Genomic DNA, 85386 nt, shown 5'->3' on the forward strand with positions numbered 1-85386 from the left:
CTACCGTACGGAAACCGTTGCTGCCATCCAAATAGGCAGTGATTGCTGTGAGCTTGAACTGCTCAGTGTACTTGGCCATGAATCCCCCAAGGGTTGGATTGGTGTCCAACTTCTTGGGGGCAGTCCAACAGGAGTAACTGGCCCGAAACAAATGTGGGAGCGGGCTTGCCCGCGATGCGCCGCGCGGGCGGCGCTCGATCTCACAGGCGCCGAATATCCCAAGGCAGGCACCAAGGCGGATCCTGTTGGCGGTACAGGAGTAACTGGCCCGAAACAGATGTGGGAGCGGGCTTGCCCGCGATGCGCCGCGCGGGCGGCGCTCGATCTCACAGGCGCCGAACATCCCAAGGCAGGCACCAAGGCGGATCCTGTTGGCGGTACAGGAGTAACTGGCCCGAAACAGATGTGGGAGCGGGCTTGCCCGCGATGCGCCGCGCGGGCGGCGCTCGATCTCACAGGCGCCGAACATCCCAAGGCAGGCACATCCGTGCCTCACCCCTTACTCCGCCTTACCCCCCTGCACACTGGAAACCCACTGCTCACTGCGGCTATGCCCACTGGTCCGCAACAGCCCCAGGTCCAGCGCATTTTCGCCATCCGCCGCGCCTTTGCCCTTGGCCATCTCGGCAATCGCCGTGCCCAGGTCCACCGGCGAATTGGACGCATCGACCGACACGTCCCGACGATAATCGTTGCCACTCAGGGTTTCCCGGCTCACCGAGCTGGCATCGAGCGCGACCGTGCCCTTGGCCGACTGCAGCCGCGCGCCAACCAGCTGGGCATCACCGCCCACTTTCAACTCGATACCGTCGCTGCCCTTGAGTACTGCCTGCTGCCCTACGCTGTCACGCTGCACATGCGACACCTGAAGGCTCAAGGTCGGCGAGAAGCCCGGGTCGGCCTTGCTCAAGGCCGACCCGGCTTTCTCCTTCACCTTGCCACCCAGTGGCCCGGCCAGCGAGGTGGCGGCGTTGACATAGCCCTGCGGGTTTTTCTCCTGGCTCAAGCGTGCATCGCCCTCCACCGCCAAGGTGTCGACGCTGTCCTTGCGGCTGGCGATGCGCAGGTCGCCATCGATCGCGCCGGTGATGCGCCCGGCTTCCAGGCTGGCGCCTTCGATGCGGGTATCACCCCGGCCTTGCAGGTCGATGGATTCGGCGCGCAGGTTGCTGGCGTTCCAGGTCTGGTTGTCGCGCTTGTCCAGCCCGACCTTGGCCCGGCCATGCAGGCCACGGGTGTCGGTGCTGCCTGCGGTCATGTTGAAACCGGCACCGGCGGTGATCTCGAGATTGTTGCGCTGCTCCTGATTGGAGGAGGCTTCGATCAGCATGCCGCCGCTGGACGCGTTGAGCGCGATCTGTTCGGCGGATGCCTGCAGGCCCTCCAGGTGCAGGGCGATGTCCTCGCGAGCCGCGCTGCTGAGGGTCAGCTTGCCGGCACTGGCGAACTGGGCATCGACGGCCTGACGGGCGTTTTCGTCCTGCTTGCCATGGGTGAAATGGCCACCGATGCCGCCGCCTTTGGCCTCGCCCATTTTGGCTGCCAGCTCCAGGCCACCGCCAAGTTTGCCGCCGTTGGCCTGCTGGGTGTCGCTGCCTGCCTTGACCTGCAGCAAGCCATCGCTGTGCAGGCGAATATCGCCGACCTTGGCTTCCCGACTGCCGATACGGGTGCCCTCCAACAGCAGATCACCCGCGCTGCTCAGGCGGACTGCCCCCTTGGCGTCGATCTGTGCCACTTGCGCCTTGGCTTGCACGGCTTGCAGCTGCGCGTGGTCAAGGTAGCCTCGGGCATCGAAGCCGGTGCTGCCGGGGCGGTTGCCGACCTTGGCCCACGCATTGCCGTCGAGCTGGCGAGTCATCTCCTCGGTGCGGTCGTTGGCCTGGGGCAGCGACAGGTTGCCTTCACTGTGGATGACCACCTCGCCTTCGCCCCCCTCGATGCGGGTCCCCTCATATCGACCATCGCTACCCAGCTGGACCTGAATACCCTGTTGGCCATAAAGGCTGCCCGGAACTGCGGTGCTGGCCGTTGCCTGCTTGCCCAGCGAACCCCCCTTGCCCGCGCCGCGGGCGTTCAAGTCACTGCCGGAGCTGGTGTCGACGCGCAAGTCACCGCCAAATGCCAGGCGCTCTACGCTGTCCTCCCGGGTATTTTCGGCGGCGCGCATGCTGTGCCGTTGCGCATCGACCTGCAGTTGGCCGCGGTTGGCACGCCAAGCGGTACCCTGGTCATCGATGACCTCGGCCTTGACCTGGACGTGTGCGCCAGACAGCTCGCTGACCTGAGCAAAGCCTCGACGCTGGTTTTCCAGGCGCTTGAGGTGCTCGAGGGTCATGTCGGCACCAACGCTGGGTGCCACCATGGCGTCTTCGGGCGATGCCTGCTGGAAGCGCGCGGCCTCCTCGCCCAGCACCAGCCGCTCGATCGGCCGGGTCAGGTCACGGTACTCGACGCTGGCGCCGAGGCTGCCGGACCACTCGCTACGAAGTTCTTCGCGTTCATAGGTATCGAGCACAGCACGGTTGTCGATGCGCTTGGCGCTCACTTTGAGGGTATCTCCGGCAGTGACGCGTGCCGCTTCGGCCACCAGCTCGTCAGCATCGACGCTCACGTTGCCACTGGCCTGCAGTTCGCTGCGTTGGGCCTTGCTGTCGCGCTCGGTCACCACGGTGCTGTTGTGATGGCCTTCGAACAGGCTGCCCAGGCGATCGATGCCGCCGGTGACGGTCAAACCGCCGCCGCTCTGGCGAGTGCTGGTGGTCGATTCGCGCTCATTGCCGGTGGCGCCGAGCGTCACTTGCCTGGCCTTCACATCGAGGTCGCCCGCAGCGGCCTGGACCTTGGAACCCTTCACTTGCAGGTGCCCCCCGCTGCCCAGGCCAACGGTAGCCCCCTTCAGCTCGCTGGCGACTTGGGCGGTTTCGCGCACATTTTCGCTGCCGGTGGTCACTTCATAGGCCACGCCCGCCGCATACTGGCGAGACTCCGGCTTGCCGTCTTCGGCTTGCTGGGTTTGCCGGGCACTGGCAGTCAAACCCCATTGCTGATCACGGCTTTCGCTTTCGTTGACCGCTTGCGCACTGCCGATCAGCAGATCGCCCTTGGCTTCGACCAGCAAGTGCGCGCCAGCCTCGACCTTGGCGCCCTGGATGCGCATCTCTTCGGCACTGGCCAGGCGCAGGTTGCTGCACGAACTGACATCGCTGACCAGCACTTGCTGTTCACGTTTGGTGCTCTGCTGATCATTGCCGAACAGGCCGAACAGCTTGCTGTCGCTCTTGCGCTCGGTGGACCGGCTACTGCCATGGTCCGCTTCGATCGCCAGCGCGCCCTTTTCGCTGTAGAGCACGGCATCTTTTTTACCGTACACGGTGCTGCCCTTGATGCTGACCTGGTCGGCATGGCCATTCAGCTTGCCATCCGCAGTGACGCTGCTGCCGGCAACGCTCTGGCCCTCGGTGTCGTTGCCCTTGCGATTGCCGAAGAAGGTGCCGGAGACCAGGTCGCCCCGGTAGTTGCCGTCGTTGCTGCGGTGCTGCAGGGTGGTGGTGCCGACCTCGACCTGCTTGGCATTGAGGTCCATGTCGCCGCGGCTATGCAGGTTGCTGCCCTCGACCTTGAGTGTGTCCTTGGCGTTGACTGTCATGCGCTGGGCGCTCAGCGAGCTGGGCCGAGCGGTTTCGGTGTACTGGTCGGTATCGCTGTCGCCGCGCCAGAGGTCCTTGCGGTGACGCACCTGTTGCTTGAATTGCTTGCTGTCGATACCGGCCGCGATGTCCAGGTTGGCACCGCTGTCGAGGGTCATGTCACCCCCTGCCTTGACCTCGGCGGCGACCAGTCGCATGTCGGCGCCGGACTGCAAGGCAATGCTGTCGCTGCCCTGCAGTTGCACACCCCGTTGCTGGCGCTCGGTGGTAGTGCTTTCACGGCTATAGGTTTCGCGGGTGATGAACAGAAACTTCTTATTCCAGCTGTCGCGGTCGTGGTTGATGGTTTCGCGGGTCTTGGCGTCCAGGGTGAGTTTCTTGCCGGCCTTGGCCTCGATGCGCTCGGCCTTGCCATCGACAGCGCTCAATGTCAGGTCATCGGCGGCGGTCAGAAGCAGGGTGCCTTGTTCAGTGTTTAGTTCGGCAGGGGTGGCGGCTTCGCCGCTGATGTCCAATGAGCCGGCCGAGTGAATGGCAATGCCGTTGTCGGCCTTTACCTTCGAGCCCATGCGCACGCCTGCACCTTCGGCAGTGCTCACCACGCGAATGCGCCCGGCGCGCATGGCACCGAACAGCTTGGCGTCGATGCTCGACGGGGTGCCCGGTAGGTGCTCGAGCACCTGGCCGTCGGCATGAGCGATGCGATTGCGGCCAACGGTCACATTGAGGTCACCCTTGGCCATGAGCAGGCCTTGCTGGTCCACCTTCGGGGCAATCAGATCAAGCGCGCCCTCGGCATTGCTCTGTCCGCCCTGAAGCACTTGCAATGTGCCGCTGGCATTCAGTGAGTTGAAATGGCGCAGCTGTTCTTCCTGCAATTCGGGCGTGCCGACCACGAACCCTGCGCGGGTGGTGTTGATGAAACTGCCGCCATTGAGGGTGATACCGTTGGGGTTGGCGAGGATGTAGTCGGCAGGGCGGCCGAAGATTTCCTGCGGGCCTTCGATCAGCGAGGCGTTGCGGCTGACCACTTCATTGAGAATGGTCGACGCTGCCTGGCCCCGGAACTGCGGGTTGGCGGCCAATGCGCCGGCCAGTTGCGACTGACCTGGCTGCAGAGCGTTGTTCAATACCACACCGGGGCGGGCAACGTTGTAGTCGAGAAACTGGTTGTGCGACAGGCCACTGGCATTGGGCGCTACGATGTCGATCACCGGTACGCCATGGTCATTGTTGATGATCGGGGTGCCTGCCGGGCCGCTGGCGGGCTCCAGCCCACCCTGCGCGAAAGCGCTTGCGGGGCTGAGCAATGCGAGGAAGATGGCCCAGCGCAAGGTATCCGGGCGGCTAGACGGTAACGGCGAGAGTGTCTGCATGTTCTCGTTCTCTTTGTTGTGGGTGAATCAGATGCTCAGGGTGCACTCCAGTACCCAGAAGCCAGGCTCCAGACGGGAGCGGGGCAGGTCGCTGGTGTAGAGGGCGCGTTGGTAGTCGAGCCGCAGCCGGGCGTTTGTCAGGCTCAGTTCGATGCCGGCGGCTGTGCCAGCCAGGCGTTGCGAAGGCTTGCCCGTGGCGGGCCGGGTCCAGCCCACATCCAGGCCGAGGTAAGGGCGTATCTGCAGGGGGTGGGCCCAGTTCGCCGGTAGCGGCTGGCTCAAGGTATTGCGCCAGGTCGCGCCGCTGGCGCCGGAGTAGGTGCTCAGGCGAAAGCCCCTTACGCTCGAGTCGTCGCTGACCAGTAATTGCTCGATGGCGGGCAACGCGTGTTCGCTGTACTGCAAGGCCAGCTCGCTTTGCCAGCGCCAAGCTGTGCCAGTCGGGCCCTGGCGCAGGTGCAGCAGGCTGGCGCGGTACTTGCGAAAGTCCGGGCGCAGGCGTTCGGCACCCAATGGCCCCTCGTCGGCAGCGAACCAGTCCAGGCCCTGGGCAACGCCCAGGTACCCGTTCCATAACCCGCCTTTCAGCCACAGTAGGTTGATGCCAGCCTCGACGCTGGTGAGGGTTGGGCTCTGCTGGGTGACGACGGCACCGGCGCTGCGGTTGACCAGTTGCTTGCGGTCCAGCCGCGTGCTGGCGCTGAGCAGGCCTTGCTGGTTGCGCCACAGCACCCGCTCGATGCTCAGGCCTTGGTAGCTGCTGCTGCCGTCGCTGGTCTGCCGGCTGTGCGGCAGTGGCGCATCGTAGCTCAGTTGGCTGGCGTTGAGGGCAAAGGTCCAGGGGCCATAGGGGATGCTGTAGTACACCGTGATGCCTTGCACCTGGCCGGGGGCGTGCAAGACGCTGGACAGCAATGTCACGCGCAGGTCGTCATTGAGCCCGAGCGGGCTGTCCAGGCCGAGGCCCAGGTTAAGGCGGTGGCGGCCGGTCAGCTCACTGCCACGGTTATCCAGGCGGCTGTCCAGGTGCCAGCGTGAGCCGACCGTGTGCGGTTGCAGTACAACCTGGGTACCGCCCTGCAATTCGCCGGGCAGCAGGTCCATGCTCAGGTCGTAGGCACGCAGGCGATTGAGTTGGTCGAGACCTTGTTCGAGGTCGGGCAGGTACAGCGGTTGGCCCACTACGCCAGGGAAGGCGCTCTGCAGCGACAGCGGCAATGCGGGGCCGGAAAGTTCGATGGATTCGACGAAGCCTTCGACGATGACGATGTCCAGTGGTGCGTCATCGCCAGGCTGGCGGCGCAGGTAGGGACGGCTGGTCGGGAACCCCGCACTGACGTACAGCTGGGTGATGCCCTTGAGCAGGTTATTGATGTCGTTGATGCCCATGCAGGGCAGCAGCCACTTGCGTAGCGCGGGCTCGAGCGCCTGGTCTGCAAGTTGGCGGTTGCCGATGATGCGCACGCCGGAGACGGCCCAGCACTGATCGCCGACCGACTGGGCAGCTGCCTGCTCGTGGCGCTCGGGTACAGGCGGCTGTTGCCAGCGCTTGAGCCGCTGTTGCTGTTCGAAATGCCGCAGGGATTGCTGCTGGTCGCGCAGTTGCAGGCTGGCAGGGTCGTCAGCCAGGACCGTGTGGGAGATCAGCATGCCAGCCAGGCAACCGGCGAGCAGCCTGCTGGCGGCGTGAAGGAGTCGGCATTGCATCAGGCACCCTCGCAAATGGCGTACGGGTTACGTACTCGTTTGCGTGGATGCTAAGAACTCAAGCCGTCGGTTGGATGCAGTCCCTGGCCTAAGCAGGATGTAGGGCAGGTGTGTATTTGAAGTATGAAACGTCCTACAAGCTCAATCTGAATGCAGGACTATCAAGGGCGAATCTCGATCAGGGTGCCGTCGCGGACCAGGTCCCAGACTTCCTGCATGTCGCGGTTGCGCATGGCGATGCAGCCGTCAGTCCAGTCGAGGGTGTGGAAGTACCACTCAGGGTAGTTCTCGTCGATCGGCGTGCCGTGGATCATGATCATGCTGCCAGCGCTCCAGCCTTCGCGGTTGGCGCGGGCGGCGTCGCTGATGTTCGGGTAGGTGATGTGCATGGCCAGGTTGAAGCGGTCGCTTTCCTTGCGCCAGTCCAGCCAGTACAGGCCTTCAGGGGTCTTCTTGTCGCCCTCGCGTTCCTTGGCACCCTTGGGCTGCTTACCCAGGGAGATGCGGTAGGTCTTCAGCGGTTCGCCGCGGCTGATCAGCTGCAGGCGGCGCTCGGACTTGATCACCAGCACCTTGTCGATCAGCGGCTGCATGGCCGCTTGGGATTGCGACTGGGCCGGCACTGGCGGTTGCGGCTTGCGAATGATGACTTCGGTGAAGGCCGCCTGGGACACCGTGGTAACGCAAAGGCAGAAAAGGGCGAACAACCAACGCATGAAGCAGTACCTGAGAGCTTAAGTGGTGGGCGAAACATTCATCGGCGGCAGGTATTCATGGCCAATCGGGTAGTGCTGCCTGATGCGGTCGCGATAATAGCATTCTAGTGTGCGAGTGACGGTGCGGAAAGCCAGCTCGCCCCACGGGATTTCGTGTTCCTCGAACAACCGCACCTCCAGGCTTTCGACGCCGACGGCAAAATCCAGGTCGGCCAGCTCGGCACGGAAGAACACATGCACCTGGTTGATGTGCGGCAGGTCGAACAGCTGGTACAGGGCCATGTCGCCGACCCGGGCGCAGGCTTCCTCGTCGGTTTCGCGACGGGCGGCCTGGTCGAGTGTCTCGCCGTTTTCCATGAAGCCCGCCGGTAGCGTCCAGAAGCCGCGGCGCGGCTCGATGGCGCGACGGCACAGCAGCACCTGGCTGCCCCAGGTGGGCAACACCCCGGCGACGATGTTGGGGTTCTGGTAGTGAACAGTCTGGCAAGACTCGCAGACGAACCGCAGGCGGCTGTCGCCCTGGGGAATCTGCTGAATGACTGGCTGGCCGCACGCGCTGCAAAATTTCATGCTTTTCTTCCCTCTTGACGGGGTTATCTTGGCGCGCCAGGCGGGGCTGCCGCAAGCGCACAGGGCTTGGGTGCTTCGCGGCTTTGGTGCATCATGCAAGGCAGGCCTTGGAAACGAGAGTGCGCAATGCTGGACGAGCTACTTCGCCGTATGAGCAACCACCAACCCGCTTCACTGGAAACCGACCGACGGTTCCCCGAGGCGGCGGTACTTTTGCCCATCACCCGCAGCGAAGCGCCCGAGCTGGTCTTGACCCTGCGTGCCAAGGGGTTGTCGACCCACGGCGGTGAAGTCGCCTTTCCTGGTGGCCGCCGTGACCCGGAAGACCCGGACCTGGTGTTTACCGCGCTGCGCGAAGCCGAAGAAGAAATCGGCTTGCCGCCCGGCCTGGTGGAAGTGATCGGCCCACTCAGCCCGCTGATCTCCCTGCACGGCCTGAAAGTGACCCCGTTCGTCGGCTTGATCCCGGATTTCGTCGAATACCGCGCCAATGACGCTGAAATCGCGGCAGTCTTCAGCGTGCCGCTGGAATTCTTCCGCCAGGACCCGCGTGACCATACCCACCGTATCGATTACCAGGGGCGCAGTTGGTACGTGCCCAGCTACCGCTACGGCGAGTACAAGATCTGGGGGTTGTCGGCGATCATGATCGTCGAGCTGGTCAACCTGTTGTATGACGCCGGTATCAGCCTGCATCAACCCCCCGAGCGCTACATCGAAATCTGAGCGGCGCACACCCCGCCGTCTGCGTGAACCCCTGAGGAGCAAACATGAAATACCGCCTGGGCGACCATCGGGTCGAATGCCACCCCACCAGCTGGGCCGCACCCAATGCCACCCTGATCGGCAAGGTGCGCCTGCAGGCCCGAGCCAGCGTGTGGTTCGGTGCGGTACTGCGGGGGGACAACGAACTGATCGACATCGGCGAGGACAGCAATGTCCAGGACGGTACGGTGATGCACACCGACATGGGCTCGCCGCTGACCCTGGGCAAGGGCGTGACCATCGGCCATAATGCCATGCTGCATGGCTGCTCGGTCGGCGATTACAGCCTGATCGGCATCAACGCCGTCATCCTCAACGGCGCGCGTATCGGCAAGCACTGCATCATCGGCGCCAACGCGCTGATCCCGGAAGGCAAGGAAATTCCTGATGGCTCGCTGGTGATGGGCTCGCCGGGCAAGGTGGTGCGCGAGCTGACCGAGCAGCAGATGCGCATGCTCGAAGCCAGCGCTGCGCACTATGTACACAATGCCGAGCGTTATGCGCGGGAGCTGGTGCTTGACGATGAGTGACGTAGCCGTAGAGCGGCCGGTGGCTTCGCCGTGCGTGAGCATTTGCGCACTGGACGAGCAGGATATCTGTACCGGCTGCCAGCGTACCGTGGCCGAGATCGGCCGCTGGGGAAGGATGGACAATACCGAGCGCCGGGCGGTGCTCAAGCTGTGCCATGAGCGGGCAGTGGCTGCAGGATTGATTATCGGGGCGTGATCTTGCGCTGGCTTCTTCGCGGGTTTACCCGCGAAGAAGCCAGCGGTAATCTGTCGGGCTTGCCCACAGACAACCTGCCCATGTTCTATCTCATTGCCTATATCAGTAGCGTAGTGCTGATCAACTACGCCTTCTCCAGCGCCCCGCACCTGGACATCATCTGGTCCTGCTGGGGCGGCCTGGTGTTCATTCTGCGCGACATGGTGCAGACCCGCTTTGGCCATGGCGCGCTGATTGCCATGCTGCTGGCCCTGGTGCTGTCGTACGCCACCTCGGAGCCGGCCATTGCCTTGGCCAGCGCCACCGCGTTCTTCGTCTCCGAGCTGATCGACTGGCTGGTGTTCAGCATCACTCGCCGGCCGCTGCGTGACCGCCTGTGGCTGAGCTCGGCGCTGAGCATTCCGGTGGATACCTTCATCTTCTTCGGCATGATCGGTGCGCTCACACCGGCGGTGATCGGCACCGCCATGGCGTCTAAATTCGCCGGTGTCACGGCCGTCTGGCTGGCCATGGCATTTCGTGCGCGGCGGGCCGCTGTCGCGGGCTGATGGTGTAGAATATTGGTCCTTTTTCAGCGGGCCGTGCCAAAGCCTGGTGCGGCCCCGGACGCCTTCGAGGACCTGAAATGACCCGTATCGGAACCCCATTGTCGCCAACCGCGACCCGTGTGCTGCTCTGCGGCTGTGGCGAGCTGGGCAAGGAAGTGGTGATCGAGCTGCAGCGCCTGGGCGTCGAAGTGATCGCCGTCGACCGCTACGCCAATGCCCCGGCGATGCAGGTGGCACACCGCAGCCACGTGGTCAACATGCTCGATGGCGTTGCCCTGCGGGCAATCATCGAAGCGGAAAAACCGCACTACATCGTTCCGGAAATCGAGGCCATCGCCACCGCCACGCTGGTCGAGCTGGAGAACGAAGGCTTCAACGTGGTGCCGACCGCACGCGCCACCCAGCTGACCATGAACCGTGAGGGCATTCGCCGCCTGGCGGCCGAAGAGCTGGACCTGCCAACCTCGCCGTACCACTTCGCCGACACCTTCGAGGACTACACCAAGGCCGTGGCCGACGTCGGCTACCCCTGTGTGGTCAAGCCGGTGATGAGCTCTTCAGGCAAGGGCCAGAGCCTGCTGCGCAGCGATGCCGACCTGCAGAAGTCCTGGGACTACGCCCAGGAAGGCGGCCGTGCCGGCAAGGGCCGGGTGATCATCGAGGGCTTCATCGACTTCGAATATGAAATCACCCTGCTGACCGTGCGCCATGTCGGCGGTACCACCTTCCTCGAACCGGTGGGTCACCGTCAGGAGAAGGGCGACTATCAGGAATCCTGGCAGCCGCAAGCCATGAGCGCGAAAGCCCTGGCCGAGTCGCAACGCGTGGCCAAGGCGGTTACCGATGCACTGGGTGGCCGTGGTCTGTTCGGCGTGGAGCTGTTCGTCAAGGGCGACCAGGTGTGGTTCAGCGAAGTTTCGCCGCGCCCGCATGACACCGGCCTGGTGACCCTGATTTCCCAGGACCTGTCGCAGTTCGCCCTGCACGCCCGCGCCATTCTCGGTTTGCCGATTCCGGTGGTGCGCCAGTTCGGGCCATCGGCTTCGGCGGTGATTCTGCCGGAAGGCCAGTCGCAGCAGACCAGCTTCGCAAATCTGGGCGCAGCCCTGAGCGAGCCTGACACGGCGATTCGCCTGTTCGGCAAGCCGGAAATCAATGGCACCCGTCGCATGGGTGTTTGCCTGGCACGTGATGAATCGGTCGAAGCGGCGCGGGCCAAGGCGACCCGTGCTTCGCAGGCGGTCAAGGTCGAATTCTGATCCGAGATTGTACGGGGCTGCTGCGCAGCCCATTCGCGGGACAAGCCCGCTCCCACAGGAGACCGTGCAAGCCAATGCAGATGCGATCCCTGTGGGAGAGGGCTTGACCCGTGAATGGGCCGCAAAGCGGCCCCAATCACTTACAGCTCGGTATTGCGGGTTTCCTTCAGGCACAGCACGGCAATCAGGCTGATCACAGCCGCCGCCGACACATAGCCCCCCACCCAGCTCAACCCACCCATGCTCACCAGCTTCTGGGCAAAGAACGGTGCCGCCGAGGCCCCGACGATGCCGCCCAGGTTGTACGCCGCCGAAGCGCCGGTGTAACGCACATGGGTCGGGAACAGCTCAGGCAGCAGCGCCCCCATTGGTGCAAAGGTCACGCCCATCAGGAACAGCTCGATGGCCAGGAACAGCGCCACACCCGTGGTCGAACCCGAGGTCAGCAGCGGTTCCATGGTGAAGCCTGAAGCCACCGCCAGCAGGCCGCCGACGATCAGCACCGGCTTGCGCCCGTAGCGGTCGCTCAGCCAGGCCGAAAGCGGTGTGGCCAGGGCCATGAACACCACGGCAAAGCACAGCAGGCCGAGGAAGGTCTCGCGGCTGTAGCCCAGCGTGGTCACGCCATAGCTGAGCGAGAACACCGTCGAGATATAGAACAGCGCATAGCACACGACCATGGCGGCTGCGCCCAGCAAGGTCGGCATCCAGTACTTGCCGAACAGGTCGACCACCGGCATCTTCACGCGTTCATGGCGGGCGACTGCCTTGGCGAACACCGGGCTCTCTTCAAGCTTCAGGCGCACATACAGCCCCACCAGCACCAGCGCGGCACTGAGCAGGAACGGAATGCGCCAGCCCCAGTCACGGAACTGCTCGTCACTGAGCAGCATGGCCAGGGTCAGGAACAGGCCGTTGGCCGCAAGGAAGCCGATCGACGGGCCAAGTTGCGGGAACATGCCGAACCAGGCGCGTTTGCCCTCCGGCGCGTTCTCGGTGGCCAGCAGTGCCGCGCCGCCCCATTCGCCACCCAGGCCCAGGCCTTGGCCGAAGCGCAGCAGGCAGAGCAGGATCGGTGCCCATACGCCGATGCTGTCATAGCCTGGCAGCACGCCGATCAGCGTGGTCGAAACGCCCATCAGCAGCAGCGAGGCGACCAGGGTCGACTTGCGCCCGATGCGGTCGCCGAAGTGGCCGAACAGTGCCGAACCCAGCGGGCGGGCAAGGAAGGCGATGCCGAAGGTGATGAAGGCCGCGAGCATCTGCGCGGTACCCGAGCCGGACGGGAAGAACACCGGGCCGATCACCAGCGCGGCGGCGGTGGCATAGACGTAGAAATCGTAGAACTCGATGGCGGTGCCGATGAAACTGGCAGTGGCGACCCGCGCTGGCGAGTTGACCGGCGCGGCAGGCGCCTCGGCATAGGTGCTGGTTGTCATTTGGTAGGTCCCTAACAGTCTGGTCCGCTCCATGGCATTGTCTGCGGCCTGTGCAGGCCTTGAAGGCAGGCACGGCTTGGCGGACGCCGGAGCGTATTGTTGTTGTGTTCGCGCGACTGGCACCAGCCCAGGAGGGTAGGGGTGGGAGCGGGCACTGTTCGGGGTGTTGAAGCAGGACCGCGGGGCGTGTCAGTGCAGCGGACTGGCCGTGTGGCGCCGGGTGCGGGTAGCGGGCGGAACGGCGGGGCTGGGTAAGCGTGGCCCGAGTATAGCTATCGGGTCACGGTCCATACCAGTACCTTGCTGGCACAATTGTCCTCTGTTTCGAGGATTTCCAGGCGATAGCGGCCGATCTTCAGGCAAACGGCGCTTTCCGGAATGCTTTCGAGGGCTTCGGTGACCAGCCCGTTGAGGGTTTTCGGGCCACCGTCACACGGCAGGTGCCAGCCCAGGGTACGGTTGATTTCACGCAGCGAGGCGTTGCCTTCGATGACGAAGGTGCCATCGGCCTGCGGGTGCACATGCGGGTTGTCCAGGCTCTGCTCGTCCTCGAACTCGCCGACGATCTCTTCAAGGATGTCTTCCAGGGTGACGATACCCAGCACCTCGCCATACTCGTCCACCACCACGCCTAGGCGCCGCTGCTGCTTGTGGAAGTTCAGCAGTTGCATCTGCAGCGGCGTACTTTCTGGCACGAAGTAGGGCTCGTAGCAGGCGCCCAGCAGTTGCTCCAGAGTCAGCTCGGCCTTTGGCAGCAAGTGGCTGATGAGCTTGGTGTTGAGGATCGCTTCGACCTGATTGATGTCGCTGTGATACACCGGCAGGCGAGTGTGCCGGCTGACGATCAGCTGCTCGATGATCTGTGTGATGGGGTCGTCGAGGTTGATGCCATCGACTTCGTTGCGTGGCACCAGGATGTCGTTGACGGTGATCTTGTCCAGCGACTGCAAGCCGTCCAGCAGGCCATGGCGCGGCGCCTCGTGCTCATCGTCTTCGTCGAAGACGTCGTCGTCCTGCGGATGCAAGGCCACTGCCGTGGGCTGCGCGCGGAACGGCCGCAGCATCAGCTTGGCGATGCCATCGAACAGGCAGGCCAAAGGTTGCAGCAGGGCCAGCGGAAACGGGCGCAGGCTCAGGCCAAGGCTGATAAAGGCCTGCGGGTTGCGCCGGGCCAGGCGCCGCGGCAGGAATTCGGCAAACACCAGCAGCGCTGCCACCGCGCCCAGGCCCGCGAGCCAGAAGCCGTGTTCGCCGCTCTGGCGTTGGCCGATCAGGCACGCCAGCCCCAGCACCAGCAGCTTGCCCAGGCTGGCGCACAGCACCAGGGCCTGGGCGGGTAGCGGCGGCGGGGCGTCATCGCCGTTGCGCAGTGAACCATTGAGCTGCAGGCGGGCGGCGTCGACGGCGGTGAACAGTGCCGACCACAGTAGCGCCAGTGCCAGAATGCCGAGTAGCGGTGCGTACGGCAGGGTGTCCATGGGCGGCCGTCAGATATGCAGGATGAATTCGCGGACCAGCTTGCTGCCGAAGTAGGCCAGCATCAGCAGGCAGAAACCCGCCAGGGTCCAGCGGATCGCCTTGTGCCCGCGCCAGCCCAGGCGGGTGCGGCCCCACAGCAGCACGCTGAACACCACCCAGGCCACACAGGCCAGCAGCGTCTTGTGCACCAGATGCTGGGCAAACAGGTTTTCGAGGAACAGCCAGCCGGAAATCAGCGACAGCGAGAGCAGGCACCAGCCCGCCCAGAGGAAGCCGAACAGCAGGCTTTCCATGGTTTGCAGCGGCGGGAAGTTGCGGATCAGGCCGGACGGGTGCTTGTTCTTCAGCTGGCGGTCCTGCAGCAGCAACAGCAGCGACTGGAACACCGCGATGGTGAACAGGCCATAGGCCAGGATCGACAGCAGGATGTGCGCGAGGATGCCCGGCTCTTCGTCGATCAGCGGCACGGTGCCGGGCGGGGCGAACTGGGCCAGCAGGGCGGTGACGGCGCCGAGCGGGAACAGCAGCACCAGCAGGTTTTCCACTGGGATACGCAGGCAGGCCAGCAGCGTCAGGGCGATGACCGCCACGGCGATCAGGCTGGCAGCACTGAAGAAGTCCAGGCTCAGCCCCAGCGGGGTGATCAGCTGGAAGAACAGTGCGCCACCCTGGGCGACCACGGCGAGGGCGCCGAGCAGGCCGAGCAGGCGTTTGTCGGCCTTGCGGCCCTGGGCCAGGTAGGTGCCCTGATAGATGGCCGCAGCTATATATAAGACGGCGGCGATCAGGTTGGGGATGAGGCTGGGTGAGGAAACCATAAGTCCTGGTTGCAGAGCCCTGAAAGAGACGGAGTTTGGCATAGATTCCGCTGGTCAAGGAAGACTGAAGGCTTGTGTCGGGGCATTCGCGGGCATGCCCGCTCCCACAGGTACAACACAGGCTCCCACTGTGGGAGCGGGCGCGCCCGCGAAGAGGCCGGAGCAGGCACCGACCATCTCCCAAGGTGTGCGCCGCCGCCGCACTTCGTTATAATCGCCGCCTTGCTGTGCCTCACGGGTGTGCATTTCCCCTCGGGCGCCTGACAAACCTCGGCTTTTACTGGGCCTGAAAGGATCACCATGTTCGAAAACCTGACCGACCGCCTGTCACAGACGCTGCGCCATGTCACCGGCAAGGCCAAGCTGACCGAAGACAACATCAAGGACACGTTGCGCGAAGTGCGCATGGCCCTGCTCGAGGCCGACGTTGCCCTGCCGGTGGTCAAGGATTTCGTCAACAGCGTCAAGGACCGTGCGGTCGGCACCGAGGTGTCGCGCAGCCTGACTCCGGGCCAGGCGTTCGTGAAGATCGTCCAGGCCGAGCTGGAAAGCCTGATGGGCGCGGCCAACGAAGACCTCGCGTTGAACGCCGCACCGCCAGCGGTGGTACTGATGGCCGGCCTGCAGGGTGCCGGTAAGACCACCACAGCCGGCAAGCTGGCGCGCTTTCTCAAGGAGCGCAAGAAGAAGAGCGTGATGGTGGTTTCCGCCGACGTCTATCGCCCGGCGGCGATCAAGCAGCTGGAAACCCTGGCCAGCGACATCGGCGTGACCTTCTTCCCGTCCGACATCAGCCAGAAGCCGGTGGCCATCGCCGAAGCTGCGATCCGCGAAGCCAAGCTAAAGTTCATCGACGTGGTCATTGTCGACACCGCCGGTCGCCTGCACATCGACGCCGACATGATGGACGAGATCAAGGCCCTGCATGCCGCAGTCAAGCCGATCGAGACCCTGTTCGTGGTCGACGCCATGACCGGTCAGGACGCTGCCAACACCGCCAAGGCGTTCGGCGAGGCCCTGCCGCTGACCGGTGTGGTGCTGACCAAGGTCGACGGTGATGCCCGTGGCGGTGCCGCGCTGTCGGTGCGCGCCATCACAGGCAAGCCGATCAAGTTCATCGGTATGGGCGAGAAGACCGAGGCCCTCGAGCCCTTCCACCCGGATCGTGTCGCTTCGCGCATCCTCGGCATGGGCGACGTGCTCAGCCTGATCGAGCAGGCCGAGCAGACCATCGACAAGGCCAAGGCCGACAAGCTGGCCAAGAAGCTGAAAAAGGGCAAGGGCTTTGACCTCGAAGACTTCCGCGACCAGTTGCAGCAGATGAAGAACATGGGTGGCCTGGGTGGCCTGATGGACAAGCTGCCGAGCATCGGCGGGGTCAACCTGTCGCAGATGGGCAACGCCCAGGGCGCGGCCGAGAAGCAGTTCAAGCAGATGGAAGCGATCATCAACTCGATGACCCCGGCCGAGCGTCGCGACCCAGACCTGATCAGCGGTTCGCGCAAGCGCCGCATCGCCCTTGGCTCTGGCACCCAGGTGCAGGACATCGGCCGGCTGATCAAACAGCACAAGCAGATGCAGAAGATGATGAAGAAGTTCTCCGCCAAGGGCGGCATGGCCAAGATGATGCGCGGCCTGGGCGGGATGCTGCCGGGTGGCGGCATGCCGAAGCTGTAACCCCTTATTTAGGGTGCCTGCCTTTAAAGAGGCGGGCACCCGGAACCCCCGCTTTGGCGGGGCAACGGCCTCGGATTCCGTGGCTTAACCGGCAAATCTGGGCGGTAGGGCAGGGCTCTGCCGAAAAAGGCATTTGCAAATGTCCGTGTATTCCCCGAGAATATGCGGCCTTTTGGGCACCCGTGTGCCTATTTGGCATTCAGATTTGCAGCACCGACTATAGGAACAATGTTCACATGGTAACCATTCGTCTTGCCCGTGGCGGCTCGAAAAAGCGCCCATTCTACCACCTGACCGTGACCAACTCGCGTAACGCCCGTGACGGCCGTTTCGTTGAGCGCGTAGGTTTCTTCAACCCGATCGCTGCTGGCGCCGAAGTCAAGCTGTCGGTCAACCAAGAGCGCGTCAACTACTGGCTGAGCCAGGGTGCACAGCCGTCTGAGCGCGTTGCTCAGCTGCTGAAGGACGCTGCCAAGGCTGCTGCCTGAGTAGTATGAACGCGACGCCAGAAAAGGCTGACGACCTCATCGTCGTTGGCAAGATTTTTTCGGTTCACGGCGTTCGCGGCGAGGTGAAGGTGTATTCCTTTACCGATCCGATTGAAAACCTGTTGGATTATCCGCGCTGGACGCTTCGGCACGAAGGCAAGGTAAAGCAGGTCGAGCTGGTCAGCGGTCGTGGCTCCCAAAAGGGCCTGGTCGTGAAGTTGAAAGGCCTCGATGATCGTGATGAAGCCCGTCTTCTGAGTGGTCACGAAATCTGCATTGCGCGGAGCCTTTTGCCCAACCTGGCTGCCGACGAGTACTACTGGTACCAGTTGGTGGGTCTGAAGGTCATCAACCAGGACGAACAGCTGTTCGGCAAGGTCGATCACCTGTTGGAGACCGGTGCGAACGATGTAATGGTGGTCAAACCCTGCGCAGGCAGCCTGGATGATCGCGAGCGTCTGTTGCCCTACACGGCGCAATGCGTGCTCGATATCGACCTGGAAGCGGGCGTGATGCGGGTTGAGTGGGACGCGGACTTCTAACCGATGGGTAACCTTCGCGTAGACGTCATCACGCTGTTCCCCGAGATGTTCTCGGCCATCACGGAGTACGGCATTACCAGCCGCGCGGTGAAACAGGGGTTGCTTCAGGTGACTTGCTGGAACCCGCGGGACTACACCACAGATCGCCACCATACCGTGGATGATCGGCCGTTTGGCGGTGGTCCGGGCATGGTGATGAAAATCAAGCCTCTGGAAGACGCCCTGGTTAGCGCCAGGCAAGCGACCGGAGCAGCGGCGAAGGTGATCTACCTTTCGCCACAAGGCCGCAAGCTGACTCAGCAGGCGGTCAAAGGCCTGGCCGAACAGGAATCGTTGATCCTGATCGCCGGTCGTTATGAAGGCATCGACGAGCGCTTTATCGAGGCTCATGTCGATGAGGAGTGGTCGATTGGTGACTATGTGCTTTCCGGTGGCGAGCTGCCGGCCATGGTACTGATCGATGCGGTTACACGGCTGCTGCCCGGAGCTTTAGGGCATGTGGACTCGGCGGAGGAAGACTCTTTCACCGACGGTCTGCTGGATTGCCCGCACTACACCCGACCTGAGGTGTATGCGGATCAGCGTGTTCCCGACGTGTTGCTAAGCGGCAACCATGCACATATCCGGCGATGGCGGATGAAGCAGTCCCTTGGTAGGACCTTCGAACGACGCGCCGATCTTCTGGAAAGTCGCTCGCTTTCTGGAGAAGAGAAGAAGCTGCTCGAGGAATATCTCCGCGAGCGGGACGATAGTTAAACGTATCGATGGTGGATCAAGTATCCATCTTAGGAGCACAGCATGACCAACAAGATCATCCAGCAGCTCGAAGCCGAGCAGATGAACAAGGAAATCCCGACCTTCGCACCAGGCGACACCATCGTCGTCCAGGTTAAAGTGAAGGAAGGTGATCGTTCCCGTCTGCAGGCGTTCGAAGGCGTTGTTATCGCCAAGCGTAACCGCGGTCTGAACAGCGCCTTCACCGTGCGCAAGATCTCCAGCGGCGTAGGCGTTGAGCGTACCTTCCAGACCTACAGCCCGCAGATCGACAGCCTGGCCGTGAAACGTCGTGGTGACGTGCGTAAAGCCAAGCTGTACTACCTGCGCGACCTGTCCGGCAAAGCCGCTCGCATCAAGGAAAAACTGTCCTGAGTACAGTTTGCCCGGTGGCCAAGGCCGCCTAGCGAGAAAAAAGCAGCCTTCGGGCTGCTTTTTTGCTTTCTGAAACCTGTAAACGTGATGGATATGAGCAGCCGAGACCAGGAAATCCAGCGCCGCACCGAGCTGTCGGTGACCCGCGTGACCAAAGCGGTGTTCCCCAACACCACCAACCACCACAACACACTGTTCGGCGGCACGGCGCTGGCCTGGATGGACGAAGTGTCGTTCATCGCCGCAACGCGTTTCTGCCGGCTGCCGCTGGTGACCGTGTCCACCGACCGCATCGACTTCAAGCACCCGATCCCGGCAGGTTCGATCGTCGAACTGGTGGGCACGGTGGTCAAGGTGGGCAATACCAGCTTGCAGGTGCAGGTCGATGTGTTCGTTGAGAACATGTACCTGGATGGCCGCGAGCGGGCGATCCACGGGGTGTTCAGCTTTGTCGCCATCGACGAGGACAAGCGCCCGGTGCCGGTCCTGCCCCAGGCCTGAGCTTTCCTGTACCGGCCCTTTCGCGGGCAAGCCCGCTCCCATGGGTACAGCGCAGTGTTCAAATTCTGTGGAGAACCCTGTGGGAGCGGGCTTGCCCGCGAAAGGGCCAGTACAGACAACCTATGAGCTGCTGTGAAACACTAGGCCCAACTTCAACACCCAGCAGCCCTGCATGCCCGCCCTAGACCACCCCCTGATCGACCAGTTCCTCGACGCCCTGTGGCTCGAAAAAGGTCTGTCCGACAACACCCGCACCTCCTACCGCAGCGACCTTGCCCTGTTCAACGGCTGGCTCCAGGCGCATTCGGTAGCGCTGCCCGACGCCGGCCGCGAACTGATTCTTGATCACTTGGCCTGGCGCCTGGACCAAGGTTACAAACCTCGCTCCACTGCGCGCTTTCTCTCCGGGCTGCGAGGCTTCTTCCGCTATTTGCTGCGGGAAAAGCTGGTCGCCGTCGACCCGACCCTGCAGGTCGACATGCCGCAACTTGGTCGGCCCTTGCCCAAATCACTGTCGGAAGCCGACGTCGAAGCCCTGCTGCAGGCCCCGGACCTGGGCGAAGCCATCGGTCAACGCGACCGCGCCATGCTCGAAGTCCTTTACGCCTGCGGCCTGCGCGTTAGCGAACTGGTCAGCCTGACCCTCGACCAGGTCAACCTGCGCCAGGGTGTGCTGCGGGTTATGGGCAAGGGCAGCAAGGAACGCCTGGTGCCAATGGGCGAGGAGGCGGTGGTCTGGCTGGAGCGCTACCTGCGTGATGGCCGCGCCGAACTGCTGAACGGCCGCCCCAGCGACGTACTGTTCCCCAGTCAGCGCGGCGAGCAGATGACTCGCCAGACTTTCTGGCACCGCATCAAGCACCAGGCGCGGGTGGCCTGCATCGACAAGCCGCTGTCGCCGCATACCCTGCGCCATGCTTTCGCCACCCACCTGCTCAACCACGGTGCCGACCTGCGTGTGGTGCAGATGCTGCTGGGCCACAGCGACCTCTCCACCACGCAAATCTATACCCATGTAGCCAAGGCGCGGCTGCAGCAGTTGCACGCCCAGCACCATCCGCGTGGATGAATGTTTTTCATGTTCCGCCGACCGGTCCTTGCAGGCCCCTTCATCCGCAGCGCGATGTGGTAGGCTTGGGCGGTTTGCATCAAGGGCCGCACGGTCGCCGCATTTTTTTTTGCAGGTGACGCCCTCCGGCCCCTGTCCGCCTCCAGGAGTTCCCCATGCGCGTGACCCATATTTTCGCCGCCGCCGTGTTGGCGCTGGCCAGTACCTTTGCCGTTGCCGCGGCTGACAGCAATGCCAGCGCCGAGCAGGCTATCCGCAAGTCGTTGCAGAACCTCGAACTCGAAGTACCGGTGGAAAGCGTCGGCAGCAGCCCGCTCAATGGCCTCTATGAAGTCAAGCTGCAGGGCGGCCGTGTGCTGTATGCCAGCGCCGACGGCCAGTACGTCATGCAGGGCTACCTGTACCAGTTGCAGGACGGCAAGCCGGTCAACCTGACCGAGAAAACCGAGCGTCAGGGCGTCGCCAAGCTCATCAACGGCATTCCGGCCGCCGAGACCGTTGTCTATCCTGCCAAGGGCGAGACCAAGTCGCACATCACCGTCTTCACCGACACCACCTGCCCGTATTGCCACAAGCTGCACGCCGAAGTGCCCGAGCTCAACCGCCGCGGTATCGAAGTGCGCTATGTCGCCTTCCCGCGCCAGGGCCTCGGCTCGCCTGGTGACGAGCAGCTGCAGGCAGTCTGGTGCTCCAGCGATCGCCGCGCGGCGATGGACAAGATGGTCGAAGGCAAGGAAATCAAGGCCGCCAAGTGCGCCAACCCGGTCAGCAAGCAGTTCCAGCTGGGCCAGCAGATCGGCGTCAACGGCACGCCGGCCATCGTGCTCGAGAACGGCCATGTGATCCCGGGCTACCAGCCCGCACCGCAGGTGGCCAAACTGGCCCTGGATGGCCAGCAGCAGGCCGCCAAGTAATCAATTCAATACGCCGTCGTCATGGGGTGACGGCATGTTTCACGGTCGGTGAAGGCGCCGGCCGTTCAATGGGGAGTTCACAGTGAAACCGGTCAAAGTAGGCATCTGTGGGTTGGGGACCGTCGGTGGCGGAACCTTCAATGTACTTCAGCGCAACGCCGAGGAGATTGCCCGCCGTGCCGGGCGCGGTATTGAAGTGGCACAGATTGCCATGCGCTCGCAGAACCCGAACTGCCAGATTACCGGTACCCCCATTACCGCTGATGTGTTCGACGTTGCGAGCAACCCGGAGATCGACATTGTCATCGAGCTGATCGGTGGCTACACCGTGGCGCGTGACCTGGTGCTCAAGGCCATCGAGAATGGCAAGCACGTGGTGACCGCCAACAAGGCGCTGATCGCCGTGCACGGTAACGAGATCTTTGCCAAGGCGCGCGAGAAGGGGGTTATCGTTGCCTTCGAAGCCGCAGTGGCCGGTGGTATCCCGGTGATCAAGGCGATCCGCGAAGGTCTGTCGGCCAACCGCATCAACTGGCTGGCCGGCATCATCAACGGCACCGGCAACTTCATCCTCACCGAAATGCGTGAAAAAGGCCGCGCCTTCCCCGACGTGCTGGCCGAAGCCCAGGCGCTGGGCTATGCCGAAGCCGACCCGACCTTCGACGTCGAAGGCATCGATGCCGCGCACAAGCTGACCATCCTGGCGTCCATCGCCTTTGGCATCCCGCTGCAGTTCGACAAGGCCTACACCGAAGGCATCACCCAGCTGACCACCGCTGACGTGAATTACGCCGAAGCGCTGGGCTACCGCATCAAGCACCTGGGCGTGGCCCGTCGCACCGCCGAAGGCATCGAGCTGCGCGTGCACCCGACGCTGATCCCGGCCGACCGCCTGATCGCCAACGTCAACGGCGTGATGAACGCGGTCATGGTCAACGGCGACGCCGCCGGTTCGACCCTGTACTACGGCGCTGGCGCCGGCATGGAGCCAACAGCGTCGTCGGTGGTAGGTGACCTGGTCGACGTGGTCCGTGCCATGACCTCCGACCCGGAAAACCGCGTGCCGCACCTGGCCTTCCAGCCAGACTCGTTGTCGGCCCATCCGATCCTGCCGATCGAAGCCTGCGAAAGCGCCTACTACCTGCGCATCCAGGCCAAGGACCATCCGGGCGTGCTGGCCCAGGTGGCGAGCATCCTCTCGGAGCGCGGCATCAACATCGAGTCGATCATGCAGAAGGAAGCCGAGGAGCAGGACGGCCTGGTGCCGATGATCCTGCTGACCCACGGTGTGGTCGAGCAGCGCATCAACGACGCCATCGTCGCGCTGGAAGCCCTGCAGGACGTGGTCGGCAAGGTTGTACGCATTCGCGTCGAACAGTTGAATTAATCTGCCAATCGGGCCGCTCGGGCGGCCCTAGCATCGAAGGTTTGCACCCATGCGCTATATCAGTACCCGCGGCCAGGCTCCGGCCCTGAATTTCGAAGACGTGCTGCTGGCTGGCCTGGCCAGCGACGGCGGCCTTTACGTCCCTGAGAACCTGCCTCGCTTCACCCAGGAAGAAATCGCCTCCTGGGCCGGCCTGCCGTATCACGAGCTGGCCTTCCGGGTGATGCGCCCGTTCGTCGAAGGCAGCATCGCCGACGCCGACTTCAAGAAGATCCTCGAAGAAACCTACGGCGAGTTCGCCCACGCTGCGGTCGCCCCGCTGCGTCAACTGAACAGCAACGAGTGGGTCCTGGAGCTGTTCCATGGTCCGACCCTGGCCTTCAAGGACTTCGCCCTGCAACTGCTCGGTCGCCTGCTCGACCACGTGCTGGCCAAGCGCAACGAGCGTGTGGTGATCATCGGCGCCACCAGCGGTGACACCGGTTCGGCCGCCATCGAAGGCTGCCGCAGCTGCGAAAATGTCGACATCTTCATCCTGCACCCGCACCAGCGTGTGTCGGAAGTGCAGCGTCGGCAGATGACCACCCTGTTCGGCGACAACGTCCACAACATCGCCATCGAAGGCAACTTCGACGACTGCCAGGAAATGGTCAAGGCCAGCTTCGCCGACCAGTCGTTCCTCAAGGGCACCCGCCTGGTCGCGGTCAACTCGATCAACTGGGCGCGGATCATGGCCCAGATCGTCTATTACTTCCATGCGGCCCTGCAGCTGGGCGGCCCGGCCCGTTCGGTGGCATTCTCGGTGCCGACCGGCAACTTCGGCGATATCTTCGCCGGTTATCTGGCGCGCAACATGGGCCTGCCGGTCAGCCAGCTGATCGTCGCCACCAACCGCAACGACATCCTGCACCGCTTCATGAGCGGCAACCAGTACGTCAAGGAAACCCTGCACGCGACCTTGTCGCCGTCGATGGACATCATGGTGTCGTCCAACTTCGAGCGCCTGCTGTTCGACCTGCACGGTCGCAACGGCGCCGCGCTGGCCGAGCTGATGGCGACCTTCAAGCAGGGCGGCGGCTTCAGCGTCGAGCAGGACCGCTGGACCGAGGCACGCAAGCTGTTCGATTCGCTGGCAGTCAGCGACGAGCAGACCTGCGAGACCATCGCCGAGGTGTTTGCCGCCACGGGTGAGGTGCTCGACCCGCACACCGCGATCGGTGTCAAGGCCGCCCGCGAGTGCCGCCGCAGCCTGGACACGCCGATGGTGGTGCTGGGCACCGCCCACCCGGTCAAGTTCCCTGAGGCGGTGGAGAAGGCCGGTGTTGGCAAGGCGCTGGAGTTGCCGGCGCACCTGAGCGACCTGTTCAGCCGTGAAGAGCGCTGCACCGTCCTGGCCAATGATCTGAAGGCTGTTCAAGCCTTTGTCAGCCAGCATGGTAATCGCGGCAAGCCTTTGTAATCGCACGGTTTTCGGGGCTGCAATGCAGCCCCGGATTTCAAAAACTTCCTACCCCTTTTGCAGAATTGTCCTATGTAAGGCTTTAAAAGCCTTGCCTAGAGTGGCCGGTCCTTCCCTAGGAGCGGCACATGCGACAGCCCTTCGTGTTGATTCACCCGGCACGCCCATCCCACAAGATCCTCCTGCACCAGGCCTGCAACGCCATGGGCCTGTTCAATGTGCGCGTCACCCACGACCTGGCCGACCTCGACAGTTGCCTGGCCCGTCCACCGCGCGCTGACCTGCTGATTCTCGAGCATGCGGTGACCGATGGCCTGGCCTTGCTCGAACGGGCCTGTCGCACTCGCGCCGTGCTGTTTGTCGGGCATGCCAACGCGGGTTCCCCGAACCTCGCCCATGAAGCCCGACGCCAGGGCCTGTGGGTCCTTGCCGACCTCCCTTGGCCGCTGCCAGTCCGGCGCTGGCAACGAGCCCTGCAACGTATTCAAACTGTCACGTCGCCCGCGCATCCTCACTGAAACAGCCGGGGGCAACGAACTTTTCGCCACGCGTGCTGGTCAGTTCCTTCATGTCCCATTACATGCGAGTGATCCGGATGGAAAGAATCTGCAGACTGCTCAACGACGCACTAACGCCGTACCAGGCCATGCTGGGTGTCACGGATGCCAACGGCAACCGTCAATTGACCGTGTACGACAGCCTCGGCGGCACGGCCTTGCGGCGCACCGTCAGCCAACGCCAACTGCAGGAGCAAAGCCTGCTGATTGATCTGGTAGACGGCTTGCACCGCGACTTGCAGATTGTCGAGGGGCGCTTGCAGCCTTGTGTGATCGCGGCCTTGCAACAGCGCCAGCAGCCACAGGGAACCTTTGCCTGAAGGGGTTATCCTAAACATCAAGGGCAGCCGGCCAGTGCACAGCTCCGGCACTGGCGGGTTGTCGTGGAGAGTCCATCAGGACTTTCGATTGGCCCCGGGCGTCCACCCCAGCGTCCGGGGTTTCTTTTTGCCTGTTTTTCAGTGGCTTTCGAAAAAGTGCTTGCTCTCTTCCAGATAGGCTGCGCGCAGCTCCGGGTCGAGCCAGTGTGCGTACAGGGCGGGCAGGGTATTCATGCGCAGGGCCGGTAGCAACTGGTCGATGTGGCTTATGGCGGTGCGCCCCAGTGGCGTGTCCGAGCAGCCTACATGCAGAACCTGATAGCGGGTCACACCCTGGATCGGATGGAACTGATAGTCCGCCGGCGAGCCGCCTTGTTGCTGAATCAGGTAGCGCAACTCAGGCCAGTAGCCCAGCACCAGTTGCAGGCGCCCGAGCTGTTGCATCTGCAACAGGTTGGCGGTGGCATCGTTGCCGTAGTGGCGGCTGAACGCCGAGTCGGGCAGCTGTCGCAGGATTTCGTCGACCTGGCTGCTGTAGCTGCGCTCGGCGACGATGCCCAGCTTCAGCGAGGTATTGCCGAGCAAGCCCTTGAGGTCGACCTGCTGGCCATCAAGGTAGGGTGCCAGCAGCGACTGCCCACTCTTGCGCACCACCACGCCGCTACTCAGCACGCCAAGCATCGGTTGCGAGAACTGCACGAACTTCGCCCGCTCTGCAGTCCACAGCAGCGTCGGGTCGCAGGTGAAGCTGGACGGGTCCTGGAGCATCTGGAGCCCACGCGCACGGTTTACCCGGATGATGCTGTGCTCGTATTCGGGCATCTGCTCGATCAGCAGCGGCAGCATCTGGTCGATAACCCCCTGGCCTTTCTCCGTGCCTTCGAACACGGTGAAGGGCGGCAGGTCGCGCACCAGCCACAGCAGGCGTTCCTTGGCGTGTGCCGGCGTTACCAGCAGGGCAAGCAGCAGCGCGCAAAACAGGGCTGGCGAACGCATCGGCAGCCGCTTCAGACCGTGCCCGCCTGGCGCAGACTGGCGATCGCCGCCTGGTCGTAGCCCAGGCCAGCCAGCACGCTATCGGTGTGTTCACCCAACGTCGGACCTACCCATTCGGCAGAGCCCGGGGTATCCGAAAGCTTGGGCACGATACCCGGCATCTTGAACGGCTTTCCGTCTGGCAGGCGCGCCTGCAGGAACATCTCGCGGGCCAGGTACTGCGGGTCGCTGAACATGTCCTCGGCCGAGTAGATACGGCTGGCCGGCACTTGCGCGTCGTTGAGCACCTGCATCAGCTGGTCCAGCGGCAGGCTGTTGGCCCAGCGGTCGATCACCCCGTACAGCTCGTCGCGCCGGGCATCGCGGCCGTCGTTGCTGGCCAGGCTCGGGTCGTCGGCCAGGTCGGCACGGCCTATGGCCTGCATGAAGCGCTTGAAGATGGCGTCACCGTTGGCGCCGATCTGCACATGCTTGCCGTCGGCGCTGGTGTGGATGGAAGAGGGCGTGATGCCGGGCATGATGTTGCCGGTACGCTCGCGGATGAAGCCGAACACGTCGAACTCCGGCACCATGCTTTCCATCATGGCGAAGATCGCTTCGTACAGGGCCACGTCCACCACCTGGCCCTGGCCGCCATTGACTTCGCGATGACGCAGCGCCATCAGTGCGCCAATCACGCCCCACAGCGCAGCGATCGAATCACCGATGGAAATCCCGGTGCGCACGGGCGGGCGGTCGTCGAAGCCGGTGATGTAGCGCAACCCGCCCATCGATTCACCGACCGCACCGAAGCCCGGCTGATCCTTCATCGGCCCGGTCTGGCCGAAGCCGGACAGGCGCACCATGACCAGGCGCGGGTTGAGGGCGTGCAGCACGTCCCAGCCCAGGCCAAGTTTCTCCAGCACGCCTGGGCGGAAATTCTCGATCAGGATGTCGGCCTCGCCGAGCAGGCGCTTGAGCACCTCCCGGCCTTCGGGGTGCTTGAGGTTGAGCGTCAGCGACTGTTTGTTGCGCGCCTGCACGAACCACCACAGTGATGTGCCCTCGTACAGCTTGCGCCACTTGCGCAGCGGGTCGCCGCCGTCCGGCGACTCTACCTTGATCACTTCAGCGCCGAATTCGGCGCAGATCCGCGAGGCGAACGGCCCGGCGATCAGGGTGCCGAGTTCGATGACTTTCAAGCCGGCGAGGGGTTTGCTGGGCGTAGACATTAGGCATCCGTGGCAACTGGTCAGAGCCGTGGTTTTAGCATAGGTCCGAAGCGGCCGATACTGCCCCGGCGCAAGCGCAGGCAGGATCGGTTAGACTAGCGGCCTTTTCTTTACGCACGAAGCCCATTCGACCATGGCCCAGCCGTCCACCACCTACAAATTCGAACTGAATCTGACCGACCTCGATCGCGGCGTATATGAAAACGTCCGCCAGACCATTGCCCGTCACCCTTCGGAAACCGAAGAGCGCATGGCCGTGCGCCTGCTGGCCTATGCGCTGTGGTACAACGAGAACCTGTCGTTCGGCCGTGGCCTGTCCGATGTCGATGAAGCGGCGCTGTGGGAAAAGAGCCTGGATGACCGCATCCTGCACTGGATCGAAGTCGGCCAGCCGGATGCCGACCGCCTGACCTGGTGCTCACGCCGTACCGAACGCACCAGCCTGCTGGCCTACGGCAGCCTGCGGGTGTGGGAAGGCAAGGTGGTGGGGGCAGTCAAGGGCCTGAAGAACCTGAGCATTGCCGCCGTGCCGCAGGAAGTGCTGGAAGTCCTGGCCACCGACATGCCGCGCACCATCAAATGGGATGTGATGATCAGCGAAGGCACGGTGTTCGTCACCGATGACCGTGGCCAGCACGAAGTGCAACTGCAATGGCTGCTCGGTGAGCGTGGCTGAACCGACTGACACCTGACTGCCGAAGACACCATGCGTATCGAACCCCGCCCGCTGCCCCCGACCCTGCCATTGCTGGGTAATCTGCCACCCCTGCTGACTCGCCTGTACGCCGCCCGTGGCGTGCAGTCCGAGGCCGAACTGGACAAGAGCCTGGCGCGGCTGGTGCCGTATCAGCAGCTCAAGGGCATCGAGGCCGCGGTGGACCTGCTTGTCGAAGCCCTCGACCAGCGCCAGCGTATCCTCATCGTTGGTGACTTCGACGCCGACGGCGCCACTGCCAGCACCGTCGGCGTGCTTGGCCTGCGTCTGCTGGGCGCGGCCCACGTCGACTACCTGGTGCCCAACCGTTTCGAATACGGCTACGGCCTGACCCCGGAGATCGTCAAGGTCGCGCTCGAGCGTCAGCCGGACCTGCTGGTGACCGTCGACAACGGTATCTCCAGCGTCGAGGGTGTTGCGGCTGCCAAGGCGGCCGGGCTCAAGGTGCTGGTCACCGACCACCACCTGCCGGGCCAGCAGTTGCCGAACGCCGATGCCATCGTCAACCCGAACCAGCCTGGCTGCGACTTCCCGAGCAAGTCGCTGGCCGGCGTCGGGGTGATCTTCTACGTGCTCATGGCCTTGCGCGCCCGGTTGCGCAGTATGGGGCGTTACGAAACGCAGCCGCAGCCGAACATCGGCGAGCTGCTCGACCTGGTCGCCCTGGGCAGTGTGGCCGACGTAGTGCCGCTGGATGCCAACAACCGCATCCTCGTCCACCAGGGCCTGGAGCGCATTCGCGCCGGCCGCGCGCGGCCTGGCCTGAAGGCCATCCTGGAGGTGGCACGACGCGACCACCGGCGCATCACTTCCACCGACCTTGGCTTTATCCTCGGCCCACGGCTCAATGCTGCCGGGCGCCTGGACGACATGAGCCTGGGCATCGAATGCCTGCTGTGCGAAGACGCAGCCCTGGCCCAGGACATGGCCCAGCAGCTGGATGACCTGAACCAGGACCGCAAGTCGATCGAGCAGGGCATGCAGCGCGAGGCCTTGGCCCAGCTCAAGGATTTGCCGGTCGAGTCCATGCCTTATGGCTTGTGCCTGTTCGATGCCGATTGGCACCAAGGCGTGATCGGGATTCTCGCCTCGCGCCTGAAAGAGCGTTACCACCGGCCGACCATCGCCTTCGCCGATGCTGGCGACGGCATGCTCAAGGGCTCGGCGCGTTCGGTGCCGGGCTTCCACATTCGCGACGCGCTGGATGCGGTGGCAGCGCGTCATCCGCAGTTGATCAGCAAGTTCGGCGGGCATGCCATGGCGGCGGGGTTGTCCCTGCCGGAAAGCAACTTCCCGGCGTTTGCCGAAGCCTTCGATGAAGAAGTCCGGCGCCAGTTGCGTGAAGAGGACCTGACCGGTCGTCTGCTCTCGGACGGCAGCCTGGCGGTGGAGGAATTCCACCTCGACCTGGCCAAGGCCCTGCGCAATGCCGGGCCTTGGGGGCAGCACTTCCCCGAGCCGCTGTTCCATGGGGTGTTCCAGTTGGTGGAGCAGCGTGTGGTCGGTGAGCGGCACTTGAAGGTGGTGCTCAAGAGCGAGTGCGGATCGGTGCGGCTGGATGGCATTGCCTTTGGTATTGACCGCGATGTGTGGCCGAACCCGACGGTGCGTTGGGTGGAGCTGGCGTACAAGCTGGATGTGAACGAGTTTCGTGGGAATGAGAGTGTGCAGTTGATGATTGCGCATATGGAGCCGCGCTGAGTCTATCGCCAGGTGCCTGCCTTGGTTTTTGCGGTGGGGCACATATCGAGCGCCGCCCGCGCGGCGCTCGATCTCATAGGCGCCGCAACCCTTTCGGCGTACACCTAGCCGCCCTGACACGTTAGTTAACGTGCCATCCCTAACTCGGCATCATCCATCAGTGCTTTGGCCATGGCACTCAGGTAATGGGATGCCCAGATCATCATCGGTTTTTCATCCATCAGGCCGATGATGGTCAGCTCTCTTACATAGCCCATCAACTCCGAGGCCTGCTCACGGGCATCCCGGCAGGGAATGCCTGGCTCGATGCGGAACAGGGGATGGGTCTGGTGTTCGCCTTGGAAGAAGGTGGTTTTGCCGACAGTGAATTGGGTGTCGTCTGTGCTCATCGATTCCTCTCCTGAAATTTCTTGATTGCCTGTCATGGCCTCTTCGCGGGCGCGCCCGCTCCCACAGGTACTGCACAAGTCTCGATGCCTGTGATCAACTGTGGGAGCGGGCATGCCCGCGAAGAGGCCAGCAAACCCAACTTCAATGCAGGCCGGTACTCCGCTCCAGAGCCAGCGACAGCGCATCCGCCTGGCCCCAGGCAATCTGCATCGCACGCAGTCCGTTCACCAACGATTCCCGGGTGCGGTCATCTTCAATGGCGTCGAGGGTTCGGTGGCAATGGTTATAGGCAAGCATCAGTAGTGGGTGACGTTCATCACCACGTGGTCGATGGGCACGATGCCCTCGCTGATGGCATGGGTGAGGGGCTCGCCGGAGGGAAGGTCGAAATGACGGGGTGGATCGGGGACTATTTTTTTCATATGAACCGACTCGTAGGGTTACCGATTGGCCAACCTCTCCGATTCCACACGAAGGGTGGCAGTTGTACGCGGTGTGGAATCCAGGCTACGAGTAAACCCGGTAGGCTTTGCGGCCTCCCGCGCACAACTGCCATGACGGCAGCAACTCAGTAATTGACCAGGATTCCACCCCCGGACGCTAAACATCAGCGACCCGAAAAAGCCTAAAGGGCGGTGTTTCCAGGGACAATCAGACGCGAGTCGACAGGGCTTGTAGGATATTTTCCTTAATCAGGCACCGCTAGTTCATATGTGTAGGAAGTATCTGATGCATGCGTCGGACCAGTAAGCAATCCCGGTGAACCTTCTCCCCCATCAATCTGGTCTAGTCTGATTAATGACCGGTACCGGGCCAGGGATGTGCACTTGAGTGTCCGGGCCGGATCACCATTGGAGTCCTTGGGAGGTGCCCTCATGAGCCTGCTGCTCGAGCCTTACACCCTGCGTCAGCTGACGCTGCCCAACCGCATCGCGGTTTCGCCGATGTGCCAGTATTCCGCCATCGATGGCCTGGCCAACGATTGGCATCTCGTTCACTTGGGCAGCCGCGCCGTGGGTGGCGCTGGCCTGGTCATCAGCGAAGCCGTCGCGGTGACTGCCGATGGCCGCATCACAGCCGAAGACCTCGGCCTTTGGAACGACGCCCAGATCGTCCCGTTGCAGCGCATCACCCGTTTCATCACCGCTCAGGGCGCCGTCCCCGGCATCCAGCTGGCACACGCCGGGCGCAAGGCCAGCACCTATCGGCCCTGGCTGGGCAAGCAGGGCAGTGTGAAGCTCGAAGACGGCGGCTGGCAGCCCGTGGGGCCGTCGAAGATTGCCTTTGACCCGCAACACACACCGCCTCGCGAGTTGAGCAAGGACGAGATCCAGGATGTGATCAATGCCTTCGTCGCCTCGACCGAGCGGGCGCTCAAGGCCGGTTTCAAAGTGGTCGAAATCCACGCCGCCCATGGTTATCTGCTGCACCAGTTCCTCTCGCCGCTGAGCAACCAGCGCCGCGATGACTACGGCAGTTGTTTCGAAAACCGCATTCGCCTGACCCTGGAGGTGGTGAAAGCGGTGCGCGAGGTCTGGCCGGCGGAATTGCCGCTGTTCGTGCGGGTATCGGCGACCGACTGGGTAGAGGACGGCTGGAACCCGGATGAAACCGTCGAACTGGCTCGTCGCCTGCGAGTGTTGGGTGTCGACCTGATCGATGTGTCCTCCGGTGGTACCTCGGTCAACGCCGAAATCCCCACTGGCCCCGGTTACCAAACCCGTTTCGCCGAGCGCGTGCGCAAGGAAGCGGAGATCGCCACCGGCACTGTCGGCATGATCACCGAACCGGCTCAGGCCGAGCACATTCTGCGCACCGGGCAGGCTGACGTGATCTTCCTGGCCCGTGAGCTGCTGCGCGATCCTTACTGGCCGTTGCATGCCGATGATGATCTGGGGGGTAATAAAGCCACCTGGCCGGCGCAGTACCAACGGGCGACCAGCCGCGCCAACCCGATTCACGAGTCCGATTTGCGGGATTGATTAAGGCCGCCGACTCAGTGCGGTTCCTGTGGGAGATTACCCAGCTCTGCAGGCTGCGCTGTCGCACAGGAAACTAATGTCCGCCAGGGCGCGCCGCGATTCCTGTGGGAGCGGCTTTAGCCGCGAAGCAGGCAACGCGGTGGCTGGCACCGGCTTTGCCGGTGTTCGCGGCTAAAGCCGCTCCCACAGTGGTCGCGTTGATTTCGGAGGTTGTGTTTTACCTCCGACCCTCTTTGCTGTATTTCACTACTGCCTTGTGTCCCAGATATTCCATGCCTTCTGGCTTCCAGATCGTAGGTTTTCGATGATCACAAGATAACGAAAGCAAGAGATGGGCTTGACGCAATGTAGGAAAGCTCCTGGATTGAGGTCCCGCCTCAATCCAGGCATTACGTTCAATGCTTGATCATCACATGCCGCACACAGGTGTAATCCTCCAGCCCATACATCGACATGTCCTTGCCATACCCCGAATGCTTCTGTCCCCCATGGGGCATTTCACTGACCAGCATGAAGTGGGTGTTGACCCAGGTGCAGCCATACTGCAAGCGCGCCGCCAGGCGGTGGGCGCGGCCGGTGTCGCCGGTCCACACCGATGATGCCAGGCCGTAATCGGAGTCGTTGGCCCATTCCAGCGCCTGCTCTTCGGTGCTGAAGCGGGTCACCGAGACCACCGGGCCAAACACCTCGTTGCGCACGATCTCGTCATCCTGCAAGGCGTCGGCCAGTACGGTCGGTTCGAAGAAGAAGCCATCCCCCGCAATCACCTTGCCGCCCGTCACCAGGCGGATATGCGGCTGGGCGATGGCACGCTGGACCAGGCCGGCCACCTTGTCGCGGTGCTGGGCGCTGATCAGCGGGCCGAGTTCGGTGTCCTCGGCATCCTGCAGGCCGGCCTTGAGGCTGGAAACGGCCTTGCCCAGGCGCTCGACGAAGCGCTCGTAGATACCCGCCTGCACATACAGGCGGCAGGCCGCCGTGCAGTCCTGGCCGGCGTTGTAGAAGCCGAACGTGCGGATGCCATCGATGGCTGCGTCGATATCGGCATCATCGAACACCAGCACCGGCGCCTTGCCGCCCAATTCCATATGCATGCGTTTCACACTGCTGGCAGTGGCGCCAATGATATGCGCGCCGGTGGGAATGGAGCCGGTCAGCGAGACCATGCGCACCTTGGGGTGGGTGACCAGCGGGTTGCCGACCGTCTGCCCACGGCCGAACAGGATGTTGAGCACACCGGGCGGCAACAGGTCCTTGGCCAGTTCGCCCAGGCGCAGGGCGGTCAGCGGGGTCAGCTCGGAGGGTTTGATGACTACCGTATTACCCGCTGCCAAGGCCGGGGCGACCTTCCACGCCAGCATCATCAACGGGTAGTTCCACGGCGCAATCGAAGCCACCACGCCCAGCGGGTCGCGGCGGATCATCGAGGTATGGCCCGGCAGGTATTCACCCGCCGCCGAACCGCCGAGGCAGCGTGCGGCGCCGGCAAAATAGCGGAATACGTCGGCGATGGCCGGGATTTCATCATTCAGGGCCGCGGCAAACGGCTTGCCGCAGTTCTGCGACTCGAGTCGGGCCAGTTCATCGCCATGGGCTTCGAGGGTGTCGGCCAGCGCCAGCAGCACCAGCGAGCGCTCCTTGGGGCTGGTCTGAGACCAGCTGTCGAAAGCCTGGTCGGCGGCGCGCACGGCGGTATCGACCTGGGCCTCGGTGGCTTCGTTGATTTGCGCCAGGGCGCTGCCTTCGGCTGGATTGAGTACAGTCCAGGCAGGGCCTTCGCCGGCGACCAGCTTACCGTTGATCAGCATTCGGGTTTGCATGAGGGACTCCTTGAGGGTCATTTGCCACTGCCCGCGACGCTTTCGCCGCCACGGGTCAGGTAATAGGCGCCGAGGATCGGCAGCATGGTCACCAGCATCACCAGCATGGCGACCACGTTGGTCACCGGCACGTCGCGGGGGCGGCTGAGCTGGTTGAGCAGCCAGATCGGCAAGGTCCGCTCGTGGCCGGCGGTGAAGGTGGTGACGATGATCTCGTCGAACGACAGGGCGAACGCCAGCATGCCCCCGGCCAGCAGGGCTGAGCCGAGGTTGGGCAGGATGATGTAGCGGAAGGTCTGCCAGCCGTCGGCACCAAGGTCCATGGACGCCTCGATCAGGCTCTGCGAGGTGCGCCGCAGGCGCGCGATCACGTTGTTGTAGACGATCACCACGCAGAACGTGGCGTGGCCTATGACGATGGTCAACACGCCGGGTTCTACACCCAGGCTCTTGAATGCCGAGAGCAGGGCAATGCCCGTGATGATCCCGGGCAGGGCGATGGGCAGGATCAGCATCAGCGAGATGCTCTCCTTGCCGAAGAAGCTGCGCCGGTACAGCGCCGCCGAGGCCAGGGTGCCGAGCACCAGCGCGATCAGCGTGGCCAGGCAGGCCACCTGCAGCGACAGCTTGATGGCATCGAGCACGTCGGGGCGGGCGAGGGCCACGCTGAACCAGTTGAGGGTGAAGCCCTTGGGTGGGAAGCTGAACGCCGCATCCTCGGTGTTGAAGGCGTACAGGAAGATGATCAGGATCGGGAAGTGCAAGAACAGCAACCCGCCCCAGGCCGCCAGGCGCAAGCCGACAGACGCTTTTTCAGAGTGCATCGAAGGCCCCCAACCGCTTGACGATGGACAGGTACACCGCGATCAGCACGATCGGCACCAGGGTGAAGGCTGCCGCCATCGGCATGTTGCCGATCGCCCCTTGCTGGGCATAGACCATGCTGCCGATGAAGTAACCCGGTGGGCCGACCAGCTGCGGCACGATGAAGTCGCCCAACGTCAGCGAGAACGTGAAGATCGAGCCGGCGGCGATGCCGGGGATCGACAGCGGCAGGATCACTTGCCGGAACGTTTGCCCGGGCCTGGCTCCAAGGTCTGCCGAAGCCTGCAGCAACGAGGGCGGCAGGCGCTCCAGCGAGGCCTGGATGGGCAGGATCATGAACGGCAGCCAGATGTACACGAAGACCATGAAGCGCCCCAGGTGCGAGGTCGACAACGTGCTGCCGCCAACCCCGGGTACGGCCAGCACGGCCTCCAGCAGCGCACCCAGGTGCAGTTGCTGGATGAACCACTGGGCCACTCCTCCCTTGGCCAGCAGCAGGGTCCAGGCGTAGGTCTTGACGATGTAGCTGGCCCACATCGGCATCATGACCGCAATGTAGAAGAACGCCTTGGTCTTGCCGCTGGTGTAGCGCGCCATGTAGTAGGCGATGGGGAAGGCCAGCACCGCACTGGCCAGCGAGACCGCCACGGCCATGGCCAGGGTGCGCAGGATGATGTCGAAGTTCGACGGGTTGAACAGCGCGGCGAAGTTGCCCAGGGTCAGTTCCGGGGTAACCGCCATGGTGAAGTCGTCGAAGGTGTAGAACCCTTGCCACAGCAGGCCTAGCAGCGAGCCCAGGTAGATGGCGCCGAACCAGGTCAGCGGCGGGATCAGCAACAGTGCCAGGTAGAGATTGGGGCGCCGGTACAGCAGGTCGGACAGATGGCGCATGTCAGCGCGCCTCAGCCAGGACAGTTTCCTGCAGCGCGGTCATCGCCTCGCGCGGCCAGCGCACCTGCACCTGCTGGCCGGCCTGCCAGGGCTGCGGTAGCGCCTGCCAGCGGTCGTTGGCGTGGCTCACAGCCAGCAGCTGACCGTTGTCCAGCGGCACCTCATAGCGCGTGGCGCTGCCCTGGTACTGGATATCGCGCAGCAGGCCACTGAGCTGGACGTCATGCGCCTGGCCGGCCTGCTCCACCAGGCGGATATGCTCCGGGCGAATGGAAAACGGTGAGCGACTGCCACTGAGCTGTACGGCGAGGTCGCCCCGTATGACATTGGAGGTGCCGACGAATTCGGCGACGAAGGTGGTCGCCGGTTTCATGTACAGGTTACGCGGCGTGTCGACCTGCTCGATGCGCCCGCGGTTGAACACCGCCACCCGGTCCGACATCGACAGTGCTTCGGTCTGGTCGTGGGTGACGAAGATGAAGGTGATGCCCAGCTGACGCTGCAGTTTCTTCAATTCGCCCTGCATCTGTTCGCGCAGCTTCAGGTCGAGCGCGCCCAGCGGTTCATCGAGCAGCAGTACCCGTGGCCGGTTGACCAAGGCGCGGGCCAGGGCAACGCGCTGGCGCTGGCCGCCGGAGAGTTGCGCCGGTTTGCGTTCGCCGTAGCCGGCCAGGGCAACCATGGCCAGCGCTTGTTCGGCGCGGGCATGACGCTCGCCCTTGGCCACGCCCTTAACCTTGAGGCCGTAGGCGATGTTGTCGCGCACGTTCATGTGCGGGAACAGGGCGTAGTCCTGGAACACGGTGTTGACGTCGCGCTGGTAGGGTGGCACGCCAGCGGCCTCGACACCATGGATGCGGATCGACCCGCTGTCGGGTTGTTCGAAGCCGGCGATCAGCCGCAGGCAGGTGGTCTTGCCCGAGCCGGAGGGGCCGAGCATCGAGAAAAATTCGCCGTCATCGATGTCGATGCTGACCTGGTCGACGGCCTTGACCTCGCCGAAGGTGCGGGAAACCTGGGTGAACTGGACGGCTAGGGGCATTACCTTGGCTCCGTTCGATTTCTGTCTCGTCTACTGGCCTCTTCGCCGGCGCGTCCGCTCCCACAGGTACGGCGCGGTTCCTGTGGGAGCGGGCGTGCCCGCGAAGAGGCTGGTACAGGCTCAACCGGCTTTAGCGCCCGCCCATGATCGCGATGTAATCCTGGGTCCAGCGGCTGTACGGCACGAACTTGCCGCCTTGGGCCTGAGGAGTTTTCCAGAAGGCGATCTTGTCGAAGTTGTCGAAGCCGTTGGTCTTGCACCCTTCAGCCCCCAGCAGTTCACTGCCGGTGCAGGCTGCCGGGACTGCCGGCAAGGAGCCGAACCAGGCCGCGACATCGCCCTGCACCTTGGGTTGCAGCGACCAGTCCATCCACTTGTACGCGCAGTTGGGGTGCTTGGCCTCGCTGTGCAGCATGGTGGTGTCGGCCCAGCCGGTGGCGCCTTCCTGCGGAATGGTCGAGGCCACAGGCTGGTTCTCGGCCTTCAGGCCGTTGACCATGTAGCCCCACGAACTGGAGGCGACCACGCCTTCGTTCTTCACGTCGCTCATCTGCACTGTGGCGTCGTGCCAGTAACGGTGGATCAGCGGTTGCTGTTGGCGCAGCAGTTCCAGCACGGCCTTGTACTGCGCCTCATTGAGCTCGTACGGGTCGTTGATGCCCAGCTCGGGTCTGGCCGATTTAAGGTAAAGCGCCGCGTCGGCGATGTAGATCGGCCCGTCATACGCCTGCACGCGGCCTTTGTTCGGCTTGCCATCGGGCAGGTCTTGCGGCTCGAACACCACGTTCCAGCTGGTGGGTGGCTGCTTGAAGACGTTGGTGTTGTACAGCAGCACGTTCGGGCCCCACTGATACGGCGTGCCGTACACCTGTTTGTCGACCACGTACCAGCCGCCGTTCTGCAGGCGCGGGTCGATGTTCTTCCAGTTGGGGATCAGTGCCGTGTTGATCGGCTGCACGCGCTTGCCGACGATCAGGCGCAGCGAGGCGTCACCGGAAGCCGTGACCAGGTCGTAGCCACCCTTGGTCATCAGGCTGACCATTTCATCGGACGTGGCCGCCGTCTTGACGCTGACCTTGCAGCCGGTTTCCTTTTCGAAACCGGTGACCCAGTCATAGGCCTTGTCGCTTTCGCCGCGCTCGATGTAGCCGGGCCAGGCGACGATATCCAGCCGGCCCTCACCGGCGCCCAGGGCCTTGGGCATCTCGGCGGCCTGCAGGCTGGCGCCGGCCAGCAGCGCGCCGGTCGCGGCGCCGAGCAATGCGGTCTTGTGCACTGACATGGTGTTCCCTCTTTTTGGAGATTTTGGTCGGGGCAGTCGTCAAGAAAGCAGTGAAGCAACGGTTATAAGCGTAGTCGCCTGTGCAAGTGGTTGGCGATGAGGAGTCTAGTTGGCTTTTTGCCAGCTAATGCAACATCCGGAAGCAAATCCCTGGGTGGCGTGCCGGATGGCAAGCCGTACTCTGGGCGCTCCTTCTCATACCGTGGAGACGTGCGCATGAACACCCGGGGCCTGCTCGACCAACTGCTCAAATCCGGTCAGGAACTGCTCAACAAGCCTTCTGCTGCGGGTAAGCCCTCGGCTGGCACGGGTGGGCTGGGCAGCCTGCTCTCCGGTGCTGGAGGCGGTGCCCTGGGGGCAGGGGCGCTGGGCCTGCTGCTGGGCAGCAAGAAGGCCCGCAAGTATGGCGGCAAGGTGCTCACCTATGGCGGCCTGGCCGCACTTGGCGTGCTGGCCTACAAGGCCTATGGCAACTGGCAGGCACGCCAGGGCGCAGGCCAGGGCGCCGAGCCGCAGACCCTCGACCGCCTGCCGCCGGCCCAGGCCGAGCAGCACAGCCAGGCGGTGCTGCGCGCCCTGGTGGCGGCGGCCAAGTCCGATGGCCATATCGACGACCGCGAGCGGGCTTTGATCGAAGGCGAGTTCACCCGCCTGGACAGCGATCGCGACCTGCAGCACTGGCTGCACGATGAGCTGAACAAGCCGCTGGACCCGGCCGAAGTTGCCCGCGCGGCGCAAACACCGGAGATGGCGGCCGAGATGTACCTTGCCAGTGTGATGATGGTCGATCAGGAAAACTTCATGGAGCGCGCCTACCTGGACGAACTGGCCCGTCAGTTGCGTCTCGACCCTGCCCTGCGCCAGGAACTGGAGAGCCAGGTACGGCTTGCCGCAGGCCAGTGAAGCGGAAAATAGCCAGGCCGACCAGGATAGAGGCCTGAATACCTCGCATTTCAGCCGCAATAGGGTCGCAACCCTGGGCTATAATTCGGCGATTTTTCCCGCTCGTTGTGAATTCCTGAGGGCTGAATGTGAAGAACTGGACCTTGCGCCAACGGATCCTGGCAAGTTTCGCCGTGATCATCGCCATCATGCTGCTGATGATCGTAGCCGCCTACTCGCGGCTGGTGACGATCGAAACTGCCGAGGAGGCGGTGGGAACAGACAGCATTCCGGGGCTCTACTACAGCTCGATGATCCGCAGCGCCTGGGTCGACAGCTACGTCACCAGCCAGCAGTTGGTGGGGCTGTCCGGCCACCGCGAAATCACCACGGCCGACATGGAGCTGTTCAAGAGTTTCGAAGATCGCCTCAAGCAATTCATGGCGAACTACCAAGGCACCATTCAGGACACCGATGACCAGGAACGCTTCGATACCTTCATCAAACTTGAAGAAAACTACCTCAAGATCATCGGCCAAGTGCTTGAGGCTTACCGCCAGCAGAACTACGTCGAAGCCGAGCGGCTGATCAGGGATGTGCTCACCCCGGCCTGGGTGGAAGGGCGCAAGCACCTCAACACGGTAATCGAGCACAACCGCGAGTCTGCAGATGCAGCGACCCGTGAAATCGTCACGGCCGTTAGCACCGCCAAGGGCAGCATGATGGTCTCGCTGCTGTTGGCGATCGTGGCCGCCGGTATCTGCGGCCTGCTGTTGATGCGTGCCATCACCGCACCGGTACAACGCATCGTCCATGCCCTCGACAAGCTGCGTTCGGGCGACCTCAGCATGCGCCTGAGCCTGGACCGCAAGGATGAGTTCGGTGCCATCGAAAGCGGCTTCAACGAAATGGCCGAAGCCCTGGCCAACCTGGTGGCCCAGGCGCAGCGCTCGTCGGTGCAGGTGACCACGTCGGTCACCGAGATCGCCGCCACCTCCAAGCAACAGCAGGCTACCGCGACCGAAACGGCCGCCACCACCACCGAAATCGGCGCCACCTCGCGTGAAATCGCTGCCACTTCGCGCGACCTGGTGCGCACCATGACCGAGGTCACCTCTGCCGCCGACCAGGCCTCGAGCCTGGCCGGTTCCGGCCAGCAGGGCCTGGCGCGCATGGAAGAAACCATGCACCAGGTGATGGGCGCCGCCGACCTGGTCAACGCCAAGCTGGGCATCCTCAATGAAAAGGCCAGCAACATCACGCAGATGGTAGTGACCATCGTGAAGGTGGCCGACCAGACCAACCTGCTCTCGCTCAATGCCGCCATCGAGGCGGAAAAGGCCGGCGAATATGGCCGCGGTTTTGCCGTGGTCGCCACCGAGGTGCGACGCCTGGCCGACCAGACTGCCGTGGCCACCTACGACATCGAACAGATGGTCCGCGAGATCCAGTCGGCGGTATCGGCAGGGGTGATGGGCATGGACAAGTTCTCCGAAGAAGTGCGCCGTGGCATGTTCGAAGTGCAGCAGGTGGGCGAGCAACTGAGCCAGATCATCCACCAGGTCCAGGCCTTGGCGCCGCGGGTGCTGATGGTCAACGAGGGCATGCAGGCCCAGGCCACTGGCGCCGAGCAGATCAACCAGGCCCTGGCCCAGCTCAGTGATGCCAGCACTCAGACGGTGGAATCGCTGCGCCAGGCGAGCTTTGCCATCGATGAGTTGAGCCAGGTGGCCGCCGGCCTGCGCGGTGGTGTATCGCGCTTCAAAGTCTGACCACCATGACCGGTTTGCATTCCTCCCCGGCAGCTGCGGCCAGCGCCAAGGGCATCCTGTATCTGCAGTTTTGCCTCAACCAGCAGCGCTTTGCCCTGGATGTGCGCGAAGTGATCGAGGTGCTGCCACGACGGCCGCTCAAGCCGATTGCCCAGGCGCCGGCCTGGGTTGCTGGCATCCTGGCGCATCGCGGTGTGCTGGTGCCGGTGGTCGACCTCGGCGCGCTGAGCTTTGGCCAGCCGGCAGCCGAGCGCACCAGCACGCGCCTGGTGCTGGTGCGCTATCGTGGCGACCAGGTGCTGGGCCTGATCCTTGAACAAGCGACCGAAACCCTGCGTTGCATGCCGGACGAGTTCCAGCCCTATGGCCTGGACAACGGCGAAGCGCGCTACTTGGGCCCGGTCCGCCAGGACGCCCAAGGTTTGCTGCAACGGATAGAAGTCGATGACCTGCTGACAGAGCGCGTGCGCGAACTGTTGTTCCCGCAAGCGCCAGAACAGGTGACGCCATGAGCGAGCAACGTTTCTTCCGCTTCCTGCAGGAACGTATCGGCCTGGATGTCGAGTCGGTTGGTGTGCCGATGGTGGAGCGGGCCCTGCGCCAGCGTTGCGTCGCCCTGAATGCCGCCGATCTGGGTGACTACTGGGTTCGCCTGCAGCAATCGCCGGATGAGCAACTGGCGCTGATCGAGGCGGTGATCGTCCCGGAAACCTGGTTCTTCCGTTATCCGGACTCGTTCACCGCGCTGGTCGGGCTGGCCCAGAAGCGCCTGGCCGAGTTGGCCGGCGAGCGGCCCTTGCGCCTGCTCAGCCTGCCTTGCTCCACCGGTGAGGAGCCGTATTCGCTGGCCATGGCCTTGCTCGATGCGGGTATGAGCCCGGCCGATTTCCGTATCGACGGTATCGATATCAGCCCTACCTCGGTGGCCAAAGGCATACAGGGCGTCTACGGGCGCAACTCGTTCCGCGGCGCTGAACTTGGGTTTCGCGAGCGGCATTTCCGTGAGGATGATGATGGCCACAAGCTGAACGAGCGGGTACTGCAGCAGGTGAATCTGGAGGTTGGCAACGTGCTCGACCCAGCGCTGGCCCGCCGCTATGGTCAGTATGATTTCGTGTTCTGCCGCAACCTGCTGATCTATTTCGATGTCCCGACCCAGCAACGGGTGTTCGAAGTGCTCAAGCGCCTGGCGCAGCCGCAGGGTGTGCTGTTCATCGGCCCTGCCGAAGGCAGCTTGCTGGCGCGGTTGGGCATGCGCCCGCTGGGCATAGCCCAGTCGTTTGCCTACGTTCGTCAGCCTGCCGATGTGCCGACTGCACCCGCCCAGCCGCCACGGCCGCTGCCAGCTGCGGCAGCACCGAGCCGCCCGCGGCCCATGACGGTGCCATCGGCTCGGCCCTTGCGCGTGGTGCCACCGGCCGCCCACGCAGCTGAACCGCGCGAGAGCGAAAGCGAGTTGCTGGCCAACATCGCGCGCCAGGCCAATGCCGGCGACAGCGCCCAGGCCCGCGCCAGTTGCCAGCGCTACCTGCGCCTGTTCGCCCCCAAAGCCCAGGTCTACTACTGGTTGGGGCTGCTCAGCGATACCGAAGGTGATGCGCAGCAGGCGTTGAGCCTTTACCGCAAGGCCCTTTACCTGGAGCCGCAGCATCCCGAGGCATTGTTGCACCTGGCCACGCTGCTGGCTTCCCAAGGGGACGAAGCCGGTGCCCGCCGCTTGCAGGAACGTGCCGCACGTGCCGGCCGGGAGTCTGAACGATGAAAGCCGAACACGCGGTCGAGCTGCTGGCCAAAGACGATGAGCGCATCGACGACTGCTGGAACCGTATCGGTGTCCACGGCAGCAAGGATTGCCCGTTGCTGGAACGGCACATCCATTGTCGTAACTGTGAAGTCTATGCTGCGGCGGCCACGCGCCTGCTCGATCGCTATGCGCTGATCGAAACCGACCTGGCGCACGAGACGGCCCCGGTCGAAACCTCGGCCGGGCGCTCGCTGCTGCTGTTCCGCCTGGGCGAGGAGTGGCTGGCCCTGGCCACAGCCTGCCTGGCCGAGATCGCTCCCCTGCAACCGGTGCATTCGTTGCCCCATCAACGCTCGCGGGTACTGCAAGGGGTCGCCAATGTGCGCGGCGCGTTGGTGCCCTGCCTGTCACTGGCCGACCTGCTGGGTGTGGAGCGCTTGTCCGAGCAGCCGCGCAGCGGTCGGGCGATGCCGCGCATGCTGATCCTGGCAGCGTCGGGCGGGCCGGTGGTGATGGCGGTGGACGAAATCGACGGCATTCATCGCCTCGATGCCGCTTTGCAGGGGGCCACCGAGGATGCCGCACCGTTTACCGCTGCGGTGTTGCAGTGGCGGGGGCGCAGTGTGCGGGTGCTGGACGATCACCATTTACTGTCTGCCGTGCAGCGGAGCCTGTCATGACCCCAGAGCAAATGCGCGACGCATCGCTGCTCGAACTGTTCAGCCTGGAGGCCGAGGCACAGACTCAGGTGCTCAGTACCGGGCTGATGGCACTGGAACACAACCCGACCCAGGCCGACCAGCTGGAAGCCTGCATGCGGGCGGCGCATTCGTTGAAGGGCGCCGCGCGTATCGTCGGCATCGATGCCGGGGTCAGCGTCGCCCATGTCATGGAAGACTGCCTGGTGGCGGCGCAGGAAGGCCGGCTGCTGTTGCGCGCCGAACACATCGATGCACTGCTGCGCGGCACCGACTTGCTGATGCACATCGCCACCCCCGGCGATCCGAATGGCGAGGCATTGGTGCCGGCGTTCCTGGTGCAGATGGCCGGCCTGCTCGACCCCGCTGGCTCGGTACCGGCAGCGGCAGCGCTTGAACCGGCGCTTGCCGTGGCTCCGCCGTCCCCGCCTGAGCCTGAGCTTGAGCCGATGGCGCCGGCCGTCGCGGCCGAAGTCGAACCTGCCGTGCCGCGCAAGGCCGGCAAGCGCGCAGGCGAGGGCGGTGAGCGGGTCTTGCGGGTCACCGCCGACCGTCTGAACAGCCTGCTCGACCTGTCCAGCAAGTCATTGGTCGAGACCCAGCGCCTGAAGCCCTACCTGGCCACCTTGCAGCGCCTCAAACGCATGCACGGCCAGGGCATGCGTGCCCTCGACGGTTTGAAGACGCAGCTTGAAGACAGTGGCCAGAGCCCCGAGGTGCTGGATGCCCTGGCGCAGACCCAGCGCCTGTTGCTGGAAACCCAGCAGATCCTGCAGCAGCAAGCCGCTGACCTCGACGAGTTTGGCTGGCAGGCCAGCCAGCGAGCCCAGTTGCTGTACGACACGGCATTGGCCTGTCGCATGCGCCCGTTCGCCGACGTACTCACCGGCCAGACCCGCATGGTTCGTGACCTCGGGCGTTCGCTTGGCAAGCAGGTGCATCTGCAGATCGAAGGCGAGAAAACCCAGGTCGATCGTGATGTTCTGGAAAAACTCGAAGCGCCCTTGACCCATTTGCTGCGCAATGCCGTCGACCATGGCATTGAACTGCCCGAGCGGCGCCTGCTGGCGGGCAAACCGGAGGGAGGTACGATCCGCCTGCGCGCCTCGCACCAAGCCGGGCTGCTGATCCTCGAACTGAGCGATGATGGCTCGGGCATCGACCTTGAGCGCCTCAAGCGCAACATCGTCGAGCGCGGCCTGTCGCCGGCCGACACCGTAGCGCAGATGAGCGAAGCCGAGTTGCTGACCTTCCTGTTCCTGCCGGGCTTCAGTCTGCGCGACAAGGTCACCGAAGTGTCTGGCCGTGGTGTCGGCCTGGATGCGGTGCAGCACATGGTCCGCGACCTGCGTGGTTCGATCGAGCTGACGCAGCTGCCCGGCCAGGGCTGTCGTTTCCACCTGGAGGTGCCGTTGACCCTGTCGGTGGTGCGCAGCCTGGTGGTGGAAGTCGGTGGCGAGGCTTATGCGTTCCCGCTGGCGCATATCGAGCGCACCCTTGAAGTGGCGACCGAAGACATCGTACAGATCGAGGGCCGTCAGCACTTCTGGCACGAAGGTCGGCATATCGGCCTGGTGGCTGCCAGCCAGCTGCTCAACCGGCCGGCGGGGCAGGGCGAGGCCAGCAGCCTGCGGGTGGTGGTGATCCGTGAGCGCGAGCAGCTTTACGGGGTCGCCGTGGAGCGCCTGGTCGGTGAGCGGGTGCTGGTGGTGATGCCGCTCGATCCGCGCCTGGGCAAGGTCCAGGACATCTCGGCAGGGGCCTTGCTGGACGATGGCTCGGTGGTGCTGATCATCGATGTCGAGGACTTGCTGCGCTCGGTCGAGAAGCTGCTCAGCACCGGCCGGCTGGAGCGTATCGAGCGCGGCGCACAAGGGGCGCGAGGCGCCAGCCGCAAGCGCGTCCTGGTGGTCGATGATTCGCTCACCGTGCGCGAGCTGCAGCGCAAGCTGCTGGGCAACCGTGGCTATGACGTCGCAGTGGCGGTGGACGGCATGGACGGCTGGAATGCGCTGCGCAGCGAAGACTTCGACCTGCTGATCACCGATATCGACATGCCGCGCATGGATGGCATCGAACTGGTCACCTTGGTGCGCCGCGACCAACGGTTGCAGTCACTGCCGGTGATGGTGGTGTCGTACAAGGACCGTGAAGAAGATCGCCGGCGTGGCCTTGATGCCGGGGCCGACTACTATCTGGCAAAAGCCAGCTTCCATGACGATGCGTTGCTGGATGCCGTGGGGGAACTGATCGGAGGTGCTCAGGGATGAAGATCGCCATCGTCAACGATATGCCCATGGCGGTAGAGGCGTTGCGCCGGGCCCTGGCCTTCGAGCCGGCGCACCAGGTGATCTGGGTGGCCAGCGATGGCGCTGAAGCCGTGCGCAAATGCGCCGAGGACACTCCCGACCTGATTCTCATGGACCTGATCATGCCGGTGATGGATGGCGTCGAGGCGACCCGGCGGATCATGGCCGAATCGCCCTGCGCCATCGTCATTGTCACGGTCGACCGCAAGCAGAACGTGCACCGGGTGTTCGAGGCCATGGGCCATGGCGCCCTGGATGTGGTCGACACCCCCGCACTGGGAGCCGGTGACGCACGTGAGGCTGCGGCGCCGCTGCTGCGCAAGATCCTCAATATCGGCTGGTTGATTGGCCAGCAGCGGCCCGGCGCGAGCAAGTCGGTCGCCGCCCCCCTGCGCGAGGCTTCCCAGCGCAGTGGGCTGGTTGCGATTGGCTCTTCCGCAGGTGGCCCGGCCGCCCTCGAAGTGCTGCTTAAAGGCCTGCCGCGCGGTTTTGGGGCATCGATCGTACTGGTCCAGCATGTCGACCAGGTGTTCGCTGCCGGCATGGCCGAATGGCTCGCCAGCGCCTGCGGCTTGCCCGTGCGCCTGGCCCGCGAAGGCGAACCGCCCCAGCCCGGGCAGGTGCTGCTGGCCGGCACCAACCACCATATCCGTCTGCTCCAGGGCGGCCAGCTGGCCTACACTGCCGAGCCCGTCAACGAAATCTACCGGCCTTCGATCGACGTGTTCTTCGAGAGCGTGGCGCGCTACTGGAACGGCGATGCGGTGGGGGTGCTGCTTACCGGCATGGGGCGTGACGGCGCCCAGGGCCTGAAATTGATGCGCCAGCAGGGCTTTCTGACGATTGCCCAGGACCAGGCCAGCAGTGCGGTGTACGGCATGCCCAAGGCCGCTGCGGCGATCGATGCCGCAGTGGAAATCCGCCCGTTGGAACGCATCGCCGGGCGCTTGATGGAGCTCTTCGCAAAATGACGACTTGTATAGAATCGCGCCGCGTGAGCGGACGTGGTCAGGTGAATTCTAATGACTGATCTACCGATCGAAGGGTTCACGACCCCCAATGAAAACATGGCGATGGTCCTGCTGGTCGATGACCAGGCGATGATCGGTGAGGCGGTGCGTCGTGGCCTGGCAGTGGAAGAGAACATCGATTTTCATTTCTGCGCCGACCCGCATCAGGCGGTAGCCCAGGCCGTGCGCATCAAGCCCACGGTGATCCTTCAGGACCTGATCATGCCCGGCCTGGACGGCCTGACCCTGGTTCGCGAGTACCGCAACAACCCGGCCACCCGGGACATCCCGATCATCGTCCTGTCGACCAAGGAAGATCCGCTGGTCAAGAGCGCCGCCTTCGCCGCCGGCGCCAACGATTATCTGGTCAAGTTGCCAGACAACATCGAGCTGGTGGCGCGTATCCGCTACCACTCGCGCTCCTACCTGACCCTGCTGCAACGCGACGAGGCCTACCGCGCCCTGCGGGTCAGCCAGCAGCAGCTGCTCGACACCAACCTGATGCTGCAGCGTCTGATGAATTCCGACGGCCTGACCGGGCTGTCCAACCGCCGCCACTTCGACGAATACCTGGAGCTGGAATGGCGCCGGGCCATGCGCGAGCAGCAGCAATTGTCGTTGCTGATGATCGATGTCGATTACTTCAAGGTGTTCAACGACAGCTTCGGTCACCTGGCCGGCGACGAAGCGCTGCGCCAGGTCGCCGAGGCCATTCGCGGCTCCTGCTCGCGGCCAACCGACCTGCCGGCGCGCTACGGCGGCGAGGAGTTCGCCCTGGTGTTGCCCAACACCTCGCCTGGCGGTGCACGCCTGATCGCCGAAAAGCTGCGCCAGACCGTGCTTGGCCTGAACATTGCGCACAGTGTGCCCACGGCAGACTCGCTGCTGACCGTAAGCATCGGCCTGGCGACCCAGACGCCGGCCATTGGCAGCCATTGTCGGCAGTTGATTTCGGCGGCGGACAAGGGGCTGTATCAGGCCAAGAACAACGGGCGCAACCAGGTCGGCATTGCCTGACGCCGATGCGGCTGCCCAACGGGCTGCCGCCGCTCTTTGGATGGGTTATACTCGCGGGCTTTTCACCGAATTCGCACGAGAGCCAGCCGCCCATGGAAATCCAACCAATCCTGAACACCATCAAGGACCTCACCGAGCGTTCCCTGTCCATTCGGGGGTATCTTTGACTACGATCACAAGCATGACCGCCTGATCGAAGTCAACCGCGAGCTGGAAGACGCTGCCGTCTGGAACAAGCCCGAGTACGCCCAGGCCCTGGGCCGCGAGCGCGCCATGCTGGCGCAGGTCGTCGAGACCCTGGACAAGCTGGCCAATGGCCTGGCCGACTGCAAGGACCTGCTCGACATGGCTGTCGAGGAAGGTGATGAAGGCGCCGTCAGCGACGTCGAGACCGAGCTGCAGGCCCTGGAAGAGTCCCTCGCCCAGCTTGAGTTCCGTCGCATGTTCAGCGGCGAGATGGACATGAACAACGCCTACCTGGACATCCAGGCCGGCTCCGGCGGCACCGAGGCGCAGGACTGGGCCAACATCCTGCTGCGCATGTACCTGCGCTGGGCCGACAAGCGTGGCTTCGACGCCACCATCATCGAGCTGTCCGAAGGTGAAGTCGCCGGCATCAAGGGCGCCACCGTGCACATCAAGGGTGAGTACGCCTTCGGCTGGCTGCGCACCGAGATCGGCGTGCACCGCCTGGTGCGCAAGAGCCCGTTCGACTCCGGCGCGCGTCGCCACACCTCGTTCTCGGCGGTGTTCGTGTCCCCCGAGATCGACGACAAGGTCGAGATCGAGATCAACCCGTCCGACCTGCGCATCGACACCTACCGCTCCTCCGGTGCTGGTGGTCAGCACGTCAACACCACTGACTCGGCGGTGCGTATCACCCACGTACCGACCAACACCGTGGTGGCTTGCCAGAACGAACGTTCCCAGCATGCCAACAAGGACACCGCCATGAAAATGCTGCGGGCCAAGTTGTACGAGCTGGAAATGCAAAAGCGCAACGCCGCTTCGCAGGCGTTGGAAGACAGCAAGTCGGACATCGGCTGGGGCCACCAGATCCGCTCCTACGTGCTGGATGACTCGCGCATCAAGGACCTGCGTACCGGCGTCGAGCGCAGCGACTGCCAGAAGGTCCTGGATGGCGACCTCGACCAGTATCTGGAAGCGAGCCTCAAGCAGGGGCTGTAAGCCGTACACCACCGCCGCGCTACCCGGCCACTTGCCGGTAGCGCGTGCCCTGCCCGGAAAGGGCAACGAATACCTGATGGAAAGAATGACGACATGAGCGACCTGAAGACCGAATCGCAAGACCTGCAACAGGAAGAAAACGCCCTGATCGCCCTGCGCAAGGAAAAACTTGCCGCCGAGCGTGCCAAGGGCAATGCCTTCCCCAACGACTTCCGCCGCGACAGCTACTGCAACGATCTGCAGAAGCAGTACGCGGACAAGACCAAGGAAGAGCTGGAAGCAGCCGCGATCCCGGTCAAGGTTGCCGGTCGCATCATGCTCAACCGTGGCTCGTTCATGGTCATCCAGGACATGACCGGCCGTATCCAGGTCTACGTCAACCGCAAGACACTGCCCGAAGAAACCCTGGCCGCCGTCAAGACCTGGGACCTGGGCGACATCATCAGCGCCGAAGGCACCCTGGCCCGTTCCGGCAAGGGCGACCTGTACGTCGAGATGACCAACGTGCGCCTGCTGACCAAGTCGCTGCGCCCGCTGCCGGACAAGCACCACGGCCTGACCGACACCGAGCAGCGCTATCGCCAGCGTTACGTTGACCTGATGGTCAACGAAGAAACCCGCCACACCTTCCGGGTGCGTTCGCAGGTGATCTCGCATATCCGCAAGTTCCTCATCGAGCGCGACTTCCTCGAAGTCGAGACGCCGATGCTGCAGACCATCCCGGGTGGTGCAGCGGCCAAGCCGTTCGAAACCCACCACAACGCCCTGGACATGGCCATGTTCCTGCGTATCGCGCCGGAGCTGTACCTCAAGCGCCTGGTGGTTGGCGGCTTCGAGAAAGTGTTCGAGATCAACCGCAACTTCCGTAACGAAGGCGTTTCGACTCGTCACAACCCTGAATTCACCATGCTCGAGTTCTACCAGGCCTACGCCGACTACCGCGACAACATGGACCTCACCGAGGAACTGTTCCGCGAGCTGGCGCAACTGGTGCTGGGCACCACCGACGTGCCATACGGCGACAAGGTGTTCCACTTCGGCGAGCCGTTTGCTCGCCTGTCGGTATTCGACTCGATCCTCAAGTACAACCCCGAGCTGACCGCTGCCGACCTGCAGGATGTCGACCGTGCTCGCGACATCGCCAAGAAGGCCGGCGCCAAGGTGCTGGGCCACGAAGGCCTGGGCAAGCTGCAGGTGATGATTTTCGAAGAGCTGGTCGAGCACAAGCTGGAGCAGCCGCACTTCATCACCGAGTACCCGTTCGAAGTGTCGCCACTGGCTCGCCGCAACGACGACAACCCGGCCGTGACCGACCGCTTCGAGCTGTTCATCGGTGGCCGCGAAATCGCCAACGCCTACTCCGAGCTCAACGATGCCGAAGACCAGGCCGAGCGCTTCCTGGCCCAGGTGGCAGAGAAGGATGCAGGTGACGATGAAGCCATGCACTACGACGCCGACTTCGTTCGCGCCCTGGAGTACGGCATGCCACCGACTGCCGGTGAAGGCATCGGTATCGACCGCCTGGTGATGCTGCTGACCAACTCGCCATCGATTCGCGACGTGATCCTGTTCCCGCACATGCGCCCACAAGCCTGAGTGATCTGAACAAGCCGCCTTTCGGGGCGGCTTTTTCTTGCCTGTACACTTGTATTGCCTGTACCGGCCTCTTCGCGGCTAAAGCCGCTCCCACAGGTACTGCACAGGCCCTCAGAGCTGCGTAATCCCTGTGGGAGCGGCTTTAGCCGCGAAGAGGCCGGTACAGGTCGACCACTGTCCATGAGGTAACCACTGTGACACCCGCAATGGCCCAACAAGGCGCCGCCGGCATCGCCACCGCCGTCGCCGAAAGCGTGCAGTACCAGGGTCGCAAGACCGCCCGTCAAGGCAGCGAACAGCGCCGCCAGCTGATCCTCGACGCCGCCATGCGCATCGTCGTGCGCGATGGCGTGCGAGGCGTGCGCCACCGTGCGGTGGCCGCCGAGGCGGGAGTGCCGCTATCGGCCACCACGTACTACTTCAAGGACATCGAAGACCTGCTCACCGACACCTTTGCCCAGTATGTCGAGCGCAGCGCCGCTTACATGGCCAAGCTCTGGGCCAACACCGAGGTGGTGCTGCGCCAGTTGCTCGCCCAGGGGGATGGCAGTGTGCATTCGCGGGCGCGGCTGGCTGATGAAATCGCCCGCATGACCGTCGACTATGTACAGCGTCAACTGCTCAGCCGCCGCGACTTCATGATGGCCGAGCAGGCCTTCCGCCAGGAGGCCTTGCTGTGCCCGCGCCTGGCCGAACTTGTGTGTGCCCACGAGCAGATCCTGCTGCACGGCGCCCGCCAGCTGCTGCAGGTGGTCGGCTCGCAGCAACCGGAACAGGACGCCCAAATGTTGACGGCGATTATCGAGCAGATGGAATATCAGGGCCTGCTCAAGGATGCCGATGCGCAAGCCGATGGGCAGATGCTCGCTATGCTTACCCGTTACCTGCACCTGGTGTTGGCCTCGGCCTGAGCAGTGACCGAACTTTCAAGGAGAACCTGATGAAAGCCTGGCGTGTGGTGTTGTTGACGTTGTCATTCCTCCTGCTGGGCGGTTGCCTTGTGAGCTTTCATGAGCCGCTGCCGAGCAACCAGGCTGCGCCCAAGGCATTGCTCGGCAAGTGGAGCAGCAAGGATGCCTGGGGCGAGCCGCTGAAGCTGACCATCAGCCGCAGCGGCGGTGATGCGTACAAGGCGGTGGCCACGGCCAAAGGCAAGGCGCCGGAGGAATACACCTTCACCGTCTCCCGCCACGGCAACCGCTGGTACTTGTCGGCTGGCGTGCCCAAGCGCCTGGGCGGCAACTTCCTGATTGGCGGTTTCGACATCGTCGATGGCAAGGAACTGGTGGTCTATAACCTCGACGTCGAGCAAGTGCAGCAGGCGGTCGAGAAAAAGGAACTGAGCGGGCGCAGTACCCAGATTGCGCAAGACAGCGAGCAGGGCGTGCTGATCGACAGCCCGTCGCAACGCGTGCTGGCGTACCTCGACGACCCGGCCAACTCCGACCTGTTCGTCGAAGTGGCGCGGTTCCAGCGCAGTAGCAAGTAGTCACCTGTGCTGGCCTCTTCGCGGGCGCGCCCGCTCCCACAGGTATTGCACCGGGGCTGAAACCAGTGCGGTCCCTGTGGGGGCGGGCTTGCCCGCGAAGAGGCCGGCACAGGCAAAGCAAGACTTGTATCTTGATCTAGAAAGGAGTCCCCGGTGGACGAATACCAGCAGACCATCCGCGCGCTGTCCGACCGCATTGTCGCGGCGCAGACCCCGATCCGGGTTCTGGACGCCGTGAAATGGGACGACAACATCCGCCAGGGCTTCCTCAAGGCCAAGGGCAAGGAGCCGCCCGCCGTTGACCGTGAGTACTACCTGGCGCGCCCGCTGGCATTCGACTCCAGCGCGGTGAAGGCCGAGTTCCAGGCCATCGAGCGCGACATCATCCGCCAGCTGGGCCAGTTCAACCCGGTCGGGCAGATCATGAAGCGCATGTGCCGCGAATACCGCATGGTCGTGCGCATGCTCGAAGCCCGGGGTACCGAAGACTTCGGGCTGATCTCGCAGGAGCTGTATGGCGCTGCCTCCGACGCCTTCCACGCCGGTGACCCGACCCTGGCCGACCTGGGGCTTATGCTTTCGGACTACCTGAACAATATCGACGGGCGTGGCGACCTCAAGGACGAGCCGAAGAACCTGACTGCCAAGGAGGCCGTGGACATCCTCCAGCGCCGCCTGAACAAGGTGTTCGGCGAGGCCGAGGAGACCATCCGCGTTTTCGAGTCGGACGGTATCGTCGCCGATGCCGCAGCCGGTGCCGACTACATCAAGGTGCGCGCCGATGCCATGTTCAACAACCGTGACGTGCGTGCGCTGGAGGTCCATGAGGGCCTGGTGCATGTGGGCACCACCCTCAACGGTTTGAACCAGCCGATCTGCACATTCCTGGCCAAGGGCCCGCCCTCGTCGACGGTGACCCAGGAAGGCCTGGCCATCCTCATGGAGGTGATTGCCTTCGCTTCCTACCCCAGCCGCCTGCGCAAGCTGACCAACCGCACCCGCGCCATCCACATGGTCGAAGAGGGCGCCGACTTCCTGCAAGTGTTCGAGTTCTTCCGCGAGCAGGGCTTCGAGATGGGACAGAGCTACAGCAACGCCAGCCGGGTGTTCCGGGGTTCGGTGCCCAATGGCCTGCCATTCACCAAGGACTTGTCCTACCTCAAGGGCTTCATCATGGTTTACAACTACATTCAGTTGGCCGTGAAGAAGGGCAAGCTCGAGCAGATACCGCTGCTGTTCTGCGGCAAGACCACCCTGGAAGACATGCGCACCTTGCGCCAACTGGTCGAGGAAGGGCTGGTCGAGCCGCCCAAGTACTTGCCGGAGCAGTTCCGCGACCTCAACGCGCTGTCGGCCTGGATGTGCTTCTCCAACTTCCTCAACCACTTGAGCCTGGATCGTATTGAAGCCGACTACGCGAACATTCTCTGAACGCTGCCGCCCGCTGGTACTGGGCATGCTCCTGCTGGGGCTGTGCGGCTGCAGCAGCCTGTTGTTCTATCCCGAACCCGGCGAAGCGTTCACTCCGCAACGCGCCAAGCTGGAGTACCGCGATATCAGCCTCACCACCGCCGATGGCCTGCGCCTGCATGGTTGGTGGCTGCCGGCCAAGGCGGGGGTAGAGCTCAAGGGGACGGTGCTGCATCTGCACGGCAACGGTGGCAATCTGCCGGGCCACCTTGGCGGCAGCTACTGGCTACCGGAGCAGGGCTACCAGGTACTGATGATCGATTACCGTGGCTATGGCCTGTCCGAGGGTTCGCCAAGCTTGCCTGAGGTCTATCTGGACATCGACGCGGCAATGGCATGGCTGGCCCAGGCCCCCGAGGTCAAGGGCAAGCCGCTGGTACTGCTCGGCCAGAGCCTCGGCGGAGCGATGGCGATCCACTACCTGGCGCAGCACCCCGAGCAGCGCCAGCGCTTCAGTGCCCTGGTGTTCGACGGCGTGCCGGCCAGCTACCGTGGGGTAGGGCGTTATGCCCTGGGCACTTCGTGGCTGACGTGGCCGCTGCAGGTGCCGCTGTCCTGGCTGGTACCGGATGGCGACAGCGCAATCCATTCGATCGGGCAAGTGAGCAGCCCGCCAAAGCTGTTCTTCCACAGCATCGACGACACCTTGGTGCCGATGGACAACGGCATCCGCCTGTACCAGCACGCACCGGCGCCACGCGTGCTGCAACTGACCCGTGGCGGCCACGTGCAGACCTTCGCCGACCCGGTATGGCGCCAGGTGATGCTGCGCTTCCTCGATGACCCCAGCCATTTCAACGGCCTGCGGCGGCTTGCCGAAGTGCCCAACTACCCTGACGAGAAGAACGCCCAATGAGTGAAGAACGCAACGCCATCCCGCTGATCCTGACCGGTGTCGGCAGCATCGTCGTGACGGTGGGGACCCTCTGGTACTACGGCTACCTGCATTTCGCCAAACCAGAGGATGCGCTGCTGCTGCAGGACTTCACCATGCTCAAGACGATTCCTGGCGAGGACTACAAGGTCTCGCTGGACCCGGCATCGCAGGTGGCCCAATGCGTGGATGGCGTGCTGGTGCTGTTCGATACCGAGCAGAAAGGCCTGACTGGCGTGCTGGTAGACAGCCGCAAGCGTGCAGTGCGCTGCATGGGCAAGGAGACGCCGCAGCAGGTGCAGTGATCCTCAGGTCAGGCGGGAGCGGGCTGCATCATAGGCTGCGCTTCGCTCTCGCTTGCCGATCGCAATGACAATCACAACCAGGCGGTGATCGACTACCCGGTAGACCAGTCGATAGCCAGCGGACCTCAGTTTGATCTTGTAACAGTCAGCCATGCCGGAGAGTTTGTCTTTCTCCACCCTCGGCTGTGTCAGCCGCACCTTGAGTTTTCTTGCGAACTGTAGCTGCAACGAGCCGTCGAGCTTTGCGAACTCCTTCCTTGCTCTTACATCGAATTCAAGGTCATAGCTTTTTGCTGCCTCCGGCTTCGGCGATGAGCTCATCAATATCCACTCTTACTGTGGGCCCTCCACGCCGTTGCCGGACAAGCTCGGCCAGTTGCATGTCGTCGATCAGATCCATCATCGCTTCGTAGCGCTCGGGCGGCACGGCATAGAACGCCGGTTCGTTGCGATTGAGGATGACCACGGTTTCACCGGCAGCTTCGCGGATAGTACCCATGGGGTCTTTCTTAAGGTCGGTGATCGATGCTGCCAGATCGGCGAGAACAGGATAGGTCATCGTTGTATCAACCCGTAAATTTGGTTATCGACGCGGAAAGTGTAGTATTTCAAAGAGTGCTTTTAAAGGTGCTTTTTTCGGTGTTCAAGCATGAAAAAACCCCGCCATGAAGGCGGGGTTTCTTTTTAGCCAGCCTTATTGCTGAATCTGGCTCACCGAACGGGGTGCCACCGGCTGGTTGTCGTTGGAGATGGTCACCTCCACCCGACGGTTCTGCGCACGGCCCGAGTTGCTGCCGTTGTCCGCCACCGGGTATTCCTTGCCATAACCCTGGGCGACGACACGCGCCGGGTCCACGCCTGCACGTACCAGCGCGGCGCGCACGCTGGCGGCGCGGCGTTCGGACAGGCCCTGGTTGTAGCTGGCCGAGCCGACGCTGTCGGTGTAGCCCTCGACGATCACCTTGCGCTCCGGGTTTTCCTGAAGGAACTGGGCCAGCTTGGTGATGTTCGGGTAGGCGTTGCTCTTCAGGGTGGCCTTGTTGAAGTCGAACAGCACATCACCAAAGGTCACCAGGGTGCCGCGGTCGGTCTGCTTGGCATTCAGGCTTTGCTGCAGCTTGGCGATCTGTGCGTCGCGGGCATCGAGCTTGGCCTGGGCGCGCTGGGCCGAGGCGTTCTTCAGCTCGTTCTCGGCGGTGCGCAGGGCGATGGTCTGCTTGGCCACCTCGATCCGCTGGTTGGTCAGGTAGGCGAGCTGGTCGACCTTCTGGCTGTCTTCACGGTCCATGAAGGCCTTGTCGGACTTGTTCAGCCAGTCCTGGGCATCCTTGGTCTCGAGCGCGGCCACCTTGCTTGCCTGCGGGTCACTCTGCAGTGCAGAGAAGTTGGTGCGAGCCGACTCCAGGTTAGGGTTCGGGTCGTGGGAACAGGCGGCAAGGCCGACGCTCAGTGCCAGCAGGGCGGGAATCATGACGTAGTTGCGCATAGTGTTCATCCTTTGATCAGTTGCGAAGGCTGGGGTTGGCGTGGCGGCGCTCATTCGGCGCTGCGGAGGCCTTCCTGACGTACGTCCTGAACGCCCTGGCGGGCATCCTGCACGGCCTTCTGGGCCTTGGCTGCCTGGGCCTTGCGCTCGGCGACGCGGGCATCCCATTCGGCCTGCTCGGCCAGGCGCTTGGCCTCATCGTACTTTTTGTCGTGCATGGCGATTTCGGCTTGTTTGAACTTGTCCTGGGCCGATTTCATTTCCACGGCGGCGAACTCGGTGCCACCGGCACTGACGGCCGAATTGACCGCGGACTGGGTGACAGCGTACTGCTCGGTAGGCGGGTTGCCTGCACAGCCGGCCAGGACCAGGCTACTGCCCAGGGCCAGCGCGGCCAGCTTCAACCCGCGCACGTGAGTAGATGAGAGGTTCGGGGTGCGGGTCTTGATGGTGGTCAGTTCCATTGGATCACTCCTGATTACGACGATGTCCGTAGCAGTCCATCGCTCAATCCCTGACAGTGCCTGCGCTTGTGCTCAACGATGCACATGGCAGGAGTGCAGGGTTTTAGCGTGATGGCTATTGGCTGGGACTTGACCGTTTTTTGAATGGTTCCGAAAAAAATGCGCCGTTTTGCCATTTTTTTCTGACTGATCGGTCAGTGAGATTTACCCGGAACTTTTCATCGCTGGAGTGGTTTCCGGGCCTGTTGCAGGCCCGGATCGTGGTGCTGCACGCTCAGTTCCCGGTGTCGTCGCCGGTATTGCTGAGGTCGTGCAAATGGCGCCGTGACAGGGCCAGAAAACGCGGGGTCGGGCCGATATCTTCGAACAGCGGGTCACCCTCTTCGTCAGTGGCGATGACCTTCTGGCCCTGCACGTAGGGGAAGCTGGCTTCCAGCTCTTCCAGCGCGGCGGCGACCAGTTCGCCGAGCAGTTCCTCGGCGGTGCGCTTGGGGTACATGTCGATCAGGGCAGCCAGGCGTGCCTCGGACTCCAGGTCCAAGTGCAAGGCGTGGCCGGTGGGGCTCAGGGTGCCGGCGGCATTCTGTTCCCAGTGCTGGGCGAGTTCGCGGATTTTCATGATGACCTCTGTCAACGCCAGAAAAGGCTGCATTGCATCGGACTGCGCTGGTTTAACTTTAGTTTGCTTTGCGCGATCGCGGCTTGCCATCGCGCCCCGGCAATGGGCACTCTTGGGCCAGTGCTGTTTCCTGAGCAGAGCGTGGCGAGCCGCGCCGAAGAGAGGGCCAATGACTGATATCGATGTGCGCCTGCGTGAAGATGTCCATGTGTTGGGGGAGTTGCTCGGCGAGACCATCCGCCAGCAGCACGGTGATGCGTTCCTGCAGAAGATCGAGGACATCCGCCACAGTGCCAAGGCCGACCGCCGCGGTGCTGGCGAGCAACTGAGCTCGACCTTGGCCGACCTGGCCGAAGAAGACCTGCTGCCCGTGGCGCGAGCCTTCAACCAGTTCCTCAACCTGGCCAACATGGCCGAGCAGTATCAGCTGATCCGCCGTCGCGATGCCGGTCAGCCAGAGCCGTTCGAGGCGCGGGTCTTGCCCGAGCTGCTGGCTCGCCTGAAGCAGGCCGGGCACAAGGATGACGCCCTGGCCCGGCAGCTCGCCAAGCTCGATATCCAGCTGGTGCTGACCGCACACCCGACCGAAGTGGCGCGGCGCACGTTGATCCAGAAATACGATGCCATCGCCGGCCAGCTGGCCGTCCAGGACCACCGCGACCTGACCCCCGCCGAGCGTGAGCAGGTGCGCGAGCGCCTGCGCAGGCTGATCGCCGAGGCCTGGCACACCGAAGAGATCCGCCGCGCCCGGCCCACCCCGGTAGACGAGGCCAAATGGGGCTTCGCGGTGATCGAGCATTCGCTGTGGCAGGCCATCCCCAACCACTTGCGCAAGGTCGACAAGGCATTGTTCGACGCCACCGGCCTGCACCTGCCGCTGGAAGCTGCGCCGATTCGCTTCGCCTCGTGGATGGGCGGTGACCGCGACGGCAACCCCAATGTCACGGCGGCCGTGACCCGTGAGGTATTGCTGCTGGCCCGCTGGATGGCCGCCGACCTGTTCCTGCGTGATATCGATGCGCTGGCGGCCGAGCTGTCCATGCAACAAGCCAGTGAGGCCTTGCGTGAACGTGTGGGCGACAGTGCCGAGCCGTACCGGGCGTTGCTCAAACAGTTGCGCGAACGGCTGCGCGCGACGCGCGCCTGGGCCCAGCTTGCATTGACCAGCAACCAGCCGGCCAGCGCCGAGGTGCTGGTGGATAACCGCGACCTGATCGCACCGCTGGAGCTGTGCTATCAGTCGCTGCATGAATGCGGCATGGGGGTGATCGCCGATGGCCCGCTGCTCGACAGCCTGCGCCGGGCGGTGACCTTCGGCCTGTTCCTCGGCCGCCTGGATGTGCGCCAGGATGCCGCCCGGCACCGTGATGCGCTGGCGGAGATTACCGATTACCTTGGCCTGGGCAGCTATGCCGACTGGGACGAAGAGCAGCGCATCGCATTCCTCCAGGCGGAACTTAAGAATCGCCGGCCGTTGCTGCCCGCGCACTTCACGCCTCAGGCAGAGACCGCTGAAGTGTTGGCCACCTGCCGCGAGATCGCCGCTGCGCCGGGCGCTTCGCTGGGCTCCTACGTGATCTCGATGGCGGGTGCGGCCTCTGATGTGCTGGCCGTACAACTGCTGCTCAAGGAAGCCGGCCTTACCCGGCCGATGCGCGTGGTGCCGCTGTTCGAAACCCTGGCGGACCTGGACAACGCCGGGCCGGTGATGCAGCGCCTGCTTGGCCTGCCGGGCTACCGCGCCAGCCTGCGCGGGCCGCAGGAGGTGATGATCGGCTATTCCGACTCGGCCAAGGACGCGGGCACCACGGCAGCGGCCTGGGCTCAGTACCGTGCCCAGGAAAACCTGGTGCGCATCTGCCGCGAGCATCAGGTCGAACTGCTGCTGTTCCACGGCCGTGGTGGTACGGTGGGCCGTGGTGGTGGCCCGGCCCATGCGGCGATCCTGTCGCAGCCTCCGGGTTCGGTGGCAGGTCGGTTCCGCACCACCGAACAGGGCGAGATGATTCGCTTCAAGTTCGGCTTGCCGGCCATCGCCGAGCAAAATCTCAACCTGTACCTGGCTGCTGTGCTCGAAGCCACCTTGCTGCCACCCCCGCCTCCAGAACCCGCCTGGCGGTCATTGATGGATCAGCTGGCAGCCGATGGCCTCAAGGCCTACCGCGGCGTGGTGCGGGAAAACCCGGCCTTCGTCGAATACTTCCGCCAGTCCACCCCCGAGCAGGAGCTGGGTCGCCTGCCGCTGGGCAGCCGCCCGGCCAAGCGCCGTGCCGGTGGCATCGAAAGCCTGCGGGCGATCCCGTGGATCTTCGGCTGGACCCAGACACGCCTGATGCTGCCGGCCTGGCTGGGGTGGGAAACCGCCCTGAGCAATGCCCTGGCGCGAGGCCAGGGCGAGCTGCTGGCGCAGATGCGCGAGCAGTGGCCATTCTTCCGCACCCGCATCGACATGCTGGAAATGGTCCTGGCCAAGGCCGATGCGCAAATCGCCGAGGCCTACGACCAACGTCTAGTGCAACCAGGCCTGCTTCCATTAGGTGCACACTTGCGCGACCTATTGTCGCAGTCGTGCCAGGTGGTGCTGGGCCTGACCGGCCAACCGGTGCTACTGGCGCACAGCCCCGAGACCCTGGAATTCATCAGCTTGCGCAATACCTACCTGGACCCGCTGCACCGCCTGCAGGCCGAATTGCTGGCCCGTTCACGCAGCCGCGAAGCCGCTCTGGACAGCCCGTTGGAGCAGGCCCTGCTGGTGACCGTGGCAGGTATCGCCGCGGGGCTGCGCAACACCGGGTAAGGCCTGCCGTCGCGGCCCTTGCCGGTTGACCGGCGGGCAGCCACGACAGGGCGAGGAGGGTGGTTGCGCCGGGCGCAACCACCCTCCGTTCTGGTTACGGACGACGCAATGCTGCAACTTTGGGACGCTTGTCTGGCTGCCGGGCGCTGTGTATCTTGAGCAGCCTTTTGACCGATTTATGGTCATACCCGATTTTCCGGACTTGGCCTCGATTGCCGAATCCATTGAATTTCATAAAAAAATTTGAGGAGCACGAGATGCGCGTAATTCTGCTGGGAGCTCCCGGGGCCGGTAAAGGTACTCAGGCAAAGTTCATCACCGAAAAGTTCGGTATTCCACAGATCTCCACCGGTGACATGCTGCGTGCCGCCGTCAAGGCCGGCACCCCATTGGGCCTGGAACTGAAGAAAGTCATGGATGCCGGTCAACTGGTGTCCGACGAGCTGATCATCAGCCTGGTCAAGGAGCGCATCGCCCAGCCGGATTGCGCCAATGGCTGCCTGTTCGACGGCTTCCCCCGCACCATTCCACAGGCTGAAGCGATGGTTGCCGCGGGCGTGGATATCGACGCCGTGGTCGAGATCGCTGTCGACGACGAAGAAATCGTCGGCCGCATGGCTGGCCGCCGTGTGCATCTGGCCTCGGGCCGCACCTACCACATTCAGTACAACCCGCCGAAAGTGGAAGGCAAGGACGATGTGACCGGCGAAGACCTGATCCAGCGCGACGACGACAAGGAAGAAACCGTGCGTCACCGCCTGTCGGTCTACCACAGCCAGACCAAGCCGCTGGTGGACTTCTACCAGAAACTGTCGGCAGCCAATGCTGGCAAGCCGAAGTACAGCCACATCGAAGGCGTCGGCTCGGTCGAGTCGATCACCGCCAAGGTGCTGGCAGCCCTGAGCTGATCCCTTCTGACGCAGCGGCCGCTTTTTTGTGGGAGCGGCCTTGCGTCGCGAAAGGGCTGCAGAGCAGCCCCCTCGATTTTTGCCGTGTCGCTGACATCCTGGGGCCGCTCCGCAGCCCTTTCGCGACACAAGGCCGCTCCCACAGGGACTGCAGCTGCTCTATACTGCCGCTCTTTTCCCCTAGCACCTGGATACCTGTTCGATGACCACCCTGCTGGCCCTGGATACCGCCACCGAAGCCTGTTCCGTTGCGCTGCTGCATGACGGCAAGGTAACCAGCCATTACGAGGTGATCCCGCGCATGCATGCGCAGAAGCTGCTGCCGATGATCAAGCAGCTGCTGGCAGACTCCGGTGTGGCGCTGAATGCTCTGGATGCCATCGCCTTCGGCCGTGGCCCGGGCGCGTTCACCGGGGTGCGCATCGCCATCGGTGTGGTGCAGGGCCTGGCGTTTGCGCTGGAGCGCCCGGTGCTGCCGGTGTCCAACCTGGCCGCGCTGGCTCAGGGCGCGTTGCGCGAGCATGGCGTGCAGCAGGTGGCTGCGGCCATCGACGCGCGCATGGATGAAGTGTATTGGGGTTGCTACAAGGCCGAAGCCGGCGAGATGCGCCTGCAAGGGCTGGAAGCCGTGCTCCCGCCCGAGCGCGTAGCCGTGCCGGCAGGCAGCAGCGGTGACTGGTTCGGTGCCGGTACTGGCTGGAGCTATGCCGAACGCCTGGCGGTGCAGGCCAGCGCCACGAACGCTTCAGCTTTGCCAGGTGCCCTGGATATTCTCAGCCTGGCCAGCTTCGCCTGGGGCCGTGGCGAGGCAATCGCCGCCGAACAGGCGCAACCGGTTTACTTGCGCGATAATGTGGCTACGCCAAAGGCGCGCTGAGTGCTGTTCGTCGGTTATCGCGGTTGGCGATAAAACCTTTAGGCGCAATCTGTGGTCCAGTTATCACTCGAGCATTAGCGACGCAATCCTGATGCTGCTAGATTGCCATCATTGGTCCTGAGTGCTCACTCCATGCGTATCGACGGTTTTTCCTCGCAGTCCTACCCGATCAAGCGTGCGCCGCGCAAAGCAGCGGTGCGCGACGAGAGCGTCGATGATGCCGAGCTGATCGAGGAGAGCGAAGTCACTCAGGAGGCTGCTGCGCGTCGTCGTCCGGCGGGCTTGCCGGCTCGTCAGCAGGACATGGTGTTCCCCCGCGCCCGTGACCGGCGCACTGCTACCGCGTTGGCCAGTTACCTCAGCACGGCCGGTTTTACCGACTGGGACATGGAAGTACTGGGGCTCGACCTGTACATTTGACGGATGAGTCCGTCACCCTTGCCTTATTTCGTAGGTTGCCCGTCCTGGAGCGAGAACGCCTGGCGCGAGTACCTGTATCCCGCCGACGCCACCACCCATGAAATGCTTGGCTACTACAGCCGGGTATTCAACGCCGTCGAGGGCAACACCACGTTCTATGCCCGGCCGGCACCCGGCACTGTCGCCCGCTGGGCGCAGGTCATGCCCGCGCACTTTCGTTTTACCGCCAAGTTCCCTGGTGATATCAGCCACGCAGGTGACCTGCGTGATCAGCTGGAGTCTGCCTTTGACTTCACCCGCCTGATGGCGCCATTGGGCCAGCGGGTCTCGCCGTACTGGCTGCAGTTGCCGCCCCTGTTCAGCCCCGCACGACTGGGCGAGCTGTGCCACTTCCTCGACGAGATCGCTGTGCCGGTGGCGGTGGAAGTGCGTCACCCGGCGTTTTTCGCCAAGGGCGAGGAAGAACGGCTGCTCAACCGCCTGCTCCATGAACGCGGCGTCGAGCGCATCTGCCTTGACCCCCGCGCCCTGTTCAGTTGCACCTCCCGAGACCCGGCAGTGCTGCATGCACAGTCGAAAAAGCCCAAGGTGCCACCGCGTCCCGCAGCCTTCAGCCAGTACCCGCAGGTGCGCTTCATCGGCCATCCGCAGCTTGAAGCCAACGACACGTTCCTCGCGCCCTGGGTAGACAAGGTCGCCGCCTGGATCGAGGAGGGGCGCAGTCCTTATGTGTTCCTGCATACGTCCGACAACCGTCTGGCTGCCGCGCTGGCCCAGCGTTTTCACCAACGACTGATGGCGCGTCTGCCAGGCTTGCCCGCATTACCTGAATTGCCGCGCGCCCCTGAGGTCGAACAACTGGGGCTACTCTGACCCTTCCCTGACCCCGGAGGTTGTGATCATGGATGTACAGACCCTGCGAGCCGAAGCCTTCAAGGCACTGCACGAGCGTGATGGCGCCTTCGTCATGCCCAACCCCTGGGACGCCGGCTCCGCCAAGCTGTTGGCAAGCCTCGGTTTCGAAGCGCTGGCCACCACCAGTGCCGGTCTGGCTTTCAGCCTCGGACGACCGGATGCCGAGGGTGCCTTGAGCCTGGATGAGACATTGGCTAACGCCGGGCTGATCGTCGATGCCACGCCCTTGCCGGTGGCTGCTGACTTGGAGAATGGCTTTGGCGACCTGCCGGAGGACTGCGCCCAGACCCTCCTGCGTGCTGCTGGGACGGGACTGGTCGGCGGTTCGATCGAAGATGCCAGCGGCCGGCCAGAGGCGCCAATCTATGACTTCGAGCTGGCTGTAGCGAGGGTCCGAGCTGCGGTGCAGGCCGCGCGCAGCCTGCCATTCCCCTTCACCCTGTGTGCCCGTGCGGAAAACCTGCTGCATGGGCGCATGGACCTTGACGATACCATCCTGCGCCTGCAGGCCTTTGCCGAGGCGGGTGCCGATGTGCTCTACGCGCCGGGATTGCGCAGTGTCGATGAGGTGCGAGCGGTGGTGCAGGCCGTGGCGCCGAAGCCAGTCAACGTGCTGATGGGGCTGGCGGGCGTGCCGTTGAGCGTCAACCAGCTGCAGGACTTGGGCGTGCGCCGTATCAGTGTCGGTTCATCGTTGGCCCGGGCAGCACTCGGCGCGTTGCAGCGTGCCGCCCTGGAGATTCGTGATCAGGGCACATTCAGTTACGGTGAGCAGGCCTTGCCGTTCGCCCAGCTCAACGACCTGTTCCGTCGCTGAGGCGCCATGCGCGCCGTGATGGTGCTATGCGGCCTGCTGTTGGTGATGGCGGGCCTGGCCTGGCAATTCGGCTGGCGCCTTGCGGACACCTGGAACCCGTGGGCGGCGCTGGATGTGAGCCAGCCGCCGAACTGGCTGACGAGTTACAAGCTGTCGCGGCTGCGCAACGACCCAGGCTTGTGCCGCCAGGCCCTGGAGACGTCCGGGCTGCGTTACCGGGCGCAGGTCGACAGCCCGTCATCGGCCAGCTGCCTGCTGCAGAACGTGTGGCGTATCGAGCGAGGGGACGTTCGCTTGAGCAGCAGCTTTCTGGCCAGTTGCCCGTTGGCGGTCGCCTATGCGTTGTTCGAGCGGCATGGGCTGCAGCCTGCTGCGCAGCGGGTATTTGGCCAGCCTGTGGTGCAAGTGGATCACTTGGGCAGCTTTGCCTGCCGCAATGTCTACAACCGCAAGCAAGGGCGTCTGAGCCAGCACGCTACGGCCAACGCGCTGGATATCAGCGGCTTTCGTCTGCAAGATGGTCAGCGCGTCTTGCTGGCGCGGGACTGGCAGGCGGGCGGGCAGAAGGGTGAATTTCTGAGGCAGGTGCGGCAAGCGGCCTGCGACAGTTTCAACACCGTGCTGGGACCGGACTACAACGCGGCCCACCACAATCACTTTCATCTGGACATGGGGCGTTGGCAGGTCTGTCGCTGATCTCAGGCGTGGACGCGAACGTTGTTCAGCACTACCGGGCGCGCCCAGTGCATGTCGAACTCAAGGTCGTGCTGCTGCTTGGCCATGGTCGCTTCGTCGTACGGTTCTGGCGCAGGGTCGAGCAGGTTCACTTCGAATTCGGCGATCGGCAGGTGCAGCGGGCGCGGGGAAGGGCCCGGGCCTGGTTCGGGGAGCGGGTGGCCCTGGCTCATCACCACCGGGCGCAGCCAGCTGTTGCTGAGGTCGAGCTGGCGCTGTTGCTGGATCATCTCGGCGGCGCTGAACGGCTCGGGCGCCGGCGCCAGCAGGTTGGCCTGCAATTCCGCCTTGGGCAGGAACAGTGGCTCGGGCGGTGCGACGATGGTGTCCTGTACCGGGCAGGTGCGCTGGGTTTCGATCAGGGCCAGGGCCTTGGCCCCGCCGATCGGCTCGCCGCTGGCCTGGTCGTACTGGACCATGGCCTGGCTGATGCTGTCGGGTTCTTCCGCTTGCTGCTCGGCCATGGCGCGGGCAAAGAAATCCTGCCACAGGTGGCTTACGCCCCCGAGTGCCTGGGTATTCTGCCGACCGTAGTTGCCGACAGGCGACAAGTAGGTCAAGCCGATGGGAAGAGTATCTGTCATGGCAGTCGTGCGCGCTGTGCTCTGGCAGAATAGCGGAATATTGCCTGTATCGGCCGTGGCGGCCGATACATGAGGGGCAGGGTTCAATTTCTAGGTGTGAATGATGGAAGAGCAGGGCACAGGTATCCGGGTCGAGGCGCTGACGGTGGAGTTCGAGGCGCAAGCCGCGCTATGGGCCGAGCGCCTGGCGCTGCCACTGCAGGATGATACGGCCGCGTTTGCTGTGCAGGTAGGCATGGATGGCTTGCAGATCCAGCAGTTGGGGCCGCAGGCTCCGGGGCCGGTGCGGGTGGACTTCGTCGAAGGCCAGGCCGCGCACCGGCGCCAGTTTGGCGGGGGCAACGGGCAGATGATTGCCAAGGCAGTGGGCATCGCCCAAGGTGTGCGGCCGCAGGTGCTGGATGCCACGGCGGGGCTGGGCAAGGATGCGTTCGTGCTGGCCAGCCTGGGTTGCCAGATGACCTTGATCGAACGCCAGCCGCTGATTGCCGCATTGCTGGAAGACGGCTTGGCGCGAGCCCGCGTGGATGAAGAAGTGGGGCCGATAGTCGGGCGCATGCGCCTGCTGACCGGCAACGCCATCGAGCGCATGCGCAGTTGGGAAGGCGAGGCGCCGCAGGTGATCTACCTTGACCCGATGTTCCCGCACCGTGACAAGAGCGCGCTGGTGAAGAAGGAAATGCGTGTGTTCCGGCCCTTGGTCGGTGATGACCTGGATGCCCCGGCCCTGCTCGAAGCCGCCCTGGCGCTGGCCAGCCACCGGGTGGTGGTGAAACGGCCGCGCAAGGCGCCGATCATTGATGGGCCTAAGCCGAGCCATAGCCTGGAAGGCAAGTCGAGCCGGTATGACATCTACCCGAAGAAGGCCCTGAAAGCTTGATTGCCTGCGCCGGCCTCTTCCCGGCTAAAGCCGCTCCCACAGGTAGCGCACAGTTTTCAGAACATGTGATATCCCTGTGGGAGCGGCTTTAGCCGCGAAGAGGCCAGCACAGGCTGACTCAGGCCTTGAACGCCCGGATAAACAATGCCACCACCTCGCGCACATGGGCCTCGGCCTCATCGCCCTCCAGCGGCCCGGCACAGCCCAGCAGCAAGCGGAAATCCGGCGCGCCCTTGACCAGGCTGAAGAAGTGCTCGGCCGCCTGCAACGGATTGGCAATCCGCAGCAGCCCGGACCCATCGATCTTGCGCAGGAGTGCCTCCATCCCCATCAGCAGCCGCTTCGGCCCGGCTTCATAGAAGTACGCGCCAAACCCCGGATCCTGGCTGCCCTGGGCCATGATCAGGCGGCAGAGCTTGACCGCCTCGTCGCTGCTGATCAGCGCCTGAAAGCTGCGACCGATAGTCAGCAACACTTCCTCCACCGCCGCCCCTTCGGGGTACTCGAAAAGCAAGTCAGGCAGCTGGTTCTGGCAGGTCGCCATGACTGCGGAGCCGAACAGCGTCTGCTTGTCGGTGAAATGGCTGTAGACCGTGAGTTTTGAAACACCTGCCGCCGCAGCGACCGCATCCATGCTGGTGTTGGCATAGCCAAGGCTGAGGAACAGGGCCTTGGCCGCTTCGAGGATGGCCTCGCGCTTGGCCAGGTCCTTGGGCCGGCCCGGGCCGTTGGGTGCGTCGTTGGACATTGGAATCCGCATTCGTTTGAGGGGGCGCCCATCTTACCGGCTCGGACGGCTCCCGGCTGCAGGTGGCGACCCTGGTTAATGTTGATTTTTCTTTCCGACGGCAGCTTCCCGGCCCCGGTTCCCTGATTTAATATACTCGCCAGTATAAATATTCGATGTGCACTTCGCGAAAGGATTCATCATGCTGCGTCATGCCTTTTCCCTCGTTCTGCCCGCCGCTGCCGCGCTGATGCTGGCCGCCTGCGGTCAGGAAGCCGCTCCACCCGCCGTGCCGCGCCCGGCCCTGGTGGTGCAGCCGCAGCCGGCCGAAGCCGCTGCCGACAGTTACCCCGGCGAAGTGCGTGCGCGCTTCGAGCCGGAGCTGGCCTTCCGCATCGGCGGCAAGGTCAGCAAGCGCCTGGTGGAGGAAGGGCAGCGGGTCAGGGCCGAGCAGCCGCTGGCCGAACTGGACCCACAGGACGTGCGCCTGCAGCTGGAAGCCAACCGTGCCCAGCTGGCGGCGGCCGAGGCCAACCTGGCGCTGGTGCGCACCGAGCGCGACCGCTACCAGAAGCTGCTCGACCGGCAAATGGTCAGCCATTCCCAGTACGACAACGCGGAAAACCTCTACCGCGCAGGCCTTGCCCGCCTGAAGCAGGCCAAGGCCGAATTCGACGTGGCCGGCAACCAGGCGGATTACGCCGTGCTGCGTGCACCGCAGGCCGGTGTCATCGCCAAACGTCAGGTTGAAGTCGGCCAGGTGGTCGCGGCTGGGCAGACCGTGTTCACGCTCGCCGCCGACGGTGAGCGTGAAGTTGCCATCGGCCTGCCGGAACAGCAGTTCTCCCGTTTTGCCGTGGGCCAGGCTGTCAGCGTCGAGTTGTGGTCGCACCCCAACGAACGCTTCCAGGGACGCATTCGCGAGCTGTCACCTGCCGCTGACCCGCGTTCAAGGACCTTCGCCGCACGGATTGCCTTCACCTCGGCCAAGGTGCCGGCCGAACTCGGCCAGAGTGCGCGGGTATTCATTGCCCATGACGGGGTGATTCCGCTTGCCGTGCCGCTGTCGGCCGTCACCGCCGAGAACGGCCAGGCGTATGTCTGGCGCGTCAACAAGGAAAGCCGCCTGGAGCGCGCCGTGGTGCGCCTGGGGCCTTATGGCAGTGAAACCGTGCCGGTGCTCGAAGGCCTGGCGCCGGGCGACTGGGTGGTCGCTGCCGGTGGCCATGTGTTGCGCGAAGGGCAGGAGGTGCGGCCGGTGGACCGCACCAACCGTGTGGTGAACCTGACGGCCAAGGAGTAAGTCCCGATGGGTTTCAACCTTTCCGCATGGGCGTTGCGTAACCGCCAGATTGTGCTGTTCCTGATGATTCTGCTGGCTGCCATTGGCGCCATGTCCTACACCAAGCTGGGGCAGAGTGAAGACCCGCCGTTCACCTTCAAGGCCATGGTCATTCGTACCCTGTGGCCGGGCGCCACAGCCGAGGAGGTCTCGCGCCAGGTCACCGAGCGCATCGAGAAGAAGCTGATGGAGACTGGTGAGTACGAGAGGATCGTCTCGTTCTCGCGCCCGGGTGAGTCGCAGGTGACCTTCATGGCCCGCGACTCGCTGCACTCCAAGGACATTCCCGAGCTGTGGTACCAGATTCGCAAGAAGGTGGCTGACATCCGCCACACCTTGCCGCCGGAAATCCAGGGCCCGTTCTTCAACGACGAGTTCGGTACCACCTTCGGCAATATCTACGCGCTGACTGGCGCCGGCTTCGACTATGCGGTGCTCAAGGACTACGCCGACCGCATCCAGATCCAGCTGCAGCGGGTCAGGGACGTGGGCAAGGTCGAGCTGATCGGCCTGCAGGACGAAAAGGTCTGGATCGAGCTGTCCAACCTCAAGCTGGCTACCCTGGGCGTACCACTGGAGGCCGTGCAGCAAGCCTTGCGCGAGCAGAACGCGGTCAGTACCGCGGGCTTTTTCGAGACCTCCAGTGAACGCTTGCAACTGCGGGTGAGCGGTCACTTCGACAGCGTTGACCACATCCGCCAGTTCCCCATCCGGGTCGGCGACCGCACCTTCCGCATTGGCGACGTGGCCGACGTGCACCGTGGCTTCAACGACCCACCCGCACCGCGCATGCGCTTCATGGGCGAGGACGCCATTGGCCTGGCGGTGTCGATGAAGGATGGCGGCGACATTCTGGTACTCGGCAAGGCACTCGAAGACGAGTTCGAACGCCTGGCGCGCAACCTGCCGGCGGGCATGGAGCTGCGCAAGGTCTCCGACCAGCCGGCGGCAGTCAAGGCCGGGGTAGGCGAGTTCGTCCAGGTGCTGGTCGAGGCGTTGGTGATCGTGCTGCTGGTGAGTTTCTTCTCCCTCGGCCTGCGCACCGGCCTAGTGGTGGCTTTGGCCATTCCGCTGGTGCTGGCCATGACGTTCGCCAGCATGCACTACTTCGGCATCGGCCTGCACAAGATCTCGCTCGGCGCGCTGGTGCTGGCGCTGGGCCTGCTGGTGGACGACGCGATCATCGCCGTGGAGATGATGGCGATCAAGATGGAGCAGGGCTACGACCGCCTCAAGGCCGCCAGCTACGCCTGGACCAGCACGGCGTTCCCAATGCTCACCGGTACGCTGATCACGGCTGCGGGCTTCCTGCCGATCGCCACGGCGGCTTCGAGCACTGGCGAATATACCCGCTCGATTTTCCAGGTGGTGACCATCGCGCTGTTGACCTCGTGGGTCGCGGCGGTGGTCTTCGTGCCTTACCTGGGCGAACGGCTGCTACCGGACCTGGCCAAGCTGCATGCTGCCCGCCATGGCAACGGCGCGCACGCGCAGGACCCTTACGGCACGCCGTTCTACCAGCGCGTACGGCGTGTGGTGGAGTGGTGCGTACGGCGGCGCAAGACGGTGATCCTGCTGACCATCGCCGCCTTTGTCGGCAGCATTGTGCTGTTCCGTTTCGTGCCGCAGCAGTTCTTCCCGGCTTCAGGGCGACCGGAGCTGATGGTCGACCTGAAGCTCGCCGAAGGCGCCTCGCTGGCCAATACCGCCGAGCGGGTCAAGCAACTGGAAGCGCTGCTCAAGCAGCAGGACGGCATCGACAATTACGTCGCCTACGTGGGCACCGGTTCGCCACGCTTCTACCTGCCGCTGGACCAGCAGCTGCCGGCCGCCAGCTTCGCCCAGTTCGTAGTGCTGGCCAGGTCGATGGAAGACCGCGAGCGCCTGCGCAGCTGGTTGATCGGCACCGTCGACCAGCAGTTCCCCGACCTTCGTGCTCGCGTCACGCGCCTGGAGAACGGCCCGCCCGTGGGCTACCCGGTGCAGTTCCGGGTCACCGGCGAGCATATCGAGAAGGCCCGTGCCCTGGCCCGCGAGGTGGCCGACAAGGTGCGCGAGAACCCGCATGTGGTCAACGTGCACCTGGACTGGGAGGAGCCGAGCAAGGCGGTGTTCCTGGAGATAGACCAGGACCGCGCCCGCGCCCTCGGCGTAAGCACTGCGCAGCTGTCGAGCTTCTTGCAGAGCTCGCTGACCGGCACCACGGTCAGCCAGTACCGCGAGGACAACGAACTGATCGAGATCCTCTTGCGCGGCACCCAGCAGGAGCGTGGCGAACTGGGCAGCCTCGGCAGCCTGGCGCTGCCCACCAGCAATGGCCAGAGCGTGGCGCTGTCGCAGGTGGCGACCTTGGAGTATGGCTTCGAGGAGGGCATCATCTGGCACCGCAACCGCCTGCCGACGGTGACCGTGCGTGCCGACATCTATGACAAGGAGCAGCCGGCGACCCTGGTGAAGCAGATCCTGCCGACCTTGCAGGAGATCAGGGCCAAGCTGCCGGATGGCTACCTGCTGGAAGTGGGCGGCACGGTGGAAGATTCCGAGCGCGGGCAGAAGTCGGTGAACGCCGGCATGCCACTGTTCATCGTAGTGGTGCTGAGCCTGTTGATGATCCAGCTGCGCAGCTTCTCGCGCACGGTGATGGTGTTCCTCACCGCGCCGTTGGGGCTGATCGGCGTGACCTTGTTCCTGCTGGTGTTCCGCCAGCCCTTCGGCTTTGTCGCCATGCTTGGCACCATTGCCTTGGCGGGGATGATCATGCGCAACTCGGTGATCCTGGTGGACCAGATCGAGCAGGATATCGCTTCCGGGCTGGACCGCTGGCAGGCGATCATCGAGGCCACGGTGCGGCGCTTCCGGCCGATCGTGCTGACCGCGCTGGCGGCGGTGCTGGCGATGATTCCGTTGTCGCGGAGTGTGTTCTACGGGCCGATGGCGGTGGCGATCATGGGCGGGTTGATCGTGGCCACGGCATTGACTTTGCTGTTCTTGCCGGCGTTGTATGCGGCGTGGTTCAGGGTGAAGAAAGGCTGAACATTGCAGGGGAGGGCTTCGCCCTCCATTCGCGACACAAGGCCGCTCCTACAGGTGATCGCGTTTCCCTGTAGGAGCGGCCTTGCCGGGACGCCGGATCGGTCGGAAAGGGCTGCAAAGCAGCCCCAGAGGCCTCAGAGCGCGCCGAAGACCTTCTTGGCCAGGCTGGTGGCTGCCTGTGCCGGGTTCTGGCGAATGCTTTCTTCCTGCTTGGCAATCATCTCGAACAGGCCATCCAGCGCCTTCTCGGTCACGTAGTTCTCGATGTTGGCGTCATCCTTGATCAACCCCAGGCCCTTGGCCTGACCGGCAAAAGCGTTGTACTGCTGGGCGACACCGACCTTGTCGGTAGCCTGCTTGACGATCGGCAGGAACTTGGCTCGGATCTGCTCGCGGCTGCTCTTGTTCAGGTATTGGGTGGCCGAATCCTGACCACCGCTGAGGATGCCCTTGGCATCGGTCACGGTCATCTTCTTCACGGCATCCACCAGAATCGCCTGGGCCTGCGGCACGGCAGCTTCGGCAGCCTTGTTCATGCTGGTTTCCAGGGCATCGACCTGGTCACCCTTGCCGAACATCTTCATGGCCTTGGCAGCTTTGCCGAGGTTGCCCGGCAGCTCGATGCGCACATCGGGGTTGTTGCTGAAACCACCTGGCGTGCTCAACTGCTTGACGGCAATCTGCGCACCCTGGGTGAGGGCGTCCTTCAGGCCGCCGGTGGCGTCGGACTGGCTCAGGTCGCCAAGCGACAGAGCCAGGGCGCTGGCCGACAGCAGCAGGCCGGCGCACAGGGTAGAGAAGCGCAGGGAGGCGCGAATCATGGTTATTTCCTTATCGATGAAGTGGGGCGGGCTCAGCGCACCGGGTCGACTTTGACCCGTACCGGCTGCTGGTCGCTGCCGTCGAGTGCGACGCCGTGGTGTTCGGTGTTGATGAACAGCAGCTTGCCGTCCAGCTCGATCCGCGCGCTGACCGCATAGCGGTGGCCGGGCTTGACCTGGGCCGGGTCGTAGGTGAGGTGGAACGGCAGCGGCACGTTGCCTTTGACCGGGCCGGCCTGGCGGGCCAGGGTCACGGCGGGGGCGTCCATCAGCGAAACGTCCTGCAACTCGACGCTCAAGGTGGCGGCAGGCGGCAGGGCGATGCGCTGCAGGTAGAAGACTTCGCCATCCAGGCTAGCCTGGGTGGAAGGGGTATGGCTGGAACAGGCTGCGAGCAGGGATGCGCAACACAGCATAAAGAGCTTTTTCATGGAATCTCCGGTGTCCTTGAAGTTGGCTTGTGGCCAACCTCAGGGACTTTAGCGGATTTCCTGCCTGCATGGTCAATCCATGCGGTCATTGCCCTCACGTGGGGGCTGGACGCAGATCTCAATGTCCTGGACTTTGTCGACCGTAACGCGTTGCGCGGTGAGGGCGGTATTCGGTTCGACGAAATGCGCCTGGGTATTGATGTACAGCAATGTGTCACCCGCCTGGATGCGTGCGGCTAATGCATAGCTGTGCGCGGGGCTGATCTGACTCATGTCGAAAGGCAGTTGCATGTTGATTGGCATCACGCCGCCACACCGCAACTGCAATTTGGCAATGCTGACAGAAGGGGCATCTGCCAGCGAAACGTCTTCCAGGCTCAGTTCTACCAGGCCGGAAGGGGGAAGCTGGTTGCTACCGCTAGACACTATTTCAACGTCAAACCATTTCAGTTGTGCCATCTAGAGACTCCTTGAGATTAGTACAGGGCCAGCACGCGGATACTGAACCTCCCTCAAGAAGCCATTCAGAGCGAAAATCTACCCTTGGACGATATCTGCCGGTTCGTCACGGTGCAGCGCCACCTGGCGAATCGACAGGCGCAACTCTGCCGACAGCACCCGCTTGGCCACACCTTCTGCCAGTTCGCCGAGCCTGTCGTGATAACCCAGCTTGCCGTTGCCATCGGGGCGTAGCACACCTTGTTCGAGCAGGGTCTGGATGAAGTGGCGGAACAAGGTTTTGTCGAAGAACTCCGGCGCATTCAGGCCATGCAGGATCGACAGGCGCTGGGCCATCATCACGCACAGGTCTTCCAGCTCTTCGGCGTTCAGGGTGTTCTGACCGCTGTTGAGCAGCAGCGAAGTGGCCATGTAGAAGCGCTGCAACGTCTGGGTAATGGTGCGGGCGAGCAGGGTCAGCAGCACGAACTGGCGTGAGCTCGGCGCCGGGCGCAGGTACAGGTCGTTCTCCTGGCGCAGCAGGCCTTGCTCGACCAGCGCTGCCAGCCACTGGTCGATCACCTCGTCCAGTTGCTCCGGGCTCCAGCGCAGGAACAGCTCGGCCTGCAGGTACGGGTACAGCGCATGCACGTACTGGCCGAGCAATTCGCGGCTCATGCGCGAGCTGCTGAGGAAGAAGCTCGCCAGCAGCGCGGGCAGGGCGAAGATGTGCAGGACATTGTTGCGGTAATAGGTCATCAACACCGCGTTGGCTTCATCCAGGTACAGGATGCGGCCTAGGGCGTCCTTCTGCTCCGCCAGCAGGTTCATGCCGCGTACGTGCTCGATCAGCGCCTGGCCGTCGCCTTCGGGCAGGGTAGTATGCGCGGAGTAGGGCACCCGGCGCAGCAAGGCCAGGTACAGGTCGAGCACACGGGCCAGAGCACGCTCGTCCAGCGCCAGGCGGCTGGTAGAGAGCAAGGCCAGGGCTACCAGGTTGACCGGGTTGACCGCTGCCGCCTCGTTGAGGTGACGGGCTACGGTTTCGCCCAGGCGGGTGGTGGTTTCGTTCAGCCAGGCCGGGCGGAACTGCGGTCCCAGTTCCTGCTCGCGCCAGCCGGGCTGCTGCTCATCGAGGAAGCCGGCCAGGCGGATGGGTTCGCCAAAGTTGACGTAGACCTGGCCGAAGCGCTGCTTCAATGCGCCGAAGACCTTGAAAATGTCGAAGATCGACTCCTTCTTCTTGCTCGCGCCACGCAGTTCGCCGAGGTAGGTACGGCCTTCGAGCACCCGCTCGTAGCCGATATACACCGGCACGAAGACGATCGGTGTGCGCGAAGAGCGCAGGAAGCTGCGCAGGGTGATTGCCAGCATCCCGGTACGCGGCTGCAGCATGCGCCCGGTGCGTGAGCGGCCACCTTCGACGAAGTATTCGACCGGGAAACCCTTGGTGAACAAGGTGTGCAGGTATTCATTGAACACCGCGGTGTACAGCGGGTTGCCCTTGAACGTGCGGCGCATGAAGAAGGCCCCGCCGCGGCGCAGCAGGCCACCGATCACCGGCATGTTGAGGTTGATGCCTGCGGCGATGTGCGGCGGCGTCAGGCCATTGCGGAACAGCAGGTAGGACAGCAGCAGGTAGTCGATGTGGCTGCGGTGGCAGGGCACGTAGATCACTTCGTGGCCCGGAGCGATACCCTGCACCTGCTCGATGTGGTTGACCTTTATGCCGTCGTAGATCTTGTTCCAGAACCAGCTCAGCACCACTTCGAGGAAGCGGATCGCGGTGTAGGTGTAGTCCGAGGCGATCTCGTTGCCGTAGCGTAGCGCCTGGGCTTCGGCCTTGGCCACGGGCATGTTCTCGCGCTGGGCTTGCTCGGCGATGGCCTGGCGGACCAGTGGCGCGTGCACCAGGCCCTTGACCAGGTTGCGCCGGTGCGAGAGGTCGGGGCCGATTACGGCGGTCTTGAGGTTGCGAAAGTGCACGCGCATCAGGCGCTGGGCCATGCGCACGGTACGCTCGTGCCCCTTGTTGTGCTGCACCAGTTCGCGCAGGTGGATCGGCGCGGAGAACTGCACGCGGGTCTTGCGCCCCAGGATCAACACGGTCAACAGCCGGCGCAGGCGCCCGGTCACGGCCCAGCTGTCGGCGAACAGCAATTTCCACGGGCTGTTCTCGCTGGCCGGCGTCTGCCCCCAGAACACGCTGACCGGAATGATCTGTGCGTCTTCCTCGGCGTGCTGGCTGATGGCGGCGACCAGGCGCTCCAGGGTCGGCGGTGCGCCGCGTTTGTCGTGGCGGCCGAGCCAGTCCGGGTCTGGCGTCAGGTAGAAGAACGCGGCAGGTTCCTGCAGCGAGCCGACGGCCACCGGAAGCACCGGGCGCGGCAGCCCAGCTTTGGTGCATTCACGGTCGAGCACCACCAAATCGGTGAGCGATGGTGACGGCAGGGCGTAGAACACCGGGCGGCTGCGGTCGAGCTTGAGGGTCAGGGACGACTGGTTGATGGTCTCGGAGCGCACCCACAGGTACATCAGGCGACGCAGGGCGCCGAAGATCAGGCGGCGCAGGGGGGAACGGGTCATGGGGTGAGTGCCCTGGGAATGAATTTCAGAGAATGGACAGTCGTTTAGTCTGCCGTATCGGCGCAAGTTCAGCAAAATTCGGTAAATAGCGCGACGGTCATGAAAATTTTTTGTTCTGTGTCATATACTCGGCCTGCCACTTGCAGGATATTTCGGCAAGCGGCGTCGACATAGGGAGGACACCCTGTGTCTACAAGGCGATCTTCACAATAAAAATCCGGAGTAGTTCAGATGTCGTCTCGTGAGACTGGGAATGTTAAGTGGTTCAACGATGCCAAAGGTTATGGCTTCATTCAGCGCGAAGGTGGTGCGGATGTATTCGTCCACTATCGGGCGATCCGCGGTGAGGGGCATCGTACCCTGGTCGAAGGGCAGCGGGTGGAATACGCCTGCGTGCAGGGCCAGAAAGGCCTGCAAGCCGAAGACGTAGTCGGGCTCTGAGCCTCTAGCTGTAGGCTTCAAGCTGCAAGCGACCGTGTGCTTGCAGCCTGATGCAACCTTTCTTGCAGCTCAAGAAGTACGCCAGGTGATTTCCTCTTCACCGTCGGCGCTGATGCGGACCCAGCGATCGGCATCGTCCTCACCGTCTTCCTCGACCCAGCCACCCGGCGCGCAACGCACCTCGACGTTCAGCGCGGCGAACGCGGCGCGGGCGCAGGCAACGTCATCGGCCCATGGGGTCTGGTCGCTTTCCAGGTAGAGGCTGTTCCATTTCCCTACAGCCTTGGGTAACCAGGTGACCGGAATGTTACCGGCCTGGCACTTGAAGGTCTGACCTTTCTGCTTCCATTCGCTGCATGGGCCGATTGCCTGGCTGAGCCATTCGGCAATCTGCTTGTGGTCGACGTCGGCGTCCTTCAGGTAGATCTCGATATCGGGTTGGCGCATAAGGGCTCCGGGTGTGCTCAGTGTTGGCGCACGAAAAAGTCATAACGCATGGAAACCGTCACCTCGAACGGCTCGGGCTGGTCGATCACCCGGGCGCGCTTTTCGGCGCTGGCGCGCCAGCCGTGCGGGGTCATCGCCAGCAGGTCGGCACGGGCCTTGGGTTGGACCAGGCTCAGGCGGAACTCGAGGGTTTCGCTGTGGGCGTGGGCCATGCCTTCGGGCACCAGGGCCAGGTGCTTGTCGTCGGCGTAGGGGCGCACTTCATCGTAGAGCACTTCGCGCAGCTCCATGAGGTGGCCGCTGGTCGGGCCCACGCGCATCAGGCCGCCACCGGGGCTGAGCAGGCGCTTGGCCTCGTCCCAGTCCAGCGGGCTGAACACGCTGGCGATGAACTGGCAGCTGGCATCGGCCAGCGGCACGCGAGCCATGCTGGCGACCATCCAGGTCACCTCGGGTGCACGGCGGCAGGCACGCTTGACCGCCTCGCGGGAGATGTCCAGGGCATAGCCATCGGCGCTCGGCAGGGCCTGGGCGATCTGCGCGGTGTAGTAACCCTCCCCGCAACCGATGTCCAGCCAGGCGCCGGGTTGGCGCTCGGCGGCAAGCTCGGCCAGGCGCTGGGCCACCGGGGCATAGTGGCCGCCGTCGAGGAAGTCGCGACGGGCTTCGACCATGGCCTGGTTGTCACCCGGGTCACGGCTGTTCTTGTGCTGCACCGGCAGCAGGTTCAGGTAACCCTGGCGGGCGCGGTCGAAGCGGTGGCCGGCCGGGCACACCACGCCGTTGTCGAGCCGCGACAAGGCTGCCTGGCAGAGGGGGCAGGCGAGCATCAGGCGAGCAACCGGACCAGGGTCTGGTAGTAGATTTCGGTCAGCAGGTCGAGGTCGCTGGCCAGGATCCGCTCGTCGACCTGGTGGATGGTGGCGTTGACCGGGCCGAGTTCGACTACTTGGGTGCCCATGGTGGCAATGAAGCGGCCATCGGAGGTGCCGCCGCTGGTCGACGGTTGGGTGTCGCGGCCAGTGACGCCCTTGATGCTGGCCGACACCGCGTCGAGCAGTTCGCCCGGCTCGGTGAGGAACGGCAGGCCCGACAGCGCCCAGTCGACCGACCAGTCCAGCTCGTGCTTGTCGAGGATCGCCGAAACCCGCGCCTGCAGCCCTTCGACGGTCGACTCGGTAGAGAAGCGGAAGTTGAACAGTGCGGTCAGCTCACCCGGGACCACATTGGTGGCGCCGGTGCCGGCGTTGAGGTTGGAGATCTGGAAGCTGGTCGGCGGGAAGAACGCGTTGCCTTCATCCCAGTGCTCGGCTGCCAGTTCCGCCAAGGCCGGGGCGGCCAGGTGGATCGGGTTGCGAGCCAGGTGCGGGTAGGCCACATGGCCTTGCTTGCCGCGCACGGTCAGCTTGGCACCGAGCGAGCCGCGACGGCCGTTCTTGACCACGTCACCGAGCAGGGTGGTGCTCGATGGCTCGCCGACGATGCACCAGTCCAGGCGCTCGTTGCGTGCCTTCAGGCGCTCGACCACGGCCTTGGTGCCGTGGTGCGCCGGGCCCTCCTCGTCGCTGGTGATCAGGAAGGCGACCTTGCCGCGGTGGTTCGGGTAGTCCTGCACGAAGCGCTCGCTGGCAATCACCATCGAGGCCAGGCTGCCTTTCATGTCGGCGGCGCCGCGGCCGCAGAGCATGCCGTCGGCGTCGATCAGCGCCTCGAATGGCTCATGTTGCCACTGCTGCACCGGGCCGGTGGGGACCACGTCGGTATGGCCGGCAAAGCACAGCACCGGGCCATCCTGGGTACCGTGGGTAGCCCAGAAGTTATCGACGTCTTCGAAACGCATCGGCTCCAGCTGGAAGCCCACGGCGCCCAGGCGGTTCATCATCTGCGCCTGGCAGTCGGCGTCGACGGGGGTGACCGAGGGGCGACGGATCAGGTCGCAGGCCAGTTGAAGGGTGGGCGAGAGCTCGGCAGGGGCCGTCATGGGGGACTCCGGGGCAAGGCGAGGCGGGGAAATCTGAGGGGCGTTATCTTATATCAAACCGTCAGGCCAATGGAGCCGCTTTGCGGCCCTTTCGCGACACAAGGCCGCTCCTACAGAAGCACGCGGTCTCTAGTAGGAGCGGCCTTGTGTCGCGAGAGGGGCGCAAAGCGCCCCCAAGATTTCAAGCCTGCTGCGGCTCGGCGGCCTTCTGCGCAGGCTTGGGCAGCGACGACAGAAATGCCATCACCAACGCCGCCACATACGGCAACGACTGCACCAGCAGCATCGCGACCCAGAAGCGCATGTCCGAACTCGGCAGCCCCTGCACCAGGAATATGCCGAGTGCCGCGCCCCACAGCAGCAACATGATGAACAGCTCTTCCCGTGCTTCGGAAATCGCCACCAGCAAGCCATGGCTGTCGGCGTTCTTCGGTGTGCGGAAGAACGGCATGCTGCTGGTGAAGAAGCCGTAAAGCACCGCCTTGGCAATGGTATGCGACAGCGCCAGCCCCGCCAGTGCCGCAGCAAAGGCATCCTTGAGGTTCACCCCCACCGCACGGCGGTAGAGGAAGATGATCTTGCCGACCTTGAAGAAGAACAGCGCCAGCGGCGGAATGGCAAAGATCATCAGCGGCGGGTCGACCCGGTGCGGGACGATGATCATCGCTGCCGACCACAACAGCGCGCCGACCGTGAAGAAGATGTTCATGCCGTCGGCGACCCACGGCAGCCAGCCGGCCAGGAAGTGATAGCGCTGACCACGGGTCAGCTCGCTGCCCTTGCCGCGCAGCAGGGCGCTGGCGTGGTGCTTGATGATCTGGATGGCACCATAGGCCCAGCGGAAACGTTGCTTCTTGAAGTCGATGAAGGTGTCGGGCATCAGGCCTTTGCCATAGCTATTGTGCGAATAGGCCGCCGACAGGCCTTTCTCGAATACCCGCAGGCCCAGCTCGGCGTCTTCGCAGATGCACCACTCGGCCCAGCCCAGCGCTTCCAGCACACTGCGCCGGGTCATGGTCATGGTGCCGTGCTGAATGATCGCATCACGGTCGTTGCGGGTAACCATGCCAATGTGGAAGAAGCCTTTGTATTCGCTGTAGCAGAGCTTCTTGAAGGCGCTTTCGTGCTGGTCGCGGTAGTCCTGCGGCGACTGCACCACAGCGATCTTCGGGTCGGCGAAGTGCGGCACCATGTGCTTGAGCCAGTTACGATCGACGCAGTAGTCCGAGTCGATTACCGCGATCACTTCAGCGTCCTTGGCAGTATGCGGGATCAGGTAGTTCAGCGCGCCGCCCTTGAAGCCGGCCAGGGGCGCGACATGGAAGAACTTGAAACGCTCGCCAAGCTTCTCGCAGTGGGCCTTGAGTGGCTCCCATACGGCCGGGTCCTTGGTGTTGTTGTCGATCACCAGCACTTCATAGTCCGGGTAATCCAGCGCGGCGAGGGCGTCGAGGGTCTGCTTGACCATCTCCGGTGGCTCGTTGTAGCACGGCACATGCACTGACACCTTGGGCCGGTAGGCGCTGTCGCCCTGCACCGGCAGGAATTCGCGGCGGCGCTTGTGGATCCAGACGGCCTCGGCCAGTTCGTGGGCCTCGGTCATCAACACGATGAACACGCCCAGCGCGCCGAGCGCCAGCAACACGCCGACGGTCAGGCTGAACCAGGTGCTGTATTGCTGGCTGTAGTCATAGGCGATCCACACCAGCACCGACCCGCACAGGAAGGTGATGAAGGTGAGGAAGGTGCGGCCGCGCTGGCGCAAGGCCGAGCCGTCGATCAGTAGCACGGCCAGGGCGATCATCGCCAGGACCACCGAAGCGACCGCCAGGGCCCGCCACTGCGGGATCGCCACCACCGGCCCCTCGAAGTTGAACTTCTGCTGGCGCTCGGCGTTGTACACGCCCCAGTAGGCGCCTACCGAACCTTCGTCGTTGGCCTTCCACGGCTGGTCGTAGGCCTCGATGACGAAGTAGTTGTAGCCCCGTCGGTTCAGGGTGTTGACCAGTGTGCGCAGGTAGATGGCCTGGTCGGCCTGGGTGGCGTCGGCGCCGCCGCGCATGCGGCCGTTGCTCGGCCAGCCGACTTCCGACAGCAGCAGCGGCTTGTGCGAGAACTGGTGGCGTAGCTCGCGGGCGCGGTCGAGGACGAACTGCACCGAGTCCTTCATTGGCACGAACTCCCAGTACGGCAGGATGTGCGCGGCGATCAGGTCGACGTGCCTGGCCAGTTCCGGGTGTTCCTTCCAGATGTGCCACTGCTCGCTGGTGGTGACCGGTACCTTGACGGCGGCGCGCACGCGATCGAGGTACTGGATCAGCGCCTCGGGCGTGACTTCTTCGCGGAACAGCGCTTCGTTGCCGACCACCACCCGCACCACACTGCGTGAGTGGTTGGCCAGCTCGATGCCTTTTTCGATCTCGCGTTCGTTGCGCTCCAGGTCCTTGCTGATCCAGATGCCCAAGGTCACCCGCAGGCCGAACTCCTCGGCCAGCCGGGGGATCTCGGCCTGAGTGCCCTCGACGGTATAGATGCGGATGTTGTCGGTGAGCTTGTTCAGCTGCTCCAGGTCCTGGCGCATCTCGTCATCGCTGGGGTACTGACCTTTTTGCGGGCTCTCCCCAAGGCGGAAGGGCGAGTACGAGAAGCCGGAGATCTGTTCCGGCCAGGCAGGCGCGGAGACCGGACGGTTGATGAGTGCCCAGAACCCGGTGAACAGCGCGGCGATGGCCAGGACCACCACCAGGTTGAGGCCGAATTTGCGAGATGACATTGTGATCCGATTCTGTCCAAGTGATAGGACATTAAAGCAGTAATGGCAGGGTGTTTCCTAACGATGGAGGTCCAAGCGGCCGCTGGCCTATAATGCGCGCCGCATTTTCGGGTACGAGCGTTGAGGTAGGAACATGAGCACTGAGGATCCACGCTTTGCCGGCGTTGCCCGGTTGTATGGCGACCAGGGCCTGCAGCGCCTGGGCAATGCCCATGTGGCAGTGGTCGGCATCGGCGGGGTCGGCTCGTGGGCGGCCGAGGCCCTGGCGCGCAGTGGCGTTGGCGAAATCACCCTGTTCGACCTGGACGATGTCTGCGTCAGCAATACCAACCGCCAGGCCCATGCGCTGGAAGGCCAGGTCGGGCGGCCCAAGGTCGAAGTGATGGCCGAGCGCCTGCGGGCGATCAACCCGAAGATTACCGTGCACGCGGTGGCGGACTTTGTCACTCGCGAGACCATGGCCGAGTACGTCACCGAGGAGATGGATGCAGTGATCGACTGCATCGACAGCGTGATGGCCAAGGCCGCGCTGATTGCCTGGTGCCGGCGCCGCAAGATCGCCATTGTCACCACCGGGGGGGCCGGCGGGCAGATCGACCCGACCCAGATCCAGGTCGGCGACCTCAACAAGACCTTCAACGACCCGCTGGCTTCGCGGGTCCGTTCGACCCTGCGCCGGGACTACAACTTCTCGCGCAATACCAGCCGCAACTATGGCGTGCCTTGCGTGTTTTCCAGCGAGCAGCTGCGTTATCCGAAGGGTGATGGCAGTGTTTGCTTGCAGAAGAGCTTCGTCGGCGAAGGCGTGCGCCTGGACTGCGCGGGGGGCTTTGGTGCGGTGATGATGGTCACCGCGACGTTCGGCATGGTCGCGGCGAGCAAGGCCATCGAGAAACTGGTGGCGGGGGCGCGGCGGCCCTCGGAGCGGGTCAAGCCTGAATAATCTGCATGTGCTTCTTCGCGGGCACGCCCGCTCCCACAGGTAGAGCGTTGCCCTCGGGCCTGGCGCTGTCCCTGTGGGAGCGGGCGTGCCCGCGAAGCAGGCGCCGCCGATTCAGCAGGTGGACGCCAACTCCGCCATCCGCAGCAACACAGCATGCAGCCCGTTGCTGCGCGAAGGCGAAAGCTGGCGCTCCAGCCCCAGCAGAGTGAACCACTCACGCAGGTCCAGCTCGGCCAGTTCCGCGCTGTTCAACCCCTGAACCCGCACCAGCAGCAGCGCCAGCAGCCCTCGTAACAACCGTGCATCACTGCTCGCCTTGAAGTGCCACTGCCCCTCGACCTGTTCCGCAACCAGCCATACCAGGCTTTCACAGCCATGTACCCGGTTGCTGTCGGTCTTTTGCGCCTCGCTCAGTGGCGCCAGCCGATCGCCCCATTGCATCAGCAGCCGCGCCCGCGGTTCCCAGCCGTGGGCCTGCTCGAAGCTTTCCAACGCTTGCTGGGCTGGCAAGGGCAAACTCATCGCAGTAACTCCAGGCTCTGGTCCAGCGCTGCGAAGAACCGTTGCAGGTCGTCGCTGTCGTTGTACAGCCCCAGCGACACCCGAATGGCCCCCTCCAGCCCCAACCCCTTGAGCAGCGGCATCGCGCAGTGATGCCCGGCGCGCACGGCAATGCCTTGCTCGGTCAGCAGGTGGGCAATGTCGGCGTTGTGTACGCCTTCGATGACGAAGCTGGCCAGGGCCGTCTGAGGTGTGCCAAGGACGCGCACACCGTCGCGGTCGGCCAGGCCTCGCAGCAGATGCTGGTGCAGGCTGGCTTCGTGAGCCTCGACGGCAGGGGTGTCGAGGCTGGCCAGGTAATCCAGCGTCGCGCCCAGCCCGATGACCCCGGCGATCGGCGGGGTGCCGGCCTCGAAACCCAGTGGCGCGGGGCGAAAGCTTGCGCTCTGGTAGTCGGCCATTTGCACCATTTCGCCGCCAAACTGCCAGTGGCGCAGCAGTTCAAGTGCCTGGGTACGGCCGTACAGGACGCCGACACCCTCCGGCCCATAAAGCTTGTGGCTCGAAAATACATAGAAGTCGCAGCCCAGCTGCTGCACATCATGGCGGCCATGCACGACGCCCTGGGCGCCATCGACAACGGTCAGCGCACCCTGGGCGCGGGCATGGGCCAGCAGCGCAGGCAATGGTTGCCAGGTGCCGAGCACGTTGGACAGCTGGCTGACGGCGAGCACACGGGTGCGCGGGCCGATCAGCTGCAGCGCCTGCTCCAGGTCGATGCGGCCATGCCCGTCCAGCGGCAACACCACCAGGCGCAGGTCGCGCCGCCGGGCCAGTTGTTGCCAGGGCAGCAGGTTGGCGTGGTGCTCCAGGGCGCTGATGGCAATCTCGTCGCCCGCTTCGAAGCGGTGTTCCAGGCCATAGGCCAGCAGGTTCAGCGCCGAGGTGGCGCCGTGGGTGAACACGATCTGCCGTGAGTCCGCAGCATTGAGCCAGGTCGCCACCTTGTCGCGGCTGGTCTCGAAAGCCTGGGTTGCCAGCGCGCCGGGCAGGTGCTGGGCACGGTGCACGTTGGCAGCGCCATGGCCGTAGTAATGGCTCAGGGCATCGAGCAACGCCTGGGGCTTCTGGGTGGTAGCGGCGCTGTCCAGGTAGGTCTGGTGCTGCCGTTGCAGGGCGGCGATGGCGGGGAAATCGGCGCGCCAGGGGGAGGGCTGGAACATGTTCGCGGGGCCTGGAATGAAAATCGGGTCTGGCGAGGTGCCAGACCCGATCTTAACATTACAACTGCTGAGAGTCCGCTGATCGCGGGCAAGTCGGATCGCCGCACCGCCGCTCCTGCACGACTCTCAATGTTCTCAGTTGTGGGCGTGCAGCGCCTCGTTCAGCTCGATGGCCGACTTGTGGGTCTTGCACTCCACAGCGCCGTTCAGCGAGTTGCGGCGGAACAGCAGGTCGGTCTGGCCGGCCAGGTCGCGGGCCTTGACCACTTTCACCAGCTCGTTGTTTTCATCCAGCAGGTTCACCTTGGTGCCAGCGGTGATGTACAGGCCGGCTTCGACGGTGTTGCGGTCGCCCAGCGGAATGCCGATACCGGCGTTGGCGCCGATCAGGCAGCCTTCGCCGACCTTGATGACGATGTTGCCGCCACCGGACAGGGTGCCCATGGTCGAGCAGCCGCCGCCCAGGTCCGAACCCTTGCCGACGAATACGCCAGCGGAAACACGGCCTTCGATCATGCCCGGGCCTTCGGTGCCCGCGTTAAAGTTGACGAAGCCTTCGTGCATGATGGTGGTGCCTTCGCCGATGTAGGCGCCCAGGCGCACGCGGGCGGTGTCGGCGATGCGCACGCCGGCCGGGACCACGTAGTCGGTCATTTTCGGGAACTTGTCCACCGAGAACACTTCCAGCAGCTCGCCCTTCAGGCGCGCTTCCAGTTGCAGCTCGGCCAGCTCGCTCAGGTCTACGGCGCCCTGGTTGGTCCAGGCCACGTTCGGCAGCAGCGGGAAGATGCCGGCCAGGCTCAGGCCGTGCGGCTTGACCAGGCGGTGCGACAGCAGGTGCAGCTTGAGATAGGCCTCCGGGGTCGAAGCCAGCGCGGCATCTTCGGCCAGCAGGGTGGCGACCAGCGGCTTGTGGCTTTCGGCCAGGCGGGTCAGCAGGGCGGCCTGGGCGGCGTCGACGCCTTTGACGGCTTCGGCCAGCTGGGCGGCCTGGGCGTTGCTGAAGGTGATGGCCTGGTTGCCGCCTTCATAGCCGAGGATTGGCGCCACTGCGGCAACCAGTTCGGCGCTCGGGTTGAGCAGGGGTTGTGCGTAGAACACTTCCAGCCAGGTGCCCTGGCGGTTCTGGGAGCCGACACCGAAGGCCAGGCTGAACAGGGTATTGGACATATGATTACCTCGTGCGAAATAGGGTAAGGGGCTCAGGCCAGCGCGGCGGCGTACAGGTCGGGCTTGAAGCCGACCAGGGTGCGCCCGCCAAGGTCGAGTACCGGGCGCTTGATCATCGACGGCTGGGCGTGCATCAGTTCGACGGCCTTGGCCTGGTCGAAGTCGGCCTTGCTGGCGTCGTCGAGCTTGCGGAAGGTGGTGCCGGCACGGTTGAGGATGACTTCCCAGCCGTGTTCGTCGCACCAGCGGTTGAGGCTGTCGCGGTCGATGCCTTGAGTCTTGTAGTCGTGGAATTCGTAGGCGATGGCTTTGTCTTCAAGCCAGGTGCGCGCTTTTTTCATGGTGTCACAGGCTTTGATGCCGTAGAGCGTGTAGGTCATTGTGTACATTGAGGCCACAGGCTGCCTCAATCTCTCCCTTTCCGAATGTCAGTCGCGGGATTATGCGGGAACGATTGTATGAGCGCCACGGGGTGTGCATGTCTTGAGGTTTTCAGTGCTTGTGAGAGGTGTATGCCTTGGGAGTTGTGGCGCCTATGAGATCGAGCGCCGCCCGCGCGGCGCATCGCGGGCAAGCCCGCTTGTATGGTTAGACTTGAAGGGGTGGTGGGACTAAATGCCCGATTCTGACTGTTCGCAGCAGTACAGACCGTGGGAGACATCGCCCCACCCCTTCCACCAAAGCGCCGATAAAGAATGCATC

80 protein-coding genes and 2 pseudogenes are annotated in these 85386 nt (G+C 63.8%); 47 read left to right on the top strand and 35 right to left on the bottom strand.

The features are described 5' to 3' along the window. Nucleotides 1-499: 499 nt before the first annotated feature. The 4 genes and pseudogenes from CQW31_RS21240 to CQW31_RS21255 form a co-directional block, all read right to left on the bottom strand. Nucleotides 500-5026 carry a hemagglutinin repeat-containing protein gene (locus tag CQW31_RS21240; RefSeq protein WP_099815326.1) on the bottom strand — a complete coding sequence of 1509 codons (4527 nt, stop codon included), beginning with the start codon at nt 5024-5026 and terminating at the stop codon, nt 500-502. A gap of 27 nt (nt 5027-5053) precedes the next feature. After that, complete coding sequence (locus tag CQW31_RS21245) at nt 5054-6733, bottom strand: ShlB/FhaC/HecB family hemolysin secretion/activation protein (protein WP_099815327.1); 1680 nt, start codon at nt 6731-6733, stop codon at nt 5054-5056. Between the two features lie 161 nt (nt 6734-6894). Then, nucleotides 6895-7314 (bottom strand): annotated as a pseudogene (locus CQW31_RS21250) (murein L,D-transpeptidase family protein); the annotation flags it as partial. A 153-nt stretch (nt 7315-7467) separates the two neighbouring features. Continuing rightward, nucleotides 7468-8019, bottom strand: coding sequence for an NUDIX hydrolase (locus tag CQW31_RS21255; RefSeq protein WP_099815328.1), 552 nt, complete (start codon nt 8017-8019; stop codon nt 7468-7470). Nucleotides 8020-8145: 126 nt separating this feature from the next. Between CQW31_RS21255 and CQW31_RS21260 the strand changes: the two genes are divergently transcribed. The 5 genes from CQW31_RS21260 (at nt 8146) to purT (ending at nt 11317) form a co-directional block, all read left to right on the top strand. Beyond that, nucleotides 8146-8745: a CoA pyrophosphatase gene (locus tag CQW31_RS21260; protein WP_027920115.1), complete on the top strand. Its 600-nt coding sequence runs from the start codon at nt 8146-8148 to the stop codon at nt 8743-8745. Nucleotides 8746-8789: 44 nt separating this feature from the next. After that, nucleotides 8790-9314, top strand: coding sequence for a gamma carbonic anhydrase family protein (locus tag CQW31_RS21265; RefSeq protein ID WP_054887202.1), 525 nt, complete (start codon nt 8790-8792; stop codon nt 9312-9314). Next, entirely contained in the window at nt 9307-9510 is a 204-nt protein-coding gene (locus CQW31_RS21270) for a DUF1289 domain-containing protein (protein ID WP_054887203.1), read from the top strand. The genes CQW31_RS21265 and CQW31_RS21270 overlap by 8 nt, the downstream gene beginning before the upstream one ends. An 80-nt stretch (nt 9511-9590) precedes the next feature. Beyond that, on the top strand, nt 9591-10058 hold the full coding sequence (locus CQW31_RS21275; protein WP_027920112.1) for a VUT family protein: 468 nt from the start codon (nt 9591-9593) through the stop codon (nt 10056-10058). A gap of 77 nt (nt 10059-10135) precedes the next feature. Further along, nucleotides 10136-11317 carry a formate-dependent phosphoribosylglycinamide formyltransferase gene (gene purT, locus CQW31_RS21280; RefSeq protein WP_054887204.1) on the top strand — a complete coding sequence of 394 codons (1182 nt, stop codon included), beginning with the start codon at nt 10136-10138 and terminating at the stop codon, nt 11315-11317. A gap of 140 nt (nt 11318-11457) precedes the next feature. Here the strand turns inward: purT and CQW31_RS21285 are convergent, their stop codons facing one another. The 3 genes from CQW31_RS21285 to CQW31_RS21295 all read right to left on the bottom strand — a co-directional run bounded on the left by CQW31_RS21285 (nt 11458) and on the right by CQW31_RS21295 (nt 15053). Then, entirely contained in the window at nt 11458-12756 is a 1299-nt protein-coding gene (locus CQW31_RS21285; RefSeq protein ID WP_099815329.1) for an MFS transporter, read from the bottom strand. A 272-nt stretch (nt 12757-13028) separates the two neighbouring features. Next, nucleotides 13029-14234: a transporter associated domain-containing protein gene (locus CQW31_RS21290; protein ID WP_054887028.1), complete on the bottom strand. Its 1206-nt coding sequence runs from the start codon at nt 14232-14234 to the stop codon at nt 13029-13031. A gap of 9 nt (nt 14235-14243) precedes the next feature. Continuing rightward, nucleotides 14244-15053, bottom strand: coding sequence for an inner membrane protein YpjD (locus CQW31_RS21295; RefSeq protein WP_099815330.1), 810 nt, complete (start codon nt 15051-15053; stop codon nt 14244-14246). Nucleotides 15054-15353: 300 nt separating this feature from the next. Here CQW31_RS21295 and ffh point away from each other — a divergent pair, with 300 nt between their 5' ends. From ffh to CQW31_RS21355, 12 genes are all read left to right on the top strand, one after another. Continuing rightward, nucleotides 15354-16730, top strand: a complete 1377-nt coding sequence (gene ffh, locus CQW31_RS21300; protein ID WP_054887026.1) for a signal recognition particle protein — start codon at nt 15354-15356, stop codon at nt 16728-16730. A gap of 236 nt (nt 16731-16966) precedes the next feature. Beyond that, nucleotides 16967-17218 carry a 30S ribosomal protein S16 gene (gene rpsP, locus CQW31_RS21305; protein WP_003259424.1) on the top strand — a complete coding sequence of 84 codons (252 nt, stop codon included), beginning with the start codon at nt 16967-16969 and terminating at the stop codon, nt 17216-17218. Between the two features lie 5 nt (nt 17219-17223). Further along, nucleotides 17224-17760, top strand: coding sequence for a ribosome maturation factor RimM (gene rimM / locus CQW31_RS21310; protein WP_054887025.1), 537 nt, complete (start codon nt 17224-17226; stop codon nt 17758-17760). A 3-nt stretch (nt 17761-17763) separates the two neighbouring features. Then, nucleotides 17764-18516, top strand: coding sequence for a tRNA (guanosine(37)-N1)-methyltransferase TrmD (gene trmD / locus CQW31_RS21315; RefSeq protein ID WP_003252146.1), 753 nt, complete (start codon nt 17764-17766; stop codon nt 18514-18516). Nucleotides 18517-18558: 42 nt separating this feature from the next. Next, nucleotides 18559-18909, top strand: a complete 351-nt coding sequence (rplS, locus tag CQW31_RS21320) for a 50S ribosomal protein L19 (RefSeq protein WP_054887024.1) — start codon at nt 18559-18561, stop codon at nt 18907-18909. A 93-nt stretch (nt 18910-19002) separates the two neighbouring features. Continuing rightward, entirely contained in the window at nt 19003-19410 is a 408-nt protein-coding gene (locus CQW31_RS21325; protein ID WP_054887023.1) for an acyl-CoA thioesterase, read from the top strand. A gap of 172 nt (nt 19411-19582) precedes the next feature. Then, nucleotides 19583-20479: a site-specific tyrosine recombinase XerD gene (gene xerD / locus CQW31_RS21330; protein ID WP_054887022.1), complete on the top strand. Its 897-nt coding sequence runs from the start codon at nt 19583-19585 to the stop codon at nt 20477-20479. Nucleotides 20480-20634: 155 nt separating this feature from the next. Next, the gene (locus CQW31_RS21335) at nt 20635-21393 is read left to right on the top strand and encodes a thioredoxin fold domain-containing protein (RefSeq protein WP_054887021.1); all 759 of its coding nucleotides are present in this window, start codon (nt 20635-20637) and stop codon (nt 21391-21393) included. An 82-nt stretch (nt 21394-21475) separates the two neighbouring features. Next, nucleotides 21476-22780: a homoserine dehydrogenase gene (locus CQW31_RS21340; RefSeq protein WP_099815331.1), complete on the top strand. Its 1305-nt coding sequence runs from the start codon at nt 21476-21478 to the stop codon at nt 22778-22780. Nucleotides 22781-22829: 49 nt separating this feature from the next. After that, nucleotides 22830-24239, top strand: coding sequence for a threonine synthase (thrC, locus tag CQW31_RS21345; protein WP_027920098.1), 1410 nt, complete (start codon nt 22830-22832; stop codon nt 24237-24239). A gap of 128 nt (nt 24240-24367) precedes the next feature. Next, nucleotides 24368-24757 carry a histidine kinase gene (locus tag CQW31_RS21350; protein WP_099815332.1) on the top strand — a complete coding sequence of 130 codons (390 nt, stop codon included), beginning with the start codon at nt 24368-24370 and terminating at the stop codon, nt 24755-24757. A 77-nt stretch (nt 24758-24834) separates the two neighbouring features. Continuing rightward, nucleotides 24835-25116: a DUF3509 domain-containing protein gene (locus tag CQW31_RS21355; RefSeq protein ID WP_054887017.1), complete on the top strand. Its 282-nt coding sequence runs from the start codon at nt 24835-24837 to the stop codon at nt 25114-25116. A 138-nt stretch (nt 25117-25254) separates the two neighbouring features. On the opposite strand, the gene CQW31_RS21360 is transcribed toward CQW31_RS21355, so the two are convergent. Both CQW31_RS21360 and CQW31_RS21365 read right to left on the bottom strand, forming a co-directional pair. Beyond that, complete coding sequence (locus tag CQW31_RS21360) at nt 25255-26112, bottom strand: TIGR02285 family protein (RefSeq protein ID WP_099815333.1); 858 nt, start codon at nt 26110-26112, stop codon at nt 25255-25257. An 11-nt stretch (nt 26113-26123) separates the two neighbouring features. Beyond that, nucleotides 26124-27323, bottom strand: a complete 1200-nt coding sequence (locus tag CQW31_RS21365; protein ID WP_054887015.1) for a CaiB/BaiF CoA-transferase family protein — start codon at nt 27321-27323, stop codon at nt 26124-26126. 133 nt (nt 27324-27456) lie between these two features. Between CQW31_RS21365 and CQW31_RS21370 the strand changes: the two genes are divergently transcribed. After that, nucleotides 27457-27999, top strand: a complete 543-nt coding sequence (locus CQW31_RS21370; protein WP_054887014.1) for a YaeQ family protein — start codon at nt 27457-27459, stop codon at nt 27997-27999. A gap of 30 nt (nt 28000-28029) precedes the next feature. Further along, the gene (recJ, locus tag CQW31_RS21375) at nt 28030-29739 is read left to right on the top strand and encodes a single-stranded-DNA-specific exonuclease RecJ (protein WP_099815334.1); all 1710 of its coding nucleotides are present in this window, start codon (nt 28030-28032) and stop codon (nt 29737-29739) included. 125 nt (nt 29740-29864) lie between these two features. Here the strand turns inward: recJ and CQW31_RS21380 are convergent, their stop codons facing one another. Together CQW31_RS21380 and CQW31_RS21385 are read right to left on the bottom strand one after the other, a co-directional pair. Then, entirely contained in the window at nt 29865-30128 is a 264-nt protein-coding gene (locus CQW31_RS21380) for a DUF3077 domain-containing protein (protein WP_054887012.1), read from the bottom strand. A 142-nt stretch (nt 30129-30270) separates the two neighbouring features. Beyond that, nucleotides 30271-30551: pseudogene (locus CQW31_RS21385) on the bottom strand (hypothetical protein). Nucleotides 30552-31004: 453 nt separating this feature from the next. Between CQW31_RS21385 and CQW31_RS21390 the strand changes: the two are divergent. Further along, nucleotides 31005-32111 (top strand): NADH:flavin oxidoreductase/NADH oxidase, encoded by a 1107-nt coding sequence (locus CQW31_RS21390; RefSeq protein ID WP_054887010.1) that lies wholly within the window; start codon nt 31005-31007, stop codon nt 32109-32111. Between the two features lie 395 nt (nt 32112-32506). Here CQW31_RS21390 and CQW31_RS21400 read toward each other — a convergent pair whose 3' ends face one another. The 5 genes from CQW31_RS21400 to ydcS all read right to left on the bottom strand — a co-directional run bounded on the left by CQW31_RS21400 (nt 32507) and on the right by ydcS (nt 37971). Next, complete coding sequence (locus tag CQW31_RS21400; RefSeq protein WP_099815336.1) at nt 32507-33931, bottom strand: gamma-aminobutyraldehyde dehydrogenase; 1425 nt, start codon at nt 33929-33931, stop codon at nt 32507-32509. Between the two features lie 17 nt (nt 33932-33948). Beyond that, complete coding sequence (locus CQW31_RS21405; RefSeq protein WP_054886924.1) at nt 33949-34755, bottom strand: ABC transporter permease; 807 nt, start codon at nt 34753-34755, stop codon at nt 33949-33951. Further along, on the bottom strand, nt 34745-35647 hold the full coding sequence (locus tag CQW31_RS21410) for an ABC transporter permease (RefSeq protein ID WP_054886923.1): 903 nt from the start codon (nt 35645-35647) through the stop codon (nt 34745-34747). The genes CQW31_RS21405 and CQW31_RS21410 overlap by 11 nt, the downstream gene beginning before the upstream one ends. Before the next feature lies 1 nt (nt 35648). Then, nucleotides 35649-36689 carry an ABC transporter ATP-binding protein gene (locus CQW31_RS21415; RefSeq protein ID WP_099815337.1) on the bottom strand — a complete coding sequence of 347 codons (1041 nt, stop codon included), beginning with the start codon at nt 36687-36689 and terminating at the stop codon, nt 35649-35651. A 130-nt stretch (nt 36690-36819) separates the two neighbouring features. Further along, complete coding sequence (gene ydcS, locus CQW31_RS21420) at nt 36820-37971, bottom strand: putative ABC transporter substrate-binding protein YdcS (RefSeq protein ID WP_099815338.1); 1152 nt, start codon at nt 37969-37971, stop codon at nt 36820-36822. 216 nt (nt 37972-38187) lie between these two features. On the opposite strand from ydcS, the gene CQW31_RS21425 reads away from it, so the two are divergent. The 15 genes from CQW31_RS21425 to CQW31_RS21500 all read left to right on the top strand — a co-directional run bounded on the left by CQW31_RS21425 (nt 38188) and on the right by CQW31_RS21500 (nt 54325). Then, nucleotides 38188-38874, top strand: coding sequence for a tellurite resistance TerB family protein (locus tag CQW31_RS21425; RefSeq protein ID WP_099815339.1), 687 nt, complete (start codon nt 38188-38190; stop codon nt 38872-38874). A gap of 128 nt (nt 38875-39002) precedes the next feature. Next, a complete protein-coding gene (locus CQW31_RS21430) occupies nt 39003-40625 on the top strand; it encodes a methyl-accepting chemotaxis protein (protein WP_099815340.1) in 1623 nt (540 codons plus the stop codon). A 5-nt stretch (nt 40626-40630) separates the two neighbouring features. Then, on the top strand, nt 40631-41137 hold the full coding sequence (locus CQW31_RS21435; protein ID WP_099815341.1) for a chemotaxis protein CheW: 507 nt from the start codon (nt 40631-40633) through the stop codon (nt 41135-41137). Further along, nucleotides 41134-42387: a protein-glutamate O-methyltransferase CheR gene (locus CQW31_RS21440; RefSeq protein ID WP_099815342.1), complete on the top strand. Its 1254-nt coding sequence runs from the start codon at nt 41134-41136 to the stop codon at nt 42385-42387. The genes CQW31_RS21435 and CQW31_RS21440 overlap by 4 nt, the downstream gene beginning before the upstream one ends. Then, the gene (locus tag CQW31_RS21445) at nt 42384-43049 is read left to right on the top strand and encodes a chemotaxis protein CheW (protein ID WP_099815343.1); all 666 of its coding nucleotides are present in this window, start codon (nt 42384-42386) and stop codon (nt 43047-43049) included. Before CQW31_RS21440 ends, CQW31_RS21445 begins: the two co-directional genes overlap by 4 nt. Next, nucleotides 43046-45337: a hybrid sensor histidine kinase/response regulator gene (locus CQW31_RS21450; protein ID WP_099815344.1), complete on the top strand. Its 2292-nt coding sequence runs from the start codon at nt 43046-43048 to the stop codon at nt 45335-45337. Before CQW31_RS21445 ends, CQW31_RS21450 begins: the two co-directional genes overlap by 4 nt. After that, nucleotides 45334-46347, top strand: a complete 1014-nt coding sequence (locus tag CQW31_RS21455; RefSeq protein WP_054886914.1) for a chemotaxis response regulator protein-glutamate methylesterase — start codon at nt 45334-45336, stop codon at nt 46345-46347. The genes CQW31_RS21450 and CQW31_RS21455 overlap by 4 nt, the downstream gene beginning before the upstream one ends. 51 nt (nt 46348-46398) lie before the next feature. Further along, nucleotides 46399-47403, top strand: coding sequence for a PleD family two-component system response regulator (locus CQW31_RS21460; protein WP_054886913.1), 1005 nt, complete (start codon nt 46399-46401; stop codon nt 47401-47403). 92 nt (nt 47404-47495) lie between these two features. Next, a protein-coding gene (prfB, locus tag CQW31_RS21465) for a peptide chain release factor 2 (RefSeq protein ID WP_099815345.1) occupies nt 47496-48591 on the top strand; the annotation gives its coding sequence in 2 pieces (ribosomal slippage) (nt 47496-47567 and nt 47569-48591; 1095 coding nt in all). Between the two features lie 93 nt (nt 48592-48684). Then, nucleotides 48685-50187, top strand: a complete 1503-nt coding sequence (gene lysS, locus CQW31_RS21470) for a lysine--tRNA ligase (RefSeq protein WP_054886911.1) — start codon at nt 48685-48687, stop codon at nt 50185-50187. A 206-nt stretch (nt 50188-50393) separates the two neighbouring features. Continuing rightward, complete coding sequence (locus tag CQW31_RS21475; RefSeq protein ID WP_054886910.1) at nt 50394-51098, top strand: TetR/AcrR family transcriptional regulator; 705 nt, start codon at nt 50394-50396, stop codon at nt 51096-51098. 29 nt (nt 51099-51127) lie between these two features. Continuing rightward, complete coding sequence (locus CQW31_RS21480; RefSeq protein ID WP_054886909.1) at nt 51128-51676, top strand: hypothetical protein; 549 nt, start codon at nt 51128-51130, stop codon at nt 51674-51676. A gap of 153 nt (nt 51677-51829) precedes the next feature. Continuing rightward, on the top strand, nt 51830-53107 hold the full coding sequence (locus tag CQW31_RS21490) for a flavohemoglobin expression-modulating QEGLA motif protein (RefSeq protein ID WP_054886908.1): 1278 nt from the start codon (nt 51830-51832) through the stop codon (nt 53105-53107). Beyond that, complete coding sequence (locus CQW31_RS21495) at nt 53079-54002, top strand: alpha/beta hydrolase (protein ID WP_099815346.1); 924 nt, start codon at nt 53079-53081, stop codon at nt 54000-54002. Before CQW31_RS21490 ends, CQW31_RS21495 begins: the two co-directional genes overlap by 29 nt. Next, nucleotides 53999-54325, top strand: coding sequence for a hypothetical protein (locus CQW31_RS21500; protein ID WP_054886906.1), 327 nt, complete (start codon nt 53999-54001; stop codon nt 54323-54325). The genes CQW31_RS21495 and CQW31_RS21500 overlap by 4 nt, the downstream gene beginning before the upstream one ends. 3 nt (nt 54326-54328) lie before the next feature. On the opposite strand, the gene CQW31_RS21505 is transcribed toward CQW31_RS21500, so the two are convergent. The 5 genes from CQW31_RS21505 to CQW31_RS21525 all read right to left on the bottom strand — a co-directional run bounded on the left by CQW31_RS21505 (nt 54329) and on the right by CQW31_RS21525 (nt 56894). Then, on the bottom strand, nt 54329-54646 hold the full coding sequence (locus CQW31_RS21505) for a type II toxin-antitoxin system RelE/ParE family toxin (RefSeq protein WP_054886905.1): 318 nt from the start codon (nt 54644-54646) through the stop codon (nt 54329-54331). After that, on the bottom strand, nt 54606-54884 hold the full coding sequence (locus tag CQW31_RS21510; RefSeq protein ID WP_082433671.1) for a type II toxin-antitoxin system Phd/YefM family antitoxin: 279 nt from the start codon (nt 54882-54884) through the stop codon (nt 54606-54608). The genes CQW31_RS21505 and CQW31_RS21510 overlap by 41 nt, the downstream gene beginning before the upstream one ends. Nucleotides 54885-55019: 135 nt before the next feature. Further along, the gene (locus CQW31_RS21515) at nt 55020-55811 is read right to left on the bottom strand and encodes an OmpA family protein (RefSeq protein ID WP_099815347.1); all 792 of its coding nucleotides are present in this window, start codon (nt 55809-55811) and stop codon (nt 55020-55022) included. A gap of 50 nt (nt 55812-55861) precedes the next feature. Further along, nucleotides 55862-56275, bottom strand: a complete 414-nt coding sequence (locus tag CQW31_RS21520) for a DUF4398 domain-containing protein (RefSeq protein WP_054886903.1) — start codon at nt 56273-56275, stop codon at nt 55862-55864. Nucleotides 56276-56549: 274 nt separating this feature from the next. Continuing rightward, the gene (locus CQW31_RS21525) at nt 56550-56894 is read right to left on the bottom strand and encodes a hypothetical protein (protein ID WP_054886926.1); all 345 of its coding nucleotides are present in this window, start codon (nt 56892-56894) and stop codon (nt 56550-56552) included. Between the two features lie 169 nt (nt 56895-57063). Here CQW31_RS21525 and ppc point away from each other — a divergent pair, with 169 nt between their 5' ends. The 7 genes from ppc to CQW31_RS21565 all read left to right on the top strand — a co-directional run bounded on the left by ppc (nt 57064) and on the right by CQW31_RS21565 (nt 64324). Beyond that, nucleotides 57064-59691 (top strand): phosphoenolpyruvate carboxylase, encoded by a 2628-nt coding sequence (gene ppc / locus CQW31_RS21530; RefSeq protein WP_099815348.1) that lies wholly within the window; start codon nt 57064-57066, stop codon nt 59689-59691. Nucleotides 59692-59948: 257 nt separating this feature from the next. Then, a complete protein-coding gene (adk, locus tag CQW31_RS21535; RefSeq protein ID WP_028691565.1) occupies nt 59949-60599 on the top strand; it encodes an adenylate kinase in 651 nt (216 codons plus the stop codon). A 202-nt stretch (nt 60600-60801) separates the two neighbouring features. Further along, nucleotides 60802-61476: a tRNA (adenosine(37)-N6)-threonylcarbamoyltransferase complex dimerization subunit type 1 TsaB gene (gene tsaB / locus CQW31_RS21545; protein WP_054885401.1), complete on the top strand. Its 675-nt coding sequence runs from the start codon at nt 60802-60804 to the stop codon at nt 61474-61476. 132 nt (nt 61477-61608) lie between these two features. Continuing rightward, nucleotides 61609-61896, top strand: a complete 288-nt coding sequence (locus tag CQW31_RS21550) for a hypothetical protein (protein WP_054885400.1) — start codon at nt 61609-61611, stop codon at nt 61894-61896. Between the two features lie 3 nt (nt 61897-61899). Further along, nucleotides 61900-62769 carry a DUF72 domain-containing protein gene (locus tag CQW31_RS21555; protein ID WP_099815350.1) on the top strand — a complete coding sequence of 290 codons (870 nt, stop codon included), beginning with the start codon at nt 61900-61902 and terminating at the stop codon, nt 62767-62769. 28 nt (nt 62770-62797) lie between these two features. Continuing rightward, nucleotides 62798-63628 carry an oxaloacetate decarboxylase gene (locus tag CQW31_RS21560; RefSeq protein WP_054885398.1) on the top strand — a complete coding sequence of 277 codons (831 nt, stop codon included), beginning with the start codon at nt 62798-62800 and terminating at the stop codon, nt 63626-63628. Between the two features lie 6 nt (nt 63629-63634). After that, nucleotides 63635-64324: an extensin family protein gene (locus CQW31_RS21565; RefSeq protein ID WP_099815351.1), complete on the top strand. Its 690-nt coding sequence runs from the start codon at nt 63635-63637 to the stop codon at nt 64322-64324. 2 nt (nt 64325-64326) lie between these two features. Here the strand turns inward: CQW31_RS21565 and CQW31_RS21570 are convergent, their stop codons facing one another. Next, on the bottom strand, nt 64327-64947 hold the full coding sequence (locus tag CQW31_RS21570; protein ID WP_099815352.1) for an energy transducer TonB: 621 nt from the start codon (nt 64945-64947) through the stop codon (nt 64327-64329). Between the two features lie 103 nt (nt 64948-65050). Between CQW31_RS21570 and CQW31_RS21575 the strand changes: the two genes are divergently transcribed. After that, the gene (locus CQW31_RS21575; RefSeq protein WP_099815361.1) at nt 65051-65827 is read left to right on the top strand and encodes a class I SAM-dependent methyltransferase; all 777 of its coding nucleotides are present in this window, start codon (nt 65051-65053) and stop codon (nt 65825-65827) included. A 118-nt stretch (nt 65828-65945) separates the two neighbouring features. Here the strand turns inward: CQW31_RS21575 and CQW31_RS21580 are convergent, their stop codons facing one another. Beyond that, the gene (locus CQW31_RS21580; RefSeq protein WP_054885394.1) at nt 65946-66587 is read right to left on the bottom strand and encodes a TetR/AcrR family transcriptional regulator; all 642 of its coding nucleotides are present in this window, start codon (nt 66585-66587) and stop codon (nt 65946-65948) included. Nucleotides 66588-66756: 169 nt separating this feature from the next. On the opposite strand from CQW31_RS21580, the gene CQW31_RS21585 reads away from it, so the two are divergent. Continuing rightward, a complete protein-coding gene (locus CQW31_RS21585; RefSeq protein ID WP_054885393.1) occupies nt 66757-67857 on the top strand; it encodes an efflux RND transporter periplasmic adaptor subunit in 1101 nt (366 codons plus the stop codon). Between the two features lie 6 nt (nt 67858-67863). Next, nucleotides 67864-70929, top strand: coding sequence for an efflux RND transporter permease subunit (locus CQW31_RS21590; RefSeq protein ID WP_099815353.1), 3066 nt, complete (start codon nt 67864-67866; stop codon nt 70927-70929). 134 nt (nt 70930-71063) lie between these two features. Here the strand turns inward: CQW31_RS21590 and CQW31_RS21595 are convergent, their stop codons facing one another. The 4 genes from CQW31_RS21595 to plsB form a co-directional block, all read right to left on the bottom strand. Next, entirely contained in the window at nt 71064-71750 is a 687-nt protein-coding gene (locus tag CQW31_RS21595; RefSeq protein ID WP_054885391.1) for a DUF4197 domain-containing protein, read from the bottom strand. 32 nt (nt 71751-71782) lie between these two features. Further along, a complete protein-coding gene (locus tag CQW31_RS21600) occupies nt 71783-72181 on the bottom strand; it encodes a YbaY family lipoprotein (protein WP_099815354.1) in 399 nt (132 codons plus the stop codon). Nucleotides 72182-72253: 72 nt separating this feature from the next. Further along, nucleotides 72254-72640 carry a YbaY family lipoprotein gene (locus tag CQW31_RS21605; RefSeq protein WP_054885389.1) on the bottom strand — a complete coding sequence of 129 codons (387 nt, stop codon included), beginning with the start codon at nt 72638-72640 and terminating at the stop codon, nt 72254-72256. Between the two features lie 78 nt (nt 72641-72718). Beyond that, nucleotides 72719-75205: a glycerol-3-phosphate 1-O-acyltransferase PlsB gene (plsB, locus tag CQW31_RS21610; protein WP_099815355.1), complete on the bottom strand. Its 2487-nt coding sequence runs from the start codon at nt 75203-75205 to the stop codon at nt 72719-72721. 231 nt (nt 75206-75436) lie between these two features. On the opposite strand from plsB, the gene CQW31_RS21615 reads away from it, so the two are divergent. Further along, a complete protein-coding gene (locus CQW31_RS21615; protein WP_003252255.1) occupies nt 75437-75646 on the top strand; it encodes a cold-shock protein in 210 nt (69 codons plus the stop codon). A 69-nt stretch (nt 75647-75715) separates the two neighbouring features. Here the strand turns inward: CQW31_RS21615 and CQW31_RS21620 are convergent, their stop codons facing one another. The 4 genes from CQW31_RS21620 to CQW31_RS21635 form a co-directional block, all read right to left on the bottom strand. Continuing rightward, nucleotides 75716-76093, bottom strand: a complete 378-nt coding sequence (locus CQW31_RS21620; protein ID WP_054885387.1) for a hypothetical protein — start codon at nt 76091-76093, stop codon at nt 75716-75718. A gap of 17 nt (nt 76094-76110) precedes the next feature. Continuing rightward, a complete protein-coding gene (locus CQW31_RS21625; protein WP_054885386.1) occupies nt 76111-76923 on the bottom strand; it encodes a putative RNA methyltransferase in 813 nt (270 codons plus the stop codon). Continuing rightward, nucleotides 76923-78074, bottom strand: coding sequence for a succinyl-diaminopimelate desuccinylase (dapE, locus tag CQW31_RS21630; protein ID WP_054885385.1), 1152 nt, complete (start codon nt 78072-78074; stop codon nt 76923-76925). Before dapE ends, CQW31_RS21625 begins: the two co-directional genes overlap by 1 nt. 181 nt (nt 78075-78255) lie before the next feature. Further along, nucleotides 78256-80847: a glycosyltransferase gene (locus tag CQW31_RS21635; RefSeq protein ID WP_099815356.1), complete on the bottom strand. Its 2592-nt coding sequence runs from the start codon at nt 80845-80847 to the stop codon at nt 78256-78258. A 133-nt stretch (nt 80848-80980) separates the two neighbouring features. On the opposite strand from CQW31_RS21635, the gene tcdA reads away from it, so the two are divergent. Next, the gene (tcdA, locus tag CQW31_RS21640; RefSeq protein ID WP_054885383.1) at nt 80981-81790 is read left to right on the top strand and encodes a tRNA cyclic N6-threonylcarbamoyladenosine(37) synthase TcdA; all 810 of its coding nucleotides are present in this window, start codon (nt 80981-80983) and stop codon (nt 81788-81790) included. Between the two features lie 111 nt (nt 81791-81901). Here the strand turns inward: tcdA and CQW31_RS21650 are convergent, their stop codons facing one another. The 4 genes from CQW31_RS21650 to CQW31_RS21665 form a co-directional block, all read right to left on the bottom strand. Then, nucleotides 81902-82312: a SufE family protein gene (locus CQW31_RS21650; protein WP_099815358.1), complete on the bottom strand. Its 411-nt coding sequence runs from the start codon at nt 82310-82312 to the stop codon at nt 81902-81904. Further along, nucleotides 82309-83514, bottom strand: coding sequence for a cysteine desulfurase (locus CQW31_RS21655; protein WP_054885381.1), 1206 nt, complete (start codon nt 83512-83514; stop codon nt 82309-82311). Before CQW31_RS21655 ends, CQW31_RS21650 begins: the two co-directional genes overlap by 4 nt. A gap of 135 nt (nt 83515-83649) precedes the next feature. Further along, the gene (gene dapD / locus CQW31_RS21660; protein WP_099815359.1) at nt 83650-84684 is read right to left on the bottom strand and encodes a 2,3,4,5-tetrahydropyridine-2,6-dicarboxylate N-succinyltransferase; all 1035 of its coding nucleotides are present in this window, start codon (nt 84682-84684) and stop codon (nt 83650-83652) included. A gap of 32 nt (nt 84685-84716) precedes the next feature. Continuing rightward, on the bottom strand, nt 84717-85064 hold the full coding sequence (locus CQW31_RS21665) for an ArsC family reductase (protein ID WP_178075581.1): 348 nt from the start codon (nt 85062-85064) through the stop codon (nt 84717-84719). Nucleotides 85065-85386: the final 322 nt, after the last annotated feature.

The sequence above is a fragment of the Pseudomonas sp. 382 genome (assembly GCF_002759075.1).
Lineage (GTDB): Bacteria > Pseudomonadota > Gammaproteobacteria > Pseudomonadales > Pseudomonadaceae > Aquipseudomonas > Aquipseudomonas vlassakiae.

Bases quoted from the DNA above. Each gene is read 5' to 3' on its own strand.
- CQW31_RS21240 (WP_099815326.1), bottom strand. From the start codon at position 5,026: ATGCAGACACTCTCGCCGTTACCGTCTAGCCGCCCGGATACCTTGCGC.
- CQW31_RS21245 (WP_099815327.1), bottom strand. From the start codon at position 6,733: ATGCAATGCCGACTCCTTCACGCCGCCAGCAGGCTGCTCGCCGGTTGC.
- CQW31_RS21255 (WP_099815328.1), bottom strand. From the start codon at position 8,019: ATGAAATTTTGCAGCGCGTGCGGCCAGCCAGTCATTCAGCAGATTCCC.
- CQW31_RS21260 (WP_027920115.1), top strand. From the start codon at position 8,146: ATGCTGGACGAGCTACTTCGCCGTATGAGCAACCACCAACCCGCTTCA.
- CQW31_RS21265 (WP_054887202.1), top strand. From the start codon at position 8,790: ATGAAATACCGCCTGGGCGACCATCGGGTCGAATGCCACCCCACCAGC.
- CQW31_RS21270 (WP_054887203.1), top strand. From the start codon at position 9,307: ATGAGTGACGTAGCCGTAGAGCGGCCGGTGGCTTCGCCGTGCGTGAGC.
- CQW31_RS21275 (WP_027920112.1), top strand. From the start codon at position 9,591: ATGTTCTATCTCATTGCCTATATCAGTAGCGTAGTGCTGATCAACTAC.
- purT (WP_054887204.1), top strand. From the start codon at position 10,136: ATGACCCGTATCGGAACCCCATTGTCGCCAACCGCGACCCGTGTGCTG.
- CQW31_RS21285 (WP_099815329.1), bottom strand. From the start codon at position 12,756: ATGACAACCAGCACCTATGCCGAGGCGCCTGCCGCGCCGGTCAACTCG.
- CQW31_RS21290 (WP_054887028.1), bottom strand. From the start codon at position 14,234: ATGGACACCCTGCCGTACGCACCGCTACTCGGCATTCTGGCACTGGCG.
- CQW31_RS21295 (WP_099815330.1), bottom strand. From the start codon at position 15,053: ATGGTTTCCTCACCCAGCCTCATCCCCAACCTGATCGCCGCCGTCTTA.
- ffh (WP_054887026.1), top strand. From the start codon at position 15,354: ATGTTCGAAAACCTGACCGACCGCCTGTCACAGACGCTGCGCCATGTC.
- rpsP (WP_003259424.1), top strand. From the start codon at position 16,967: ATGGTAACCATTCGTCTTGCCCGTGGCGGCTCGAAAAAGCGCCCATTC.
- rimM (WP_054887025.1), top strand. From the start codon at position 17,224: ATGAACGCGACGCCAGAAAAGGCTGACGACCTCATCGTCGTTGGCAAG.
- trmD (WP_003252146.1), top strand. From the start codon at position 17,764: ATGGGTAACCTTCGCGTAGACGTCATCACGCTGTTCCCCGAGATGTTC.
- rplS (WP_054887024.1), top strand. From the start codon at position 18,559: ATGACCAACAAGATCATCCAGCAGCTCGAAGCCGAGCAGATGAACAAG.
- CQW31_RS21325 (WP_054887023.1), top strand. From the start codon at position 19,003: ATGAGCAGCCGAGACCAGGAAATCCAGCGCCGCACCGAGCTGTCGGTG.
- xerD (WP_054887022.1), top strand. From the start codon at position 19,583: ATGCCCGCCCTAGACCACCCCCTGATCGACCAGTTCCTCGACGCCCTG.
- CQW31_RS21335 (WP_054887021.1), top strand. From the start codon at position 20,635: ATGCGCGTGACCCATATTTTCGCCGCCGCCGTGTTGGCGCTGGCCAGT.
- thrC (WP_027920098.1), top strand. From the start codon at position 22,830: ATGCGCTATATCAGTACCCGCGGCCAGGCTCCGGCCCTGAATTTCGAA.
- CQW31_RS21350 (WP_099815332.1), top strand. From the start codon at position 24,368: ATGCGACAGCCCTTCGTGTTGATTCACCCGGCACGCCCATCCCACAAG.
- CQW31_RS21355 (WP_054887017.1), top strand. From the start codon at position 24,835: ATGGAAAGAATCTGCAGACTGCTCAACGACGCACTAACGCCGTACCAG.
- CQW31_RS21360 (WP_099815333.1), bottom strand. From the start codon at position 26,112: ATGCGTTCGCCAGCCCTGTTTTGCGCGCTGCTGCTTGCCCTGCTGGTA.
- CQW31_RS21365 (WP_054887015.1), bottom strand. From the start codon at position 27,323: ATGTCTACGCCCAGCAAACCCCTCGCCGGCTTGAAAGTCATCGAACTC.
- CQW31_RS21370 (WP_054887014.1), top strand. From the start codon at position 27,457: ATGGCCCAGCCGTCCACCACCTACAAATTCGAACTGAATCTGACCGAC.
- recJ (WP_099815334.1), top strand. From the start codon at position 28,030: ATGCGTATCGAACCCCGCCCGCTGCCCCCGACCCTGCCATTGCTGGGT.
- CQW31_RS21380 (WP_054887012.1), bottom strand. From the start codon at position 30,128: ATGAGCACAGACGACACCCAATTCACTGTCGGCAAAACCACCTTCTTC.
- CQW31_RS21390 (WP_054887010.1), top strand. From the start codon at position 31,005: ATGAGCCTGCTGCTCGAGCCTTACACCCTGCGTCAGCTGACGCTGCCC.
- CQW31_RS21400 (WP_099815336.1), bottom strand. From the start codon at position 33,931: ATGCAAACCCGAATGCTGATCAACGGTAAGCTGGTCGCCGGCGAAGGC.
- CQW31_RS21405 (WP_054886924.1), bottom strand. From the start codon at position 34,755: ATGCACTCTGAAAAAGCGTCTGTCGGCTTGCGCCTGGCGGCCTGGGGC.
- CQW31_RS21410 (WP_054886923.1), bottom strand. From the start codon at position 35,647: ATGCGCCATCTGTCCGACCTGCTGTACCGGCGCCCCAATCTCTACCTG.
- CQW31_RS21415 (WP_099815337.1), bottom strand. From the start codon at position 36,689: ATGCCCCTAGCCGTCCAGTTCACCCAGGTTTCCCGCACCTTCGGCGAG.
- ydcS (WP_099815338.1), bottom strand. From the start codon at position 37,971: ATGTCAGTGCACAAGACCGCATTGCTCGGCGCCGCGACCGGCGCGCTG.
- CQW31_RS21425 (WP_099815339.1), top strand. From the start codon at position 38,188: ATGAACACCCGGGGCCTGCTCGACCAACTGCTCAAATCCGGTCAGGAA.
- CQW31_RS21435 (WP_099815341.1), top strand. From the start codon at position 40,631: ATGACCGGTTTGCATTCCTCCCCGGCAGCTGCGGCCAGCGCCAAGGGC.
- CQW31_RS21440 (WP_099815342.1), top strand. From the start codon at position 41,134: ATGAGCGAGCAACGTTTCTTCCGCTTCCTGCAGGAACGTATCGGCCTG.
- CQW31_RS21445 (WP_099815343.1), top strand. From the start codon at position 42,384: ATGAAAGCCGAACACGCGGTCGAGCTGCTGGCCAAAGACGATGAGCGC.
- CQW31_RS21450 (WP_099815344.1), top strand. From the start codon at position 43,046: ATGACCCCAGAGCAAATGCGCGACGCATCGCTGCTCGAACTGTTCAGC.
- CQW31_RS21455 (WP_054886914.1), top strand. From the start codon at position 45,334: ATGAAGATCGCCATCGTCAACGATATGCCCATGGCGGTAGAGGCGTTG.
- CQW31_RS21460 (WP_054886913.1), top strand. From the start codon at position 46,399: ATGACTGATCTACCGATCGAAGGGTTCACGACCCCCAATGAAAACATG.
- lysS (WP_054886911.1), top strand. From the start codon at position 48,685: ATGAGCGACCTGAAGACCGAATCGCAAGACCTGCAACAGGAAGAAAAC.
- CQW31_RS21475 (WP_054886910.1), top strand. From the start codon at position 50,394: ATGGCCCAACAAGGCGCCGCCGGCATCGCCACCGCCGTCGCCGAAAGC.
- CQW31_RS21480 (WP_054886909.1), top strand. From the start codon at position 51,128: ATGAAAGCCTGGCGTGTGGTGTTGTTGACGTTGTCATTCCTCCTGCTG.
- CQW31_RS21500 (WP_054886906.1), top strand. From the start codon at position 53,999: ATGAGTGAAGAACGCAACGCCATCCCGCTGATCCTGACCGGTGTCGGC.
- CQW31_RS21505 (WP_054886905.1), bottom strand. From the start codon at position 54,646: ATGAGCTCATCGCCGAAGCCGGAGGCAGCAAAAAGCTATGACCTTGAA.
- CQW31_RS21510 (WP_082433671.1), bottom strand. From the start codon at position 54,884: ATGACCTATCCTGTTCTCGCCGATCTGGCAGCATCGATCACCGACCTT.
- CQW31_RS21515 (WP_099815347.1), bottom strand. From the start codon at position 55,811: ATGCGCAACTACGTCATGATTCCCGCCCTGCTGGCACTGAGCGTCGGC.
- CQW31_RS21520 (WP_054886903.1), bottom strand. From the start codon at position 56,275: ATGGAACTGACCACCATCAAGACCCGCACCCCGAACCTCTCATCTACT.
- CQW31_RS21525 (WP_054886926.1), bottom strand. From the start codon at position 56,894: ATGAAAATCCGCGAACTCGCCCAGCACTGGGAACAGAATGCCGCCGGC.
- ppc (WP_099815348.1), top strand. From the start codon at position 57,064: ATGACTGATATCGATGTGCGCCTGCGTGAAGATGTCCATGTGTTGGGG.
- adk (WP_028691565.1), top strand. From the start codon at position 59,949: ATGCGCGTAATTCTGCTGGGAGCTCCCGGGGCCGGTAAAGGTACTCAG.
- tsaB (WP_054885401.1), top strand. From the start codon at position 60,802: ATGACCACCCTGCTGGCCCTGGATACCGCCACCGAAGCCTGTTCCGTT.
- CQW31_RS21550 (WP_054885400.1), top strand. From the start codon at position 61,609: ATGCGTATCGACGGTTTTTCCTCGCAGTCCTACCCGATCAAGCGTGCG.
- CQW31_RS21555 (WP_099815350.1), top strand. From the start codon at position 61,900: ATGAGTCCGTCACCCTTGCCTTATTTCGTAGGTTGCCCGTCCTGGAGC.
- CQW31_RS21560 (WP_054885398.1), top strand. From the start codon at position 62,798: ATGGATGTACAGACCCTGCGAGCCGAAGCCTTCAAGGCACTGCACGAG.
- CQW31_RS21565 (WP_099815351.1), top strand. From the start codon at position 63,635: ATGCGCGCCGTGATGGTGCTATGCGGCCTGCTGTTGGTGATGGCGGGC.
- CQW31_RS21570 (WP_099815352.1), bottom strand. From the start codon at position 64,947: ATGACAGATACTCTTCCCATCGGCTTGACCTACTTGTCGCCTGTCGGC.
- CQW31_RS21575 (WP_099815361.1), top strand. From the start codon at position 65,051: ATGGAAGAGCAGGGCACAGGTATCCGGGTCGAGGCGCTGACGGTGGAG.
- CQW31_RS21580 (WP_054885394.1), bottom strand. From the start codon at position 66,587: ATGCGGATTCCAATGTCCAACGACGCACCCAACGGCCCGGGCCGGCCC.
- CQW31_RS21585 (WP_054885393.1), top strand. From the start codon at position 66,757: ATGCTGCGTCATGCCTTTTCCCTCGTTCTGCCCGCCGCTGCCGCGCTG.
- CQW31_RS21590 (WP_099815353.1), top strand. From the start codon at position 67,864: ATGGGTTTCAACCTTTCCGCATGGGCGTTGCGTAACCGCCAGATTGTG.
- CQW31_RS21595 (WP_054885391.1), bottom strand. From the start codon at position 71,750: ATGATTCGCGCCTCCCTGCGCTTCTCTACCCTGTGCGCCGGCCTGCTG.
- CQW31_RS21600 (WP_099815354.1), bottom strand. From the start codon at position 72,181: ATGAAAAAGCTCTTTATGCTGTGTTGCGCATCCCTGCTCGCAGCCTGT.
- CQW31_RS21605 (WP_054885389.1), bottom strand. From the start codon at position 72,640: ATGGCACAACTGAAATGGTTTGACGTTGAAATAGTGTCTAGCGGTAGC.
- plsB (WP_099815355.1), bottom strand. From the start codon at position 75,205: ATGACCCGTTCCCCCCTGCGCCGCCTGATCTTCGGCGCCCTGCGTCGC.
- CQW31_RS21615 (WP_003252255.1), top strand. From the start codon at position 75,437: ATGTCGTCTCGTGAGACTGGGAATGTTAAGTGGTTCAACGATGCCAAA.
- CQW31_RS21620 (WP_054885387.1), bottom strand. From the start codon at position 76,093: ATGCGCCAACCCGATATCGAGATCTACCTGAAGGACGCCGACGTCGAC.
- CQW31_RS21625 (WP_054885386.1), bottom strand. From the start codon at position 76,923: ATGCTCGCCTGCCCCCTCTGCCAGGCAGCCTTGTCGCGGCTCGACAAC.
- dapE (WP_054885385.1), bottom strand. From the start codon at position 78,074: ATGACGGCCCCTGCCGAGCTCTCGCCCACCCTTCAACTGGCCTGCGAC.
- CQW31_RS21635 (WP_099815356.1), bottom strand. From the start codon at position 80,847: ATGTCATCTCGCAAATTCGGCCTCAACCTGGTGGTGGTCCTGGCCATC.
- tcdA (WP_054885383.1), top strand. From the start codon at position 80,981: ATGAGCACTGAGGATCCACGCTTTGCCGGCGTTGCCCGGTTGTATGGC.
- CQW31_RS21650 (WP_099815358.1), bottom strand. From the start codon at position 82,312: ATGAGTTTGCCCTTGCCAGCCCAGCAAGCGTTGGAAAGCTTCGAGCAG.
- CQW31_RS21655 (WP_054885381.1), bottom strand. From the start codon at position 83,514: ATGTTCCAGCCCTCCCCCTGGCGCGCCGATTTCCCCGCCATCGCCGCC.
- dapD (WP_099815359.1), bottom strand. From the start codon at position 84,684: ATGTCCAATACCCTGTTCAGCCTGGCCTTCGGTGTCGGCTCCCAGAAC.
- CQW31_RS21665 (WP_178075581.1), bottom strand. From the start codon at position 85,064: ATGACCTACACGCTCTACGGCATCAAAGCCTGTGACACCATGAAAAAA.